The organism is Kribbella sancticallisti (genome assembly GCF_039530625.1).
GTDB classification, from domain to species: Bacteria; Actinomycetota; Actinomycetes; order Propionibacteriales; family Kribbellaceae; genus Kribbella; species Kribbella sancticallisti.
This window is the reverse complement of the sequence record NZ_BAAAOS010000068.1, coordinates 1-115343: the sequence shown is the minus strand read 5'-3', so window position 1 is coordinate 115343 and position 115343 is coordinate 1. Positions and strand designations below refer to the sequence as shown.

At 68.6% G+C, this 115343-nt stretch carries 102 protein-coding genes, 1 tRNA gene and 1 pseudogene (1 of these 104 running past the window's edge); 63 read left to right on the top strand and 41 right to left on the bottom strand.

Annotation, left to right across the window (positions count from 1 at the left end; all coding sequences use genetic code 11):
• From katG to ABD255_RS42020, 3 genes are all read left to right on the top strand, one after another.
• Positions 1–475, top strand: the final stretch of a protein-coding gene (gene katG / locus ABD255_RS42030) for a catalase/peroxidase HPI (RefSeq protein ID WP_344222490.1). 1757 nt of this gene lie to the left of the window's left edge; 475 of the gene's 2232 nt are visible here — the last part of the coding sequence; its start codon lies beyond the left edge, outside the window; it ends in the stop codon at positions 473–475.
• 527 nt (positions 476–1002) lie between these two features.
• On the top strand, positions 1003–1893 hold the full coding sequence (locus ABD255_RS42025) for a hypothetical protein (protein WP_344222457.1): 891 nt from the start codon (positions 1003–1005) through the stop codon (positions 1891–1893).
• An 80-nt stretch (positions 1894–1973) separates the two neighbouring features.
• Positions 1974–2960, top strand: a complete 987-nt coding sequence (locus ABD255_RS42020) for a LuxR C-terminal-related transcriptional regulator (RefSeq protein ID WP_344222456.1) — start codon at positions 1974–1976, stop codon at positions 2958–2960.
• A 206-nt stretch (positions 2961–3166) separates the two neighbouring features.
• On the opposite strand, the gene ABD255_RS42015 is transcribed toward ABD255_RS42020, so the two are convergent.
• The 4 genes from ABD255_RS42015 to ABD255_RS42000 all read right to left on the bottom strand — a co-directional run bounded on the left by ABD255_RS42015 (position 3167) and on the right by ABD255_RS42000 (position 6137).
• Positions 3167–3856, bottom strand: coding sequence for a pentapeptide repeat-containing protein (locus tag ABD255_RS42015; protein WP_344222455.1), 690 nt, complete (start codon positions 3854–3856; stop codon positions 3167–3169).
• Between the two features lie 141 nt (positions 3857–3997).
• Positions 3998–4846: an ROK family protein gene (locus ABD255_RS42010; protein WP_344222454.1), complete on the bottom strand. Its 849-nt coding sequence runs from the start codon at positions 4844–4846 to the stop codon at positions 3998–4000.
• A gap of 27 nt (positions 4847–4873) precedes the next feature.
• A complete protein-coding gene (locus ABD255_RS42005) occupies positions 4874–5608 on the bottom strand; it encodes a hypothetical protein (RefSeq protein ID WP_344222453.1) in 735 nt (244 codons plus the stop codon).
• 1 nt (position 5609) lies between these two features.
• Positions 5610–6137 carry a SigE family RNA polymerase sigma factor gene (locus tag ABD255_RS42000; protein WP_344222452.1) on the bottom strand — a complete coding sequence of 176 codons (528 nt, stop codon included), beginning with the start codon at positions 6135–6137 and terminating at the stop codon, positions 5610–5612.
• 79 nt (positions 6138–6216) lie between these two features.
• Between ABD255_RS42000 and ABD255_RS41995 the strand changes: the two genes are divergently transcribed.
• The 16 genes from ABD255_RS41995 to ABD255_RS41920 all read left to right on the top strand — a co-directional run bounded on the left by ABD255_RS41995 (position 6217) and on the right by ABD255_RS41920 (position 23754).
• A complete protein-coding gene (locus ABD255_RS41995) occupies positions 6217–7050 on the top strand; it encodes an alpha/beta fold hydrolase (protein ID WP_344222451.1) in 834 nt (277 codons plus the stop codon).
• A 101-nt stretch (positions 7051–7151) separates the two neighbouring features.
• A complete protein-coding gene (locus tag ABD255_RS41990; protein WP_344222450.1) occupies positions 7152–7820 on the top strand; it encodes a hypothetical protein in 669 nt (222 codons plus the stop codon).
• 58 nt (positions 7821–7878) lie between these two features.
• The gene (locus ABD255_RS41985) at positions 7879–8568 is read left to right on the top strand and encodes a YcnI family copper-binding membrane protein (RefSeq protein ID WP_344222449.1); all 690 of its coding nucleotides are present in this window, start codon (positions 7879–7881) and stop codon (positions 8566–8568) included.
• A 2-nt stretch (positions 8569–8570) separates the two neighbouring features.
• Positions 8571–9083: a copper resistance CopC family protein gene (locus ABD255_RS41980; RefSeq protein ID WP_344222448.1), complete on the top strand. Its 513-nt coding sequence runs from the start codon at positions 8571–8573 to the stop codon at positions 9081–9083.
• Positions 9080–10096, top strand: coding sequence for a copper resistance D family protein (locus ABD255_RS41975; RefSeq protein WP_344222447.1), 1017 nt, complete (start codon positions 9080–9082; stop codon positions 10094–10096). Before ABD255_RS41980 ends, ABD255_RS41975 begins: the two co-directional genes overlap by 4 nt.
• Before the next feature lie 44 nt (positions 10097–10140).
• Entirely contained in the window at positions 10141–10632 is a 492-nt protein-coding gene (locus tag ABD255_RS41970; protein ID WP_344222446.1) for a MarR family winged helix-turn-helix transcriptional regulator, read from the top strand.
• Positions 10633–10786: 154 nt separating this feature from the next.
• Entirely contained in the window at positions 10787–11350 is a 564-nt protein-coding gene (locus ABD255_RS41965; protein WP_344222445.1) for an NADPH-dependent FMN reductase, read from the top strand.
• Positions 11351–11628: 278 nt separating this feature from the next.
• Positions 11629–13173 (top strand): ABC transporter substrate-binding protein, encoded by a 1545-nt coding sequence (locus ABD255_RS41960; protein WP_344222444.1) that lies wholly within the window; start codon positions 11629–11631, stop codon positions 13171–13173.
• The gene (locus ABD255_RS41955) at positions 13174–14112 is read left to right on the top strand and encodes an ABC transporter permease (protein WP_344222443.1); all 939 of its coding nucleotides are present in this window, start codon (positions 13174–13176) and stop codon (positions 14110–14112) included. It begins immediately after the preceding gene.
• Positions 14109–14915: an ABC transporter permease gene (locus tag ABD255_RS41950; RefSeq protein ID WP_344222442.1), complete on the top strand. Its 807-nt coding sequence runs from the start codon at positions 14109–14111 to the stop codon at positions 14913–14915. The genes ABD255_RS41955 and ABD255_RS41950 overlap by 4 nt, the downstream gene beginning before the upstream one ends.
• On the top strand, positions 14912–16480 hold the full coding sequence (locus ABD255_RS41945) for an ABC transporter ATP-binding protein (RefSeq protein ID WP_344222441.1): 1569 nt from the start codon (positions 14912–14914) through the stop codon (positions 16478–16480). The genes ABD255_RS41950 and ABD255_RS41945 overlap by 4 nt, the downstream gene beginning before the upstream one ends.
• Positions 16477–17547 carry a pyridoxal-phosphate dependent enzyme gene (locus tag ABD255_RS41940; protein WP_344222440.1) on the top strand — a complete coding sequence of 357 codons (1071 nt, stop codon included), beginning with the start codon at positions 16477–16479 and terminating at the stop codon, positions 17545–17547. The genes ABD255_RS41945 and ABD255_RS41940 overlap by 4 nt, the downstream gene beginning before the upstream one ends.
• Positions 17548–17557: 10 nt before the next feature.
• Positions 17558–18313: a phytanoyl-CoA dioxygenase family protein gene (locus tag ABD255_RS41935; RefSeq protein ID WP_344222439.1), complete on the top strand. Its 756-nt coding sequence runs from the start codon at positions 17558–17560 to the stop codon at positions 18311–18313.
• A 235-nt stretch (positions 18314–18548) separates the two neighbouring features.
• Positions 18549–19367, top strand: a complete 819-nt coding sequence (locus ABD255_RS41930; protein ID WP_344222438.1) for a Rossmann-like domain-containing protein — start codon at positions 18549–18551, stop codon at positions 19365–19367.
• Between the two features lie 215 nt (positions 19368–19582).
• On the top strand, positions 19583–20746 hold the full coding sequence (locus ABD255_RS41925; RefSeq protein ID WP_344222437.1) for an MFS transporter: 1164 nt from the start codon (positions 19583–19585) through the stop codon (positions 20744–20746).
• A 164-nt stretch (positions 20747–20910) separates the two neighbouring features.
• Positions 20911–23754, top strand: coding sequence for a S8 family serine peptidase (locus ABD255_RS41920; protein ID WP_344222436.1), 2844 nt, complete (start codon positions 20911–20913; stop codon positions 23752–23754).
• A gap of 52 nt (positions 23755–23806) precedes the next feature.
• Here ABD255_RS41920 and ABD255_RS41915 read toward each other — a convergent pair whose 3' ends face one another.
• On the bottom strand, positions 23807–25021 hold the full coding sequence (locus tag ABD255_RS41915; RefSeq protein ID WP_344222435.1) for an RNA polymerase sigma factor: 1215 nt from the start codon (positions 25019–25021) through the stop codon (positions 23807–23809).
• 2 nt (positions 25022–25023) lie between these two features.
• Positions 25024–25389 (bottom strand): YciI family protein, encoded by a 366-nt coding sequence (locus ABD255_RS41910; protein WP_344222434.1) that lies wholly within the window; start codon positions 25387–25389, stop codon positions 25024–25026.
• Between the two features lie 182 nt (positions 25390–25571).
• Between ABD255_RS41910 and ABD255_RS41905 the strand changes: the two genes are divergently transcribed.
• Together ABD255_RS41905 and ABD255_RS41900 are read left to right on the top strand one after the other, a co-directional pair.
• Positions 25572–26966 carry a DUF6351 family protein gene (locus ABD255_RS41905; RefSeq protein ID WP_344222433.1) on the top strand — a complete coding sequence of 465 codons (1395 nt, stop codon included), beginning with the start codon at positions 25572–25574 and terminating at the stop codon, positions 26964–26966.
• 76 nt (positions 26967–27042) lie between these two features.
• Positions 27043–27714 (top strand): DUF1707 SHOCT-like domain-containing protein, encoded by a 672-nt coding sequence (locus ABD255_RS41900; protein ID WP_344222432.1) that lies wholly within the window; start codon positions 27043–27045, stop codon positions 27712–27714.
• Between the two features lie 46 nt (positions 27715–27760).
• Here the strand turns inward: ABD255_RS41900 and ABD255_RS41895 are convergent, their stop codons facing one another.
• Complete coding sequence (locus ABD255_RS41895) at positions 27761–29446, bottom strand: dolichyl-phosphate-mannose--protein mannosyltransferase (RefSeq protein ID WP_344222430.1); 1686 nt, start codon at positions 29444–29446, stop codon at positions 27761–27763.
• Between the two features lie 107 nt (positions 29447–29553).
• Here ABD255_RS41895 and ABD255_RS41890 point away from each other — a divergent pair, with 107 nt between their 5' ends.
• The 4 genes from ABD255_RS41890 to metG are packed head-to-tail and all read left to right on the top strand — an operon-like array spanning position 29554 to position 32671.
• Entirely contained in the window at positions 29554–29793 is a 240-nt protein-coding gene (locus ABD255_RS41890; protein ID WP_344222429.1) for a hypothetical protein, read from the top strand.
• On the top strand, positions 29790–30206 hold the full coding sequence (locus tag ABD255_RS41885) for a type II toxin-antitoxin system VapC family toxin (RefSeq protein WP_344222428.1): 417 nt from the start codon (positions 29790–29792) through the stop codon (positions 30204–30206). Before ABD255_RS41890 ends, ABD255_RS41885 begins: the two co-directional genes overlap by 4 nt.
• The gene (gene rsmI / locus ABD255_RS41880; protein ID WP_425554648.1) at positions 30203–31048 is read left to right on the top strand and encodes a 16S rRNA (cytidine(1402)-2'-O)-methyltransferase; all 846 of its coding nucleotides are present in this window, start codon (positions 30203–30205) and stop codon (positions 31046–31048) included. Before ABD255_RS41885 ends, rsmI begins: the two co-directional genes overlap by 4 nt.
• A 51-nt stretch (positions 31049–31099) precedes the next feature.
• Positions 31100–32671, top strand: a complete 1572-nt coding sequence (metG, locus tag ABD255_RS41875; RefSeq protein WP_344222427.1) for a methionine--tRNA ligase — start codon at positions 31100–31102, stop codon at positions 32669–32671.
• Positions 32672–32790: 119 nt separating this feature from the next.
• Here metG and ABD255_RS41870 read toward each other — a convergent pair whose 3' ends face one another.
• Positions 32791–36543, bottom strand: coding sequence for a S8 family serine peptidase (locus tag ABD255_RS41870; protein ID WP_344222426.1), 3753 nt, complete (start codon positions 36541–36543; stop codon positions 32791–32793).
• A 131-nt stretch (positions 36544–36674) separates the two neighbouring features.
• Here ABD255_RS41870 and ABD255_RS41865 point away from each other — a divergent pair, with 131 nt between their 5' ends.
• On the top strand, positions 36675–37655 hold the full coding sequence (locus ABD255_RS41865; RefSeq protein ID WP_344222425.1) for a helix-turn-helix transcriptional regulator: 981 nt from the start codon (positions 36675–36677) through the stop codon (positions 37653–37655).
• A gap of 362 nt (positions 37656–38017) precedes the next feature.
• On the opposite strand, the gene ABD255_RS41860 is transcribed toward ABD255_RS41865, so the two are convergent.
• The 5 genes from ABD255_RS41860 to ABD255_RS41840 all read right to left on the bottom strand — a co-directional run bounded on the left by ABD255_RS41860 (position 38018) and on the right by ABD255_RS41840 (position 43288).
• Positions 38018–38920 carry a phytanoyl-CoA dioxygenase family protein gene (locus ABD255_RS41860; protein WP_344222424.1) on the bottom strand — a complete coding sequence of 301 codons (903 nt, stop codon included), beginning with the start codon at positions 38918–38920 and terminating at the stop codon, positions 38018–38020.
• The gene (locus ABD255_RS41855) at positions 38917–40200 is read right to left on the bottom strand and encodes an ABC transporter substrate-binding protein (protein ID WP_344222423.1); all 1284 of its coding nucleotides are present in this window, start codon (positions 40198–40200) and stop codon (positions 38917–38919) included. Before ABD255_RS41855 ends, ABD255_RS41860 begins: the two co-directional genes overlap by 4 nt.
• Before the next feature lie 9 nt (positions 40201–40209).
• The gene (locus tag ABD255_RS41850) at positions 40210–41022 is read right to left on the bottom strand and encodes a carbohydrate ABC transporter permease (RefSeq protein WP_344222422.1); all 813 of its coding nucleotides are present in this window, start codon (positions 41020–41022) and stop codon (positions 40210–40212) included.
• 12 nt (positions 41023–41034) lie between these two features.
• On the bottom strand, positions 41035–41862 hold the full coding sequence (locus ABD255_RS41845) for a carbohydrate ABC transporter permease (protein ID WP_344222421.1): 828 nt from the start codon (positions 41860–41862) through the stop codon (positions 41035–41037).
• A gap of 76 nt (positions 41863–41938) precedes the next feature.
• On the bottom strand, positions 41939–43288 hold the full coding sequence (locus ABD255_RS41840; RefSeq protein ID WP_344222420.1) for a glycoside hydrolase family 36 protein: 1350 nt from the start codon (positions 43286–43288) through the stop codon (positions 41939–41941).
• Between the two features lie 76 nt (positions 43289–43364).
• Between ABD255_RS41840 and ABD255_RS41835 the strand changes: the two genes are divergently transcribed.
• A complete protein-coding gene (locus ABD255_RS41835; RefSeq protein WP_344222419.1) occupies positions 43365–44282 on the top strand; it encodes a helix-turn-helix domain-containing protein in 918 nt (305 codons plus the stop codon).
• Here ABD255_RS41835 and ABD255_RS41830 read toward each other — a convergent pair.
• Positions 44254–46425, bottom strand: coding sequence for a discoidin domain-containing protein (locus tag ABD255_RS41830; protein WP_344222418.1), 2172 nt, complete (start codon positions 46423–46425; stop codon positions 44254–44256). The two genes, ABD255_RS41835 and ABD255_RS41830, sit on opposite strands and share 29 nt — an antisense overlap.
• 179 nt (positions 46426–46604) lie before the next feature.
• On the opposite strand from ABD255_RS41830, the gene ABD255_RS41825 reads away from it, so the two are divergent.
• The 7 genes from ABD255_RS41825 (at position 46605) to ABD255_RS41795 (ending at position 54081) form a co-directional block, all read left to right on the top strand.
• A complete protein-coding gene (locus ABD255_RS41825) occupies positions 46605–47033 on the top strand; it encodes an SRPBCC domain-containing protein (RefSeq protein ID WP_344222417.1) in 429 nt (142 codons plus the stop codon).
• Between the two features lie 27 nt (positions 47034–47060).
• Entirely contained in the window at positions 47061–49322 is a 2262-nt protein-coding gene (locus ABD255_RS41820) for a hypothetical protein (protein ID WP_344222416.1), read from the top strand.
• A gap of 18 nt (positions 49323–49340) precedes the next feature.
• Positions 49341–50255 carry a TatD family hydrolase gene (locus ABD255_RS41815; RefSeq protein ID WP_344222415.1) on the top strand — a complete coding sequence of 305 codons (915 nt, stop codon included), beginning with the start codon at positions 49341–49343 and terminating at the stop codon, positions 50253–50255.
• 21 nt (positions 50256–50276) lie between these two features.
• Positions 50277–50891: a nitroreductase family protein gene (locus tag ABD255_RS41810; protein WP_344222414.1), complete on the top strand. Its 615-nt coding sequence runs from the start codon at positions 50277–50279 to the stop codon at positions 50889–50891.
• Positions 50892–51108: 217 nt separating this feature from the next.
• A complete protein-coding gene (locus tag ABD255_RS41805) occupies positions 51109–52233 on the top strand; it encodes a resuscitation-promoting factor (protein ID WP_344222413.1) in 1125 nt (374 codons plus the stop codon).
• Between the two features lie 87 nt (positions 52234–52320).
• A complete protein-coding gene (gene rsmA, locus ABD255_RS41800) occupies positions 52321–53139 on the top strand; it encodes a 16S rRNA (adenine(1518)-N(6)/adenine(1519)-N(6))-dimethyltransferase RsmA (protein ID WP_344222412.1) in 819 nt (272 codons plus the stop codon).
• 3 nt (positions 53140–53142) lie between these two features.
• Positions 53143–54081 (top strand): 4-(cytidine 5'-diphospho)-2-C-methyl-D-erythritol kinase, encoded by a 939-nt coding sequence (locus ABD255_RS41795; protein WP_344222411.1) that lies wholly within the window; start codon positions 53143–53145, stop codon positions 54079–54081.
• Here the strand turns inward: ABD255_RS41795 and ABD255_RS41790 are convergent.
• The gene (locus tag ABD255_RS41790; RefSeq protein WP_344222410.1) at positions 54078–56495 is read right to left on the bottom strand and encodes a tetratricopeptide repeat protein; all 2418 of its coding nucleotides are present in this window, start codon (positions 56493–56495) and stop codon (positions 54078–54080) included. The two genes, ABD255_RS41795 and ABD255_RS41790, sit on opposite strands and share 4 nt — an antisense overlap.
• A gap of 229 nt (positions 56496–56724) precedes the next feature.
• Here ABD255_RS41790 and ABD255_RS41785 point away from each other — a divergent pair, with 229 nt between their 5' ends.
• On the top strand, positions 56725–58644 hold the full coding sequence (locus ABD255_RS41785; protein WP_344222409.1) for a GTP-binding protein: 1920 nt from the start codon (positions 56725–56727) through the stop codon (positions 58642–58644).
• A gap of 64 nt (positions 58645–58708) precedes the next feature.
• Positions 58709–60547 (top strand): ABC-F family ATP-binding cassette domain-containing protein, encoded by a 1839-nt coding sequence (locus ABD255_RS41780; protein ID WP_344222408.1) that lies wholly within the window; start codon positions 58709–58711, stop codon positions 60545–60547.
• Positions 60548–60974: 427 nt separating this feature from the next.
• On the opposite strand, the gene ABD255_RS41775 is transcribed toward ABD255_RS41780, so the two are convergent.
• Positions 60975–61472, bottom strand: a complete 498-nt coding sequence (locus ABD255_RS41775) for a MarR family winged helix-turn-helix transcriptional regulator (RefSeq protein WP_344222407.1) — start codon at positions 61470–61472, stop codon at positions 60975–60977.
• 95 nt (positions 61473–61567) lie between these two features.
• Between ABD255_RS41775 and ABD255_RS41770 the strand changes: the two genes are divergently transcribed.
• Both ABD255_RS41770 and ABD255_RS41765 read left to right on the top strand, forming a co-directional pair.
• A complete protein-coding gene (locus ABD255_RS41770; protein WP_344222406.1) occupies positions 61568–62356 on the top strand; it encodes a methyltransferase domain-containing protein in 789 nt (262 codons plus the stop codon).
• Positions 62356–62703 carry a VOC family protein gene (locus ABD255_RS41765; RefSeq protein ID WP_344222405.1) on the top strand — a complete coding sequence of 116 codons (348 nt, stop codon included), beginning with the start codon at positions 62356–62358 and terminating at the stop codon, positions 62701–62703. The genes ABD255_RS41770 and ABD255_RS41765 overlap by 1 nt, the downstream gene beginning before the upstream one ends.
• Position 62704: 1 nt before the next feature.
• Here the strand turns inward: ABD255_RS41765 and ABD255_RS41760 are convergent, their stop codons facing one another.
• From ABD255_RS41760 to ABD255_RS41730, 7 genes are all read right to left on the bottom strand, one after another.
• The gene (locus ABD255_RS41760; protein WP_344222404.1) at positions 62705–65161 is read right to left on the bottom strand and encodes an ABC transporter permease; all 2457 of its coding nucleotides are present in this window, start codon (positions 65159–65161) and stop codon (positions 62705–62707) included.
• 3 nt (positions 65162–65164) lie between these two features.
• Positions 65165–65944 (bottom strand): ABC transporter ATP-binding protein, encoded by a 780-nt coding sequence (locus ABD255_RS41755; protein WP_344222403.1) that lies wholly within the window; start codon positions 65942–65944, stop codon positions 65165–65167.
• Between the two features lie 116 nt (positions 65945–66060).
• Positions 66061–66486, bottom strand: coding sequence for a hypothetical protein (locus tag ABD255_RS41750; protein ID WP_344222402.1), 426 nt, complete (start codon positions 66484–66486; stop codon positions 66061–66063).
• Positions 66486–67175 (bottom strand): response regulator, encoded by a 690-nt coding sequence (locus ABD255_RS41745; RefSeq protein ID WP_344222401.1) that lies wholly within the window; start codon positions 67173–67175, stop codon positions 66486–66488. Before ABD255_RS41745 ends, ABD255_RS41750 begins: the two co-directional genes overlap by 1 nt.
• A complete protein-coding gene (locus ABD255_RS41740) occupies positions 67172–68371 on the bottom strand; it encodes a sensor histidine kinase (RefSeq protein ID WP_344222400.1) in 1200 nt (399 codons plus the stop codon). The genes ABD255_RS41745 and ABD255_RS41740 overlap by 4 nt, the downstream gene beginning before the upstream one ends.
• 122 nt (positions 68372–68493) lie before the next feature.
• Positions 68494–69135 carry a TetR/AcrR family transcriptional regulator gene (locus tag ABD255_RS41735; protein ID WP_344222399.1) on the bottom strand — a complete coding sequence of 214 codons (642 nt, stop codon included), beginning with the start codon at positions 69133–69135 and terminating at the stop codon, positions 68494–68496.
• Between the two features lie 63 nt (positions 69136–69198).
• Positions 69199–70194 carry an acyl-CoA desaturase gene (locus ABD255_RS41730; protein WP_344222398.1) on the bottom strand — a complete coding sequence of 332 codons (996 nt, stop codon included), beginning with the start codon at positions 70192–70194 and terminating at the stop codon, positions 69199–69201.
• A 357-nt stretch (positions 70195–70551) separates the two neighbouring features.
• Between ABD255_RS41730 and ABD255_RS41725 the strand changes: the two genes are divergently transcribed.
• The 3 genes from ABD255_RS41725 (at position 70552) to ABD255_RS41715 (ending at position 74447) form a co-directional block, all read left to right on the top strand.
• Positions 70552–71766, top strand: coding sequence for a hypothetical protein (locus ABD255_RS41725; RefSeq protein WP_344222397.1), 1215 nt, complete (start codon positions 70552–70554; stop codon positions 71764–71766).
• A gap of 96 nt (positions 71767–71862) precedes the next feature.
• Positions 71863–73470 carry a bifunctional UDP-N-acetylglucosamine diphosphorylase/glucosamine-1-phosphate N-acetyltransferase GlmU gene (gene glmU, locus ABD255_RS41720; RefSeq protein WP_344222396.1) on the top strand — a complete coding sequence of 536 codons (1608 nt, stop codon included), beginning with the start codon at positions 71863–71865 and terminating at the stop codon, positions 73468–73470.
• On the top strand, positions 73467–74447 hold the full coding sequence (locus ABD255_RS41715; RefSeq protein ID WP_344222395.1) for a ribose-phosphate diphosphokinase: 981 nt from the start codon (positions 73467–73469) through the stop codon (positions 74445–74447). The genes glmU and ABD255_RS41715 overlap by 4 nt, the downstream gene beginning before the upstream one ends.
• A 15-nt stretch (positions 74448–74462) precedes the next feature.
• Here the strand turns inward: ABD255_RS41715 and ABD255_RS41710 are convergent, their stop codons facing one another.
• Positions 74463–75116, bottom strand: coding sequence for a hypothetical protein (locus ABD255_RS41710; RefSeq protein WP_344222394.1), 654 nt, complete (start codon positions 75114–75116; stop codon positions 74463–74465).
• 140 nt (positions 75117–75256) lie between these two features.
• On the opposite strand from ABD255_RS41710, the gene ABD255_RS41705 reads away from it, so the two are divergent.
• The 3 genes from ABD255_RS41705 to ABD255_RS41695 are packed head-to-tail and all read left to right on the top strand — an operon-like array spanning position 75257 to position 78644.
• Positions 75257–77224, top strand: coding sequence for a sensor histidine kinase (locus ABD255_RS41705; RefSeq protein ID WP_344222393.1), 1968 nt, complete (start codon positions 75257–75259; stop codon positions 77222–77224).
• Positions 77212–77844 (top strand): response regulator transcription factor, encoded by a 633-nt coding sequence (locus ABD255_RS41700; RefSeq protein ID WP_344222392.1) that lies wholly within the window; start codon positions 77212–77214, stop codon positions 77842–77844. Before ABD255_RS41705 ends, ABD255_RS41700 begins: the two co-directional genes overlap by 13 nt.
• A gap of 23 nt (positions 77845–77867) precedes the next feature.
• Positions 77868–78644 carry a DUF1932 domain-containing protein gene (locus ABD255_RS41695; RefSeq protein WP_344222391.1) on the top strand — a complete coding sequence of 259 codons (777 nt, stop codon included), beginning with the start codon at positions 77868–77870 and terminating at the stop codon, positions 78642–78644.
• Here ABD255_RS41695 and ABD255_RS41690 read toward each other — a convergent pair.
• From ABD255_RS41690 to ABD255_RS41650, 9 genes are all read right to left on the bottom strand, one after another.
• Positions 78629–79318, bottom strand: coding sequence for a hypothetical protein (locus ABD255_RS41690; RefSeq protein WP_344222390.1), 690 nt, complete (start codon positions 79316–79318; stop codon positions 78629–78631). The two genes, ABD255_RS41695 and ABD255_RS41690, sit on opposite strands and share 16 nt — an antisense overlap.
• Before the next feature lie 9 nt (positions 79319–79327).
• Positions 79328–80191: a cobalamin-binding protein gene (locus tag ABD255_RS41685; protein ID WP_344222389.1), complete on the bottom strand. Its 864-nt coding sequence runs from the start codon at positions 80189–80191 to the stop codon at positions 79328–79330.
• Positions 80192–80276: 85 nt separating this feature from the next.
• Entirely contained in the window at positions 80277–80915 is a 639-nt protein-coding gene (locus tag ABD255_RS41680; RefSeq protein ID WP_344222388.1) for a choice-of-anchor M domain-containing protein, read from the bottom strand.
• Positions 80912–81556 (bottom strand): choice-of-anchor M domain-containing protein, encoded by a 645-nt coding sequence (locus ABD255_RS41675; RefSeq protein ID WP_344222387.1) that lies wholly within the window; start codon positions 81554–81556, stop codon positions 80912–80914. The genes ABD255_RS41680 and ABD255_RS41675 overlap by 4 nt, the downstream gene beginning before the upstream one ends.
• A 26-nt stretch (positions 81557–81582) precedes the next feature.
• Positions 81583–82452: an anchored repeat-type ABC transporter permease subunit gene (locus ABD255_RS41670; RefSeq protein ID WP_344222386.1), complete on the bottom strand. Its 870-nt coding sequence runs from the start codon at positions 82450–82452 to the stop codon at positions 81583–81585.
• Entirely contained in the window at positions 82449–83219 is a 771-nt protein-coding gene (locus ABD255_RS41665; RefSeq protein WP_344222385.1) for an anchored repeat-type ABC transporter ATP-binding subunit, read from the bottom strand. Before ABD255_RS41665 ends, ABD255_RS41670 begins: the two co-directional genes overlap by 4 nt.
• Positions 83216–84067 carry a TIGR03773 family transporter-associated surface protein gene (locus tag ABD255_RS41660; RefSeq protein WP_344222384.1) on the bottom strand — a complete coding sequence of 284 codons (852 nt, stop codon included), beginning with the start codon at positions 84065–84067 and terminating at the stop codon, positions 83216–83218. Before ABD255_RS41660 ends, ABD255_RS41665 begins: the two co-directional genes overlap by 4 nt.
• The gene (locus ABD255_RS41655; protein ID WP_344222383.1) at positions 84064–85620 is read right to left on the bottom strand and encodes an anchored repeat ABC transporter, substrate-binding protein; all 1557 of its coding nucleotides are present in this window, start codon (positions 85618–85620) and stop codon (positions 84064–84066) included. Before ABD255_RS41655 ends, ABD255_RS41660 begins: the two co-directional genes overlap by 4 nt.
• The gene (locus ABD255_RS41650; RefSeq protein ID WP_344222382.1) at positions 85617–87683 is read right to left on the bottom strand and encodes a choice-of-anchor M domain-containing protein; all 2067 of its coding nucleotides are present in this window, start codon (positions 87681–87683) and stop codon (positions 85617–85619) included. The genes ABD255_RS41655 and ABD255_RS41650 overlap by 4 nt, the downstream gene beginning before the upstream one ends.
• Positions 87684–88043: 360 nt before the next feature.
• Here ABD255_RS41650 and ABD255_RS41645 point away from each other — a divergent pair, with 360 nt between their 5' ends.
• The 6 genes and pseudogenes from ABD255_RS41645 to ABD255_RS41620 all read left to right on the top strand — a co-directional run.
• The gene (locus ABD255_RS41645) at positions 88044–88691 is read left to right on the top strand and encodes a 50S ribosomal protein L25/general stress protein Ctc (protein ID WP_344222381.1); all 648 of its coding nucleotides are present in this window, start codon (positions 88044–88046) and stop codon (positions 88689–88691) included.
• A gap of 40 nt (positions 88692–88731) precedes the next feature.
• On the top strand, positions 88732–89307 hold the full coding sequence (pth, locus tag ABD255_RS41640; protein WP_344222380.1) for an aminoacyl-tRNA hydrolase: 576 nt from the start codon (positions 88732–88734) through the stop codon (positions 89305–89307).
• Positions 89308–89320: 13 nt separating this feature from the next.
• Positions 89321–92923 (top strand): transcription-repair coupling factor, encoded by a 3603-nt coding sequence (gene mfd / locus ABD255_RS41635; protein ID WP_344222379.1) that lies wholly within the window; start codon positions 89321–89323, stop codon positions 92921–92923.
• A gap of 23 nt (positions 92924–92946) precedes the next feature.
• Entirely contained in the window at positions 92947–93597 is a 651-nt protein-coding gene (locus ABD255_RS41630) for a SurA N-terminal domain-containing protein (protein WP_344222378.1), read from the top strand.
• A gap of 11 nt (positions 93598–93608) precedes the next feature.
• Positions 93609–94622, top strand: coding sequence for a nucleoside triphosphate pyrophosphohydrolase (locus ABD255_RS43985; protein WP_425554647.1), 1014 nt, complete (start codon positions 93609–93611; stop codon positions 94620–94622).
• Positions 94623–94643: 21 nt separating this feature from the next.
• Positions 94644–95093: pseudogene (locus ABD255_RS41620) on the top strand (phosphotransferase); the annotation flags it as partial.
• 15 nt (positions 95094–95108) lie between these two features.
• Here the strand turns inward: ABD255_RS41620 and ABD255_RS41615 are convergent.
• Positions 95109–95540, bottom strand: a complete 432-nt coding sequence (locus ABD255_RS41615) for a PIN domain-containing protein (RefSeq protein WP_344222377.1) — start codon at positions 95538–95540, stop codon at positions 95109–95111.
• Positions 95537–95770 carry a hypothetical protein gene (locus ABD255_RS41610; RefSeq protein WP_344222376.1) on the bottom strand — a complete coding sequence of 78 codons (234 nt, stop codon included), beginning with the start codon at positions 95768–95770 and terminating at the stop codon, positions 95537–95539. Before ABD255_RS41610 ends, ABD255_RS41615 begins: the two co-directional genes overlap by 4 nt.
• 269 nt (positions 95771–96039) lie before the next feature.
• Here ABD255_RS41610 and ABD255_RS41605 point away from each other — a divergent pair, with 269 nt between their 5' ends.
• The 6 genes from ABD255_RS41605 to ABD255_RS41580 are packed head-to-tail and all read left to right on the top strand — an operon-like array spanning position 96040 to position 100277.
• A complete protein-coding gene (locus tag ABD255_RS41605) occupies positions 96040–96339 on the top strand; it encodes a hypothetical protein (protein ID WP_344222375.1) in 300 nt (99 codons plus the stop codon).
• Positions 96336–96875, top strand: a complete 540-nt coding sequence (locus tag ABD255_RS41600) for an RNA 2'-phosphotransferase (protein ID WP_344222374.1) — start codon at positions 96336–96338, stop codon at positions 96873–96875. Before ABD255_RS41605 ends, ABD255_RS41600 begins: the two co-directional genes overlap by 4 nt.
• Before the next feature lie 60 nt (positions 96876–96935).
• Positions 96936–98216 (top strand): phosphopyruvate hydratase, encoded by a 1281-nt coding sequence (gene eno, locus ABD255_RS41595; RefSeq protein ID WP_344222373.1) that lies wholly within the window; start codon positions 96936–96938, stop codon positions 98214–98216.
• Between the two features lie 18 nt (positions 98217–98234).
• Positions 98235–98843: an FtsB family cell division protein gene (locus tag ABD255_RS41590; protein WP_344222372.1), complete on the top strand. Its 609-nt coding sequence runs from the start codon at positions 98235–98237 to the stop codon at positions 98841–98843.
• Positions 98840–99322: a DUF501 domain-containing protein gene (locus tag ABD255_RS41585; protein ID WP_344222371.1), complete on the top strand. Its 483-nt coding sequence runs from the start codon at positions 98840–98842 to the stop codon at positions 99320–99322. Before ABD255_RS41590 ends, ABD255_RS41585 begins: the two co-directional genes overlap by 4 nt.
• Entirely contained in the window at positions 99315–100277 is a 963-nt protein-coding gene (locus ABD255_RS41580; RefSeq protein ID WP_344222370.1) for a Ppx/GppA phosphatase family protein, read from the top strand. Before ABD255_RS41585 ends, ABD255_RS41580 begins: the two co-directional genes overlap by 8 nt.
• Here ABD255_RS41580 and ABD255_RS41575 read toward each other — a convergent pair.
• Positions 100254–101006, bottom strand: coding sequence for a methyltransferase domain-containing protein (locus tag ABD255_RS41575; RefSeq protein WP_344222369.1), 753 nt, complete (start codon positions 101004–101006; stop codon positions 100254–100256). The two genes, ABD255_RS41580 and ABD255_RS41575, sit on opposite strands and share 24 nt — an antisense overlap.
• A 71-nt stretch (positions 101007–101077) precedes the next feature.
• On the bottom strand, positions 101078–101650 hold the full coding sequence (locus ABD255_RS41570) for a TetR/AcrR family transcriptional regulator (RefSeq protein WP_344222368.1): 573 nt from the start codon (positions 101648–101650) through the stop codon (positions 101078–101080).
• Positions 101651–101786: 136 nt separating this feature from the next.
• Here ABD255_RS41570 and ABD255_RS41565 point away from each other — a divergent pair, with 136 nt between their 5' ends.
• The 3 genes from ABD255_RS41565 to ABD255_RS41555 all read left to right on the top strand — a co-directional run bounded on the left by ABD255_RS41565 (position 101787) and on the right by ABD255_RS41555 (position 105579).
• Entirely contained in the window at positions 101787–103217 is a 1431-nt protein-coding gene (locus ABD255_RS41565) for an MFS transporter (protein ID WP_344222367.1), read from the top strand.
• A 9-nt stretch (positions 103218–103226) separates the two neighbouring features.
• Positions 103227–104057, top strand: coding sequence for a uracil-DNA glycosylase (locus ABD255_RS41560; protein ID WP_344222366.1), 831 nt, complete (start codon positions 103227–103229; stop codon positions 104055–104057).
• 214 nt (positions 104058–104271) lie between these two features.
• Positions 104272–105579 carry an NAD(P)/FAD-dependent oxidoreductase gene (locus ABD255_RS41555; RefSeq protein WP_344222364.1) on the top strand — a complete coding sequence of 436 codons (1308 nt, stop codon included), beginning with the start codon at positions 104272–104274 and terminating at the stop codon, positions 105577–105579.
• On the opposite strand, the gene ABD255_RS41550 is transcribed toward ABD255_RS41555, so the two are convergent.
• The 3 genes from ABD255_RS41550 to ABD255_RS41540 all read right to left on the bottom strand — a co-directional run bounded on the left by ABD255_RS41550 (position 105576) and on the right by ABD255_RS41540 (position 109799).
• Positions 105576–107948 (bottom strand): GH92 family glycosyl hydrolase, encoded by a 2373-nt coding sequence (locus ABD255_RS41550; protein WP_344222363.1) that lies wholly within the window; start codon positions 107946–107948, stop codon positions 105576–105578. The genes ABD255_RS41555 and ABD255_RS41550 overlap by 4 nt on opposite strands.
• A 64-nt stretch (positions 107949–108012) precedes the next feature.
• Positions 108013–108678: a response regulator gene (locus ABD255_RS41545; protein WP_344222362.1), complete on the bottom strand. Its 666-nt coding sequence runs from the start codon at positions 108676–108678 to the stop codon at positions 108013–108015.
• The gene (locus ABD255_RS41540; protein ID WP_344222361.1) at positions 108675–109799 is read right to left on the bottom strand and encodes a sensor histidine kinase; all 1125 of its coding nucleotides are present in this window, start codon (positions 109797–109799) and stop codon (positions 108675–108677) included. The genes ABD255_RS41545 and ABD255_RS41540 overlap by 4 nt, the downstream gene beginning before the upstream one ends.
• Before the next feature lie 106 nt (positions 109800–109905).
• On the opposite strand from ABD255_RS41540, the gene ABD255_RS41535 reads away from it, so the two are divergent.
• The 4 genes from ABD255_RS41535 (at position 109906) to ABD255_RS41520 (ending at position 112300) form a co-directional block, all read left to right on the top strand.
• The gene (locus ABD255_RS41535) at positions 109906–110412 is read left to right on the top strand and encodes a glycine cleavage system transcriptional repressor (protein ID WP_344222360.1); all 507 of its coding nucleotides are present in this window, start codon (positions 109906–109908) and stop codon (positions 110410–110412) included.
• Entirely contained in the window at positions 110409–110984 is a 576-nt protein-coding gene (locus tag ABD255_RS41530) for a peptide deformylase (RefSeq protein WP_344222359.1), read from the top strand. The genes ABD255_RS41535 and ABD255_RS41530 overlap by 4 nt, the downstream gene beginning before the upstream one ends.
• 247 nt (positions 110985–111231) lie before the next feature.
• Positions 111232–111312: transfer RNA gene (locus ABD255_RS41525), tRNA-Leu, on the top strand.
• Positions 111313–111631: 319 nt separating this feature from the next.
• The gene (locus ABD255_RS41520; RefSeq protein ID WP_344222358.1) at positions 111632–112300 is read left to right on the top strand and encodes a Type 1 glutamine amidotransferase-like domain-containing protein; all 669 of its coding nucleotides are present in this window, start codon (positions 111632–111634) and stop codon (positions 112298–112300) included.
• A gap of 655 nt (positions 112301–112955) precedes the next feature.
• On the opposite strand, the gene ABD255_RS41515 is transcribed toward ABD255_RS41520, so the two are convergent.
• Complete coding sequence (locus ABD255_RS41515) at positions 112956–113669, bottom strand: hypothetical protein (protein ID WP_344222357.1); 714 nt, start codon at positions 113667–113669, stop codon at positions 112956–112958.
• Between the last annotated feature and the right edge of the window lie 1674 nt (positions 113670–115343).

The following is a 115343-nucleotide window of genomic DNA, read 5'->3' as shown; positions in this document are numbered from 1 at the left end:
CGCCGCGCTCGAGCCGGCCGTGGACGGCTTCCGCAACTACGTCGGCAAGGGAAACCGGCTCCCGGCCGAGTACCTCCTGCTCGACAAGGCGAACCTGCTGACCCTGAGCGCGCCCGAACTGACCGTCCTGGTCGGCGGCCTCCGGGTCCTCGGCGCGAACTACCAGCACTCCCCGCTGGGCGTCTTCACCGAGAACTCCGGCTCGCTGACCAACGACTTCTTCGTGAACCTGCTCGACCTCGGCACCGAGTGGACGCCGACGTCGAAGGACGCGGAGACCTTCGAGGGCCGCGACCTCGCCACCGGCGAGGTCAAATGGACCGGCAGCCGCGCCGACCTGGTCTTCGGCTCGAACTCCGAACTGCGCGCCGTCGCCGAGGTCTACGCGAGCGACGACGCTCAGCAGAAGTTCGTCGAGGACTTCGTCGCCGCCTGGGTCAAGGTGATGGAACTCGACCGCTTCGACCTCGCCTGATCCATAGTCACCGAGAGGCCGGTCTCCGACAGGGGGCCGGCCTCTTCACTTGTACTGCGTACGCCGCCTCACCCTGGGAATGAGGGCGAGCTCGGCGGAGCCTCATTCGGTGGGGGATGGGCAGGTTGTACGGAGGGTGACAAGGTTGGGGTCACTCAGGGGGAAGCGGGGGGAAAGCCGGGGCCGCGCGGGGGGCTTGGTGGGCTCGGTGCAAGGCGGTCGCGGGTGGTGGTGAGGAGTTCGGTCGAGGATCTGGTGGCCCGGCCGACGGTGGACTGAGACGGGTGGGCTCGGCGAGGTGGTGAGCTCGACCCGACGACGGAACGCCGGCGTACAGGGAAGCGCTCGTCCTCACCACCCGCGGTCGCGAAGCGCGACCGCGGCGCGAGGCAACACGGCGGTCGCGAAGCACCACCGCGGCGCGAGGCAACACCGCGGGCGCGAAGCACCGCCGCGGTCGCGAAGCGCGACCCGCGAGGAATGAAAACCCTGCTGCGGTGGACTCCCCGCAGTGAGACAGTCGGGGGATGAGCCTCGTCGAGATCGCCTGCGACGAGTCCGGCTATGAGGGCGAGAAGCTGGTCGGTGGGGTCACCGACGTCTTCGCCCACGCCAGTGTGGTGCTGGACGAGGCCGCGGCCGCGGAGTGTGTCGCCGAGTTGCGGCGCAGGATCCGTTCTCCCGCGACGGTCTACAAGGCGAATCACCTCCAGAGGTCGAAGCACCGGCCAGTGCTGCTGTGGTTACTCGGCCCGGAAGGACCCGTGCTGGGCAACGCGCAGGTGCTGCTGGTCGACAAGACGTACTTCCTGGTCGCGCGGCTCACCGAGCACCTGGTCGGGCTCGCGCCGGACGACCTGTACGCCGCGGGGCGCAGTACGGGCGGTACTGCGTGGGAAGACTTCCTCGCCGCCGGCAACTACCTCCTACGAGTACGGGACTACCCCGACGTGGTGCCGAACTTCTTCCAGAGCCTCGACAAGCTGGAGTTCGAGGACGCGACCCTGACCGCGTTGCGGCAGTCGAGGGAGTATGCCGAGGAGGTCCGCGCGAAGCTGTTCGAGCTGCCGCGGATGATCCCGCCGCTCGATCCGTTGCTTCCCGCAATCGCCCGCGCGGTCGAGTACTGGGGGCACGACGAACCGGTCGCAGTCGCCCATGACCGCCAGACCACCTTGTGGCCGGAGCGAATCGAGCAGTTGCGGCTCGGTGCGAGACTGGCCAGGCTCGAATTGGTTGACTCGTTCATCCACTCCGGCATTCAGGTCGCCGACTTCCTGGCCGGCGTCGCCCGGAAGATCGCCTCGGACCAGTTGAAGGGCGAGGACGACGCCGAGCTGACCGCGTTGATCCGGCCCTACCTGGATCCGCGGTCCGTCTGGGGTGATCCGGCCAGCTGGAAACGCCTCACCTCCTGATCCCTTGGCAGCTCTGCCGGACCCGGGCATAGTTCGAAGTGCGAGGGAAGTGGACGAGCTGCAGGGGAAATCGCGGACCCATGACTGCTGACCGGCCCGTCCCGCTGCGGGTGGATGCCGAGACGGCGATCATCCTGCGCGAGGCGTACCACAAGATCCAGTCGCTGTATCGGGGCGACCACTACGGCCTGTACGACTACGTCCGCGCGGTGGCCGGCAAGATCGCCCGGGTCGACACCTTCTACGTCGGCTTCCTGCACGGCGCGAACCGGGTCCGCTACCCCTATGGCTACGACTCCGGCCAGTACATCGACCCGGACACCCACACCTTCGGCCCGAACGGCCAGACGGCCTGGCTGCTGAAGCACCGCCAGACCTACCGCCTCGCCTACGACAACGGCGCCGTACTGCGCTCAGGTGTTCCCATCGGCGACACCACCCGGGCCTCGGCGGATGCCGTCACCGTGCCGATCTTCCGCTCGGGTGACGGCGGGGCGGACCGGTTGTTCGGCATGCTCTCGATGCACAGCTACCAGCCGAACAGCTACGACGACAACGCGGTCCGCGCGTTCGAGTGGTTGGCCGGACTGGTGGCGCGGGTGCTGACCCGCGAGGGTGAGGACTTAGAGGCGTTGCGCCGCTTGCCGGCCGGCGACGAGGGGCCGAACCTGCTGACCTCCGACCGGGTGATGGAGTACCTCGGGCACCAGATCGCGTCGCTGCGGGCGATCGCCATCGAGGCGATGGACGAACCGGAGGCCGCGGGCGCCGCGATCCAGGGGCATCTTGGCCGGCTCGTGCGCGCCACCGAGCAGATCCAGTCGGAACTGGTCGAGATGATGCTCGACACGGACGAAGGCCCCGAGCGGCGCTACGCCAGCCTGACCCGCGCCCAGCAAGGCGTGGCCGTCCTGCTGGTCGACGACCTCGACAACGACCAGCTCGCGGCGGAGCTCGGCATCAGCCTGAACACGGTGAAGACGCACCTCAGCGCGATCCTCAAGAAGTACGGCATGGTCAACCGCGCCCAGGTCGCCGACGACATCCGGAAGTATCTGGCCCGTTGAATCTCGTCGCCCGCCACCCCGGCAGGCATTGCCGGGCGGCGGGGTGGGATGAGAAGGTCTGAGTTACTTGAAGGCCTGAATTAAGTCGGCCACCCAAAACCCCGCCGCCCTGGGAGTGCTCTGTGACGATCACCGCCGACACCACCTCATCGCTGAAGCTCTTGGTCGACGGCTACAACGCCTGACCCCGAGGCGCCCCGGCGGCCTCAGTCGAGGTCGTCGGGGTCGCCGAGTTTGATGCCGAGGGCGGCGGCCATCGCGAGGGTGACGGCGAGGGTGTCGATGGGGGAGGAGTTGGCGATGGTGGCGCCGGAAAGGCTGCCGATGCCGCGGGTGCCGTCCCAGGTGCAGTCGACGAAGACGGCGCCGGCGGCGCTCACCTGGGAGAACTCGACCGCGGTCAGGTCGCAGCGCCGGAACACCGTGCCGCTCAGGTCGGCGGAGACGAAGTCCGCGTTCTGCAGCCGGCAGTCGGTGAACTCGACCTTGTGGAACTTCGCGAACCGGAACGAACTGAAGTCCAGCACGGAGTCCCGCACCGTCGCGTGCTGCAGGCTCATCCCGGGCCCGGCGAACCCGGTCAGCCGCGAGGAGGAGATCGCCACCCGTGTCCCCGAGGCGTCCGACCAGCGTGCGTTGGCCAGATCGCAGTGGTCCAGCTCGAGGTCGACGACGATCAGCTTCTCCAGGTCCGAGCCGCCGAGGTTGCACCGGGTCAGCCGCGTGCCGCTGATTTCCAGGTGCTCGGCCTCGAGGTCGCTCAGGTCCTGGTCGGTGAGCGCCAGATCGGTGAGGCGGTCCTCGTCGTCCACCTCGTCCGCGGTCAGCGCCTTGTCGTCGAGTTGAGTGCGCAACCGGGGCGCGGCGATCTTGGCAGCAGGCTTACGAGGAGGCATGCCCGCCACCGTAACCCCCACCTCCGTCAGTTTCCGCCGCCGTCACCTCACGCCGCTGTCACCTCACGCCGCTGCCACCTCACACCGCCGTCACTCACGCCGCCGTCAGTTTGCGCCGCCGTCAACGCGGCCTCGGTCGGCTCAGCCCGTACTGCGCTCGTAGTGTGCCGCGGCGCCGAGCAGCGCGGAGTGCTCCGCGTCCTCGGTCGGGGCGACGTCGAACGGGAACACCGACGCGACCAGATCGAAGGCGCCGGCGATCGACCCACCCAGCACCACCTTCGTCGCCCCGAACCGCTCCAACCACGGAACCAGCGCCGCCGACAACGCCCCAAACGCGTCCAGCAGTGCGTCTCGCGCGACAACCTCACCACCTCGAGCGCGATCGGCGATCTCCTTGACCCCGATCCCGTCCTCCTCCGCGCCGACCCGGTCGAAGTACGAGCGAAGAATCGCCCGCGCGGAGATCCACTCCTCGATCTCGCGACCCTCGTACTCCGTCCGGTAGAGCTCGCCGCCGGGCGGAACCTCGTCGCCCGTACGGACCGCCCGCCCGTCGTCGAGGAAGGCCGACCCGATCCCGGTGCCGACGGTGATGCCCGCACACCGATCGTGCCCCCGCAGTACGCCGGCCCCCCACTCGCCGACGGTGAACGCCTCCGCGTCGTTCAGAAAGACGACCCGGTCCAGCCCGAGTTCGTCGCGCAGGCTCTGCCCGAGGTCGTGGCCGTAGAGGGAGGCGAACTTGTCGCGCCGGTACCACGCGACGCCGGCCTCGAAGTCGAACGGGCCCGGTATCGCCACCGCCAACCCACTTGCCAACGGCAACTGCCTGGCCGCCGCCACCAGTTGCGCCACGATCTCCCCAGCCGGCAGCTTCGAGTCCAGCTTGGCCCGATGCACCCCGTCGACCACCCACTCACCAGGGCGTACCACCGCTGCCGTCACGTGACTCCCACCGATCTCCAGGACCGGTACACCCGAACTCATGCGCCCATCATCCCTGACGGGACGCGGTCACCTGTTGGCGGCGAGGTACTCGTCCTCGCCTGCGTACTTGAACCTGACCTTGACGTGTGGCTCGGGACCAGGCCAAGGAGTGGGAACGTGGCGCCGGTACACGAAGTAGCCGTTCGCAACAGTCGCCTGCCCGACGTGGCCGTCCTCCGTCTCTACGGTGACGCGTGGGATACCGCTGCGCACCAGCCCGAACACAGTGGTGACACTTGCCCGTGGGCTGACCTCATCCCTCGTGACGCCGGCCGGGGTTTTCCGGAGCAGGATGCCTTGCGCCGACCCGCCGAGCACCACGCTGGAATAGGCGCTCCACTTGACTGTCTGTGTGACGCAGAAGACGACGGTGCGGTCCTTCGGCGACTGCCGTACCGCGGCGGAGCCGTACTGATCGTCGACGAACAGTACGGCGGGCCAGGCCCAGCCGTTGTTGTCCCCCGTACCGTTGGATCGAGTGCAGCCCGAATTGCGGTTCTGGGCCGGGCCGGGTGTCTTGTTCGGTGCGCTCGGGTTCGTCGGTTCGGTGGAGACCGGCGGCTCGATGGCTTCGGTGAGGTCGAGCGCGACGGTGGTCCCGGTGGCGACGATGGCGACGGCCGCCAGGACGGCGACGGCGCTCGCGAGACGACGTCTGCGCACCCGCCTCCGGCTGGCCGCCAGGAGGTCCTCGATGTCCGGAACGAAGCGGTCGAGGCGGTCGGAGGCCTGGTCCATCAGGTCTTTCAGCTGACCATTCATGTCAGCCTCCAAGTCCGGCGAAGTCGGTGAGGTCGGCGAGGGCTGGGTGGAGGCGGAGTTTGTCCAGGGCTCGCAGGGTCTGGCTCTTGACGGTGCCGGGGCGGCAGCCGAGAACCTCGGCGGTCTCATCGACGGAGAGCTCGTCGAAGTAGCGGAGTACTACGCAGGCCCGCTGGCGTTCTGGGAGCTCGGCCAGCGCCTGGGTGATCAGCAGGCGGTTCTCCAGCATGGCGAGCGGGTCCGACGGATCGGGCTCGGCGGCGAAGTAGCTGTCGCCGCCGACCAGTTCGGTGCTCGACCGGCGGCGGAGGGCGTCGAGGGTGGTCGAGACCACCACCTTGCGGGCGTAGGCGCTGACAGAGCCTTTGCGCTGCAACCGCGGCCAGAGCCGGTACAGCCGGATGAGCGCCTCCTGGGTGGCATCCTCAGCGCGTCGCCAGTCGCCGCACAGCAGGTACGACGTCCGGCAGAGCCCGTTGGCGTGATGGGTCACGAAATCGACGTAGTCGCTCTCCGCCTCGCTCCGCACGCTCACCTCCTTCACAGCGTCGCGCTATCAACGTGCCGACGACGGGAATCGGTTGCACGGGTCCGGCAGACTTCTTCGTATGGCTCATCTCATCGTGGACGGCGTGAAGGTCACCTACCACGTCGCCGGCTCCGGCCCCGTGTGCTTGGCGCACCCGGGCGGCCCTGGAATCCACTACGACTACCTCCGGATGCCGCGGCTCGAGGAGCACCTGACGATGGTGTACATCGAGCCAGTCGGCACCGGCGCCTCCGATCTCCTGCCCGACGGCGACTACAGCATGGAGAAGTACGCGTACTACGCCGACCAGTTGGCCCGGCACCTCGGTGAGGAGAAGGTCTTCTTCCTGGGCCACTCGCACGGCGGGTTCGTCGCGCTCCAGTTCGCGCTGGACCACCCGGAGCGCCTGCGCGGGGTCATCGTCTACGACGCGATGGCGTTCAACGGCCCCGAGCTCGGGGAGGAGGCGTACCGCCAGGTCGAGGCGTACGCCGCCCGCCGGCCCGCGGGGGATCCGCTCGCCGAGCAGGTGGTCCAGGCCTGGAAAGAGGACAGCGGGGTCGACAAGGTGGCTCACCTCGACTCGCTGCGCCGGCTGCTCCCGGTCTACTTCAGGGACTTCGAGGAGATCGAGCCCAGGATCGCGGACTGGCTGGCGACCGTCGACCTGACGATCGACCCGAACCGGCAGCCCTCCCTGTGGGACGTGCGCGACCGGCTCGCCGACATCGGGGTACCGGCGCTGGTGCTGGTCGGGGCCCACGACTTCATCTGCGGGGAGAAGTGGGCCCGTCAGTTGCACGACGGGATCCCCGGCTCGGAGCTCGTGGTCCTGCCCGCCAGTGGCCACTTCGGGCATCTCGAGGAGCCGGAGGCGTTCGTCGGCGCCGTTCTGCGTTTCGCGACATCCTGACGGGGAACCGCCGGCGCCTGCCGTACGTAGAGTTGTCTGAAGCGGGACCCGCCCACCCACGGTCACGCTGATATCACTGTGAATGACGAAGGTGACCCGCTGTGCGTGCCGAGACGAGTGCGACGTCCGCGGTCGTGACGCTGAGCGTCGCGGTCGCGGTGGTCGGGCACGTCCTGGCCGGCGGGTCCGCCTCGCTCGCGGTGGTTCCGCAACTTCTCGCACTCGCGGCGGCGTGCTGGCTTCTCGGTGAGTTCCTGGCCGGCCGCCGGTGGCTGTCGGTGGCGGTCCTCGCCGGGATCCAGCTGTTCGTGCATGCCGGTCTCGACCGGCCGCATCCGGCCAAGGCAGCCGATCCGATGCCGGCCGCCTCGGCCGGCCACAGCTCGATGCACGACATGCACGACATGCACGCAATGCAGCACGCGCACGGGACGCACGGGATGGCCGACACGATGGCGATGCCGGCCCCCGAGGTGGCGTCGCCGTTGCACAGCGGCCTGTCCGGCGCCCTGACCATGACCGCCGCTCACCTGGTGGTGCTGTTGGCAGGCGTCGTGCTCATCGGCAGCACCCACCGCTGGGTCCAGCGCGTACTGCGGATCCTGACGCGCCTGGTCCCGCAACTCCCGGCCGCGGTGATTCCCCTGCCCGGGGTGCGCACGGCGCTGCCCGGCGTACCGGAGCGGCCGCTGCTCACTCAGCGGTGGCTGACCTCGAACGTCTCGCGGCGCGGGCCCCCGGCGTACCGGGTTCTGACAGCTCTGTCCTGACCGTCCCGCTCGATCGCGGGACGGCTCGAAACCGTTGCCCGCGAGAGGGTTCCAAGTCATGTCCAAGAAGTTCGTCCTGCGCGCTGCCGCGATCTCCGCGGCGTCCGCGCTCATCTTCGTCGGGGCCGCCAACTCGGCCTCGGCTCACGTCACGGTCTCGTCGCCGGACGCCAAACCGGGCGGTTACGCCAAGTTGGTGTTCCGGGTGCCGACCGAGTCCGACACCGCCGGCACCACCAAACTCGTCGTCTCGCTGCCGAAGGACCACCCGTTCGCCCACGTCGGCGCGCAGGTCAAGGACGGCTGGAAGGTGGTCAAGACGACCGAGAAGCTGCCGACGCCGGTCAAGGTCGGCGACGTCACGCTGACCGAGGCGATCACCACTGTCACCTGGACCGCCGCCGCGGCCGGAGTACCGCCGAACGACTTCGACGAGTTCGCGCTCTCGGTCGGCCGGATTCCGGAGGGTGTCGCCTCGCTCACCTTCCCCGCGGTCCAGACTTACAGCGATGGGGAGGTGGTCAAGTGGGAGCAGATCGCCAAGAACGACGCCGACAAGCCGGAGCACCCGGCGCCGACGCTGAAGCTGACCACCGCGCTCACGCCGGTCGCCGCCACGACGAACGACGACGGGGACGAGGCCGGCGCGGACCCGCTGGCCCGCATCCTCGGTGGCGCCGGACTGCTGCTCGGCCTGGTCGGCCTCGGTCTCGGCCTGCGGGCCGGGCGTGGAAAGGTCACGCCGTAACCGTGCGCCGACTGGTCGCAATCCTGGTGGCGTCGCTGCTCACCCTGGTGGTCTCCACCGGGGTGGCGGCGGCGCACGCCAAGCTCGAATCGATGACGCCGGCCGACGGTTCCACCGCGGCCGCCCCGCCGACCGAGGTGGTCCTGACCTTCAACGAGCCGGTCGGCAGCACCGGCGCCGTAGTACAGGTCAGGTCGCCGGGCGGCACCACCGTGTCCACCGGTGAGATCAAGGTGATCGGCAAGGTGGTCACCCAGCCTGTCGACGGACTGGTCGAGGTCGGCAAGTACACCGTCGACGCCCGGATCGTGTCGGCCGACGGGCACCCGATCACGGTGACCGCGAGTTTCACCATCACGCACGCCGGGCACCCGGCGACCCCCGTGGGGACACCTGCCACCGAGAACAGCGGCTCGAACACGGTGGTGATCGTCGCGATGGTGCTGGTGATGCTGGTGGTCGTCGCGCTGGCTGTCGTGATTGTGCGCCGCCGGCCGGCTCCCGACGCGCAATGACGATGCAGACCGGCGAGCGCACGTCGGGCCGACTGCTCGGCCTCGGTGTGGTTGCCGCGGGCCTCGTGGTGATGGTCGTCGCCCTGGTGGCAGCGGGCGGTGCGCCGAAGCCGCTGCCCGCAGGCCTCACGGGAGCCGGTACGCCGGTCTCCTGGGCCGTCCCCGTACTGCGCTTGCTGGCGGACGTGGCTGCCATCGCCACGGGTGGCGCCGTGCTCGCGGCCGCCGTGTTGCTCCCGGCAACAGACGGGAAGCTCGGAAAACAAGGGCTTCGGGCCTGCCAGGACGCCGCCGTGACCGCGGGGATCTGGGCGGTCGCGAGCATCGGCGGACTCCTCACCACGGCGAGCGTGATCATCGGTGTCCCGATGTCGCAACTGGCTGCCCGGGCGGGTGACGCAGGATCTCTCAACCAGGTCAGGGCGCTGGCCGTCGCGGTCGTTTTCACGGCTGTCCTGGCGGTTGTTTTGAGCGCGTGCCGCACGGTCGCGACCGCACGGGTTGCGCTCGTCCTGACGGCAGCGGCTCTCACCGGTCCACTGCTGACCGGCCACGGCGCGATCGGCGGGGGAGCAACCTTCTGGTCCGTCCTCGCGACCTCCTCGCTGATCGTCCACGTCTTCTCGGCGACTGCCTGGATCGGCGGACTGGGTTCGCTCCTGCGCTACGGGCGCGACCACGTGGAAGCCGTCGAGAAGTTCAGCCGCCTCGCGCTGGTCTGCGCGATCGCGATCGGGACCACCGGCCTGCTCACCGCGGAGATCCACCTGGGCGGGCGGGAGGACGGCTGGGGCCTGATCACCCAGTGGGTCACCAGCGGGTACGGCGCCCTCGTCCTCGCCAAGGCAGTCGCCTTCGCCCTCCTCGTCTGGATCGGCTGGCGGCACCGCCGCGCCACCCTCCCGGCCCTGGCCGCCAACCAGCCAGCCGCCTTCTGGCGCCTCGCCGCCGGCGAACTGATCCTGATGACCGTCGCCGTCGGCCTGGCCGTCGCCCTCTCCCGCACGCCCTGAGCGCGGCTCGGTGACATGTCAACAGGTCCACGTACCATGGGTGGATGACGGAGACTCGGTGGCTCGATGCGCGGGAAGCGCATCTGTGGGAGTCGTACCGTGACGTCTATCGCGAGCTGACCAGCACGCTGGAAGGCCGGTTGATCCGCAACTCCGGGTTGTCCGGAGCGGACTACGCGCTGCTGCACCCGCTGTCGACGTCGGAAGACGGCGTACTGCGGACGCGCGATCTCGGGCAGTTGGTCGGGTGGGAGCGGAGCAGGCTGTCCCACCAAGTGAGCCGAATGGAGAAGCGCGGGCTGGTGGTCCGCGAGGAGTGCGCGTCGGACGCCCGCGGCTCGATGGTCCGGCTGACCGATGCCGGCCGGGCCGCGATCGAGGCGGCCGCACCGGATCATGTCGACGCTGTTCGGGCGCACTTCCTGGACAAGTTGAGCCGCGACGAGCAGGAAGTGCTGGTCAAGCTCCTGGACCGCGTGCTCGCCGATCTCCCCGCCCGCGACCTCTGCGGCCCGGACACCGACTCCAACGGCTGAGTCCACCGCGCCGTGACCCCCGGCGCGGTCCTGTGCTCTTCCTCTCCTTGAGATTAGGTTGACGCGTCATCTCAATCTGCTACTTTTGGTGACGCGTCATCAAACTGGCCGGCCAGGAACGACCGGGCCTCCCCATCCCCCCAGAAGGACTGACATGCCCAACATCGCGATCATCCTCGGTAGCACCCGGCCCGGCCGCAACGGCGAAGCCGTGGCCAAGTGGGTGCTGGACATCGCCAAGCAGCGCAGCGACGCCTCGTACGAACTCGTCGACATCGCCGACTACAAGCTTCCGCACCTGGACGAGGCGATCCCGCCGTCGGCCGGCCAGTACACCCAGCCGCACACGCTGGCCTGGGCGGAGAAGATCGCCTCCTTCGACGGCTTCGTCTTCGTCACCCCGGAGTACAACCACTCCACCTCCGGCGCGCTGAAGAACGCCATCGACTTCCTCTTCGCCGAGTGGAACGACAAGGCGGCCGGCTTCGTCAGCTACGGCGCCGTCGGTGGCGCCCGCGCGGTCGAGCACCTGCGCCTGGTGATGGGCGAGCTGAAGGTCGCCGACGTGCGCAACCAGGTCGCGCTGTCACTGATCACCGACTTCAAGAACTACAGCGAGTTCACCCCGGCCGACTACCACGTCGCCGAGGTCGGCGCGATGCTCGACCAGGTCGTCTCCTGGAGCAACGCCCTCGCATCGGTCCGCGACGCCGCCTGACCGCTGGCCGGCTCGAAAGACCTGCTCCTCGAACCGGTCGCTGCCCTGGTGGCAGCGACCGGTTCGCGCTTTTCCGGGCCCAGGATCTGGTGGTGACTGCCAGTACTCGGAGACAGCGTGCAGTGACACGCCGTCACGGGCGTCATCGGGGTCGGCTCTGCCGGGAGAATGATGAGCGTCGTTCAGATGCGCCTGAATTTGACAACTATTTTCATTAACGGCAGGATTCGAGCCGGCGACCACCCCTCGTCGGAACCCTCACCGTGAAGGAAATGCGGATGTCCGAAGGTCTGAACAGGCGGGGATTCCTGGGCCTCGCAGGCGGTCTGGGTCTGGCGGCGGTGACCGGTTGCGGGTCGGATGGCGGATCCGGCGGTGGTGCGGCCGCGCAGCCGAAGGCAGGTGGGCGGTTGCGAGCCGTGTACGCCGGTGGGGGAGCCAAGGAGGTTCTCGATCCGCACGTGCAGAGCCTTTTCGTCGACATCGCGCGGCACAAGGCGATCTACGAGAAACTGGTCGAGCTCGGGCCCGACCTGAAACCGATGCCACGGCTGGCCGAGAAGTGGGAGCCGGACGCGCAGGCGGCGACCTGGCGGTTCACCCTGCGGGACGCGACCTTCCACGACGGCCAGAAGCTGACCAGCGAGGACGTGCTCTACAGCCTGGCCCGGATCGCCGATCCGACCGTCCCCGAGCGAGTGGCGCAGTCCTCGCTCGCGGCCCTGGATCTCAAGCGCTGCAAGGCGATCGACCAGAAGACGGTCGAGCTGGTGCTGACCGCGCCGAACGCCGAGTTCCCCGCATTGCTGGCCGGCATCGGCACGCAGATCGTCCGGGACGGGTTCAAGGACCCGACGAAGCCGATCGGCACCGGCGCCTTCAAGTACGTCTCGTTCGAGGCCGGCCGCTCGATGGTCGCCAATCGGTTCGACGACTACTGGGACGGCGCCGCCAAGCTCGAGGAACTCCAGATCCTCTCGGCCGACGCCGAGGCGCGGGCGAACGCGCTGCAGGGCGGACAGGCGGAGTACGCCAATGACATGACGGCGACCTTCGCCCGGACCGCCGAGGCCGGCAAGACGGTCAAGATCGTCGCGGCCAAGGGCAGTACGACGCACGCGTTCGTGATGAAGGTCGACCAGGCTCCCTTCGACAACCCCGACGTGCGGATGGCCTTCAAGCTGCTCGCGGACCGCCGGCGGCTGGTCGACGTGGTGCTCGCCGGGCGCGGAGTGGTGGGCAACGACCTGTTCGGCAAAGGGTTCCAGTACTACCCGGCCGACCTGTCGCAGCGGGAGCGGAACCTCGACGAGGCGAAGGCGCTGCTGAAGAAGGCAGGCCTGCTGAACAAGGAGGTGGAGATCTTCACCGCCGACGCCTCGGCCGGATTCGTCGAGTCGGCCACCCTGTTCGCCGAGCAGGTCAACGAGGCCGGGGTCAAGCTCAAGGTCACCACCGGCAGCGCGCAGACCTATGCGAAGGACCTGCTGACCAAGGGCGTGATCGGCAACCACCGGTCGGGCGCGATGCCGATCCCGCAGTACATCACCGACCGGTTGCTGACGAAGTCGCCGTTCAACGTGACGCACTGGCGTCAGCCCGCGTTCGATGCCGCCTTCGCGTCGGCCCAGGTAATGACGGACGAGGCCGCGCGGACGGCGAAGTACGGGGAACTGCAGAAGACGTTGCGGGACCAGGGCGGCATCATCGCCTGGGGTCACCCCGACTACCTGGTCGCGGTGTCGGCCAAGGTGCAAGGGGTCCAGGCGGCACCGCCGAACACGCTGGACCAGGGCCGGTTCGACAAGGTGTGGCTGGCCTGAATGCGGTGGTATGCCGCCCAGCGGGCTGCATTGGCGATCATCCAACTGGCCGTGTTGTCCGTCCTGGTCTTCGTGCTGACGGCGTTGCTGCCGGGTGATGCCGCGGACATGCGCTTCACCGAGACGCTGACGCCTGACCAGGTCGCCCGGATGCGGGAGCAGCTCGGCCTGGACCAGCCTGCTCTGGAGCGGTTCACGCACTGGTTCGGCAACGTGCTGACCGGTGATCTCGGTACTTCGCTGATCAGCGGCGGGCCGGTGCTCGACATCGTCAAGGCCTCCGTCGGGGCGACGCTGGTCCTGACGCTGGCGACGCTGGCCGTGGTGGTTCCCCTGGCCGTTGCCCTCGGCATCGTGATGGGGACCCGGGAGAACGGGCGACTCGACCGCACCATCACCTCCGTGACGCTGGCGCTGAGTGCGATTCCCGACTTCGTGATCGCGGTGTTCCTGGTCGCGCTGTTCTCGCTGAAGCTCGGCTGGCTGCCCGCGACTTGGGTCGGTGGATCGCTGCTCGCGAGTCCGGCGCTGCTGATTCTGCCGGTCGCGGTGCTTCTCGGTCGCACGGTCTGCCTGCTGTCTCGCCAGGTGCGGGCCGGGACGATCAACGCGCTCAACGCCGAGTACGTCGTACAGGCTCGGCGGCTCGGAGTTCCGCGGCGGCGGTTGCTGCTCAGGCACGTCCTGCCGAACGCGGCGGTTCCCGGCGTACAGGAGTTGGCGCGGACCGGAGACACCTTGCTGGGCGGGGTTCTCGTGGTCGAGGCGATCTTCGCGATCCCCGGGTTCGCGACGGCATTGGTGGATGGGGTCGAGACCCGGGACGTGCCCGTCGTGCAAGGGCTGACGCTGGTTCTCGCGGTGGCCGCGCTGGTGATCAACCTCGGAGCCGACCTCGTCTGCAACCGCCTCGTCCCGCGGACGGAGTTGCTGCGATGAGAGCCCTCAGAGCCCGTACTCCGCTCGCTGTGTCCGCGTTGCTCGTCCTGATCCCGCTGCTGGTGGCTCTGCTCGGACCTCTGGCGAACTTCTCGCCCAAGCCTGGTCTGCCCTACGAGAGCGCGGGGCTTCTCGGCACCGACGGACTCGGCCGCGACGTGTTCAGCCTGCTGCTGGAAGGCGGCCGGACAGCGCTCGGCATGGCGCTGGGTGCGGTCGTGATCGCCTATCTGGTTGGCGGGATGATCGGTCTCGTCGCGGCCTCCACCCGCCACCGGTGGGTCGACGAGGCCCTGATCCGGCCACTCGACGTACTGCTGCCGTTGCCCTCCCTGCTGGTGATCAGTGTTGTCGCGGTCGGTTGGCGCGCCTCGCCGCCGGCGATCACGCTGGCTGTTGCCATGGTCAACGTCCCGACCGTGGCCCGACTGGTTAGAGCGGCCGCGCTGGATGCCGCCAGCGGTCCGGTGGTCGAGGCGTTGAGGATGCAGCGGGAGAGCTGGGTGGGGATCCACCTCGGCTACGTCGGGCGCGCAGTACTGGGTCCGGTCGCTGCCGACATCGGCACCCGGATCACGCTGGCCGTCTTCCTGGTTGCCTCGGTCAACTTCCTCGGGCTCGGGCTGAGCCCGACGGCGCCGGACTGGGCGGTGAGCGTTTCGCGGAACCGCGAAGGGTTGCTGCTGCAGCCGTGGGCCGTGATCGCGCCGGCGCTCCTGCTGGTTTCCTTCACGCTCGGGTTCAATCTGCTCGCGGATCGCTTGGTGCACCGGACCCGCCGGCTTGTCGAGGCGAAGCGATGACGCCACTGGTCAAGGTCACCGGACTGGCGGCCGTCGCGGGGGACGCCATCCTGGTCGACCGGGTGGATTTCGAGGTCTGGCCCGGGCAGGTCACGGCACTGGTCGGTGCCTCCGGATCGGGCAAGACGACGTCCGCGCTCGCGCTGCTGGGCGAGTACGGGCGTGGCGTGCAGCTCAGAGGCCGGGTAGAGGTGGACGGCCAGGTGGTTGTCGACGACAACGGACCGGTCAACGGGGTGAAGGTGCGGGGCCGAGTCGTTGCCTACATGCCTCAGCATCCCGGCAGCGCCCTCAATCCGGCTCGCCGGATCGGTGCCGGGCTGAACGAACTGGCAAAGCTGCATCACCCCGGCGAAGACGTCGTTCCCGAGGCATTGCGGATCGCTCAGCTTCCTGATGACAAAGCAACACTCAGACGCTTCCCGCACCAGTTCTCCGGTGGTCAACGGCAACGAATCGCCTTGGCCCAGGCGCTGACCTGTCGTCCGCGAGTGCTGGTCCTGGACGAGCCGAGCACAGGCCTGGACTCCATCACGAGGCTTCAGTTGGTCGGCGAACTCCGCGACCTGGCCGAGCAAGGGCTAGGCATCCTGCTGCTGAGCCACGACCTCGATCTGGTCCGGGCGTTGGCCCGCCACGTGGTCGTCCTGTCCGCTGGGTGCGTGGTCGACGCAGGTGGCGTCGAGGTCCTCCCAGCCGCTCCCGAACTCGTGGCCTCCCTGGGAACCACGACCGCGGCTGATCCCTTGCTCGAAGCAACTGACCTGTCCGCGGCACTGCATGCCCGCGGTCGCGATCCGATCCTGCAGAAGGTCGATCTCGCCGTGCCACCCGGTGGCTGCATCGGCATCGTCGGCCGATCCGGCAGCGGAAAGACCACTCTGGCGCGCTGCCTGGCCGGCCTGCACGAACGCCACACCGGCCGGATCACCCTGGCCGGCCAAGACCTCCCCGTACTCCGGAAGCGCACGCTCGAGCAGAACCGCCGCGTCCAGTACGTCTGGCAGGAAGTCCGCGGCTCCTTCGACGAACGCCGCCTGGTCGACGAACAAGTCGCCCGTACTGCGGTACGCCTGCGCGGCATCTCCGCCACCGAGGCGAAGGCGGAGGCGGTAGCCACCTTGGCTCGGCTGGGCGTGTCCGCGCTGGTGGCGGCCAGACCGCCGAGCCAGTTGTCCGGGGGAGAGCTCCAGCGTGCCGCCCTGGCGAGGGCGTTGCTCGCGCGACCCGACGTACTGGTCTGCGACGAGATCACCACCGCGCTCGACGAGCGCGGTACCGGGCTCGTGGTCGAACTGCTGAACGAGCTCAAGGCCGAGGGGACCGCGCTGGTGTGGATCAGCCACGACCTCGGACTGGTGGCCGCGGTCTCCGACCACGTACTCGTGCTCGATGCCGGCCGGGTGGTCGAAGAAGGACCACCCGCCACGGTGATGAACGACCCGAGCACCGAACTGACCCGGCGGCTGGTGAGGGCCGCCAAGGTCGGGCAGGACCCCGAACCACCCCAGCCTCCGCCCGTGCTGACCAGTAGTGCCGACACGAGGAGCGACCCGCAGCGATGAAGCCTTCCCGATTGCACGACCATCTCGCGGAGGCGATCAAGGATCCGGACCCGATCCGGGTCGGCGCCGGCTCCGGTTCCGGAGACGACCTGATCTGCCTGCGGTTCGAGACGATGAAGGTGTACTCCGCGCTGGGCGCCGTCCGGCATCTGCTGGAGACCGGCGCGGTTCGGCCCGGGGACACCCTGATCGACAGCTCCAGCGGGATCTACGCGCACGCGCTCGCGCTGGCCTGCCACCGGTACGGGATGAAGTGCCACATCGTCGGCTCCACCACCGTCGACCGGACCCTGAAGATCCAGCTGGAGATCCTCGGCGCGACGATCGAGCAGGTGCCGTCGTCGAACAACCTGCAGCTGGACCAGAACCTCAGGGTCCGCCGGATCGGCGAGATCCTGCGGGACAACCCGACGTACCACTGGATGCGGCAGTACCACGACGACATCCACTACCTCGGCTACGGCGCGATCGCGGACCTGGTCGACGACCTTGTCCCGACCGGCCCGCTCTGCCTGGTCGGGGGAGTGGGGACGGGTGCGTCGACCGGCGCGATCGCGGCGTACCTGCGGGATCGCGGGCGGGATGTGAACCTGGTCGGCGTCCAGCCGTTCGGCAGCATCACCTTCGGCGCCGGGCACACCCAGGACCCGGAGATGATCATCGCCGGGATCGGCAGCTCGATCGAGTTCCGCAACGTGCGGCACGAGTTGTACGACCGGCTGCACTGGGTCTCGTTCGAGTACGCGATGTCGGCCGCGGTGGATCTGCTCCGGACGTCCGGGGTGTTCGCCGGCCTGTCCACGGGTGCGGCGTACCTGTCCGCAGTGTGGGAACACAACTGCGACAGCAGCCGCAAGCACGTCTTCCTCGCCGCCGACACCGGCACCCGGTACGTGGAGTCCGCTTTTTCCCGTCATGCCGAGGCCCGGCCGATTAACACGATGCGGCCGCGGGAGATCTCCTCGCTGGAAGAACTCTCGGTGCCGTGGTCGGCGATGTCGTGGGATCGGCGCGAATCCGCCTGGGCGGAGTGCCGGGAGTTCCCATCTGCGACCCCGTCGCATTAATGTGGTGGCTATGACGGGGTATCTGCTGCTGCCACAGTTGTTCACGGCAACGGAGGTCGGCCGGTTGCGGGACGCCGCCGAGCAGGTGCACGCCGAGGTGGTCTCGGCCGCCGAGTCGGGCGAGACGGACGTGACGGTCTGGTCGGACGGCCACCGGTTGGAGGAGATCCGCGGTACGACGATCCACTGGGAGCCGGACGCTCCCGGCAAGGCGGTGCGCTCGCTGGCGCCGGTGTCGCACCTGCATCCGGTGCTGGCCGGGCTGTGGTCGGAGTCGCGGCTGACGTCGCCGATGGCGTCGCTGATCGGATCCGCGGTGGGACCGTTCGTGTCGAAACTGAACTTCAAGCGGGCCGGGGTCGGGTCGGAGTTCGCCTGGCACCAGGACTTCCCGTACTGGTACTGCTGCGCCGGCGACGCGGCGTACGACATCGCGACCGCGATCGTGATGCTCGACGACAACACTGTCGAGAACGGCGCGATGACGCTGATTCCCGGGAGTCATCGGGATGGTCCGGCGCCGCGGGATCCGCTCGAGCCGACGGGTCTCTTCGTCGATCCGCGGCGGGTCGATGCCGACCTTGCTGTAACGGTTACCGCGCCGGCGGGGTCGGTGCTGATGTTTCCGGGCCTGATGGTGCATCGGTCCGCGCCGAACCGCACGGCCACCGACCGCAGGTCGCTGCTGTACTGCTTCCAGCCGGCCGGTCGTCCAGAGCTGTCCGCCCTGACCTACGACGCCGAAAGGCTGGCCGATCTGCCATGACTGTATTGAATTGCGCGCCTCCGGCACGCGGGTCATGGGGCTGGAACTCCCGGCCTTCCCTCGTCGCTGCGGTCGCTGTGTTGTCTGCCGCGCCTCCGGCACGGCGGGTCATGGGGCTGGAACTCCCGGCCTTCCCTCGTCGCTCCGGTCGCTTCGCTCCCTCCACTCCTCAGTCCAGGCCGGGAGGCCCCATGACCGGGCTCCCTCCACTCCTCAGTCCAGGCCGGGAGGCCCCATGACCGGTTCCGTGGCCGAACTCACCGCCGCTGTCCTCGCCGGGGACCATGGTCCCGCGCCTTCAGAACTCAATGTCATCAGCGCTTTCTGGCTCCACCACACCACCCGGCTGCCGGGTGCGGACGTCACCTACCGGAACTACTACGTACTGCTCCGCGTCGGCGAGGTCTTCGGGGCGTGCTCCTTCGAGGCCGGCGAACTGGACCCGTCGTACTGCGCCGACGCCTCGGGCCTGCCGCTCTCCGAACTGCTTGCCGAGGGCCCCTTACCGGTCAGGATCGCCGCTCTGGATGCTTATCTGGCGTCGGTCGAACCGCACCACCTGGCTTCCGGCGCCGAGGAGGTCGTCCTCCCAGCCGGTACTCCGGACGTCCGCGCGCGGGCGCGTGATGCCGCGGTCGCCGGCCTGCTGGATGTTCGTGAGGGCTCGAAGGTCGCGTTGATCGGCGTCGTGAACCCCTTGGTGGACGCGATCGCAGCCCGCGGCGGCACTTGTCTCCCGTGTGACTTCAACCTCCGCGAAACTGCCTCCGGGCTCCCGGTTTCCCGCGACATGACGGAGGTTGTCGATGCCGCGGACGCGGTCGTAGCCACCGGAATGACCTTGAGCAACGGAAGTTTCGACCTCCTGCTGGATCGTTGCCTTACGCAATCGAAGCCGCTCGCCATTTATGCTCAGACCGGAAGCGCCGTCGCCCGCGCCTTCCTCGGCTCCGGCGTCACCGCCCTGTCCGCGGAGCCCTTCCCCTTCTCCCAGTTCAGCGCCCGCCCCACCAGCCTCTACCGCTACCGCAAGGACGGACCCCAAACGCCGTGAGCACAGACCACCGCACCGCACCACCCCCACCCACCGAGGCGCAACCATCCGCCCCCGTCAGGAAAGCGGCTGCCCCAGCCACCAGGGGAGAGACGGCTGCCCCCGCCACTTCCTTCCGCGGCGCAGTGGCGAGGAGTTCAGGCGACGCTTCCGCCGCGACACAAGCAGCAGCAACCAGCGAACGTAGTACTGGATCCGTCCCAGGCGACCTGGCCATGGCCAAGAGACTGTGGCCGTTTCTGCTGGCCTCGACGGTCAGCCTGATTCCGTTCACGGTGTTCGGCATGTACCTCGTGCCGATCGCCGCGGCGGCGGACGGGAGCGTGGCGGAGATCGGCGGCCTGCGAGGACTCGGAGGCCTCGCAGCCCTCATCGTCGGCTTCGCCCTCGCCCCGCTCGTCGACCGCTTGGCCAGAGAACTCGTCGCCGCCGGCGGCCTCGCACTGCTGGGACTGTCAGCCGCACTAGGAGCCGTAGGCAACATCTTCGCCCTGGCCGCGTTCTGCCTGCTGATCGGCGCCTCGACCTCGATCCTCGGCCCGTCGATCGGCGCCGCCGCGGCAGATCGCTTCAACTCGGCCGCCGCAGCAGGCCGCGCGGCCACCCTCGTCTCGGCAACCACCTCGATGATGGCGATGCTCGCCGCCCCGGTCCTCGCACTACCGGGCCTGTTCTGGGGTTGGCGAGGCAACCTGCTCGCCGCCTCGGCGATCTCCCTAGCCCTGTCCGCCGCCTTCTTCTGGCGCGGCCGCGGCCGCAAGGCACCCCTCCAAGCCGGCGGCACCAAGCGCATCAGCTATCTCGCGACCTACAAAGCACTGGCCAAGATCCCCGGCGCCCTCCCACTCCTCGCCGTCGCCATGCTCCGAACAGCAGCCTTCATGGGCTACTTGGCCTATCTCGCCGCCTTCTACGACGAGAAGTTCGACCTCGCCCCAGGCTGGTTCGCGCTCGTCTGGTCCCTTAGCGGCGCCTCCTTCTTCCTCGGCAACCTCTTCGCCGGCCGCTACCTGGCCTCCGACCACCCCTGGATCAGCTCAGAACGAATGCTGCTCCTCGGCCTGGGCGTGGCCCTCCTCAGCGTCGCCGGCTTCTACTTCGCCCCCAGCCTCCCGCTGACCCTCCTTCTGACCGCCCTGATGGGTGTCGCCCACGCCACGGTCGCCGCCTGCGTCACCACCCTCCTCGTCCGCCGCAGCGGGGACCTTCGAGGCTCAGCTCTGAGCGTCAACGCAGCCGGCATGAGCCTCGGCACCTTCCTCGGCGCGGCAATAGGCGGCGCCGGCCTGGGACTCGGCGGCTACCCCGGCCTGGCGCTCATGTTCGGCGCGATCACCTTGATCGGTGTCCTGCTGGCACTGAGGGTCCGCCCGGCCTGACAGCGAAAGCTCTCCAGCCAAAATCGCAGCTATTGACAGGGGGTCGGGCTGAGATCGGTCTGGTACCGGCTCGGCCGTCTGGCATACTCCGGGCGTCTGCCAGTACCGCCACTGTCACTTTCTGAGACCCTTGGGGGGGTCCTGTGTTCTTCCGTCCTGCCCACTTGCTGCGCCTGGGTGTCCCCGCCGCCCTGATCGCCGCAACCCTGGTCACGCTCACCGGTTCATCCGGTTCCGCGGCCGACCCGAAGTTCCACCGTCCAGCCTTCACCGCGAAGAAGTCCGCCGAGTTCGAGCCGAACTCGGTCCTGGTGAAGTTCAAGAAGAACGCGACCTCGTCGGCCCGGAAGTCGGCGGTGTCCAAGTTCCGGACCACCACCGAGGACTCGGTGGCGTCGAACATCGTCAAGCTCAAGGGCGAGGCCTCCGCTCCGGAGTTGCTCAAGAAGGTCCAGGCCGACCCGACCGTCGAGCTGGCCTCGCTGAACTACAAGCGCTGGGTCTCGGCGGTGCCGAACGATCCGTACTACAACAGCTACCAGAAGACCTCCCTGACGACGGCCCGCGTGCCGCAGGCGTGGGACGTGTCCAAGACCACCGGCAACCAGATCGTCGCCGTCCTGGACACCGGTGTGGACGCAGGACACCCCGACCTGGTCGGGCGCCTCGTTCCCGGGTACAACGCCACCTCGCCGAACCGCGGGCCGATCGACGACCACGGTCACGGCACCATGACGCTCGGTATCATCGCCGCGAACGCCAACAACGGCGTCGGTGTCGCCGGTGTCGGCTGGACCACCAAGGCGATGCCGGTCAAGGTGCTCGCCTCCGACGGATCCGGCTGGGACGCCGACATCGCCGAGGGCATCGACTGGGCCGTCGCGCACGGCGCCAAGGTGATCAACCTGTCGCTCGGTGGCCCCGGCTTCGACGGCGTCCTGGCGGATGCCGTGAAGCGGGCCTACGACAAGGGCGTGGTCGTCGTGGCCGCGGCCGGCAACGACGGCAACGGGGTTCCGCAGTACCCCGCTGCCTTCCCCGAGGTCATCGCGGTCGGGGCGACCAACCCCACCGGCGCCCTGACCGACTTCAGCACCTTCGGTGACTGGGTCGACATCGCCGCGCCGGGCTGGGACATCCTCACCACAGGACCACGCGCGCTGACCGAGCCCGGCTACGAGCCGTACCGGTTCTGCACCGGCACCTCGTGCTCGGCGCCGATCGTCGCCGGTGTCGCCGCGCTGGTGAAGAACAAGTGGCCGACCTTCACCTCCGCCCAGGTGGCACAGCGCCTCAAGGTGCTGTCGCGTGACGCCGGTCCGCGCGGCACTGACCCGTACTACGGCGCCGGCATCCTCGACGCGTACGCCGCTCTCGGCGGTCGCTTCGCTCCGGACTTCCCGGGTGGTGTCGCCGACGGCAACTACCAGCCGGCCCGCGCGATCAAGATCACCGGCTCGGCCTCGGGAACAATCGACACCGAGGGCGACGTCGACTGGTACGCCATCGAGTCGGCCGCGGACCGCAAGCTGCAGGTCTCGGTCACCGGCCCCACGTTCGACGTCGTCAACCACTCGACCAACGTCGGGCCCGCGGTCGACGTCTACAAGCAGGACCTGCGCTGGCTGGGCACGGCCGAGAAGTCGTTCCCGGAGAATGTCGACCCGGACACCGGCATCCCGCTCTCGGAGCAACTCGTCGCGACCACGAACGTCAGCGCGACCGCCGGTACGACGTACATCTCGGTGCGCAACGCCAACGGTTCGCGGGACGCACGGCAGTACCAACTCAGCGTCACCGAGGCAGGCAATGGCGGCACGATGCCCGGTTCCGGGTACCCGGTCCGTGACGTGGAGCCGGCGACTCTGTCGACCACCGCGGCCGTGGCGGTCAAGCCGACAGTGACCTTCTCCCGGCCCGTCCTCGGCTCGACCGTCGACAGCACCACCGTCAAGCTGTTCCACGGCAGGACCGGTGCCTTGATCCCGAGCACCGTCACCTTCGCCGCCGACCCCGACCGGGCGGTGATCACTCCGGCCGCACCGCTGCTGGACAACACGCCGTACAAGATCGACGTCTATGGGATCCACGACGCCAGCAGCCTGGTGATCAACCCCTTCACCAGCGTCTTCAGGACCGCCGATCTCGCGCCGCAGAAGTTGACGACGTTCACCGCGAGCGGTGCGTACCGGGCCGCTTACGTGTCCTGGACGGTTCCGGCGACGCCGGATCTCGATCAGGTGATCATCCGGCAGAACGTCGGGGGCAGGGCGCCGTCGCTCACCACCGGGACGCTCGTCTACGCGGGCACCGGGTCGGCCGCCGTCAAGGTGACCGGGCTGGCCGCGGCGACGACTTACACGTACGCCGGCTGGGTGAAGGACCGTAGCGGCAAGGTGAGCCCGATCTCGGCGAAGGCGGTGAGCGGCGTCAAGTCGGGCATCAGCACGACCTCGACGGCGATCACCTACGGCGGCACGATCACGCTGAGGGGCAGCGTGCTGCGGATCGACAACAAGGCGTACGCCGGCCTGCCGGTCCAGCTGTACGGGCGGGCCAAGAACGTGTCCGCGCTGAAGCTGATCGCCTCCTTGAAGACGAGCTCGACCGGTACGGTCAACTACGCGTACAAGCCGACCACGTCGTCGGTGTTCACGATGGTGTTCGTGGGCAACGCGGACCTGATGGGAACGCGCACCGCTGATATCAACGTCGCGGTCGCGCCGGCCATCACGGCGACGCTGGCGCCGACGGCGATCCGGCTGGGGCAGGTGACGAAGTTCTCCGGGTACGTCGCTCCGGCGCACTACGGCAAGCCCGTCTACCTGCAGTACTACTCGGCCAAGACCTGGCGGACCATCGCCTCGGTCAAGCTGAGCGCCTCGGGTGCGTACGCGTTCGGCATCAAGCCGGCCACCCGCGGCAGCTTCGCGTACCGCGTCCTGTTCACTGCCGACGCGGATCACGCCCAGGCCATCACGCCCTACAAGATCGTGACGGTCAGCTGACCCAGTAACACTCCGATGCGCTCCGGTCAGAACTTGGCCGGGGCGCTTCGCTTTACCGCCTGAGTCGTGCGGCGCGGGCGTTAAGGTAGCGCTGCTCCGGGAGGCTCGTGGTACGCCGGGCCGCGGCGAGGTAGGCCTCGAGTGCCTCGGGGAGTTCGCCCGCCAGTTCCAGCAGATGGGCCCGGGCGACGTCGACTCGATGGTGGTTGGCCAGGCGAGGATCCTGCGCGACCTCGTTGATCAGCGCCAGACCGGTCCGCGGGCCTTGGACCATCGCGACGGCCACCGCGCGGTTCAGCAGCGCCACCGGGCTGTCGTCGAAGCGGATCAGCAGGTCGTAGAGGGCGAGGATCTGGGTCCAGTCCGTGTCTTCGGCTTGTGCCGCCTCGTCGTGGAGAGCGGCGATTGCGGCCTGCAGTTGGTACGGGCCCAGCGCAGTACGGGTCATTGCGTCGGTCACCAGGGCTGTTCCTTCGGCGATCGCGTTCGCGTCCCACAGGGCACGGTCCTGTTCGTCCAGGCGGATGAGGTCGCCGGCGGGCGTAGTACGGGCTGCTCTGCGGGCGTGGGTGAGGAGCATCAGGGCGAGGAGGCCGGCGACCTCGCCGTTCGCGGGCAGCAGGCGGTAGGTGAGCCGGGCCAGCCGGATCGCCTCCTCGGCCAGATCCACCCGGTCCGTGCTCGTGTAGCCCTCGTTGAAGATCAGATACAGCACCTGCAGTACTGCGGCCAGCCGCGCGGGGAGTTCCGCGGGCGGCGGCGGGCGGAACGGGATCCCCGAACTGCGAATGCCCTGCTTGGCGCGGGTGATCCGCTTCTTCATCGTCTCCTCGGGCACCAGCAAGGCCCGGGCGATCTCGTCCGTCGTGAGACCTCCGACGGCCCGCAAGGTGAGGGCGATCTGCGCGGCCGGGGTGAGCGACGGGTGGCAGCACAAGAACAAGAGCAGAAGCGTGTCGTCGGCGTCCCGTGGCCCGGTGGAATCGGCGCCCGGGGCAACCAACGGGATCTCGAGAGCCTGGTTGTTCTCGCGCCGCCGCCGGGCTTCCTCGCTGCGCAACTCGTCGGTGAGCCGACGGGAGGCGACGGTGATCAGCCAGGCCCGCGGCTGATCCGGCATCCCGTCGCGCGGCCACTGCTGAGACGCGGCGAGCAGCGCCTCCTGGACTGCGTCCTCGCACGCGTCGAAGTGGCCGTACCGGCGGACGAGGGCGCCGAGCACCTGCGGCGTGAGTTCCCGCAGCAGGTGCTCGAAGCCGCCACTCACGGTCAGGACTCCGCCGAACCGTCCATCAACGGACGCACCTCGACGATGTCACCGACCGCGTCGACGATCTGCTGGGCGATCTCGTACGCCCGGTCGGCGCTGACCACGTCGACGATGCCGTAGCTGGCCAGCACCTCCTTCACCTCGGCGTACGGGCCGTCCGCGGCGACCGTGCCGGCGGCGGTACGGCGGATCGTCCGGGTCAGCGACGGGTCGCCGAGACCAGCTGTGGCGACGAACTCTCCGCTCTCGGTGAGCTCCTTGCCGAGCTGCTCGTAGAAGTCACAGGCCTTCTGGAACTCCTCGGGGTCCCAGGTGCCCTCGACCCAGGTCTGGGCGTTCGTGTAGGCCAGCATGATGAATCTCATCTCGCGCTCCTCCGGTTCAGGCGCTCCGTCCGGGCGCCGTTCATCCAGTAGTCGGAGCCGCGTCCACGGCGGGGACAGCCCCGGCTGAATCTTCTCGCGAAAAGGTGTCCCGGCGGTGTCTCGCGCTCCGACCAGTGGGTGAAGGACCCCACTGGAACCCCATCGGACCCAAGGAGACGATGATGAGACGAGTACTCGCGGCCCTCCTCGCCGCAGCGCTGACGACGACGGCCCTGGCGGCTACCGCCGGGCCGAGCAGCGCGACCCGGCCGCAGCCCGGCCGCCAGACCTACACCGGCGTGATCGACGGCGCCGAGTTCAAGGTCGAGACGCCCGAACGCTGGAACGGCACGTTGCTGATCTTCAGCCATCCGTACTACCCGGAGGGCATGCCGGACTTCCCGCCCGGCCACGGCAATCGCGACGACACCCAGGACTGGCTGCTCGAGCAGGGGTACGCGCTGGCCGCTTCCGACTTCAAGGGCCGCACCGGCTTCGTGGTGAAGGAGGCGGTCGAGGATCAGCTCGGCGTACTGGACTGGTTCGAGGACCACGTCGGGAAGCCGCGCCGGACGATCGCGACGGGCTCGTCGGGTGGTGGTTCGATCTCGCTGCTGCTGGCCGAGAAGTACCCGCGGCGGATCGACGGCGTCCTCGCGATGTGCACGCCGATCGACCTGTACGGCCAGCTGAACATGTCGCTGGACATCAACTTCGCCCTGAAGACCCTGCTCGCGCCCGGGCAGGACATCGACCTGGTCAACGCGGAGGACCCGGCGAAGAGCGTCGAGCAACTCCAGGCCGTGCTCGCCGAAGCCGTGGAATCACCGCTCGGGCGAGCCCGGATCGCCCTGGCCAGCGCGTTCGGCAACGTGACCGGCTGGAACTCGGCCCACGACCCGAAGCCGGTCTCGGTCGAGGACCAGATCCGCGCCCTCACCCAGATCCACCAGTTCGGCACCTTGGCGGTGTTCGGCGCCGTCGGCCAGGCGGATGTCGCCGAGCACGCGGGTGGCAACCCGTCGTACAACGTCGGCGTGGACTACCGCCGCCAGTTGGCCAAGTCGGACCAGGAGGACTTCGTGCGTACGGCGTACCGGGAGGCGGGTCTTGACCTCGACCACGACCTGGCCCAGCTCGCGGCGGCTCCCCGGATCAGCCCTGATCCTTCGGCCAAGCGGTGGATGCAGCGCCACGCGGTCCCGCGCGGTACTACGCCTTCGCCGGTGGTGACCCTGCACAACACCGTTGACCTCGCCGTCGCGGACCACGAACGCTGGTACGCCGGCCAGGTCCGGCAACACGGCGACTCCGACCGCCTGCGCCAACTCTTCGTCGGCCGAGCAACACACTGCGCCTTCAGCGTCGCGGAAGAACTCGTCGCACTGCAGACCCTGCTCACCCGGATCGACACCGGCCGCTGGCCGTCAACCGACCCGCGCCGCCTGAACACAACCGCGGAGGCCTTCGACGAAACCTGGCACAAGGTCTTCGACTTCACCGCCGGCGGCGACGCCACCCGCCCACCCGCGTTCACCACCTTCCGCCCAACCCAACTGCTCCGCCCCTCGCGCTGAGCCGGTAGATCCCCAGGGGAAAGCGGGGAGAAACCCTGGGGATCCACGGCACTTTGGAGGGCTAGAGTTGCCGGTTATGGACAACCTGCCGGACCGCTCGAATCCGCATGCGCATCTGCGCGCCTCCGACACTGATCGGGATCAGGTCGTCGAGGTGCTGCGGGATGCGTTGATGGCGGGGCGGCTGACGCAGGATGAGCATGCGGAGCGGTTGGAGCAGACGCTGCAGGCGCGGACGCTCGGGGAGCTCGAGCCGATCACTCAGGATCTGGCCGTGCCGGGTCGGCCGTTCCAGCCGGCTGCTGCTGCGGCGGCGCCGTCGAAGAGCCCGGTGCCGATCGAGGAGCCGGCCAACCCAGCGGACAGTTTTGACACGGTGGTTGGCATCTTCGGTGGTGGCGAGCGTACCGGCCGGTGGCAGGTGAAGCGGCGGACGAACGCCATCTGTGTGTTCGGTGGCTACGACCTGGACATGACGGACGCGGTCTTCGAAGGGCGCGAGGTGACGATCTGGGCCTTCGCGATCTTCGGCGGGATCGACCTCACCGTGCCGGACTCGGTCAACGTCCGCAGCGAAGGCGTCGGCATCTTCGGTGGCTTCGGCGCCCGCGGCGGCTCGGACCCCGACCCGAACGCCCCGACCGTCGTCGTCAAGGGCCTCGCCCTCTTCGGCGGTGTCGGTGGCCAGACCAGTTCGAAGCGCCACGGGCGCAGGAAGCACAAGGGCCACGGGAGCCTCGGCCACTGAGGGACCGCCACGGCGAACGAACCCACCCGGCTCGCGGGGTCTGAGGTCAGATCCAGGACTTGAACCACATTCGGCTCAGCCAGTCCGGGTGGGGCAGAACTCTGTCGGTGAGGATCGGCCAGATGTAGGCGAAGTTCAGCACCACCAGGACGACGAACGCACCGACGACGGCACTGCCGACCAGCCGCCGGGGCGTGGCGGCCTGGAGGGCGACCCGGGCCGGGCCGAGGACCTTGCCGAGGACCAGTGCCAGCGCGATCACCGTGAACGGGACCATCGTGACGGCGTAGAAGAAGAAGATCGGTCTGTCGTCGAACGCGAACCACGGCAACCAGCAGGTCAGGTAACCCACGATCGGTACGCCGAAGCGCCAGTCCCGCTGGCCTACCCAGAACACCAGCGCGGCGATCAGGGCGAGCGCGCCGGCCCACCACAGCAGCGGAGTACCGAGGGCCGAGATCACCGAGAGGCAGTTCGTGCCTGTGGGAGCGGTGCAGTTCGACGTACCGGGCTTGATGTCGTTGACCGCGTCGAAGCCGATCGGGCGGGCGATGATCGGCCAGCCGGCGGGATGTGACGAGTACGGGTGGGTGGCGTTCTTGATGTAGTCGCCGGTGTGGAACGAGAGGACTTCCTGGTGGTAGTGGATCAGCGAGCGGAAGTCGTCGGGGACCACCTTCATCACGCCGTGCGCCGGGTTCTTCGAGGCGTAGTCGTGGGCGTAGGCGTTGTCGTGCAGCAGCCAGCCGGTCCAGGTCGCGGTGTAGGTGACGATCGCGACGAGCACGATGCTGATGAACGCCGGCAGGCCGTCGACGAAGGCGGACTTGACGAAGGCGTGCTTGGCGCCGAGGGCGCGGCGGGCGCCGAAGTCCCAGGCGAAGACGAGGATGCCGAAGCCGGCGATCACCCAGACCGCGGACCACTTGGTGCCCAGGGCGAGGCCGAAGCAGATGCCGGCCAGGATGCGCCAGGGGCGGATCAGCAGCCAGCGGCCGATCTTGCCGCGGTCGTCGCGGCCCGCGAGGGAGTCGGCGTGCCGGCGGCGGGTCCAGTCGCGGTCGGCGACCAGGCAGGAGACGGCGGCGACGATCCAGAACGCGAGGAAGATGTCGAGCAGGGCGACCCGGGACATCACGAAGTGCAGGCCGTCGACGGCGAGCAGCAGGCCGGCGACGCAGCCGATCAGCGTGGAGCGGGTCATCCGGCGGACCGTGCGGATGACCAGCAGCACGGTCAGGGTGCCGAACAGGGCCGGCATGAACCGCCAGCCGAAGGAGTTCATCCCGAACAGCTGCTCACCGGCGGCGATCATCCACTTGCCGACCTCGGGGTGCACGGTCAGGCTCGGGGTGTCCTTGAAGACGTCCAGGTTGCCCTGCAGGATCTGCTTGTCCGCGATCCCCTCGGGCTTGTCGATGAACTGCCGGGCGTAGCCGAACTTCAGCAGCGAGAACGCGTCCTTGGCGTAGTACGTCTCGTCGAAGACGAACTTCACCGGGTTGCCGAGGTTCCAGAACCGCAGGATCGCGGCCAGCGCGGTGATCGTCAGGGTGGCGATCCAGCCGCCCTCGAAGTCCCGCGGCATCGGCGGATACAGCCGCTCCTTCAGCGGCGGCAACCGCCTTCCCAAGACGTCCCGCCCGAGCGTCTCGCGCTCTACGGCACCCCCGTCAACAGCCTCACCCGGCTTCGCGGTGTCGTCCTCGATCACGGCAGTCACGCTGGCCATCGTACGGAGCCCCCGGTACCACCGCTCTCCGGCTCCACTCCGCGCGTCGATCGGCCTGGATTGTGGATAACCGGAAAAGGTCGGTCAGACCTTCTAGACTCTGTGTCATGAGTACGCCACGAGAAGAGCTGCACGCGATGATCGATCAGCTCCCGGATGATGCTGCCGCGGAGCTGGTGACGGACATGCGCGCGATCTTGCGGCACCGCCTGGAGGTGCGCCGGCGTAGTGCGGCCGAGCACCGTCCATGGCCACCGTCATGGTTCGGCGCCGTAGCCGGGAGCAGCCCCGACCTCGCGAGGCGGAGCGAAGAGATTTTGCGTGACGAGCTCGGCCGGCGTCCGTGATCGTTGTCGATACCGGACCTTTGGTCGCGGCTGTCCTCTACGCGGATGAAGATCATCGAGCCTGCGTCGACCTGTTCACCTCCGCACATCTCAGCGGTGAGCGGCTGGTCGTCCCCAGCTTTGTCATTCCGGAGGCGTGCTACCTGATCCAGCGTGAGGCAGGGCCGAAGGTCGAGGTCGACTTCGTCCGGTCGCTTGCGGCCGGAGACTTCACGGTCGTTGAGTGTGATCTCGCGCTGGAGCGGATCGGCGAGCTGATGGAGAAGTACGCGGACCTGCCACTCGGACTGGTTGACGCTTCTGTGGTGGCGGTCGCGGAGGAGCTGGGGGCGCGGGAGATCGCCACGCTGGACCGGCGCGATTTCAGTGTTGTTCGTCCCCGGCACACGTCCGCCTTCGTGCTGCTGCCGTGACCGGGCGATTGGTGTTGGCGGGGACTCCTATTGGGGACTTCATGGATGCGTCGCCGCGGTTGGGGCGGGTGTTGGGGGAGGCTGATGTGGTGGCCGCGGAGGATACGCGGCGGTTGCGGAGGCTGACTTCGGAGCTGGGGATCACCGTGAAAGGGCGGGTGACCAGCTTCTTCGAGGGGAACGAGCGGCAGCGGACGGACGAGTTGGTGGCGGCGCTGGTCGAGGGGCAGACCGTGGTGGTGGTGACGGACGCGGGGATGCCGAGCGTGTCCGACCCGGGGTACCGGCTGGTGGCCGCGGCGATCGAGGCGGGGGTGGACGTCACCGCGGTGCCGGGGCCGTCCGCAGTACTGACTGCGCTGGCGTTGAGCGGGCTGCCGGTGGATCGGTTCACGTTCGAGGGGTTCCTGCCACGGAAGTCGGGGGAGCGGTCCAAGCGGTTCGCCGAGCTCGCCAAGGAGCAGCGGACGATGATCTTCTTCGAGGCGCCGCACCGGCTGGCCGCGTCGCTGAAGGACATGGCCGACGCCTTCGGCCCGGACCGCCGTACTGCGGTGTGCCGCGAGCTGACCAAGACCTATGAAGAGGTCAAGCGAGGTGGCGCCGCCGAGCTGGCCGAGTGGGCCGCCGAGGGGGTCCGCGGCGAGATCACGGTCGTCGTCAGCGGCGCCGACCCGTCCGCCCGCGAGCTCGGCCCGGAGGAGCTCGCCGCGGAGGTGGCAGCCGACGAAGAAGCGGGCACGCCCCGCAAGCAGGCCATCTCCGACGTCGCCAAGCGTTTCGGCGTCCCCAAACGCACCGTGTACGACGCCGTCCTGGCCGCCCGAGGGGCCGCGAAGTAGCAGCCTGAGACCCTGGTCAAGACGGCTGGCCCGGAGCACTACCCTTTTCCTATGTCCGAGAAGGCCTTTTACGTCACCACCCCGATCTACTACGTCACGGCTCCGCCGCACATCGGCAGCGCCTACACGACGGTGGCCGGGGACGTCCTGACCCGTTGGCACGCCCAGCGCGGCGAGCGCAAGTGGTACCTGACGGGTACCGACGAGCACGGCGAGAAGGTGATGCGCAGCGCTCAGGCGCAGGGCATGTCCCCGCAGGAGTGGACCGACAAGCTGGTCGAGGAGTCCTGGAAGCCGGCCTGGGTCGACGTCGACATCGACTACGACGACTTCATCCGGACCACCGAGAAGCGGCACACCGAGCGGGTCCGGGACTTCTGGCAGAAGCTCTACGACAAGGGCGACGTCTACAAGGGCGAGTACGAGGGCCTGTACTGCGTCGGCTGCGAGGAGTTCAAGCTCCCGGCGGACATCCGGACCGACGAGGACGGCACCCAGCGGTGCATGATCCACGGCACCGAGCTGGAGACGGTCTCGGAGACGAACTACTTCTTCCGGCTCTCCGCGTACGCCGACAAGCTGATCGAGCTGTACGAGTCGCAGCCGGACTTCGTCGCGCCGTCGAGCGCGCGCAACGAGGTGATCTCCTTCGTCAAGCAGGGCCTGCAGGACCTCTCGATCACCCGGTCCACCTTCGACTGGGGCATCGGCGTCCCGTGGGACGAGGACCACGTCCTGTACGTGTGGATCGACGCGCTGCTGAACTACGTGACCGCCGCGGGCTACGGCACCGACCCGGAGCGGTTCGAGCAGCTCTGGCCGGTCGACGTGCACCTGGTCGGCAAGGACATCCTCCGCTTCCACGCGGTGATCTGGCCGGCCATGCTGATGGCGGCCGAGGTCGCGGTACCGAAGCAGGTCTTCGCGCACGGCTGGCTGCTGGTCGGCGGCGAGAAGATGAGCAAGTCGAAGCTGACCGCGATCGCGCCGAACGAGATCACCGACCACTTCGGCTCCGACGCCTTCCGGTACTACTTCCTCCGCACGATCCAGTTCGGCTCGGACGGCTCGTTCTCCTGGGAGCACCTGAGCGCGGTCTACAACTCCGAGCTCGCGAACGGCCTGGGCAACCTGGCCAGCCGGATCGCCGCGATGGTCAACAAGTACTTCGACGGCGAGTTGCCGGAGCCGACCGACCACGGCCCGGCCGAGCAGGTGCTGGCCGACAAGCTGGCCGAGACCGTCGGCACGGCCGACAAGGCGATCGACACCCTCGCGTTCCACGACGCGCTGGCCGCGATCAATGACCTGGTCGGCGCCGTCAACGGCTACGTCTCCGAGCAGGAGCCGTGGAAGGTGGCCAAGGACGAGTCCCAGAAGGCCCGCCTGGCGACCATCCTCTACACCTCGGCCGAGGTACTGCGAGCGGTCGCGGTCCTGCACAACCCGACCATGCCGAAGACCGCCGCCAAGCTGTGGACCCTGCTCGGCGCCGAGGCCAAGCTCGGCCACCTCGCGGACCAGCGCATCCAGGACGCCGGCACCTGGGCCCAGCTCCCACCCGGCTCAGTCCTGGTCAAGGGCGACTCCCTCTTCCCCCGCCTCACCGACCCCGAGGGCTAGGTTCTTCTGCCAGGACCGAGCCCGAGGGCTGGGTCCTGGCAGAAGAAAGCTTGCATTCCTACCTGAGGGGTGGAGGGCCGAGGTGTAGGTCTTAGGTCGTCGGTCACAACCGGGAGTGTTCACCCACCCTGGATTCCGAACGCCCGGACCACGGTCTGGTCGATGGAGGCACCATCGGGGCCGGCGGCCTTCACCCGCAGACTTACGGTCTCGGCACCTCGAGGGTGTGCGACGGTCGCGATGAACGACCCGTCACCGGACCGCCGCGGTTCAGTGACCTGCCGCCAGGTCTCGCCCTCGTCGTAGGAGGCCCACAACTGCGGGCTCACTCCAATGAGTTCGTCGGGGTGGGTCTGCTGGTAGATCCGCAGTCCGACCTCGGTAGGCCTGCCTGCTGCGGCGTATCCGTTCAGGTCTGTCTTCACGTCATAGTCGATCTGCAGCAGGTCCAGGAACTCCTGCTGGCCCGCTGCGGGTCGGCTGGAGGTAAAGCCCCACACCGTGTGACTTCTGGTGGAGTGCTGCCACCACGGCTCGGACTGCCGCACGTCGAGCTCGAGTCTGTATGCGGCCGACTCCGCCGACGCAGGCCAGGTACCCTCCAGGCTGCCTCGCTTGGCCACGAACTCGCCGTTCCGGTAGAGCCTGGCTTCACTGCTGCCGCTCCGCTCCGAGAAGTGCTCGGCGCTGTCCAGGAGGTTGCGGACCTGAACGGTGAACTGGTCGTCCTTACGGAAACCGGGGATACCCCATCGCGCGTCATCCGCGTCTCCGACTGCTGGGACTCCCGGCCTGACGACCGGACGGAACCAGTCTTCGCTGCGCTTGTCTCCGGGGGCGTAGGAACGCGGCGACCCGACAAGTCCTCCGACTTGGGCGGTCGTGGGCCAGGTCAGTGGTTGCCACACGACCTCGCCCGGCGTGACCCACTCGGTGCGCGCGGACGGCACCGCGAGCTCCTGTGCCTGGCGGAGTACGAAGCTGTCGTAGGGACGACGCGGAAAGAGGATCTCCCCGCCTCGCTGCTTCGACCCTGAGCCGTAATAGCTCGCCTTTGTCCGAGCCAGTTCTTGGTGCTCAACCGTCCGATCGATCGTCGCCGGCACATGCCCGGTCAGGTACGGGAACAGGTCGTAGACGTACGGGCTGTCAGGGATTCCGGCGACCTGGAGTCTGTTGCTAGCCGTTCGAGCCGTGGCCAACAGTTCCTGGCCGACTGACTGCTCGACGGTGAAGGACGGGATGGGTGAGTCGGCCGGGACACGGCTCAGCAGGAAGCCGGGCCGATCGTAGTAGACGATTGCCGCCACCGCGCCGGCGTTGCTGACGGTTCGGATCTGGTCGCCGACGGCGAGGTCGTCGGAGTGCTCGATGAGCGCCAGCCGGCCGGTCAGGTCACGGCCTGCGACCTCCTCGGGTGTCCCTCGCCCCGCGTCGGCCAGCGGATAAGACCTCCGCCCGTCGATCCGCGGTGAGCCGATGCTGTACTCCGCGGCCAGGGTGGTCCGCGAACCATCCAGCTGCAGGGTGAACTCGGGCGCGTAGAGCTCCCAGTGCGTGGAGAGCTCGAACTCCCCACGAGTGACCGGCTTCGTCTCCGTGGCGTACGCCGCGTCCACGTACCTGTCGAGCAGGTAGTGCATGTCGAAGCTGTGATCCTCGGACGTGCGGTGGTAGCCGAGGGTGATCTGCCGTGCCTCCGTGGGATGCGGGGTGATCGGGTTGAGCAGTTGTCCCGTGCGTGCGTCGAGCAGGATGCGGGTGTCCTCGGTCAGCTCGATCTCCGGCTTGCTGACCATCGCGACCTCCCGGCCGAACACGCCGGCGTCGTCCAGCGTCCAGAGGAAGCTCGTCAGGCTGTAAGTCCCGACCGGGACGGAGAGGACCGCCGGACCCGGACCGCCCTTACGGCCGAAGATCCCGGACACCCACAGGTCAGTGTCCAGGTTCCACAGGTCGACCGAGCTGCCACCGCCTACAGCCGAACCGTCCTGGGTGATGCCCTCGACAACCACCTCGACCATCTTCGGTTCCTTGAAGACGCCGATGCTCGTGTGCACCAGGCTGCCGTCCGCGGCAGCGGCCAGGACCCGACCGTCGTACAGCGCGGTGTCGCCCAGGTTGGGGTCGAGAGTGAGCCGCACCTCGGTGCTTCCGCCGGCTGGCACGGTCACCGCGGTGGTGTCGAGGGTGAACATCCCCTCCGGGGCTGCCTTCCCGGTAGTGGTGGCGGCTTCGACGGCCAGCCTCAGGCTCCGAGCCTGAGTGCTGGAGTTGCGGTAGGTGATCGTCTTGGTGGCGGTGGCTCGGGTCTCCGCGGACCACGAGTACTTGCCGAAGCTGACCGAGCCCGGGTTTGCCGTCACCGGCTGGGCGACGGCCCTGGCGACGTCCACGCGGCCGGCGCCCACGTCGTACACGCTCGTGTCGGCGATGTCCGTGGACGAGCCCATCAACGCGGCCTTGAGTTGCTCGTTCGGCCAGTCGGGATGGCGCTGCTTGAGGATCGCGGCGGCGCCGGCGACGTGCGGGGCGGCCATCGACGTACCGGACACGGCGACGTACCGATCCCCGACCGGAGTGCCCAGCGTGGTGCCCTTGGCGCGGCCTGCGACGATGTCGACACCGGGTCCGGCGAGGTCCGGCTTGATCGCGTAGTCGCCGTACCGGGGACCGCGGCTGGAGAACGCCGCCAGAGCGTCTGACTTGTTCACGGCCGCCACCGACAATGCAGCGTCGGCGTTGCCCGGGGCGCGCGCAGTCAACTGGTCGGGGCCGGTGTTGCCTGCGGTTGCCACGAACAGAGTGTCAGAGGAGGCGCTCAACTCGTTGACGGCCTGGCTCAAGGGGTCGGTGCCGTCGGAGACCTCGGTGGACAGGCTCATGTTCACGACGTCGGCGCCCTGGGCCACTGCCCATTCCATCCCCTCGATCAGCCACGAGCCCATGCCCGAGCCCTGATCGGTCATCACCTTGCCGACCAGCAGGTCGACGCCGGGCGCCGCCCCGACGTACTTGGCAGCCGAAGCGGCACCGGTCCCGGCCACCGTGGTGGCCACGTGGGTGCCGTGTCCATGGCCGTCGATGACGTTTGTGCCGGTGAAGTCGGCCGACACAGCGACCTGGCCGGCCAGGTCGGGATGCGTCGGGTCGTAGCCCGTGTCGAGTACAGCCACGGTCGTGCCGGTGCCGTCGAAGCCTGCGCGCCAGGCGGTCGGCGCCCCGATCTGCGAGACGCTCTCGTCGAGGTCGGCTTCGAGGACCGGGTCGAGCCAGACCGTCTTGATGCCCCTGGCCGGACCGCGCGCGACCAGAGCGTCGTGCAGCGTGGTGTTCAGGCCGGTCCAGAACTTCTCCGCGGCCGCAGGGGCCACCTCGACCGCCAGTGCGTCGATGCTCTCCAGGGCTGCCGTCCGGGTGCTGTGCGCCGGGGCCGGACGGGTCGCCAGGCCGCGGGCCGTGGGATCATCCGCGTACTCCACTATCAGCGGTATCGCCCGGTCCTTCGACCCGCTGTCGAGCAGGCTGATCACGTTGAAAAGTTCTTGATCCAAAGAGCCTGCCGCGATGTACGGCTGGGCCTCCAGTGGGATGACGTACACGTCGTCGTCGCGCTCCACCACCTTGACGTTGCTCCGGGTCCCGTCCTCGCCGGGAAGCAACGTCGCGAGGTACGCACCGTCCTGCGCCCGGGCGACCTCCACCCGGTCGCCGGTCACCAGGGTGACGGTGCCCAGGGTGACCGTGCCCGGCAGGGTGGTGGACGTGGCTGGTGTCACCGGATCCTGCGCGAGTGCCGGCGGCGGCGTGATCAGCACCATCCCCGCGCAAGCGGCAGCAGTGACAGCGAGTGCTTTCGCCGATCGGCGCATTCACATCTCCCTTGTGGCAGGCGGCGGCCATGGTGACTTGGAGGATCGCAGTGCCGGAAGACCGTTCGCTAGCATCCGCATGGTCGTATTCACGCCACTGGCAGGAACACGTCAAAGGAGGGTTGGAGCAAGTGAATCTCGCATCGCTGGGCCTGACACCGGACGAATGCTCCTTGTACCTGCTGCTGGTCGACCGGACCGCCGCCACCGCCGGTGAGATGAGTGAGGATTGGCGCCCTGGCTCCAGCGTCTCCGCCACCACCGTCCTCGCCTCGCTGGAGGCCAAAGGGCTTGTCACAACCCTGACCGGGTGCCCGACTCGGCACGCGGCCATCGCCCCCGACGTGGCGCTGGACAACCTGGCCCGGGTTCGCGAACAGGAGATCGCGAAGGCCCGTGCCTTCGCCGGTGAGCTGACCGAGCGGTGGAGGCGGGCAGGGCGCGCCACTGTGCCCGCGGAGCTCATCGAGATCGTGGTGGGCCGGAGCGCGACGCTGCAACGCTCCGAACAGATCCAGCGCACCTCCACCGAGGAGGTTCTGATCATCGACACCCCGCCCTACGCGACCGAGCAGTTGGGAAACCCGCTGGAGAGCCAACTGCTGACCGACGCAGTGACCAGCTATCGCTGCCTCTACGACCGCTCGGCGCTGGAGATCGCGGGCAAGTACGAGGCGATCCGTGCGCTGGTCGCCGACGGGGAGGTCGCGCGGGTGATCCCCGGACTGCCGCTGAAGATGGTGATGGGCGACCGCCGGATCGCGATGGTCCCGTTGGAGACCGCCCCTGAGGCCATCTCCGCGGCCGCCGTCATCCACCCCTCGTCGCTGCTGGACTCATTGCACATGCTGTTCGAGGCGCTGTGGCGTCAAGCCACCCCGCTCACCCCGGGTCTGAGTCCGGGCACGCTCCAGACCCCGCATCGCCTGGACCCGCTGGATCAGGACGTGGTGAGACTTCTGGTCACGGGGCTGACCGACAAGGCGATCGGTCGCCAGCTCGACCTCGCCGAGCGGACGGTGCAGCGACGGGTCCGGGGCATCATGCAGATCTATGGGGTCCACAACCGGCTACAGCTCGGCATCCGGCTGGCCCAGGAGGGCTGGGCCTGAGGGGGCACCACCGTACCTCGGCTACGGAGAACGAATCCGCCTGGAATACCAGTCCGCGAACGGCCGGCGAAAGAACTCCGCAAGCAGACGTCGCCTACCAGCTAGCGCGGAAAGCCTCCTGACGCGGTGGTCCGCTCACGTCGGGCGAGACGCTGGAGATGGCGAGCACCGACTGTGGCGTCGATGCAGTGCTGGCGGACGAACTTCTCCAGCTCACGGACGACACCCCTCGTAGCTGGGCTCGCGGATGCGAATCAACTGCAGCAGCGTCCGAGGCTTACCAAGCTCACGCATCTGACGAGCTCCTGGGGTGTGTGTCCACCCCGCGGCGAATTCGTGCTGCTTGCGTAGACAGCACAGCGTCAGAAGAAGCGCGAGTTGGGCGTGGGCACCTCGTCCAGCCGCGGATCGAAGCGGTCGACGAACTCCACTCCGGCCGGGATCTCGACACTGGCCGTCGAGGTCCAGCCGCGAGTGAGGGTCGGGAAGTCCGGCACCTCCGGGTGGTAGTGCGGTTTGCCCGTCCCCAGCGCGTCCCGCGCCATCGGCGCACTCACCGCCTGATACCGGAAGTCCGCCGACACTCGCAATTGCCGGGTCCGGTTCGGCATCGCTCCATGCACCGTCAGGCTGCCGAACAGCAGCACGTCGCCAGGCTGGTACGACGTCGTCCGCCATTCCGGGTCGTTCTCATCTGCCTCGGCTCGGGACATCCCCGGCCCGTCCGACGCCTTCACCGGCAGTACTCCGAGCCGAGGCGATCCCGAGAACACCCGGAGTCCCCCGATCTGAGGCGGCGCCTCGCTCAACGGGAGCCAGGTGGTCAGCGTGTCGATGCAGCCCTGGATGAACCGGTAATCCTGGTGGATCGGCGTCGGGTTGGCGCCGGGCGAGGGCGGCGCGATCCGGCAGATGTGGGCCGGGTGCGCGAACGCATCCTCCCCGAGCAGTCGCGAGGTCAGGTCCAGCAACTCCGGCCGCACGGCCAACTGGTGGAACGCCTCGGTGCTCTGGATCGCTGTGTAGGCACCGAAGAAGCCCGGTGATCCCTCCTCGACCGCCCGCTCGGAGGCGATCAGTTCGTCGGCGCTGGAGCCAGGAGCGAGCCAGTTGCTGTCGTAGAGGATCTGCGCGATCTGCGAGCGCACGTCGTCGACCACCTCGGACGGCAGCAGGCCGCGGAAGAAGAGATAGCCGTCCTCGGCGAGCCGGGTTCGCAGTACCCCGATGTCGTCGAGCACGGACGACGGGGTCAGTTCCTTCATTTGTCGTTTCCGATCTTGTCCATCGTCGCGGCGATGCCGGCGACGTCCGCCTTGTCCAGGTACAGCGCGTTCACGGCCTTGTTGATCTCGGCCACCTTCGCGGTCCAGCCGGTCGCGATCGGCATGTTCACCGTGCTGCCGGCGGCCGAGTCGAGGAACGGCTGGACGTCGATGCCCTTCTTCTTCCAGTACGCCGCGTAGCCCGCGCCGGCGTCGTTCAGCGCGGGAATGATGTAGCCCGCGTCGCCCATCAGCTTCTGCGCCTTCTCCGAGCCCAGGAACGCGATCAGCTTCCCGGCCTCGTCGGGGTGCTTGGTCTTGGCGAACATCACCTCGGCCAGGCCGTTGATCACCACGGTGCGATCGACCGGACCGGCGGGCATCGCGGTCACCCCGATCGGGAACTTCACCTCCGGCAGCGCGAACGGCAGCAACGCGTTGTTGGCCGGGAACATCGCCACCTCGCCGCGGTAGAACATCTCCGTCGCCTGCCCGGTCGGCGGGTTGGTCCGGGTGCCGTCGGGAGAGACCCGCCACTTGAAGACCAGGTCGTGGGCGAACTGCAGCGCCTCGACCGACTTCTGCCCGGCGAAGTCGAAGGTGCCGTACGGCTTGTCCATCGCCTGGCCGCCGTTCGAGGCGATCCAGTTCAGCCACTGGGTCTGGCTGTGGTTCCAGGAGCAGAACCCCCACTGCTTGGTGCCGACGGTCAGCTTGCGGGCGACCTCCAGGAAGGACCCCGAGCCGTCCGGCGCCCAGGTCAGCTTCTCCGGCATCGTGATCCCGGCCTTGGCAACCAGAGCCTTGTTGTAGAGCAGCCCGACGACGCCCAGGTCCTTCGGCATGCCGAGTTGCTTGTCCTCGAACTTGTACGACTGGACGACGTTCGGGTGGTAGGAGTCGAGCTTGAGCCCGGCCTTGGCGATCAGGTCGTCGAGCGGCGCGAGTACACCCTTGTCGGCCAGGTCCGGGAAGTTCTCGACGGTCAGCCAGAAGACGTCCGGCGCCTTGCCGCCGGCCAGTTCGGTGGTCAGCTTGGTCCAGTACTGGTCCCACGGCAGCACCTCCATCCGGACGGTGATGTCGGGGTTCTCGGCTGTGAAAGCGGCGAAGACCGCCTTGTAGCCGACCTCCTGCTGCTCGTCCCAGAGCCGGTAGACGAGTTCCACCTTTCCGCCGTTGCTGCTGGGAGTGTCGGTGGAGGAGCCGCAGGCGGTCAGGCCGCCGAGCAGCCCTGCGGTACCCAGCAACAAAGTCCGCCGGGACAGGGGAGTGGACATGAGAACCTCCTACTTGAGCCCGGTGACGGCGACCGAGCGGACGATGAAGCGCTGGAAGAAGATGAACAGCACGAGCAGCGGCGCCAGCGCGATCAGGCTGCCGGCCATCACGGCGTTGTAGTCGACGCCGATCTCGCCCTTGAACAAGGCGATCCCGACCGACAGCAGCCGCTTGTCCTCGCTGCTGGTGATGATGAGCGGCCACAGGAAGCTGTTCCAGTTGGCGACCACGGCAAGGGTGGTGACGGTGACCAGGATCGGCTTCGACAACGGCAGCACGATCAGCAGCAGGGTCCGGACCCGGCCGGCTCCGTCGATCCGGGCGGCGTCCTCGAGATCGGCCGGAATGGTCCGGAAGAACTGCCGCAGCAGGAAGATCGCGTACGGCGTACCGAGCATCGTCGGCAGCATCAGCCCGGCCCAGGTGTCGACCAGGCCGGCTTTCTGCATCATCAGGTACAGCGGGATCATGGTGACCACCGGCGGCACCATCAGTGTCGACAAATACACCCAGAACAAGGCGTCCCGGCCCGGGAAGGACAACCGGGCGAAGGCATAGGCGGCCAGTACTGCGAACAACAACTGGCCGGCCGTGATCCCCACGGTGACCAACACGGTGTTCGCCAGGTAGCCACCGAAGCCCGACGCGAACAGCCGGTCGAAGGCGGCACCACTCGGCGGCAGGCCCGGCTCCCACGGCAGTGTCCCGGACAGTTGCCCAGGGCCCTTGAACGCGGTCAGCACGGTCAGCAGGTACGGGAAGATCGCGAACACGCAGCCGATCACCAGTACGCCGTACGCGAACAGCCGGGATCTCGTCATCGTCACCACCGCTCAGGAGAAGTCGTACGTCGTGCGACGTTCGAAGTAGGCGAACTGGGAGATCGTGGCGATCAGGATCACCACGAACAGGAGCACCGAGATGGTCGAGGCGTAGCCGAAGTCGAACTTGCGGAACGCCTCGTCGTAGATCAGGTAGGTGGCCACCTCGGTGCTGTCGCCGGGGCCACCCTCGGTCATCACGAAGATCGTGTCGAAGGCCTGGAAGGAGCCGATCACGTTGGTGATCAGCACGAACAGCAACGTCGGCCGCAGCAGCGGGAACGTGATGCTGAAGAAGTGCGCGACCGGTGAGGCGCCGTCCAGCGAGGACGCTTCCCGCAGGGAGGCCGGGATGTTCTGTAGCCCGGCGAGGAAGAAGAGCATGTTGTAGCCGGCGAACTGCCAGATGTGAACAGCGGCGACACTCGGCATCGCCAGCAGCGACGAGGACAGCCAGGCCGGCCCGTCGATGCCGAAGATCCCGAGGAACTGGTTGATCGCGCCGCGGCCGGGGTCGAAGATCCACGCCCACACGAGTCCAAGGGCGACCGGCGTGGCCATCCACGGGATCACCAGCAGAGCCCGGAAGTACTTCATCCCGCGCAGCTTGCGGTTCACCAGCAGGGCCAGGAGCAACGACAGGATGGTTGTCCCGGGCACGCAGATCAGTACGTAGTACCCGGTGACGAGGAAGGAGTGCCAGACGTCGGCGTCGCCGAACAGTTCGCGGTAGTTCGCCAGGCCGATGAACTCGGGCGTCGCGAGCAGTTTCCAGTCGAAGAGGCTCAGCACGATCACGATCAGCACGGGCGCCAGCAGGAACCCCAGGACGCCCACCATGCTGGGAGCGAGCAGGGCGTAGCCGGCCAACGTCTGCTGACGTCTTTGAGTCCGGCGCGCTGGACGAGGCGCTGCCCTAAGCATCGGGATCCTTCAGCGGATGCGGCCGGTTCGAGCTGGGCGTGAGCAGTTGCCGGGTCCGATCGAGTCCCCACTGGTCCAGCGCGCCGATCGGATCGCTCGACATCCGCAAGCCCGGCGCGTTCTCGACGTGCTCGGCCCACCGCTCGCGATCCTGGACGTCGGGTTGCACGATCAGGCAGTCCGGGTCGTTCGCCCACCAGCGGCCGTGCAGGAACTCCCGCGCCACCGAGGTGGACCGTGCGCCCCGCTGGCCCGGCTGGCTGATGTCGCCCGAGGGTGGATCGACCAGCGGGTCGGTGTCGGGGGAGACCCGCATGCAGTCGACCAGTCCGAGGCTCGGCAGGATCGGGGCGCCGCAGCCGTGCAGGATCCGGTTCGGCCCGACCGCCTCGCGGAGCAGGCGCATCCCGTGCCGGTAGGCGGCGATGCCGTCGATCGGTTCGTGCCGCCGGCCCTCGATCGCTCCCGCGTAGACGAAGTCCAGCTTGAAGTGGTCGTAGCCCTGCCGGCACAGCTCGGTGAACACGTCCTGCAGATGCCGAGCCGCTCCCGGATGGGTCACGTCGAGTACTAGTTGCTCCTGGCCCCAGTTGGTGCCGGCGGTGATGCCGGGGACCAGCCACTCCGGATGCAGCCGGGCCGTCTCGCTCTTGCTGCCGACCAGGAACGGAGCCACCCAGATCCCGGCTCGCCGGCCACCCGAGCGGATGTCGGCGGCCAGTCGGACCGTCGAGCCGAAGTCGTCGCGCGGAGTCAGCCAGTCGCCGATCTCGGCTTGGTAGCCCTCGTCCAGCAGGACCAGGTCGACGCTCAGGTCGTGCTGGTCGAACTGCCGGACCTCCGCCATCACGTCCCGCTCGGTCACCTTGCCCCAGTACGCGTACCAACTGCACCACGACGGCCCGAACACCCGTACTGCGCTCTGCTCCGTACTGCGGGCCGCGAAGGCGTCGGCCCAGTCGGCCAGCGCCTGGTTCGGATTGGCGGGGGAGCTCCTGGTCACCTCGACCTCACCGTCGGCGGAAACAACCAACCGGTTGGTTGTCACGTCGCACCGGATGGACGGCACGGCATCGGGAGTCTTCGCGCCGACCACGACGACCTCGCCACCAGTGGCTATCGCGAGCAGACCTTCGCCCTCGAAGCGGGGAGAGCTCCCGACGGAGGAGGCGAGCCGCGTGATCTCCGGGCGGTAGGCCATCACGCGGTGGTTGGGGGCGGTCGGACGAGGCGGCTGGGTGGTGAGGGGATACCAGCCACTCGGGCTCCACGACTGCCACCCGTGTTCGAAAACCAGGGCGCTGGCGTCGTACTCGAGCTCGGCGACGGTGCTGGAACCCACGGGATCCTCGATTCGCTGGGGGTGCAGGATCTTGCTGCTGTGTGGGTAATCTAGGGACCTGCGCGAAGGGTGCACCATGACAGAGCCTGCTAACTATGAGCACGATCTTGCTACTCAGGTCCTGATCGAGCTCTACAGCGAGATCCCGCCGCCGAGCAAGCTGGTGACCGGCCACTTCCACAGTGGCGGTGACTACCGGGTCGTTCGGCCGGACGGCGTGGGCAGCTGGTACCTGCTCTACACGGCCGGCGGCACGGGCCAGTTCCAGATTGGTGGCGACAAGCTGACGCTGCGCCACGGCGATCTTGTCCTGGTGAGTCCCGGCACCGAGCACGACTACGGGACCGTCGGCACGTACTGGGAGACCTGGTGGGCGCACTTCCAGCCGCGGCGCGAGTGGCATGCCTGGTGGTCGCTGCCGCACGCGATGCCGGGGCTGTCCTACGTGCATCTGTCCAGGCCGTCCGAGACCGACAGGCTGGTCACAGCGTTCGCCCGCCTGCACCGCGATGCGCAGCGCGCCGGGTTGTCGCCCACCGGCGACACGGAGCTGCACCTGCTGGAGCAGAGCATGGCGGTGCAGTTGACGATGAACGGCATCGAGGAGGTGCTGCTGGTCGCCGTCAGCAGTCTGCGCAGGGACACCCAGCACCTTGACGCCCGCGTGCAACTCGTCCTGGACGCAGTCACCTCGGACCCGGCCCGGCCGCACACCCTGGCGTCACTGGCCGGTCTGGCGCAGGTCTCGGTGTCCAGGCTCGCCCACCTCTTCAAGGAGCAGGTGGGCGACTCCATCATGAACGTCGTCGTCGGGCTACGGTTGCAGCGCGCCTCGGAGTTGCTCGGGGCAACCGACATGTCAGTCGGGCAGATCGCGCGCGCGGTCGGGTTCGAGTCACCCCACTACTTCAGCCGGCAGTTCGGCCAACGCTTCGGCATGTCCCCAACCAGCTATCGCAGCACCGTCAGGAACCCGGCGCTAGAGCTATATTGACCTCCGTCGCCGCGGCGTAGTTCGCGCCGCCTTCGAGGCCGATGAGCCGGACGTAGCGGGCCGTAGTACCGGCTGGGAGTCGGGCGATCTTGGCGTCGACTGTGCCGTCCCAGGTGCCGGTTGCCGCTGACTGGAAGGTGATGCCGTCGGTGCTCACCTGGACGTCGTACTTCGTGATCCGCCCATTCGGTACTGCGGCGTCCTGGCGCGGCGTGTAGACCAAAGCCTCGATCGCGCGGGTCGTCTTCAGATCCAGAGTGATGTACTGCGGCAGCGGCGCGTGCGGGCTCCAGTTGGAGTGCCACATGGTCGCGCAGTTGCCGTCGAGCGCACCGGCCGGACCATAGGCGGCGCTGCCCTGACTCGTGGCTGTCGCCGTCATCTCCTTCTGTGGCAGGAGATTGAGCGGCCCGAACGGCCCATCAACAGGCGGCGGCGTGCCGGGGATCGCGGTCACTCGGCCGAGAGCGGGAGCCTCGATCGACGGATGCGTCCGCAGGTGGTTGAGGAAGACCTCCTGACCCATCCGCGGCGCCCGGACGAGATCCGTGAACTGCTCGAAGCCCGGATACCCGTACTGCGTACCGTGCAGCGGCATCACCGCAGTAGTAGCGACCCGGTAAGTCCTGTCGAGCTCCAGGGCTCTGCCGTTGACGAAGACCTTCGCCGGATCCACCCGGTTGCCGACCGGTGCGCCCAGATCGTAGGTGTAGCGGAAGTTGCCGGAGACGGCGAGCGAGGACAACCGCCGGCAGCCATAGGCCGGCGGAATCCACTGCTGTTCGAGAATCGCCTCGACGGTCGAACCCTTCAGAGAAAGCGTGGTGATCGGCGAGATCCCCGCAACAGGCCAGGCCTCACCGAAGAGAACCTCACCCGCTTCGAGCCCGGCGGCGATCACATCGATCCCGATGTCCGCCGGCACCAGCGCGAAGTCCGCGTCGCCGGTGCGGTGGCTCGCCGCCTCCTTCAGGTACAGGTCGGTGACGAGGTTGCCGGCCCGGCTCTCAGCGGTCTTGGAGAAGTCGAGATCCCGGTCGAGCCGTGCAAGCGGCTGGGCCTGGCGAGCCGTCCACTTGTCCATCCAGTACTTGACGATCTTCTGGACACCCGGGTCCGGGGCGATGTCCTTGGTGACCGCGTGGTTGGTCGCGCTGGTGGCCGACCGGATCACCTCGCCGGTCGCGGGGTCGAGCGAGAGCTTGACCTCGCCCAGCAGGCGGCCGTGGTTCGATGCCTCCAGCACCGGCCGGGGTACGCCGTCCGGGTCGGGGATCAGGCAGTTGAACGCCGTGTGCCAGTGGCCGCCGAGGATGACGTCGATGTCCTGCGACATCGCCCGGGCGGCGTCGAAGATCGGGCCGGTCGGGTTCTTGCAGTCGTTGAACAACCCGCCCTGCTGGCCGCCCTCGTGCATGCTGACCACGATCGCGTTCACGCCCTGGGCCTTGAGCTCCGCGGCCGCCCGGTTCCCGGCGTCCACCAGGGCCTGGAACTCGAAGCCCGACCCCTCGATCGACAGCGTCTCGGTCGGCGTCCCCGGGAAGCCGAGCCCGATGACGCCGATCCGGGCCGACCCCGCCTGCGCGATCCAGTACGGCGGAAGGACGGGCTGCTTCGTCCGCGGGTTCACCACGTTCGCGGCGTGGTACTCGTAGTCGGTGCCGTGGAAGGGACGTCCGGTCGAGTCCGTGAAGCAACTGTCGAAGCCGGGCTTGCCGTAGCAGGCGGTCGTCATCCGCCGCAGGAACGGGAACTCCCGATCGAACTCGTGGTTGCCGGCCACGTCGAAGTCCATCCCGAACGCGTTCAGCACCTCGATGGTCGGCTCGTTCGCGAACGCCTGGGTGTAGTCCGGCCAGCCGCTGAACTGGTCGCCGGACCCGATCAGGAAGCTGTTCGGCTGCCCGGCCCGAAGTCGGTCGAGATGCGCCTTCAGATACCCCGCGCCGCCGACCGCCAGCGTCCCGGACGGGCCGGCGATGGTCAGCTTCTCGGTCTCGGACAGATAGCCGTGCAGGTCGGTCAGGCTGAGCAGTTGCACCGGGATCGGCGGCAGGGCCGCGCTGGTCGTGGTGGGCAGCCCCACCAGGGCGGCGCCCAGCAGGGCGATGACGGCGGCGATCCGGGATTTCCTGGGCATCGGCTGCTCCTGTCGTCGGCGGAACCGATAGGCAACGTAGCCAGCCGCACCGGGCCGCGGACATCGCTCGTACGGCTGACTTCCTGCACGATCCGGCTGCGGGGTGACGCCTTTCTACAAGACGCAGACGGCGCCCGGCCGTACGGTCGGAGAAGAACAGACGATGGGAGTTGGACATCATGGCCGACTACGTGGCCACCGCGGAGACCGACATCAACGCGTCGCCCGACAAGGTCTGGGAGGTGCTGACGGACCCCGGCCAGATCAAGAAGTTCATGTTCGGGGCCGACGTCCGGACCGACTGGCAGCAGGGCAGTCCGATCACCTGGCAGGGCGAGTACGAGGGCAAGAAGTACACGGACAAAGGCGAAATCGTCGAGATCGACCCCGGCCGGCTGCTCAAGGTGACGCACTACAGCCCGCTGGGCGGTCAGGAGGATCTGCCGGAGAACTACCACACGCTCACCTACGAGCTGGACGGTCGCGGGACCACCACACACCTGTCGCTGAGCCAGGACAACAACGGCAGCCAGGAGGAGGCGGACCACTCCCGCGGCATGTGGGAAATGCTGGTCAAGGGCGTGAAAGAGGCGGCCGAGAGCGACTGACCGGACACGATCCGTCATCATGGGCGGATGACCCGGACGATCCCAGCCGCCGTACGGCTGATGATCTGGTGGTTGATCGTCCCGGCCAGTGGCGTCCTGTTGCTGATCCGGATCGGTGATTCCACCGGTGAGAGCATCCGCTGGATGCTGACCTGGCTGGTCGCAGTCCTGCTGCCTGGCGTACTGCTGTGGCGAGCGCTGGCCGGGGGCCGATCCCTGACCCAGGACCTGGGTTTCGGGGCAGTCCTCGGCCTGGCCTGGCAACTGGCCGTCTGGGCAATCTGTACTGCGCTCGGCGTCCCGCTGCTTCAGTGGGCCGCCGTCGCCGGGCTGCTGGTCGTCTTCGCGGCCAGTCCGTCGCTGCGGCCGCATCTCGGCTGGCGAGGTACCAGCCCGGCTCCGCCCGCGTGGTGGCACGTACTGCTGGTTGCCAGTCTGCTGCTGGCGATGGTGCGGACCGTGGTCGTGTTGCTGCGGCCGATCCCGCTGCCGCCGATCGCGGCCACCCGCCACCAGGACATCTGGTACCAGCTCGGTCTGGTCCAGCAGTTGATCCGTGACGTGACCCCGGCCGACCCTTCAGTGCTGGGAGAGCCTCTGATCTACCACTGGTTCGCGACCGCCTCGATGGCGAGCGGGTCAGTGATGGCCGACGTCCGTCCGCCGCAGGTGCTGATCCACCAGTGGCCGCTGACGATGGTGATCACGCTGGTCCTGGTCGGCTGGGCGGCGGGTGAACTGGTCAGCGAGAAGGCTTGGGCGGCTCCTCTGGCCGGTGCCCTCGCCGGAGTGCTGCCCGGCGCCCTTCAATTGGTGAGCACGCCGCCTGCCAACATGTCGGCTGCCCAGGTGGTGCAGGGCCCGACAGGCACGATGGCCGCCGTGGTGATGCTCGGCCTGGTCGGGCCGACAGTGCTCGTCCTGCGACGGCAAGCCGGCCGTGGCGTCTGGGCTGCCATGGTCCTGATGCTGGCGCTGGCCACCGGAACAAAGCCCACCCTGCTGCCGATCATGCTGGTCGGCTGTCTCTTCGCCGGTGGCTATGCCTGGGTTGCGGAGCGCAGGCCGCCGTGGCGAATGGCCGCGCTGGTTGGCGTTTCCGGGGGATTGCTGCTGGCCTCTTCATTCGCGTTGACCGGTAGTACAGGTGGTAGCCGGTTCCAGCTCCTCGCGTCGATGAGAGCCCAGCCGTACTACCAGGCCGTTACCGGCGACAAGACCTACCCGGCGACAGGCGACTGGGTGCTTCCGTCGCTGGAACGTGGCGATCCCCGGATGCTGCTGTTCGTGTTGGTCCTGGTGACCTACTACCAGGCTGTCGAGGCCCCGAGGCTGCTGACGCTGCTCGGTCTGAAGATGACACCCGTACGGCGCGATCCGGCGTACTGGTGGATCGGTGGGTGTGTGGCGGCTGGTACCGGCGTCACGCTGGTGTTCTCGCATACGGGGTACTCGGAGTACCACTTCCTCAACGCGATCCTGGCGCTCGGCATGGTCGGAGTGGTTGCCGTCGGCGTCAATCTGGCCAAGGAGACGCGAACCAGGGAGCTGGTGGTCGTGGCTGTCGCCGGGGTGGTTGCCGCGACCGCGCTGTACTACCTCTGGCCCACCGACACCGGCGCCCACACCGTGGCTCGCGCCGCCGCTGGATTGCTCGCGCCGTTCGGAGTACTGGCCGTGGTCGGGGTGATCGCCATCGCGGCGATCAACCGGACGCGACGGGCCGCATCGGTCGCAGTACAGGTGATTGTGCTGACGGTGGCGGCCAGTCTTCCGGTCCAGGCGATCGTGCTCGGACGGGCGCTGGAGAAGGCGACGAGGCCGGTGGAGGCGCCGAACATCGAGTACCGCACCTATCTCACCTCGGCCGAGCAGAGCGCGATGTTGTGGCTGCGGAACAACCTCCAGCCCAACGATGTGGCCGTCAGCAACGTGTTCTGCCTGCCGGCGCCGTACCGGCCGGGGTGCCCGAACGACGCGTTCTGGATCTCCGGGCTGAGTGGAGTCCAGCAATACCTCGGCGGCTGGGCGTACGCTCCCGCCAACCTGGCCGCGACCCAGAACAAGACGAGCTTCCTCTTGCAGCCTTCACCGTGGCCCGACCGCTTGCTGGACAGCCGGATCGCGGTCGAGAAGCCGTCGGAGTACCACCTGGCGAGGCTGTCCGGAGATCTCGGGATCACCTTGGTCATCGGCGATCTGCGGGCCGGGCCGGTCTCGCCCGCACTCGATCAGCTGGCCGACCGCGTCTTCAGCAACAAAGACGTACGGATCTACCGGCTGCGGTGACTAAGTAGGCTGGGGCTCATGTCTACCGAAGGTGTGGAGGTCGATCGCCCGACGCGGGAACGTGCTGCCATCGGGGAGGACGGCCGGTCCCGCGACCGCAGCCGCCCAGCCCTGCCGGACCCGTTGCCGATCAGTGTGGTCGACGCGCACTGCCACCTGGACATCGCCGACGGCGAGGACGGCAACTGGCTGAGCCCGGCCCAGGCGATCAAGCTGGCCTCGTCGGTCGGGGTGACCCGGATCGTCCAGGTCGGTTGCGATCTTCCCGGCGCGGTCTGGGCGGTCGAGGCCGCCGAGCAGCATCGAAATCTGATCGCCGGGGTCGCCCTGCACCCCAACGAGGCGCCCAAACTGAAGGCGGCCGGCGAGCTCGACAATGCGCTGGCCGAGATCGAGCGGCTGGCCGGGAGTACGGACAAGGTCCGGGTGATCGGTGAGACCGGGCTGGACTACTTCCGCACCGGCGAGGACGGCCGGGCCGCACAGCACGAGTCGTTCGCCGCGCACATCGAGATGGCCAAGCGGCTCGACAAGACCCTGATGATTCACGACCGGGACGCCCACGACGACATCCTCGCGATCCTGGACCGCGAAGGTGTGCCGGACCGGGTGGTGATGCATTGCTTCTCCGGCGACACGGAGTTCGCCCGGGAGTGCGTCAACCGCGGCGCCTTCCTGAGCTTCGCCGGCGTGGTCACCTTCAAGAACGCGCAGTCGCTGCGGAACGCGCTGGCCGTCACCCCGCTGGACCGGGTGCTGGTGGAGACCGACGCGCCGTACCTGACGCCCTCGCCGCACCGCGGCCAGCCGAACGCGTCGTACCTGATCCCGCACACGGTCCGGAAGATGGCCGGCGTGCTCAACATCTCCGTCGCCGAGTTGGGTCAGGCGATCTCCGACAACGCCGACCGGGCCTTCGGCGGCTCCTGGTAACCGACTGGTAGACAGGCCGGTATGGAGTTCAGCGAGGTCGTCCGCCGCCGCCGTATGGTCCGCAACTACGACCCGGACCGGCCGGTGCCGCCGGAGATCCGGGAACGCATCCTCGAGAACGGCCTGCGGGCCCCCTCGGGCGGGTTCAGCCAGGGGTGGGCGTTCCTGACCCTCGAAGGCGACGACCGGGAGCGGTACTGGCGGATCGCGGCCGAGAATCCGGACGAGAAATATGTGGAGTGGATCACAGGCCTGCGCCGGGCGCCGCTACTGATCTTCGCCTTCGCGCACAAGGACGCCTACCTCGATCGGTACACCGAGCCGGACAAGGGCTGGACCGACCGCGACGAGTCGCACTGGACCGCGCCGTACTGGTACGTCGACACCGGGATGGCGGCCCTGCTGATGCTGCAGACGGTGGTCGACGAAGGCTTGGGTGCTTGCCTTTTCGGGCCTCCGGCGGAGAAGGTCGGCCGGCTGAAGAAGGAGTTCGGGGTACCGGACGGCTTCGATCCGATCGGGGTCATCTCGATCGGCTACCGGGCCCCCGACAAGCGGTCGCCGTCGCTGCGCAGAGGCCGTCGCGGGGTGGGTGAGGTGGTCCATCGGGGCCAGTGGGGCCGTCACGACGCGTAAACAGTCCGTTACACCTTTCAAGGACTCGCCGACCAGAGGATTGGCACTCTCGGCACTTCTTCGTTACTGTCTCGTGATGTTGGCCGGGATCGGGGAAGGTTCCGGGTGGCATGCCCCTCGGCGAGGACCGTGGTTTCCGGGCCCTGTATCCCGGCATTCGCGGCCTGCGCCAGTGCCACCCAACCCCGTGCCCGGGTAGCTCTACCTGGGAGCATTAGTGCGTAAGTCCATCATCGCGGCTGTCGGTGCGACGGCCGTGTTCGCCGTCGTGGGCGGCTCCGTGGCCTATGCGAGCAAGAGCAAGACCGTGAGCCTTTCCGTCGACGGCCAGGTGCAGAAGGTTCACACCTTCGGTTCCACCGTGGCCGACGCCCTCAAGGCGGAGAAGATCCAGGTCGGCGAGCATGACCTGGTCGCCCCTTCGCCCGACAGCAAGCTGCAGGAAGGTCAGGAGATCGCGGTGCAGTACGGCCGCCAGCTGACCGTGAACGCCGATGGCACGAAGAAGAGCTTCTGGACCACGGCCGACAGCGTGAACGAGGCGCTGGCCGACCTCGGCCTGCGTTACGACGGTGCCGTCTTCTCCACCAGCCGCAGCGCCCCCATCGGGCGCGAGGGCCTGGAGCTGACCGTTCGCACCCCGAAGACTGTGCAGATCGTCCGGGCCGGCAAGGTCGTGGCGGTCAAGTCGATGGCGATGACGGTGGGCGAGGCGCTGACCGGCGCCAAGATCCCGTTCGACGCCGACGACAAGCTGGCTCCGGCCGCCACCACGGCGCTGAAGCCGGGCGTCAACAAGGTCACCCTGGTCAAGGTCGACGTCAAGAACGTCACCGAGAGCCAGGCGATCGCGTTCGACAAGGTGGAGACCAAGTCCGCGACCCTCGAAGAGGGCGAGACCAAGACCACCACCGAGGGCAAGGCGGGTGCGAAGTCGGTCAAGTACGTGCTGACCTACTTCGACGGCAAGCTCGCGAGCAAGAAGCTCGTCACCAGCACGGTGGTGACCAAGCCGGTCGACGAACTGGTCACGGTCGGCACCAAGCCGAAGCCCGAGGAGCCCGAGGCGCCTGCCGCCGACGACACCCCGGCCACCGGCAACACCAGCGCCTGGGACCGGATCGCCGAGTGCGAGTCCGGCGGCAACTGGTCGACCAACACCGGCAACGGGTACTACGGCGGCCTGCAGTTCAGCCACCAGACCTGGGTCGCCTACGGCGGCGATGCCTACGCGGACAACGCCCACCAGGCGTCCAAGGCGCAGCAGATCGCGATCGCCGAGAAGGTCCGGGCCGCCCGCGGCGGTTACGGTGACTGGCCGGTCTGCGGCAAGAGGGCCTGACATCGGTCCCGACCTGCCAGACTGGCCCGTGTGACCAGCGCTGATTCATCCACTTCCGCCGGACCGAGGCTTCTCGGTCCGGCGGAAGTGCGTTCACTGGCCGCCGCGCTCGGGGTCCGCCCGACCAAGCAGCGCGGCCAGAACTTCGTCATCGACCCGAACACCGTTCGCCGGATCGTGCGGACCGCCGATCTCGCGCCGGCCGGTGAGACCGTGCTCGAGGTCGGCCCCGGGCTTGGCTCATTGACGCTGGCACTGCTTGCCGAGGGCCACCGGGTCACCGCGGTGGAGATCGACCCGCTGCTGGCCGGAGCACTGCCCGCCACCATCGCGGAGTACGCGCCGAACCAGGCATCGAGGCTGACCGTGGTGGAGGCGGACGCCATGAACGTCCTGCCCGCCCAGATCGGCGAGCCCGAGGCCTGCGTGGCCAACCTCCCGTACAACGTCGCCGTGCCCGTCCTGCTGCACCTGCTGGCGATCTCGCCGTCGCTGCGGCACGGACTCGTCATGGTGCAGTCCGAGGTCGCCGACCGGCTGGCGGCGCCACCCGGCTCCCGCACGTACGGCGTACCGTCGGCGAAGGCCGCCTGGTACGCCGAGGTCCGGCGCGCCGGGCCGATCGGCCGGAACGTGTTCTGGCCCGCCCCGAACGTCGACTCCGGCCTGGTCGCCTTCACCCGCCGCGAGCCGCCCGCCGGCACGGCCTCCCGCGAAGAGGTGTTCGCCGTGATCGAGGCGGCCTTCTCGCAACGCCGCAAGACCGTCCGCTCGGCCCTGGCCCGCTGGATGCCCGACCGCGACCGGCTCGACGAGGTGCTTGCGACGGCAGGAATCGACCCGACGCTCCGCGGCGAGATGCTCGGCATCACCGAGTTCGCCGCCATCGCGGACGCGGGGCATTAGCCTGTGCCCGTGCCACCTCATGCCCAGGTCACGGTCCGCGCGCCGGCCAAGATCAATCTCGGCCTGTCCGTCGGCCCGCCGCGTCCGGACGGGTTCCATCCGCTCGCCACGGTCTACCAGGCCGTCGCCCTGTACGACGACGTCACCGCGACCCTGCGCGAGGACGACGCCGACGTCACCGTCGAGGTGCTCGGCGACTTCGCGGACGACGTACCCACCGACGACTCGAACCTCGCGGTCCGGGCGGCGCGGCTGCTGCAGTCGGAGTACGACGTCGAAGAGGGCGTCGATCTGACCATCCGCAAGACCATCCCGGTCGCCGGCGGCATGGCCGGCGGTTCCACCGACGCTGCCGCGACCCTCGTCGCCTGCAACCGCCTGTGGGGCCTGCAGTTGTCCCAATCCGATCTGGAACGCCTCGCGGCCGACCTGGGCAGCGACGTACCGTTCTGCCTCGTCGGCCACACGGCGCTCGGCCGGGGCCGCGGCGAACAGGTCACCGAGGTGCTGTCGCGCGGGACCTTCCACTGGGTCTTCGCCATTGCCGACGGTGGCCTCTCGACGCCGGCGGTCTTCAAGGAACTGGATCGCCTGCGCCCCCTCCGGCGCGTCGAGGCGCCGGAGGTTCGCCCCGAACTTCTCTCCGCCCTGCTGAGCGGTCAGCCCGCCGCCCTCGCGGTTGCCCTGAGCAACGACATGCAGGACGCCGCCCTCTCGCTGCGCCCCGAACTGGCCGCCACCCTCCAGTTCGGCCTCGACCAAGGCGCCCTGGCCGCGATGATCTCCGGCTCCGGCCCGACTTGCCTCTTCCTGGCTGCCGACAGCCGCAGCGCGGTGGACCTGGCCGTGGAACTCTCCGAATCCGGCCTCTGCCGCATGGTCCGCCAAGCCGAAGGCCCCGTCCCCGGCGCCCGCATCCTCCCCGCCCCGATCAGCCGCTAGCCGTCGGTCAGTCTCAAAAGGTCATCGCGGATCTCGGACGAGTTCGGCAGGCCTCGGCGAGTTGCGAGGGTGAGTGCTTCCTCTAGGTGGGTGACAGCTGCCGCCCGGTCGCCTGAGTCGTCCAGGGCGAGCGCGAGGTGGTGAAGGATCTGCGGAAGGCGCTGGCCGTCGTCGTACTGGAGGGCGATCTCCAGCGCCTCTTCGTGGTGCTCGATCGCCGTGGCCGGACTTCCCGTGCGGCGGTAGGCGATGCCGAGTTCGTCCAGCGCCTCGACCAGGCCCAGTTGGTTGCTCAGGGCGTCGAACTTGGCCGCCGCCTGGTGGAGATGGTCGAGCGACCGCGTGTACTCACCGGCTTCCCGATAGGCCACCCCGGAGCCGAGGAAGGCGATGGCGAGGACGTGGTCTCCGCGCAGCCGGGTGCCGATCGCAATGCTCTGGTCGTACGCCGCTCGCTGCTCCTCCGTCCTGCCCAGCCGACCGTGGGAGTTGCCGATGTTGACGTACGCGAAGGCCTCGCCGAGGGGGTCGTCGAGCTTGCGATAGGTCGAGAGCGCTCGTTCACCGCAGTCGATGGCTCGCTGGTGGTCGCCGATCAGATCGAACGCGTGGCTGAGATTGGCCAGCGCCATCGCGGCACCTCGATGGTCAGCCAGGTCTTCGAACAGTTCGAGACTCCGGTAGAGCTGGGTCACGGCCTCGTCGGGGTCACCCGATCCGGCCAAAACCAGGTCGAACAGCACCAGGCCGAGATCGTTGCGGATGAATCCCTCGGCCTCGCGGTCGTCCCCGGTGGTCGCGACCTCCAGCGCTGTCCGGTAGACGCGCAGGCAGTCCAGCCAGTGGCCGCGGCTGGCGTAGAACGGGTGCAGGCCGATCGCCAGTCGCAGGATCGAGGCGGCCGGCACTCCGGGCGTCTGCGCGGCCTGCGACGTCAGCGCGACCAGGTGCGGCCGCTGTCCATCCAGCCAAGCCAGTGCCGGCCCCGGGCTGTCGAACGTCGGTCCGCCGACGGCGACCGGAGTCTGGGCTCTGAACCAGGGCAGCCGACCGGCCGTCGGGAAGGCCTGTTCAAGCGCATGCCAGGCCGTGGCGGCATAGAGATCGACGATCCTGGTGATCGCCGCCGCCCGGTCCTGCGCGGTGATGCTCGACTGGGCTCGCTCCCGCGCGTACGTCCGCAACAGATCATGCAGGCGATACCGGCCAGGTGCCGGAGATTCCACCAGGTGAAGGTCGCAGAGATCCTCGAGGATCCTGGCGGCGGAGTGGTCCTCGCAAGCGAGCAGGCCGGCCGCGACGTCGGCGGTGAGGTCAGGAGCATCGGGCAGGCCGAGCAGGACGAACGCCGCCGCTGCCTGTTGCTCCTTGGCGACGTCGCTGCCGGCCAGGTTGTCGATCGAGACGTCGAAGCTCGCTCGAACGCCCAGGTCGTGATGCTCCAACTGATCCAGCCGGCGGCGCTCGTCCCGCAGCAGGCCGGCCAGATGGTCCAGCGGCCAGTGGGCTCTGCCCGCCAACCGGCCGGCGACGATCCCCAGGGCGAGAGGCAACAATCCGCAGGCGTCCAGGATCGACTGAGCGGCCTCGGGCTCCCGATCGACCCGGCTGCTGCCGACGATCGTCCGGAGCAGTTCGATCCCTTCCCGGCTGGACATCAGGCCGAGTCTCACCGTGTGAACCGCCGGAATGCCGGACAGTTCGTGCCGGCTGGTGATGATCACGCTCGATCTGCCCATGCCGGGCAGCAAGGACTCGACCTGGGCGCCGGCGCGGGCGTTGTCCAGCAGGATCAGGGCCCGGCGATCGGCCAGCAGCGTTCGCAGTCGGGCTGCTGCCTCCTCCACCTTCAGGGGAACGTCGGGGCCTGACACTCCGAAGGCGCGCAGCAGAAAGTCCAAGGCATCGAGCGGCGAGAGCGGATCGCCGGCGCCGTACCCGTGGAGGTTCAGGTACACCTGACCGTCCGGGTACTCGTCGACGACTGCGTGTGCCGCCTGTACGGCGAGAGCTGTCTTTCCCACCCCGGCCATGCCGGTGACCACCGTGATGGCAGGCGTGGTCCCGCCGGTCAGGGTCGTACGAAGGTCACCGAGATCCCCAGTACGGCCGGTGAAGCTCGCGACGGCCAGCGGCAACTGACGCGGTACCGCCGGCGGTGGCGGGTCGATCGTCGCCTTCCTCGCTCCGTGGCGACGGCGCGCCGCGAGGGCGAACGCGCTCCGGTCGTCCACAGCGAGCCCGAGGGCATCGGCGAGCGCCACCACGGTCTCCCTGCGCGGGAACCTGCGGACACCTCGCTCCAGGGCGCCGACGGCGCCGACACTCATCCCGGCCTTCTCGGCCAGCATCTCCTGGGTCAGCTGAGCGGCCCTTCGGTGGCGGTTGAGCAGCGTCGCGAAGTCCGCCTCCATCCACCTGTCCTCTCCCAGGGCAGCACATCCGAGGGTGACTTTACGCCAGCCTTGAGTGCCAGGTCCGCGAGAAAACTCGGTCGCCGGGTGCCGGCCGGAAGGCTATCGTGGCGGGGAACTGCCGGTCCTGAGCACCGATCGAAGGAGATCCAGATGCGCCGGGTGTCGATCCACGCCATCACCTCTGTTGGCTTCGACGCACCCGCGAGGACCTTTGAACACCCTGACGATGGGCATTCTGGCGCATGTTGACGCCGGTAAGACCAGCCTGACCGAACGCCTGCTGCACGCCGCCGGCGTGATCGACCACGTCGGCAGCGTGGACGCCGGGAGCACCCGGACCGACTCGATGGACCTGGAGCGCCGGCGCGGCATCACCATCCGCTCCGCCGTGGTCTCGTTCGAACTCGGCGATCTGACCGTGAACCTGATCGACACTCCCGGTCACTCCGACTTCATCGCCGAGGTCGAGCGCGCGCTGTCCGTGCTGGACGGTGCCGTGCTGGTGATCTCCGCGGTCGAGGGCGTCCAGGTGCAGACCCGGCTGCTGATGCGCACCCTGACCCGGTTGCGGATCCCGACCCTGCTGTTCGTGAACAAGATCGACCGGATGGGCGCCCGGTACGACGAACTGCTGGCCGACATCGGGCGGCTCCTCACCCCCTCGGCCGTTCCGATGGGCTCGGTGCTCGACCTGGGCACCAGAGCTGCTCGCTATCAACAGTTTCCCCTTACGCACAAGGCACTCGGTGAGGTCCTTGCCGAGAGCAATGACGAGTTCATGGCGCGCTATCTGGACGACGACCTGGCCGATTCGGACTACCGCCGCGAGTTGGCCGACCAGGTACGGCGCTCGCTCGTGCAGCCCGTGTACTTCGGCTCGGCGATGACCGGTGGAGGTGTTTCCGAGCTGATCGAGGGAATTCGAGAGTGGTTGCCCCGAGCAACTCAGGCGTCAGTGGGTCCGTTGCAGGCGTCGGTGTTCAAGGTGGAGCGTGGGGCCGCGGGGGAGAAGATCGCGTCGGCGCGGGTGTTCGCGGGGGAGTTGCACGCGCGCCGGCCGATCGACGTGCACCACGGCGGTACGCAGTACGAGGTGAAGGTGACGTCGCTGCGGGTGTTCGAGCGGGGTGGTACGCGGCCGGTGGAGAGCGCCGGGGCGGGCCGGATCGTCGCGCTGCGCGGGCTGAAGCAGGTGCAGATCGGGGACCAGCTCGGGACTCCGACCGGGCGCGCTGGTCAACTCTTCGCGCCACCGACGCTGGAGACCGTCGTCCAGCCGGTGCATGCCGCGGACCGCGCCAAGCTCTTCCAGGCGCTCCAGCAATTGGCCGAGCAGGACCCGCTGATCCGGCTGCGCAAGAACACGTTGCACCAAGAGGTCTCGGTGAACCTGTACGGCGAGGTCCAGAAAGAGGTGATCGCGGCGCTCCTGGACAGTGAGTACGGGCTCGCGGTGACCTTCAGTGAGACCACGCCGATCCACGTCGAGCGGCTTGCCGGAGTCGGTACCGCGCAGCGGGAGATCGGCGACCCCGACAACCTCTGGATCGCTACGGTCGGGTTCCGGGTGTCGCCGGCGCCGGTGGGGACCGGCATCGACTACCGGCTGGCGGTCGAGCTCGGCGGCCTGCCGCGCGCCTTCCACAACGCGATCGAGGAGAGCGCGCGGCAGACCTTGCAGCAAGGCATCTACGGCTGGGAGGTGGTGGACTGCCGGGTGGATCTCATCCGGACCGGGTACAGCGCGGCGACGTCGGTGGCGGCAGACTTCCGCCGCCTGGTCCCACTGGTCCTGATGCAGGCACTGCAGGACGCAGGCACGCAGGTTAACGAGCCGGTCAACAGCTTCGACCTGGAGCTGCCACCGGACGCCATCTCACCCGTACTGGCGAAGCTCGCCGAGGCGACCGCCACCGTCGAGGACACCACCATCGACCCGGACCGCGCGCGCCTCACCGGGCTGATCCCGGCCGGCCGCGTGCACGCGTTCGAAGCGCAACTCCCCGGTCTCACCCACGGCGAAGGAGTCCTCCTCACCAGCTTCGAAGGCTTCCACCCCATCCCCGGCCGCCCACCGGCCCGCTCCCGCACCGACGGCAACCCCCTCAACCAAAAGGAGTACCTCCTCCACCTCAACCAGGCCTGAACCAGTGCCCCGTGTCGGTAGCGCTAACGCAACTTCCGACACGGGGCACTAGGCTTGACCCGATATGGCCGCCACCCCTGCACCCAACCTCGTCAATCTGGAAGCCGTTTCCAAGGGCTTCGGAACCCGGACCCTTCTCGACGGGGTCAGTCTCGGCGTCGGCCGGGGCGAGCGGATCGGGGTGGTCGGGCGCAACGGCGACGGCAAGTCCACCCTGTTGCGGCTGCTCGCCGGCCGGGAGGAGGCGGACACCGGCCGGATCACCCAGAACCGCGACCTGCGGCTCGGGTACCTCGGCCAGAGCGACGACCTGGACCCGGCGGATACGGTCGCTCACGCAGTGCTCGGTGGAGCCGAGACCTACACCTGGGCCGCCGATCCGCGTGCGCGTGGAGTGATGGAACACCTGCTGGGCGGGGTCGATCACGAGGCAATGGTCGGCACGTTGAGCGGTGGTGAGCGGCGCCGGGTCTCGCTGGCGAAGCTGTTGCTGACCGAGGTCGACCTGCTGATCCTCGACGAGCCGACCAACCACCTCGACATCGAGGCGGTCAACTGGCTGGCGCAGCACGTCGTCGACCATGCCGGCGCCCTCATCGTCGTCACCCACGACCGGTGGTTCCTCGACGCGGTCTGCACCGAGACCTGGGAGGTCCAGGGCGGCAGGGTCAGCTCGTACGACGGCGGGTACGCCGCGTACGTACTGGCCAAGGCCGAGCGGTCGCGCAACGAGCAGGTGGTCGAGGGCAAGCGGCAGAACCTGATGAAGAAGGAGCTCGCCTGGCTGCGCCGGGGAGCGCCCGCGCGGACCTCGAAGCCGAAGTTCCGGATCGAGGCGGCCAACGTCCTGATCGAGAACGAGCCGGCACCCCGCGACAAGCTCGCCCTCGCCCAGCTGGCCACCTCGCGGCTCGGCAAGGACGTCTTCGACGCCGAGGACGTGACGCTGCGCTTCGGCGACCGGGTGATGCTGAACCACGTCACCTTCCGGCTCGGCCCCGCCGACCGGATCGGGCTGCTCGGGCCGAACGGCGCCGGCAAGACCACCTTCCTCAAGATCCTCACCGGCCTGCTCGCACCGGACACGGGCAAGGTCAAGCAGGGCAAGACGGTCCGGATCGCGAACCTCTCGCAGACGCTGGAGGACCTGGACGGCTCGGTGACGGTGCTCGCGCACATCACCGACATCCGCCGTACCGCGGCGCTGGCCGGCCGGGGCGGCGAGATGACCTCGTCGCAGCTGCTCGAACGCTTCGGCTTCACCGGCGACAAGCTGACCACCCGGATCAACGACCTGTCCGGCGGTGAGCGGCGCCGGCTGCAGTTGCTGCGGATCCTGCTGGACGAGCCGAACGTACTGATCCTCGACGAGCCGACCAACGACCTGGACGTCGAGACGCTGACGGTGCTCGAGGACTTCCTCGACAATTGGCCGGGCGTCGTCGTGGTCGTCACCCACGACCGGTACTTCCTGGAGCGGGTCAGCGACATGGTCTACGCGATCATGGGCGACGGCGCCGTCCGCCACCTGCCCCGCGGCGTGGACCAGTACCTGGACGAACTGGCCGCCGGTACTCCGGTGCGCCGCCTCGCCTCCTCCCCCGTCCCCGACGCGGCGACTGCAGACTCGCCGAGCGGGACCCCGACCGCGACCGGAAGCGACAGCCCGGCGGAGCCCGTCGTGGACGCGGCGGCCGCCCGGGCGGCGAAGAAGGAGCTCAACCGGATCGAGCGGCAGATCGCCAAGCTGACCGAGACCGAGACGAAGCTGCACGACCAGTTGGCCGCCAACGCCAGCAACTACGAGCGGCTCGCCGAGCTCGACACGGAACTGCGCAAGTTGGCCGAGGAACGCGGTGAACTCGAAACCGCCTGGTTCGAGGCGGCCGAGCGGGCCGAATAGCCCCTCGCGGTAATTCCCGGCGCTTCGCAGAATGTATACATGATCAAATCCTGCGCGCCTGCTGAGTCGCGGTACACCCTCCTATCCCCTGTGATTGGGAGGGTGTACCGCGACTTCCGGGCGAGCGGGTCCCGGGCCGGCCGGCGTTGTCCGAGCCCCGAGCCCCGGACACCTGCGACCGGCTTCGGCGGACCACCTCTAGCCGCCGAAGTCACCGGATTTTGAGCGTTGTGTAGTTGATCGAGCACCGATGGTGAGGAGACTAGTTGGGCACTCGCTCACTGTCGACAGTCGTCGGCTACAGCAATCTCTCGATCACGTTGCAACTAGCAACGAATGATCACTGGATAAAGTGACGCGCCCGTCTTTTCGGATTATTCCGACACAATTCCCGAGCGGGTTGGTTGATGTTTGTACAAATACCGGATCAGTGTTTTTCCTGATCGAACGGGCCGACCAGTTCCCGCAGTACCCGGGCGATCTTGGCCTGGTCGCGCTCGCTGATCGAGCCGAGCAGGGTCCGCTCGTGGGCGAGCAGGTCGGCCATCGCCGCGTCGACCGAATCGCGCCCGGCGTCGGTGAGTTGGACGAGCACGCCGCGCCGGTCGGCCGGGTCTGGCAGTCGCTCGACCAGGCCGCGGGCGGCGAGTCGGTCGACCCGGTTCGTCATCGTGCCGGAGGTCACCAGGGTCTCCTTGAGGAGCCGCCCGGGGGAGAGTTGGTAGGGCTTGCCGGCCCGGCGCAGGGCGGCCAGCACATCGAACTCCCAGGACTCCAGGCCGTGTGCCTCGAAGGCCTGGCTGCGGGCGCGGTCGAGGTGCCTGGCCAGCCGGCTGACCCGCGACAGCACCTCCATCGGTGCCACGTCGAGGTCCGGCCGTTCCCGGCGCCAGGCCTCGATCAGCCGGTCGACCTCGTCTCTCATACGTCGAGACTATGTCATCAAGACTCTTGACATCAAGACAACTCGCGGGCGTAAAGTATCTCGACATCAAGAGATCCCCACGGAAGGGCGCCACCATGCGGACCTCACCGGTCTGGAACCCCGAGCAGTACGGCAAGTACGCCGGCGAACGCGCCCGCCCGTTCGCCGACCTGGTCAACCGCGTCGGCGCGGCCGATGACGTGCTGGAAGTTGTCGACCTTGGGTGTGGGCCCGGGAACCTCACTGCCTCGTTGGTCGAGCGGTGGCCCGGTGCGAGGGTGCACGGGGTGGACAGTTCGGTCGAGATGATCGAGGCGGCTCAGCCGCTGGCCTCGGAGCGGTTGAGCTTCGAGGTGGGAGATCTGCGCGAGTGGACCGCGCCGCCGGAGTCGATCGACGTGATCGTCACCAACGCGACGCTGCAGTGGATCCCGGAGCAACTCGACCTGCTCCCCGGCTTCGTCCGCGCGCTCAAGCCCGGTGGCTGGCTCGCGATCCAGATCCCCGGCAACGGCAACGCGCCGTCGCACGCCATCCTGCGCGAACTCGCCGGCACCGACCCGTACGCCGAGTACGCGGCCGGCGCGTCCCTGCGAGCGGACGTGCCGGGTCCGGCGGAGTGCGTGGCCGCGCTTAGTGCCGAAGGGTGTTCGGTGGACGCCTGGGAGACGACGTACTGCCACATCCTGCAAGGGGACAACGCCGTGCTCGAGTGGGTGAAGGGGACTGGCGCCCGGCCGGTTCTGCAGTCCTTGCCGGACGACCTGCGCGCACGCTTCGAAGCGGAGTACGGTGCTCGCCTTGCGGAGGCATACCCGCAGCAGTCCTACGGCACCTTGCTGCCGTTCCGCCGGATCTTCGCTGTTGCTCAGAAGGAGAGCTGATGAGACTCGACCACGTTCAGGTGTCCTGCCCGCCCGGCGGGGAGGAGGTGGCTCGTGCGTTCTACCGCGACGCGCTCGGGATGACCGAACTGGAGAAGCCGCCGCTGCTCGCGGCCCGGGGTGGCTGCTGGTTCAAGGACGGCACGGCCGAGGTGCACGTCGGCGTCGAGAAGGACTTCAAGCCGGCCCTGAAGGCACACCCGGCGCTCGCAGTCGACGACCTCGACGCCATGGCGGATTCCCTGGCAGCCAAGGGGTATCCGGTCAGCTGGGACAACGACACGATCCCGGGCCGCCGGCGGTTTCACACCGCCGACGGCCACGGGAATCGGGTCGAGATCGTCTGACTTACTCCGTGGCGAGCGCCCCGGCCGGTGCGACCTTCGCGGCGCGCCGGGCGGGGAGCACCGAGGCGAGCAGACCCGCCACCGCCGCGACCAGGGCGATCGTGACGAGCAGCCGGCCCGGTACGGCGTACCGGATGCCGGTGTCGACCTGGGCGCCCATCAGTGCGGCCGTTCCGGTCCAGCCGTAGATCAGGCCGAGCGTGATCCCGAGGCCGGCCGCGACGAGTGCCATCAGCAACGACTCGACCGCGAGCATGCCGCGCAGTTGACGGCGGGTCAGGCCCATCGCCCGGAGCAGGGCGTTCTCCCGGGTCCGCTCCAGCACCGACAGGCTGAGCGTGTTGCCGACGCCGACCAGCGCGATCAGGACCGAGACTCCAAGCAGCCCGACCGCCACGATCAGCAGGACGTCGAAGACCTTGGTGTACGAGGTGCGCTCGGCCAGCCCGCCGGACACGCTCAGCGCCTTCACGGTCGGGAGGGATTGCTGCACCGCGTCCAGTACCTCGGAGCCGTCGGCCTTCGGGTCGGAGTCGAGCCAGAAGCCGCTGATCGCCGCGTTCGGCGCCAGCTTGCTCAGATCGGTCTGGGTGATGGTGACCGGATCCAGCCCGGTCGCCTTGACCGCCGTCAGCGTGAGCTTGTTCTTCCCGGACATGATCGTGATGGTCGACCCGTCCTTCAGCTCGAGCATGCTCATCGTGCTCGGGTCGAGCAACGCTGTGCCGGGCTTCAGTTGGGCGAGCAGCGCCGGGCTGTGCACCACGGCCGGCGCCGAGGCCTGGTCGATGCCGGTGACGGTCAGTTCGTTCTGGCCCGCCTTCACCTCCACGCTGCGGACGGGGACCACCTCGGTGATGCCCTTGATGTCCTGCAGTTGCCTGGCCGCGTTGGCCGGGAGCTTCTCGTTGTAGGTGGTGAGGGTCAGGTCGACCGGGAACTCGCTGTCCATCGTGACGTCGAACGTCTTGCGCACCGAGGCGATCCCGACGCAGGTCAGGCTGATCAGCGTGACCCCGATCAGCAGCGCGGACGTGGTCGCCGCGGTCCGCTTCGGGTTCCGGACCGCGTTGGCGACCGCGATCCGGGCCGGCACCCCGCTGCGGGCCGGCAACCTGCCGAGCAGCTTGACCAGGGCGGGGACGAGCAGCGTACCGATCGCCAGTACGCCGAGGAAGGAGATCGTGCCGCCCGCGACTCCGATGATGACCTGGTTTGTCAGCGCGCTCGTGGTGAGCAGGAGCCCGCCACCGGCGAGCAGCAGGAAGCCGAGGACCAGACGCAGTACGCCTGCCTTCGACGCGGCGGCCGGAGCCGCTTCCGGCCGGAGCGCGGCCAGCGGAGCGACCCGCGTCGCCCGCCGAGCCGGTACTACGGCCGCCACGATCGTCGCGATCGTGCCGAGCAGGAGCGGCAGGAACACCGAGGCCAGGCTCAGGTGCAGGTCGATCGGGGGCAGACCCCAGTCGAAGTTCCGCGCCAGGGTCAGGCCGATCGCGGACAGCGCGACGCCGAAGACCACGCCGATCGCGGAGGCGACCACCCCCACCACGGAGGCCTCGGCCAGCACGGAGGAGAACACCTGGCGGCGGGAGGCGCCGACGCAGCGCAGCAACGCCATCTCCCGGGTCCGCTGGGCGATCACGATGGTGAAGGTGTTGGCGATCACCAGACAGGCGACGAACAGCGCGATCACGGCGAACATGCCGAACACGCCGCCGAGTACGTCGACGCCGTTCGTGTAGGCCCGCAGTTCGTGCACGATCCAGTCCTCACCGGTGTAGACGGCCAGGCCGCTGCCGACGGCACCGGTGATCGCGGTGGCCAGGGCTTCCTGGGTGACGCCGGGAGCGCCGGCCGCCTTGATGTCGTTGATGTAGGCGTCGGGCTCGAACGTGTGCACGGTCTCGGCGGTCGCCACGGCGTCCGCGGTACCGAGGGAGGTGCCGTCGTCGAGGACGCCGACGATCGTCGTGTTCCAGGTCTTTTCGTTGTAGGACGTGACTTTGAGCTGCTGGCCGACGGCGAGCTTGTACTCCTCCACCAGCTTGGCCGGGAGCGCGATCTCGTTCTTTGCCCCCGGCAACCGACCCGACTTGGTGCTGGGGCCGGCGATCTCAGAGGTTTCGTACCGGGCGGCGATCACGAGGTACTCCGGCCGGACCTTCCCGGGCCAGGCGACCTGCATGTAGGCCGCGGTGTCGACGATCACCGAGGAGACCTGCGGCAGCTTGCTGACCTTGTTGTAGTCGGCCGGGGTGACGGAGTTCTTGTCCGAGGTGACCACCGCGTCGACACCGGCGTTCTGCTTGCCGATGGTCTCGTCGATGGCCTTCGAGGCGGAGGCGTGCACGGTCATCGCCAGGGTGCCGAAGCCGACCCCCAGTACGATCGCCAGACAGGCGGCGACCAGGCGGCCCAGGTGGGCGCGCAGCGAGGAAAGGATGGAACGTCGCACGGGTCAGGCCCCCAGCTGCCGCAGCGCGCCGAGCACGGACTCCGGCGTCGGGTCGTGCAGCTCGCCCGCGAGCTTGCCGTCGGCAAGCATCACGACGCGGTCGGCGTACGACGCCGCCAGCGGGTCGTGGGTCACCATCACGACCGTCTGGCCGAACTCACGGACCGAGCGGCGCAGGAAGCCGAGCACCTCGGCGCCGGAACGCGAGTCCAGGTTGCCGGTCGGCTCGTCGGCGAAGACCACCTCGGGCCGGCCGACCAGCGCGCGGGCCACGGCGACCCGCTGCTGCTGACCACCCGACAACTCCGACGGGCGGTGGGTCAGCCGGTCCTCCAGCCCGAGAACATCGATCAGCGTGCTCATCCACTGCTGGTCGGGCTTGCGGCCGCCCAGCTCCAGCGGCAGCAGGATGTTGTCCTTGGCCGACAGCATCGGCAGCAGGTTGAAGGATTGGAAGACGAAGCCGATCCGGTCCCGGCGAATCTTGGTCAGCTCCGCGTCCGGCAGCCGGGTCAGCTCGGTCTCGCCGAGCAGCACCTGGCCGGCGGTGGGTGTGTCCAGCCCGGCCAGGCAGTGCATCAGAGTCGACTTGCCCGAACCCGACGGGCCCATGATCGCGGTGAACCGCCCGACCCCGAAGTCGACGGAGACCCCGTCGAGAGCGGCGACCGCGGTGTCACCGTGGCCGTAGACCTTGCGCAACTCGTGGGCGCGGATCGCAGTACGGTCGCCGGAGTCCTGCGGCAAACGGCCGAGTGGGAGCTCGCCGGTCTGGATGGTCATCGTTCTCCTCGAAGTGCCGGGGGCGAGACGTTCTCGCCCACACTCCGAAAAGTAGTGATCGGCGGCCGCGGAATAGTCGGACCAGGGAATGGACTCCGCCTACGACCTGGGTCGTACTACGGCCGGAAAGTCCTTGCCCACTCAGTGATCTGGTACGCCGCGCTGTCCGGTTGCGGCGGATCTCCACTCAACTCGGTCGACGTACTCTTCGGCTGCAGCAGGCCGTAGCGGACGACCGTCCCGTCCCGCCGATGGATCTCCAGCCAGCTGCGGCCGCTGAAGAACCCCCAGTCGAACACAGCGAAGTCCACGTCCTCGCGCGGGATCCGGGTGGGACTGAAGGGGTAGTGCAGGACGAGTTCGGTGTCCGTGATGCTGACACCTGTGGAGCGGTCGAAGGCGAGCAGCGCGAGGATGGGGACGATCGCCAGGGCGAACTCCCAGTGGAAGAAGGACGCGACGACGGCGGCGACCAAAAGCAGGCCGACGAAGGGGATGATGAACCGGCTGCGGCCCCAGCGGCGGAGTACCGGGTCCGCCATCAGCGGGGTGCTTTGACGAGACCGGTCTCGTAGCCGAGGACGACGAGGGCGACGCGGTCGCGCAGACCCGTCTTGGCCAGGATCCGGCCGATGTGGGTTTTGACCGTTGCCTCGGACAACGTGAAGAGGGTGGCGATCTCGGTGTTCGACAGGCCGCGGGCGACCTCGACCAGGACCTCGCGCTCGCGGGCGGTCAGGTCGCCCAGGTCGGGGCGCTCCTGCTCCCCGTCCGGCAGCGAGCCGGCGAAGTGTTCGAGCAGCCGCCGGGTCGTGCTGGGGGAGACGACCGCGTCGCCGGAGTGGACCTGCCGGATCGCGGACAGCAGGTCGGCCGGCGGGGTGTTCTTGAGCAGGAAGCCGGCCGCGCCGGCCTTGATCGCGGCGAACGCGTACTCGTCCAGATCGAACGTGGTCAGCACGATCACCCTGGGGGCCTGAGGCAACGACTGGAGCTGCCGGGTCGCCTCGACGCCGTCCAGCCGGGGCATCCGGACGTCCATCAGCACCACGTCGCTCGCGGTCACCTGGAGCTTCTCCAGCGCCTCGCCGCCGTCACCGGCCTGACCGACCACTCGCATGTCCGGCTGCGAGTCCACCAGCATGGTGAAGCCGGCCCGGACCAGTTCCTGGTCGTCGACGAGGAAGACGCGGATCACGCCGTCGTCCGGCCGGGTGCTGTCGTCGGTCACTGATTTCCTCCAGCTGGCAGGTTGTACGGGAGCCTGGCGATCACCTCGTAGCCGCCGCCCGCCTTCGGTCCGGCGTTCACCGTACCGCCGGAGATCGACGCGCGTTGCCGCATCCCGACCAGGCCGTGACCCGGGTCGTTGCTCGGCGCGACACCGGCTCCGCGGCCGTCGTCGGTGACCACCACGGTCAGCATCTCGCGACCGAAGTCCAGTTCGACGCAGGTCCGTGCCCCCGGCCCGGCGTGTTTCAGCGTGTTGGTCAGCCCCTCCTGCACGATCCGGTACGCCGTCAGTCCCAGCAGCGCGGGGAGATCGCGCGGCGTCCCGGTCACCTGGTAGTCCACGGTGAGCCCGGCCTGGCGGACGTTCTCGATCAGCTCGGGCAGGGACGAGATGCCGGGCTGCGGGCGCGGCTGGTCCGGATCCAGGTCCGGCTGGACGTCCTGCTTGAGCAGGCCGAGCATCTTGCGCATCTCGGTCAGCGAGGCGCGGCCGGTGTCGCCGATCGTGGCCAGCGCCTTCTTGGCCTGCTCGGGCGACGCGTCGGCGGCGTACAGGCCTCCGTCGGCCTGGACGATCATGATCGACAGGCCGTGCGCGACCACGTCGTGGATCTCCCGGGCGATCCGGGTCCGCTCGTTCGACACGGCCAGTTTGGCCTCGCGATCGCGGTCCCGTTCCAGTTGAGCCGCCCGTTCCTCGAGTTGAGCGACGTACAGGCCTCTGGTCCGGCGGCGCTCGCCGATCGCCCAGACGCCGAACACCAGCGCGCCGAGCGCCACCATCATGGTGATCTGCTGGCGCCAGTCGGAACTGCTGTAGTAGCGAGCCGTCGCCATCAGCACGCCGAGCCCGCCGACGCCCAGGGCGATCCGGCTGTACTTGACCTCGCCGTACACGGAGATCGCGTAGAGCGCGACGAGCAGGCCGACGTTGCCGGCCATCAGGTTGGCGCCGCTGAGCCATTGCAGGACAGCGACCGAGGAGACGGCGAAGAAGACCAGTTCGGGGTGGGTGCGCCGCCAGACCAGCGGCGCCAGCATGCCTACGCCGAGGACGCCGGCGACGCCTTCCTGGGCCAGGGAGAAGAGGCCGAAGAACAGGGTGAGCGCGCCCGCGAGCAGCAGGTCGAACGCCTTGCTGCGCTGGCTGACCTGTCGCCGGGGCGCCAGGATTCCGGACATGGTCCCCGTCATGTGGGCCAGGCTACGGTGGAATCCGGCCGGTTTGGTCATGCCACGGGCGGATGTCGCCGTCCTACCGCGGTCTCACGCTGTACTGCGATCCGTCGCCGTACCGCGGTCTCGTCGGGCGCAGGTTACTTGTGCGGGCGGGTGGAGAGGGTGGGCTTGGCCTCGAGGCCGGACAGCCCGTTCCAGGCCAGGTTGACCAGGTGGGCCGCCACGTCGGTCTTCTTCGGCCGGCGCACGTCCAGCCACCACTGCCCGGTCAGCGCGACCATGCCGACCAGCATCTGCGCGTACATCGGCGCGTTCTTCGGGTCCAGGCTGCGGCGCTTGAACTCCTCGGCCAGGATGTGCTCGACCCGGGTGGCGACGTCGCTGAGGATCGAGATGAACGACCCGCTGGAGGAACCGACGGGGGAGTCCCGGACCAGGATCCGGAACCCGTCGGAGGAGTTCTCGATGTAGTCGAGCAGAGCCAGGGCCGCCTGCTCCACCAGTTCGTGCGCGCGGCCGGCGGTGAGCGACGCGGTCACGGTGTCGAGCAGTTTGCGGACCTCTCGGTCCACGACGACGGCGTACAGGCCTTCCTTGCCGCCGAAGTGCTCGTACACGACCGGCTTGGACACCTCGGCGCGGGATGCGATCTCCTCGACCGACGTGGCCTCATAGCCCTTCTCGGCGAACAGGCCGCGGGCGATGACGATCAGTTGCTCGCGGCGCTCGGCACTGGTCATCCGGATCCGGGTCGTGCGCCGCGGCTTGGGGTCAGTCACTTCGGGATCACGTCAGCATCATGCCGTAGACAGAGGGTTAGGCGTGGGAGATTTACGGCCCGCTCAGGCTGCCGCTCGGTCGGCGGCGGTCACCCGCCTGGCGTCGAGACGTTCCTGGACCGGCCAGCGGACGTCGCTGACCCAGCCCATCTTCTCGAAGAACCAGATGCACCGGGCGGAGGTGTCCAGTTGCCCCTTCAGTACTCCGTGCCGCGCGCAGGTCGGGTCGGAGTGGTGCAGGTTGTGCCACGACTCGCCCTGGCTCAGGATCGCCAGCCACCAGACGTTGCCGGACTTGTCCCGGCTCTTGAACGGGCGGTCGCCGATGGTGTGGCAGATCGAGTTGATCGACCAGGTGACGTGGTGCAGGAGCGCGATCCGGACCAGGCTGGCCCAGAAGAAGGCGGTCAGCGCACCCTCGATCGACCAGGACCACAGGCCGCCGATGAGGGCCGGCGCGAGCAGCGAGAAGAGCACCAGCGCCGGGAACATCCGGGACACCCGGACGATGTCCCTGTCCTTCAGCAGGTCCGGCGCGTACTGCCGCTGCGGGGTCTGCTCGGTGTCGAAGAGCCAGCCGATGTGCGCGTGCAGGAAGCCCTTGGTCAGCGCGCCGAGACTGGTGCCGTACTTCCACGGGCTGTGCGGGTCGCCGTCGCGGTCGGAGAACTTGTGGTGCTTGCGGTGGTCGGCCACCCAGCGGACCACCGGGCCCTCGATCGCGAGCGAGCCGGCGATGGCCAGCGCGTACTTCATCGGCCGGTTCGGCTTGAACGACTTGTGCGTGAAGAACCGGTGGAAGCCGATCGAGATGCCGTGCCCGGAGATCGTGTAGAAGACGACCGCGAGGACGATGTCGCGCCAGCCCAGGAACCCGCCCCAGGCGATCGGCACCGCAGCGAGCACGGCGAGGAAGGGGATCCCGATGAACAAGGCCAGAGCGACCTGTTCCCAGACCCGCTTCTGCTCACCCCCGAGCGTTCCGGTGTCGACTGCGAACTCGTCGGCCTGCTGGGCGCCGGCGGGCGCCTCCGGTGTGGCTACGGCGGGTGGGGTCATGGCTGTAATCCCTCGTGGTGGAGGACGGGCTTACCTACGCCACCGTAACCTACGCCCCCGTAGGTAAGGAACCCCAAGCGTGTCGCGCACCCCCTCCATGGCACACTGTTCCGGCGTAGAACCGCGATCCCCCGTGGGGTAATCGGCAGCCCGCGAGACTTTGAATCTCGAAGATCTGGATCGAAACCAGGCGGGGGAGCAACGCGAAACCCCGGTTCGGAAGGTTCCGAGCCGGGGTTTCGTCATGCCGGCTGGCATGATTTGTGGGTGCTTGAGAGGGTGTGGGGCTGGGTGCGCGGGGTGGATTGGACGGACGCGCGGGGGTGGGTGGTGAGGGCGTGGCCGGAGTTTTGGCCGGTGGGGACGGCCGTGGTGGTTGTGGTGGGGAGTTTGTGGGTTGGGGTGACGCCGGCCGCGGGGGAGTTGCGGTTGACGGCTGAGGTGTTGCACGGGGTGCAAGCGCGGCCGGCGGCGGGAGTGGATCCGCGGGTTGCGGCGGCTGTGGATGAGAGTTTGGCCCGGCGGGCGGCGGCGGTGCGGGCGGGGGACCTGGAGGGGTTTCTGGCGGATGTGACGCCGCGGCTGAAGCCGGATCAGACCGTGCTGTTCCAGAATCTGCGGGCGCTGGGGATGACGGTGGCTTATCAGCGGGCGGAACGGTGGGACCGGTATGCGCCTGGGGCCGTCACGTTCCGGGTGAGCATGCGGTACGTCGTCGGCGGCAGCGGGCTCGCGGAGGCCGCGACCGACGTTGGTTACACGTACTCCGTGGCCGACGGCCGGGCCGTTCTCGTCGACGACACAGGACTGGACCAGGAGATCGGGTCCAACCGGCAGCCCTGGGACTTCGGCCCGATCGAGGTACTCCGGCGCCCGGCCGTGGTGGTCGTCGTGAACAAAGGCCACCGCGCCCTCGCCCGCCACCTGGCCGACGAGGCCATCAACTCCGCGCGCGTGATCCGCAAGATCTGGCCCGGCCAACTCCAGCCCGTCCCGCTCATCGTCGCTCTGCGTGAACCCCAGGTGCTGACCGATCTCCCCTCGACCCTGCCCGGCGTCGAGTCCGCCACGGTCCGGTCGATGCTCAGCCCGGAAGCGGGCGCGGTCCAGCCGGCCGGTGGCTGGGTGGTGATCCGCCCCGGCGTCCAGAACACCTTCGGCCCGGCCCAGATGGCGCACGTCCTGATGCACCTGCTCCCCGTCCGCCTCGGCGACGGTGCGCCACGCTGGCTGGCGGAGGGCATGGCGGAGTACGCCGGTAAGCAGGCGCTGGTGGCCGCGGGGAAGCGCCGGGAGGTCGCCAGGCAGCGGGTGGAGATCGCCAGGCGGAGCCTCTGGGACCTGCGGCGGCTCCCGCCGGACGCCGAGTTCACGGCCGGTGACACCTATGGGATCAGCTGGCTCGCGGTCGAGCAGTTGGTGGCGAAAGCGGGCCTCGAGAAGGTCGCGGAGTACTACCGGCAGGTCGCCCGGCGCGGGTCCGACGAGGCCTCGCGGGAACGTTTGCTGACCGAGTACACCGGGGTCACCGAGGCTCAGTTGGTGGAGTCCCTGCGAGAGCTCGCGAACTGAGCAAGTAGGCTTGCGCGGGCACCATTACGAGTGCCCTGAGAGTCGCACTGACAGAAGTTCCACCCGAACTCGCCGGGAACTCGAGGAGAACACCGCGTGACTTCCCACCGTCCTGCGGCGGTCATCATCATGGCCGCCGGCCAGGGGACCCGGATGAAATCCGCGACCCCCAAGGTTCTGCACGAGATCGGCGGGCGCAGTCTCGTCGGGCACGCGGTGGTCGCCGCCCGTGCACTCGCGCCCGAGCATCTCGTCGTCGTGGTCGGCACCGGCCGGGAGCAGGTCGAGGCCCATCTGGCCACGGTCGACCCGGACGTGCGGACCGCCGTCCAGGAGCAGCAGCTGGGCACGGGCGACGCCGTCCGCTCCGGGCTCACAGCCGTACCGGACGACTTCGACGGCACCGTCATCGTCACGTCGGGTGACGTCCCGCTGCTCAAGTCGGACACGCTGAAGGAGCTCGTCGGCGAGCACGAGGCGCGCGGCAACGCGGTCACCGTGCTGACCGCACGGGTGCCCGACCCGACCGGCTACGGCCGGATCGTCCCGTCCGACGACGGCAGCGTCGCGGGCATCGTCGAGCACAAGGACGCGACGCCCGAGCAGCGCGAGATCGACGAGATCAACGCCGGCATCTACGCCTTCGACGCGGCCACGCTGCGGGACGGCCTGAGCCGGCTCACCACCGACAACGCGCAGGGCGAGCTGTACCTGACCGACGTGCTGGCGATCGCCAAGAGCGACGGCAAGCGGGTCGGCGCGTACGTCACCGAGGACGCGATGCAGACCGAGGGGGTGAACGACCGGGTCCAGCTGGCCGCGCTGCGTGCCGAGCTGAACCGCCGCACCCTCGACACCCTGATGCGGGCCGGCGTCACCGTCGTCGACCCGAACACCACCTGGGTCGACTCGACCGTCACCCTCGAGCGCGACGTCACGCTGCTGCCGAACACCCAGCTGCACGGCGCGACCACGGTCGCCACCGGCGCGACGATCGGGCCGGACACCACGCTGACCGACATCCAGGTCGGCGAGGGCGCGACGATCATCCGCTGCCACGGCTCCAGCGCGGTCATCGGCGCGGGGGCGTCGGTCGGCCCGTTCGCGTACTTGCGGCCCGGTACGACGCTGGGCGTGAAGGGCAAGATCGGCACCTTCGTCGAGACCAAGAACACCGCGATCGGTGACGGGGCGAAGGTTCCGCACCTGACCTACGCGGGGGACGCCACGATCGGCGAGGGCGCCAACGTCGGCGCCGGCACGATCTTCGCCAACTACGACGGTGTCAAGAAGCACCACAGCACCGTCGGCAGGCATGTCTTCATCGGCAGCAACTCGGTCCTGGTCGCTCCGGCGAACATCGCCGACGGCGCGTACATCGCGGCCGGTACTGCGCTCAGCGACGCCGTCGGGCCGGGCGAGATGGCGGTGGCCCGCGGCAAGCAACGCAACATCGCCGGGTGGGTCGCCCGCAAGCGGGCCGGCACGAAGACGGCCAAGGCCGCCGAAGAGGCGCTCGCCGCGACCGAAGCGGCGAACGCCGAGGCTGGTCCGGCAGACGCCGGCGCTGGTGCGGCGAACGCTGGTGCGGTGGACGCCGGGCCTGGTGCGGTAGATGCCGGAGGCACTTCAGCCGCCGGGGCTGCGCCGGGCGGGTTGCCGGGTGACACTGGCGACAAGGACCAACGGGAGGCACGGCCATGAGTGGGATGAAGCGGACCACCGAGAAGAACCTGATGGTGTTCTCCGGCCGGGCGCACCCCGCGCTGGCCGAGCAGGTCGCCGAGGAACTCGGGGCCGGGCTGGTGCCGACGTCGGCATACGACTTCGCCAACGGCGAGATCTACGTCCGGTTCGAGGAGTCGGTCCGGGGCAGCGACGCGTTCGTGATCCAGAGCCACACCTCGCCGATCAACGAGTGGATCATGGAGCAGTTGATCATGGTCGACGCGCTGAAGCGGGCGTCGGCCAAGCGGATCACCGTGGTGCTGCCGTTCTACGGCTACGCCCGGCAGGACAAGAAGCACCGCGGCCGGGAGCCGATCTCGGCCCGGCTGATGGCGGACCTGTTCAAGACCGCCGGCGCGAACCGGCTGATCTGCGTCGATCTGCACACCTCGCAGATCCAGGGCTTCTTCGACGGCCCGGTGGACCACCTGATGGCGCTGCCGATCCTGAGCGACTACGTCCGGGACAAGTACGGCGACCAGCAACTGGCCGTGGTCTCCCCGGACGCCGGCCGGATCAAGGTGGCCGAGCAGTGGTCGGCCCGGCTGAACAACGCGCCGCTGGCCTTCATCCACAAGACCCGCGACATCGAGCGGCCGAACGAGACCGTCGCCAACCGCGTCGTCGGTGAGGTCAAAGGCCGGGTCTGCATCCTGGTCGACGACATGATCGACACCGGCGGCACGATCTGCAAGGCGGCCGACGCGCTGATGGCCGAGGGCGCCGCGGGCGTGGTGATCGCCGCGACGCACGCGATCCTGTCCGGCCCGGCCGTGGACCGGCTGAAGAACTGCCAGGCCAGCGAGGTGATCGTCACCAACACGCTGCCGATCCCCGAGGAACGCCAGTTCGACAAGCTGAACGTGCTCACCATCGCCCCGCTGATCAGCCAGGCCATCCGCGAGGTCTTCGAGGACGGCTCGGTCACCAAGCTGTTCGACGGCCGCGCCTAGTTCCGGCACGAGGCACTAGCTCAGCCGGCGCCACGCGTAGTACGCCGTACCGAGGCCGGCGGCGGTCATCGGTACGGCGGTGATCAGTCCGGCCACACCGTTGCCGGGCACCACGAACGTCGCCACGCTCGTCAGCCAGAACAGCGGGATCCAGCGCGGTACGGCGTGCGAGCGCCACAGGCCGGCCGCCTGGATGACGGTGCCCAGGGCAACGAGCAGCGCGCCGGGGATCGTCACCTCGAACAGGTGGGCCTGGTCGGCGTTGATCCGCTCGATCACGCCCGGGTCCACGCCGGGTGCGGTGGCGAAGTAATACGCGGCGGCCCAGCCGGCCCCGCCGACGGCGTACAGGGCGGTGCCGATCCACATCATGACGGCGCCCGTGGTCGCCCAGGCGGCGCCGCGGCCGCGGACCAGCAGGACGGTCAGCAGGGCCTGTGCGGGCACGTTGAAGATCAGCAGTGAGCTGAGCGTCACCAGCAGTCCCCACCACAGGTCGCGGACCGGTTGGATGTCGGCGTAGGAGTAGGTCTCGCCGCCTCCGGCCGGCTCGGGCCACAGCAACCCGCCGGGCAGCGCGGCAAGTGAGGTCAGAGCGAGGGCGACGGCGACAAAGCCGACCCGGCGCCGAGTGACGGAACTGGTGCGAACCAGGGTTTCGGTGGACATCACTGATACCTCCTGAGCGGTTTGACCTGACCAACTCAGGACACCCCGGCGGACCGTGCCGGCACATCGGAGCGGGCGCGGAGATCGATCTCCGTGCTGACTCGGAACCGCGCCGCCTGGTTCGGACTTACTCTGACGACATGCGGTGGCCGCGGTCGGCTACGTTCGGCACCCTCTTGCTCGTTCTGACGATGCTGGCGGGCAGCCTCTGGCTGCTGCTGACCTCATCCACCGGGCAGCACACCGCGCGCAACTTCGCCGTACTCGGTGGCATCAGTACTGCGATCGCCGTGCTAGGCCTGATGATCAGCCGCAAGGTCCCGGGCAACCTGGTCGGGTTCCTCCTGGCCTGGACTGGCGCGGTGGCGATGTTCCTGGCTGCCCGGGACGTCTACTACAACGCCGCGATCGCCAATCCGGGCGAGCTGCCCCTGGACACTCGGCTGGTAGCCCTGCTGGATGAGAGTGGCTGGTGGTTGGCGATCGCCGTGGCGCTGGTCCTGCTGCACTTCCCGAACGGGCGGTTGCCGAGCAGCCGCTGGCGCGTGGTCTCGATCAGCCTGCTGGTGCTCGGAGTTGCTCAGCAGGCCTTTGGGGCCGTGGCGACAACTTCGTTCCTGGAGCCACTGCAAGAGCTGCCCAGGCCATTCGGCCCGCCGCCAGGTCCGGTGCGAGTTGTTGGCGAAGCTGCCTTCTGGCTGATGATCGGCCTGCTGCTGGCTGCGGGCGTCTCGCTCTTCGTACGGTTCCGGCGTTCCACCGGCCGGACCAGAGCGCAACTGAAGTGGTTGTCGCTGGCAGGTCTGGCCGCGGTGCTCTACCCGTTCGTGTGCCTCACCGAGATTCTCCTGGCCGGCGAGACCGGGCTGGTCGCGACAGTCTTCGGCCTGGTCACTCTGATCGCGCTGCCCGCGTCGATAGCGGTCGCCATGCTTCGGCACGACCTGTACGACGTGGACCGGGTGATCGCGGACACCGTCACCTACGGGATCGTGATGGTGGCTCTTCTCGGCACCTTTGCGGTGACCGCTCTGACTCTCGGCTTGTTCCTGGGCAAGGGATCGGCAGCCGCCGCAGCGGCCGCCACGGCCGTCTGCGCGGTGATGCTTGCCCCGCTGCGAGCACGACTGCAGCGCCTGGTCGACCGGCGGCTCTACCCACCACGCCGAGCTGCGATGCTGGCCATCGAGGACCTCCAGCGCCGCATCCATACCGAGCAGGCGCAGCCCGAAGAGCTGGAGAAGTCCCTCCGTACGGCGCTGCGGGATCCCACCCTGCGGGTCGGTCTGCTGGTCCCAGGGGCCTCGGGGTTCATCGATGCCACCGGACGGCCGGTCGGGACCAGTGGAGCTGTGCCGGTCATGCTCGGCGGAGCACAGATCGGGCTGCTGGCCGGCGCCAGCGGTCCCGCCGTACTGCGGGCTGTCGCGACCGGGGCGGCGAGTCTGGTCGAGGTCACCAGGTTGCGGGCGGAACTGGCCGGAGCGCTGCGCGAGGTCGAAGCCAGCCGGGCGCGGCTCGTTCAGGCCGGTGACGAGGAACGGCGACGGCTGGAGCGGGACCTGCACGACGGTGCCCAGCAGCGGCTGGTCTCGCTGGGGATGGCGATGCGGCTGGCGCAGCGGCATCTCGACGACGGCACGGTCGACGTGAACGGCCTGCTCGACCAGGGCGTGGCCGAGCTGTCCACGGCGATCGCCGAGCTCCGCCAGATCGCCCACGGCCTGCGCCCGACCAGCCTCGACGACGGCTTGGACGCGGCCCTCAGGGCGATCACCCGGACACTGCCGATCCCGGTCCGGCTGCAGATCGCCCCCGGCGACCTCCCGGACGACTTGGCCACCACGGCGTACTTCGTCGCGGCCGAGGCGGTCACCAACGCGGCGAAGTACTCCCAAGCCACCTCGATCGACGTCGAGGTGGCGCAGTCCGCTGTGGATGTCCGAATCCGGGTGGAGGACGACGGGTGCGGTGGCGCGATGCCCAGGCCCGGTTCGGGGTTGAGCGGGCTGGTCGATCGGGTGGCCGCGGTCGGTGGCTCGCTGTCGATGCACAGCCCCGCCGGCCGGGGAACGACCATCGAGGCGGTGCTGCCGTGCGGATCGTGATCGGTGAGGACTCGGCGCTCTTCCGCGAAGGGCTCGCGCGGCTTCTGGACGATGCTGGGCACGAGGTCGTCGGCCGGGCGAGCGACGCCGAGAGCCTGCTGACCGTGGTGGACCAGACCGAGCCGGACCTGGCCGTGATCGACATCCGGATGCCTCCCGACCACACCGACGACGGCGCGCGGGCTGCCCGGCGGATCAGGGCGAGCTATCCCGCGATGGGAATCGTGCTGCTGTCCCAGCACCTGGAGACCCGGCACTCGGTCGAGTTGGTCAGCTCCGGCGGGTTCGGCTATCTCCTCAAGGACCGGGTGCTGGACGTGGACCAGTTCTTGGAGGCGCTGACCAGGGTCGCGGCGGGCGGGTCCGCCCTGGACCCCGAGGTGGTCGGCCGGCTGCTGGGACGACCGGATCGGCTCTCGGCGCTGACGCCGCGGGAGCGGGAAGTGCTCGCGCTGATGGCCGAGGGCTGTACGAACTCCGGCATCGGCCGTCGGTTGTGGCTCAACGAACGCACCGTGGAGACCCACGTCGGCAGCATCATGGCCAAGCTCGGCCTGGTGTCGAACGCCGAGGACCACCGCCGGGTGCTCGCGGTACTGGTTTATCTTGGTCAGCACTAGCCGCTCGAGGATCGGATGTGCTGATGCGGATCGCCGTCTTCCATCCGGGCGCGATGGGGTCTCAGCTCGCAGCCCAACTGGTTGCCGCAGGCCACGAAGTACGGTGGGTGCCGGAGGGGCGCGGTGAGGCGTCCGTGACCAGGGCCGAGGCCGCGGGCCTGATCGGTACTGCGTTCGCCGACGCGGTCGGGTCCGCCGAGGCAGTGCTCTGTTCGTGTGCTCCGCAGGGTGCGGTGGGCGTCGCCGAGCAGGTGGGGGCGGCGGGATTCGGTGGGATCTACATCGAGGCCAATCCGCTGTCGCCGAAGTCTTTGCAGGCAGCTCAGGCGGCCTTGCCCACCGCGACGTTCGTGGATGCCGGAGTGGTCGGGCCACCTCCGAAGGGTGGCCCGAGTCCGACGCATCTGATGCTCTCGGGTTCGGCGGCGCAGCAGGCCGCCGACCTCTGGGCGGGCACTGCCGTCACCCCGATGGTCGTCGGCGATCAGGTCGGCGCCGCCAGCGCGGCCAAGTCCTCCTATGCCCTTTACAACAAGGGGAAGGCGGCGCTCGCAGTACTGGCGTTCGAGTTGGCCGCGAAGCACGGTGTCACCGACGCGCTGACTGCCCAGCAGGTCCGCCCCGACGCAGGCTCCCTGAAGGACCCCGAGTTGCCCGAGAACCTCAGGAGCGTGGCCTGGCGCTGGGGACCCGAGTTCGACGAACTCGCGGAAACCCTCGACGAGGCCGGCCTCGAAGGCGACGCCGCCCGGGCGCTGCGCCAGGTCTGGACCAAGCTCAGCGGTCAGGCCGGCCAGTAGGCAGGCCGGCCGTAGTCGCGCAGGACGAAGGGTGGGATGAGTTCGATCAGCCGGGACATCGCCTCGAGGCGGGCGACCACGTCGGGGATCAGGTACGGGCCGGTGCCCCAGGAGACCAGGGCGTTGCCGGCGAACTGCCATTCCAGCCCGGGGTTGTACAGCATCCACTCCATCATCCGTGGGTGCAGCACGGCCGAGGCGTAGCGGTCGTCGGCGCAGCCGATCCGGAACCTCTCGTTGAACGCGTGGCTCTCCAGTTCCAGGTCGCGGCCGGCCAGGAACCGCTTGGCGCCCGAGTCCTTGGTCAGCGTCAACGGAGGCAGCGCGACCGGCAGGTTCAGTGCGACCGCGTGGACGTGATGCGTGGTGGACGTGGTCTGGCCGTTGGCGCCGGTGCTGCTCGTCGTGTAGCTGTAGTCGAGCGCGCACATCCCGCGACCGCGGAAGTCGCCCGCGATCATCTCGCCGGCCCGGCCGCGCTGGTACAGCTTGGCGACCACCTCGGCCAGCCACGGGTTCGGCGGCACCGGATGCCACCCGTGCCGCGACGCGTCGTACCAGCGCTTCTGCAGGAACGCCTTGCGCCGCTTGCCGGCGCTGACGCCCACCACGACCGCCAGCGCGACGAACGCGGCGACAAGCACCACCATGAACAGGAAGACGGCTTCGAACACCCCCGCAACCTAGCTGAGCCGACGGGCCACCAAGGGGTCGACAGGGCCGTCGTGCAGTAGACCGGCGAGTGCTTCGACGCCGTCCACGAGCCGCGGTCCAGGCCGGGCGAAGCATCCGTTGGCGTCGACAGCCCAGACCGGTACTCCGCCGGGCAGCACCCCGCTGTCGAGCAGGTCCTGAGTCAGCGAACTCGCGCCGTCGAGGTCGAATCCGCACGGCGCGGACACGATCACCTCGGGCCGCGCCGCCGCGATCGCGGGCCAGGTGGTCCGCACCGAGCGCACGCCCGCCGTACCGAGCACGTTCTGGCCGCCGGCGTACTCGACCATCTCGGGGATCCAGTGCCCCGGCGCGTACGGCGGATCGGTCCACTCCAGCAGCATCACCCGGGTGTCGCCCTGGATCCGGACCTTCGCCAGCCGCTTGCGCAGCGTCTCCACCAGTTTCTGGCCGGAGCGCCCGACCGCCGCGCCGATCTGCTCGATCGAGTCGAACACCTCGTCCAGGTCGTGCGGATCGGTCGTCACCACCTCCGCCTCGCAGCCCAGGTACGACAGCGCCTCCTCGACCCCTTCCACGTCGATCGCGCAGACGGTGCAGAGGTCCTGGGTGATGACGAGATCCGGGTCGAGGTCGAGCAGGGCGCCGCGGTCCAGCCGGTACAGGTCCTCGCCGGCCGCGGCCCTGGCGCGGACGGCGGCGTCGACCTCGGCCGGGGTGAGACCTTCGGGCAGGTTCGAGGTCGAGACGATCCGCCGGGTCCTGGCCTCGGCCGGGTAGTCGCACTCGAAGGTGACGCCGAGGACGTCCGGCCCGGCCCCGAGAGCGAAGCAGATCTCGGTGGCGGAGGGCAGCAGGGAGACGATCCTCATAGCTCGACAGTACGACGGAATCGGTCGCCGCGGGCCGACGTGGAGGTGCGGCGCCACACCTCCACGACGACGCTCTAGCGACTGGTTACGGCTGGACGGTGAAGGTGTAGCTCTTCTGTCCGGTGCTGACGGCAGCACCGGCGGCCGTAGTACCGGTGACTTCGAAGACGACGGTGTAGGTGCCGGCGGCCTCGAAAGCCCAGTTGGCGTGGGCGTGCGAGTTGATGGCGATCGTCCTGGTGTCGGGCAGCCCGTTGCCGCTGTCGAACCAGATGGTCGGGGTGCCGAGTGAGCTGGTGGTGTAGACGCTCACCTGCGCCGGACCGGTGACCGAGACCAGCTTCACGCCGACGCTGTTGCCCTGCAGCGCGCCGCTGGGCACACCCTCGGTGTTGAAGCCCGGCCAGACGATGGAGCTCACCTGCGTCTGCGGCAGGATCCACACTGCGGACCCCGGCGCACCCAGGAACGAGTACGCCGACCCTGACGGCACTGTCGTCCTACTGGCCGACACAGCATTCAGTACTACGTCCGCCGGGTTGCGGTCGACGGCCGGGTTCACCGTGCCGTCCCGGAGGTCGAGCGTGAGCGCAGAGCCGGTCCAGTCCACGTCCACCGCGTCCACGTGACCCTGGGAGATCGTGGTGAGCGCGTGAGCGGGGGAGACCGAGAGAAGCGTGATCAGCGCGGCCGTAGCCGCACCTGCCAGCACCCGGGCCTTCACTGGCCGACCTTGAAGCAGTAGGTGGCTACGGCCGAGGTGACTCGCTTGCCTGTGGCTGCCAGCGTTCCGCTGACCCGCACCTTCACTTGATAGCTTCCGGCGGCCTCGAACGCCCAGTTGGCATGCAGGTGGCTGCCGGCGGAGGTGTTGATCCGGTCCGGCAGGCCGTTGCCGCTGTCGGCCAGGACGGTCGGAGCACCGAACGCGTCGGTGGTGAAGATGCTGACGTCGGCTGGGCCGCTGACGCCGACGATGTCGACCTTGAGGGCGTCGCCGGTGAACACCCCGGACTCGATCTCCTCGGCGCCGATGCCGGGCCAGAGCAGCTCGGGGTCCTGCACCTGGGGCAGCACCCAGGCGCGGGCGCCCGCAGTACCGAGGAAGCTGTACGCCGGGTCGGCGGGGACGGCGATCTCCGCGCCGGGCTTGGCGACCAGTTGGACCTCGGAGGGCGCATACTCGGTGGCGGACTCCTCGTCGTGCACGTGCACGTCGAAGGCGCCGTTCTCGAACGCGATGCCGATCACGTCGACATGTCCGGAGTCGAGGACGACCCGGGAACTGGCTTCGGCCGGAAGGCTGAAACCGGACAACGCGAGCACTGCCACGACGGGCAACGCCACGCGATGGGATCTGCGCATGACTTTCCTTTCACAGTTGGGCGGAACTACGGTCGGACGGGAACCACAGCCGCTGCAGCTGCGCTGCCGCGGTGCCTGAGGAGGCCGTGCCGGGGCGCGAACACCCAGCAGGCGAGGAACACGGCGGTCGCCGTGAGCACGATCAGCCCGCCGGCGGCGAGGTTGAGCGCGTAGGAGAGGTAGAGGCCCACCAGTCCGGAGAAGGCGCCGATCAGCGGCGCGATCAGCATCATCCGGCCGATCCGGTCGGTCAGCAGCCGGGCACAGGCGGCCGGGGTGATCAGCAGTGCCAGCACGAGGATGTTGCCGACGGCCTGGATCGAGATGACGATCGCGATCGTCACCATCGCGTAGAGGGCCATGTCCAGCCAGAAGATCGGCAGCCCGACCGAGCGGGCCGTCTCGCGGTCCAGCCCGACGGTGACGAACTCCTTGTGCAGCGCGCCGGTGATCAGCAACAGGAACCCACCGGCGACCGCGACGGTGATCACGTCGCCGCTGCTGATGCCGAGCACCGAGCCGAACAGGAACGACTCCAGCGAACCGCCGTACCCCGGTGCGGTGCTCATCACCACGATGCCGAGGCCGAACGCGCCGGCGAAGAAGACCCCGATCACGGTGTCCTCCTTGAGCCGGCGGTTCTGCGAGACGATCGCCACCGCGAACGCGGTGATCAGACCCGCGACGATGCCGCCGACAACCAGGCTGGTCTGCAGGACGAACGCGATCGCGATCCCGGGGAAGACCGCGTGCGCCACGGCGTCGCCGATGAAGGCCATCCCGCGCAGGGCGACGTGGCTGCCGATCACCCCGCAGACGACGCCGGACATCAGCACGACCAGGAACGCCCGCTGCATGAACACGTGCTGCCACGGCTCGGTGAGGAACTCGATCATCTGCTCACCCCGAGGCTGTGCAGCAGTTGCTCGGACCGGGCGACGCCGAAGGCTCGCAGCCAGACCGCGGGATCTCTGAGTTCGTCCGGCGGCCCGTCGGCGACGACCGTCTCGTTCAGCAGACAGAGCCGGCTGCAGGTGTCCGCCGCGGCCGGGAGGTCGTGCGTGGTCATCAGGATCGCGGTGCCTTCGCTGGTCAGCTCCCGGAACAGCCGGGTGAGGATCTCCTGCGTCGGCACGTCGAGCCCGGTGAACGGTTCGTCGAGCAGGAGCAGGCTGGGCTTGAGTGCCAGGGCGCGGGCGACGAGGACGCGCTGCCGCTGACCGCCGGAGAGTTCGCCGATCGGCCTGCGCTGGAGGTCGGTCAGATCCACCCGTTGCAGGGCTTCGTCCACAGCCGCCCGATCGTCAGCCCCTGGCCGACGGAGCCAGCCGATCCGGTGGGTCCGGCCGGTCATTGCCGCAGTACGGACGTCGACCGGGTAGTCCCAGACGAACTCATGCCGCTGCGGCACGTACCCGATACTGCCTCGCGCCTCGGCGGGAGTTCTGCCGCCGATCGCGATCACGCCATCACGGATCGGCAGCAGGCCGAGGAGCGACCGCAGCAGAGTGGTCTTCCCGGCGCCGTTCGGCCCGATCAACCCAACCTGCTCGCCCGCGGACACCCGCAAATCCGCGTCATGGAGCACAAGCCGCCCACCAAGCTCCACGGAAGCGCCGTCAACTTGCAGGACACTCGCCGCTGCCTCCTGTACGCCGCTCATGCCTGAGCCGCCTTGCGGCGGCGGAGAAGGAGGAAACCGGCGCCGAGGGCTGCGAGCGCAGCTCCGCTGCCGATCCAGACCACCGGTCCTGCTGAGCCGGTCCCGCCTGCTGAGCCGGTCCCGCCTGCCGAGCCGGTCCCGTCGGCGGCTTGCCCCGGGGACTCCGCCGTGCCGGCACCAGTCGTCTTCGGCTGAACGGAGAAGGCTGCGCGCGGGTCGCGCTGGCCGGCGTACAGGCGGAGGGTTTGGCGGTCTGTGGCTGTGGTGCCGTCGGTGAGTTTGGCGGTCATCGAGATGTCGAGCAGGTAGGTGCCCTCGGTCTCGAAGGTCCAGTTGCCGTGCACGTGGGTGTTGACGTCGATGCCGGTCTCCTGCGGAAACGGCTTGCGGCTGTCGAAGACGGGCGCGGGCTTCCCGAAGTCCGAGTTCAGGAACAGCGTGAACGCCCCAGGCCCGTCGACGCCGTTCAGCGACCACATCACCTCGCGGTCGACCTTCGTCGCCACCTCGGTGTCCTGGGTGTTCCAGCCCGGCCAGACCACCCCGGCCTTCTGCACCTGCGGAATCACCCAGACCTTCTGCCCGGCCTTGCCCAGGAACGTGTACGCAGGATCAGCCGGTACTGCGACCTGCGCCTGATCCGTCGCCTGGACCACCACGTTCTCCAACGGCCGCCAGACAACGGGATCAACCCGGTCGTCGCGCAACTGGATCGTCCATTTGCCGTCGACGAACCGCGGACCCAGATCGACATGCCCGTCAGCGATCACCACCTGCTCGGTGGGCGGCGCCTCGACCACTGCTCCCGGCAGCGAAAGCGGCATCAGCAGAGCCAGTAGAAGCTTCATTTGGCCTCGCCCAGACAGAGCAGCAGTTCATCGGCGTTGTGCCGCATCATCGCGACGTAGGACCGGGCCTTGTCGTCGAACGAGTCGCCGTAGATCGAGCAGACCCGGACCTTCTGGTCGTGGGCGACCTGGGTGAGCACGGAGGCGCGCTGGGCCAGGTTCGGTTCGATGAAGACCGCTGGGACCTTCAGGTTGCGGATGGTCTCGGACAGCTTGCGGACCTGCTCGACGCTCGGTTCCTGCGCCGGATTCGGGACGACGAAACCCGCGACGGTCATCCCGTACGCCTCGGCCAGGTAGCCGAAGGCGTCGTGGGTGGTGATCATCTGCCGGCGGTCGCGCGGGATCAGGGCCAGCTTCGAGCGCACGTACTCGTCCAGTTGGTCGAGCTCGCGCAGATAGCCGGCGGTGTTGTCCTGATAGGTCTGCTTGCCGTCGGGATCCGCGGTGATCAAGGTGTCCCGCATCAGCTGCACGTACGCCTTCGCGTTCGCGACGTCCTCCCACAGGTGCGGGTCGATCTCGCCGTGCACGTGCTTGCCGAGCACGGCCTGCGGAAGTTGGTGGACCTGCGAACCCGCCGAGCCGAGGAACGCGAACCGTGGATCGTCGGGCACCGTTTCGAGCGCCCGGTTCGGTACGTCGATGACGACCTTGCCGGCCGGTACTGCGGATTGTGCCGCACCGACCTGCTGCGCGTCGGAGTACGCGAAGACCTGTCCGCTGTCGAGGTCGACCGTCAGGTCCGTGTGGCCGTCACCCAGCACTGTGGCGGTGCCGCCGTCGGCTGGTTTGACGTTCCGCGGCTCCACGCCGACCGCGAACGTGAAGGTGCCCTTGCCGAGTGGTTGGAGTGGTTTGCCGCCGCCGTGGTCGAGCTTGCCTTCCAGGGTGAGGTGGTAGACGCCTGGCTTGGTGAAGGCCCAGTTCAGGTGTGTGTGGGCGGCCGGGGGGAGCGTCGTACTGTCGTCGGCGTTCAGGCCGTCCGTGGAGTCGAAGTACCGGTCAGGCTGGCCGAGTGACTCGGTCAGGTAGGCGACCAGTTGGCCTGGGCCGTCGACCTTGGTCGCGGTCAGTTGGACGGAGGATGTCCTGGTCGCGCCACGTGCTTTCCCGGATCCTCGTACTCGGAGCCCCAGCCAGAGGACGTCGAGCCCGATGTCCTCGACCAGTGGGATGACGTTCGCGCCGTACGACTCGGCCGCCTCGGCCAACGACACGTTCGGAGCGTCCTTGGCCGCGTTGGCGTCGATCGTCTTGATCAGCGCCTGGGGCTCCAGCAACAGGTGGTTCGTGAAGGTCACCTCGGCCTTGGCCACTCGCTTCGCATCCGCCGGCGTCGGCTCGTACGAATGCGGATCCCCACCGGCCGGGACCAGGGAGGAGGCTTCCACTCGGTCCCCGCCGACTTGCTTGACCAAGTCAGCCAGAATCTCGGTGGTAGCGACCACTCGAACCTTCCCGTCACCTGCCGCCGCGCCGCCAGAACACCCAGCCGCAGCCAGTACCACGAATGCGACGCCTGCGGCCGCCAGCCGCTTCCCGCGTCTCATGCGTCCCTCCGGCGGCGAGTAGCAACCAGCGCCACGACTCCGAGGACCAGAAGCACAGCACCCGCTCCGATCCAGCCCGCGCCGATTTCGCCGCCCGTGCTCGCCAACTTGCAGTTGGCTTGGCCTGCCGCGTTTGCAGGCGCTGTAGGCGTGGGGCTGGGGGTGCCGCCCGTTCCAGCACCTCCGGCGTCGCCGGACCCCGTGTCTCCGGCGTCGCCGGATCCCGTGCCTCCGGCGTCGCCGGCCGCGGTGCCTCCAGTTGCCGCGCCTCCGGCGCCTCCGCCCGAGGCCGGGTCGCCTACTGCGAAGGTGAGGGTGGCGGTGTCCGAGTTACTGCCGGCTGTGTGGGTGAAGGTGACTTTGTAGGTGCCTGGTTTGGTGAAGGACCAGTTGCCGTGGGCGTGGGTGCCGGTCGGGATGCGGTAGGAGTCGGGCAGACCGTCGGCGCTGTTGAAGATGATCTTTGGTTGACCGAAGGAGTCGAACTCGAAGATCGCCAGCCGGCCGGGGCCTTCGACCCGGTCCAGGCGCCAGTCGACGCCGCCGGAGATCTGGGTGGAGGCGAGTTCCTCGGTGTTCCAGCCGAGCCAGACGACGCCGTCCTTCTGCGTTTGTGGGATCTGCCAAAGCGGCGAACCAGCAGGACCGAGGAAGGCGAACGCACCACCGGGAGCCTTGGCGGCGGCCGCGGAGGTCAGCCGGATCGTCACCTGCGACGGATCGCGCCACACCGGAGCACCGGACTTGGTGCCGTCCTTCAGGCGTGAGGTGAGCTTCCCGCCTTCGAGCCGTACCGCGTAGTCGGCGTGCCCGTTCGTCAGCGTCACCCCGGCGGGGTCGTTGCCACCTGGGCTGGTCGGTCCGGTCGTCGGGTTGGAGCCCGGCGAGGTGGGGGTGGAGCCGGGCGCCGACGTGGTGCCGGCGGTGCCGGGCGCAGAGGCGGTGCCGGTCGACGAGGTCGTCACACACGGCGGAAGCTTCACCCCGTCACCCGAGCCCGAGCCGTTACCCGAGCCCGAGCCGTTACCCGAGCCGGAGCCGTTACCCGAGCCGGAGCCCGAGCCGTTCCCGTTCCCGTTCCCGTTCCCGTTGGTGGGTTGGGTGGACGAAGTACTGCTCGGCAGGGGAGTGGAGGGGCGGGTCGCCGGAGGGCTGGTCGGCTGACCTGTGGGCGGCGCAGTCGGCGTCGTCGGTGTGGTTGTGGGCGGGCTGGTCGGCGGAGAGGTGGGTGGCGTCGTCGGGGAAGTCGTGGGTGTGGTTGTGGGTGGCGTCGTCGGCGGTGTGGTGGGAGGACTTGTGGGTGGGGTGGTCGGCGGTGTCGTGGGTGGGGTGGTCGGGGGAGTGGTGGGCGGTGTCGTCGGGGGCGTGGTCGGAGGCTCGTACGGACCGACGACGAACGTGTAGACCACCGGTCCCGAGCTCACCGCCGCTCCAGCGGCCGTTGTCGCCGTTGCCTGGAAGGTCAGCTTGTACGTGCCGAGCTGCGAGAACGCCCAGTTCGCGTGCACGTGCCGCCCGACCGCCTGACGCACTGTCCGGATCGCCGGATCAGCGCCACTGAACAACCGCTGCGCGACACCCGTGAACTCGTCGTAGTTGAAGAACACCTCGAAGTTCCCCGGGCCCTCGCTCGACAGCAGCGTGAGGTCCACGGCATCGCCCTGCAGCGCGCCAAAGGGAATCGTCTCCGTATCCCACCCCGGCCAGATCAGCTCCTGATCCTGTGACTCCGGAGCGATCCAGACCGGATCCCCAGGCCTGCCGAGAAACGCGAAGGCCGGCAGGTCGGGCAACTCGACCCGGGCCGAGCCTTTGTCCTCGAGGTTGAAGATCAGCCCGGCCGGATCCGCCTCGCGGAAGTCGCCGAGGCCGATCCGGGTGGTGAGCCGCAGCGCCGACCCGTCGTACGTGCTGTGCAGGGCGTCGGTGTGGACAGCCCGCAACACCTCCGGCGACTCGGCGGGTACGGCGGACGAGCGGAGTACGGGCAACAGAAGCAGCAGTGGAAGCGCGAGCAGAAAGACGAGCAGGGCATGACGAAGTCGTTGGTGAGCGGCGGTCACCGGAGTCCCCCAGGGTTCGAACGGGCAGCGTTGAGGGCATCGACTCTAACTGACTTGACAACCATTTTCAGTAAGCTCGAACGAAACTGCGCCGGACGACGGCCGAAAGTCGTCACCGGACCACGGTGAACAATTCACCCCCAGGACGGATTTCCTGTCTGGGCGAAGTGGTGGGTAGACTGTTTTGGTTGCCTCGGCGAGGGACGCCCCCCGGATGAAGTCTTGACGGGTCGCGGCTCCGTGATCGACGCGGTGGTTCGTTGCCTGACGCCTTTCCCGGGAGTCAAGACGTGCCCGCTGAGGCCAAGCAGCATCACCACTGACAACACATCACCGCAACGCACTTGAGGAGTTCATCTCGTGGCCGAGGTCAAGATCCACGCCGAGTCGCGCACGGAGTTCGGCAAGGGTGCTGCCCGCCGTATCCGCCGCGACCACAAGGTGCCCGCCGTTCTGTACGGCCACGGCACGGACCCGGTGCACATCACGCTGCCCGGTCACGACACCATGCTGGCGCTGAAGACCGCCAACGCGCTGCTGCTGATCGAGGTCGAGGGCTCGGAGAGCCTGCTGGCGCTGCCGAAGCAGGTCCAGCGCGACCCGATCAAGAACACCATCGAGCACGTCGACCTGGTCATCGTGAAGCGCGGTGAGAAGGTGCAGGTCGACATCGCCGTGCACCTCGAGGGCGACGCGGTCAGCGAGACCCTGGTCGTGCTCGAGCACCCGACCGTCCTGGTCGAGGCCGAGGCCACCCACATCCCGGACGGCGTCACCGTCTCCGTCGAGGGCCTGGATGCCGGTGCGCAGATCCACGCCTCCGACCTGAAGCTCCCGGCCGGTACGACGCTGGCCATCGAGCCGGACACGCTGATCGTCAACGTGACCGCGGCCCAGACCGCCGAGCAGGCCGACGCGGAGATGGCCGAGGCCGAGGCCGAGGCCGGCATCGAGCGGGACGAGCCGGAGGTCGCCTCGAACGAGACGGTCGCCGCCGCCGCCGAGTAGGCAGCCGATCACCACAGCTTCAACAGGAGGGCCGGGATTCGTGGCGGACGACGTGTGGTTGGTCGTCGGGCTGGGGAATCCCGGTCCTTCCTATGCCAAGACCCGGCACAACGTGGGGCAGATGGTCGCCGACGAACTGGGCGCCCGGGTCGGCGGCGGCTGGAAGCAGCACAAGCAGGCCAAGGCCGAGGTGGTGGAGACCCGGATCAGCGGGATCCGGACGATCCTGGCCAAGCCCCGCTCGTACATGAACGAGTCCGGCGGCCCGGTCTCCGGCCTGCTGAAGTTCTTCAAGGTCGAGCCCGCGAGCCTGGTCGTCATCCACGACGAACTGGACATCGACTTCGGCGTCCTGCGGGCCAAGTTCGGCGGCGGCGACAACGGCCACAACGGGCTCAAGTCGATCCGCAAGTCGCTTGGCGGCGGTGACTACTATCGGATCCGGTTCGGGGTCGGGCGTCCGCCCGGCCGGCAGAGCCCGGCCGACTTCGTCCTGAACGAGTTCTCCTCGACCGAACGCAAGGATCTCCCGTTCGCTGTCGATCGGACCGCGGACGCAGTCGAGTCCCTGCTCACCGACGGCCTCGAAGTAACCCAAGGGAAGTACAACTCGTGATGCTGGACAACTCGTGAAACTGGCCGGTCTGGTCGACACCCTCATCACCGATCCGGTGGTGGCCGAGGCCGTTCGGGACGCCCGGACGGACGGCGTCACGACGCTTGACCTGAGCGCTCCCGGGCCGGTCCGCCCGGTGCTGATGGCTGCCCTGGCGGCGGCCCGCGGCGCGGATCGCCCGGTGCTGGCGGTGACCGCGACCTTCCGCGAGGCCGAGGAGTTGACCGAGGCGCTGCAGTGCCTGGTCGAGCCCGGCACGGTCGCCTACTACCCCGCCTGGGAGACGCTGCCGCACGAGCGGTTGTCGCCGCGGTCGGACACGGTCGGCCGCCGGCTCGCCGTACTGCGTCGGCTGGCGCACCCGGATCCGTCGGACGAGACGACCGGGCCGATCAAGATCCTGGTGGCCCCGGTTCGTTCGGTGCTGCAGCCGCAGGTGGCGGGGCTCGCCGACCTGCGCCCGGTCCAGTTGCACGTGGGCGACTCGATGGAGCTCGAGGACGTCGTCGAGCGGCTCGCCGGCGCGGCGTACCACCGGGTGGACCTGGTCGAGCGGCGCGGCGAGTTCGCCGTCCGCGGCGGGATCATCGACGTCTTCCCCCCGACCGAGGAGCACCCGCTGCGGGTGGACTTCTTCGGCGACGACGTGGAGGAGATCCGGTACTTCGCCGTCGCCGACCAGCGGTCGCTCGAGATCGCCGAACACGGGCTGTGGGCGCCTCCGTGCCGTGAGTTGCTGCTGACCGACGAGGTGCGGCAGCGGGCCGCAGTACTGGCCAAGGAGCACCCGGAACTGGCCGAGTTGTTCGAGAAGCTCGCCGAGGGGCACGCGGTCGAGGGGATGGAGTCACTCGCGCCCGTCCTCGTCGACCACATGGAACTGCTGGTCGACCTGATGCCGGCCGGAACGCACGTGGTGGTCTCCGACCCCGAGCGGGTCCGGGCCCGGGCGCACGACCTGGTCGCCACCAGCCAGGAGTTCCTGGAGGCGTCGTGGGCTGCCGCCGCCGGTGGCGGCGACGCCCCGATCGACCTCGGCGCAGCGGCGTACATGTCGCTCGCGGACGTCCGAGCGCATGCCCTGGGCAAGGGCCTCGCCTGGTGGAGCATGTCGCCGTTCGCTGCCGCCCCGACGGACGCGCCGGAGCTGCGCGACTCGATGGGCGAGCGGATCTCCCTGGACATCGACACCGACGCCGGGGCCGTCCGCAGCCGCGCGGTCGCCGCCCACGAGGTCGACCCGTACCGCGGCGAGACCGCCGCTGCCGTCGAGGACGTGCGCGGCTGGCTCCGTGACGGCTGGCGCGTCGTCTGCGTCACCGAGGGACACGGCCCGGCCCAGCGGCTGGCCGAGGTGTTCTCCGAGGCCGAGCTGCCCGCCCGCACGGTGGAGAGCATCGACGAGATCCCCGCCATCGGCGTCGTGCAGATCTCGCAGGGCCAGCTCGACCGCGGTTTCATTGCCGAGGGCATCAAGTTCGCGGTGCTCACCGAGAACGACCTGGCCGGTCAGCGGTCGGCGGCCGAACGGCGTTCGCAGCAACGGATGCCGAGCCGCCGGAAGAAGACGGTGGACCCGCTGGAGCTGGCTCCGGGCGACTACGTCGTGCACGAGCAGCACGGCGTCGGCCGGTACGTCGAGATGATGCAGCGCACCGTCGGCTCCGGCGCCCAGAAGGCCACCCGCGAGTACATCGTGATCGAGTTCGCGCCGAGCAAGCGCGGCCAGCCGGGCGACCGGCTGTACGTGCCGACCGACCAGCTCGACCAGGTCACCCGGTACGTCGGCGGCGAGCAGCCCTCGCTGGACAAGATGGGCGGCGGGGACTGGGCCAAGCGCAAGGGCCGCGCCCGCAAGGCGGTCCGCCAGATCGCCGGCGAACTGATCAAGCTGTACGCCGCGCGGCAGGCGACCAAGGGCCACGCGTTCGCCAAGGACACCCCCTGGCAGCGTGAGCTGGAGGACGCGTTCCCGTTCGTGGAGACGCCGGACCAGTTGGCCACCATCGACGACGTGAAGCACGACATGGAACGCATCACCCCGATGGACCGGATCGTCTGCGGTGACGTGGGCTACGGGAAGACGGAGATCGCGGTCCGGGCGGCGTTCAAGGCGGTGCAGGACGGCAAGCAGGTCGCCGTACTGGTTCCGACCACGCTGCTGGTCCAGCAGCACTACGCGACGTTCGCCGAGCGCTACGCGGCGTTCCCGGTGAACGTGGCACCGCTGTCGCGGTTCCAGACCGACAAAGAGTCCAAGGGCACCATGGACGGCCTGGCCGACGGCACGGTCGACGTGGTGATCGGGACGCACCGGCTGCTCGGCGGCGAGGTCCAGTTCAAGGACCTCGGCCTGGTCGTGGTCGACGAGGAGCAGCGCTTCGGGGTCGAGCACAAGGAGCAGTTGAAGCAGTTGCGGACGGCGGTCGACGTACTGACGATGTCCGCGACGCCGATCCCGCGCACCCTGGAGATGTCGATCACCGGCATCCGGGAGATGTCCACGATCGCGACCCCGCCGGAGGAGCGGCACCCGGTGCTGACCTTCGTCGGCGCCTACGAGGAGGGCCAGGTGACCGCCGCGATCCGGCGCGAGCTGCTCCGCGAGGGCCAGGTCTTCTTCGTCCACAACCGGGTGAACACGATCGAGAAGGCGGCCGCCCGGATCCGCCAGCTCGTCCCGGAGGCCCGGGTGAGCGTCGCGCACGGGCAGATGCCGGAGCACCAGCTGGAGCAGGTGATCCAGGGCTTCTGGGAGAAGCAGTCCGACGTCATCGTCTGTACGACGATCGTCGAGTCCGGCATCGACATCTCGAACGCGAACACGCTGATCGTCGAGCGCTCCGACCTGCTCGGCCTGTCCCAGCTGCACCAGTTGCGGGGCCGGGTCGGCCGCGGCCGCGAGCGGGCGTACGCGTACTTCTTCTTCCCGCCGGAGAAGCCGCTGACCGAGACCGCGCACGACCGGCTGGCCACGATCGCGCAGCACGCCGACCTCGGCGCCGGCATGCAGGTGGCGATGAAGGACCTGGAGATCCGCGGCGCCGGCAACCTGCTCGGCGGCGAGCAGTCGGGCCACATCGCCGACGTCGGCTTCGACCTGTACGTCCGGCTGGTCGGCGAGGCCGTCGCGGAGTACCGCGGCGACACCCAGGCCGAGGAGCCCGAGGTCAAGATCGAGCTGCCGATCGACGCGCACCTCCCGCACGACTACGTGCCCTCGCAGCGGCTCCGGCTGGAGATGTACCAGCGGCTGGCCGCGGTGCGGGACGAGGCCGCGATCGCGGAACTGGTCGAGGAACTGCACGACCGGTACGGCGACATCCCGCAGCCGGTGCTGAACCTGATCGAGGTCGCGACGTTCCGCAACCATGCCCGTCAGGCCGGTCTCCACGACGTCACCCTGCAGGGCAATCTGATCCGGTTCGGCCCGGTCGAACTGCCCGACTCGAAGGTGCTGCGGCTGAACAGGCTGTACCCGAAGAGTCTGGTCAAGGCGCAACTGCGTACGATCCTGGTGCCGAGACCTGCCACCCGGCCGGTCGCCGGCCAGCCGCTCCGCGACCAGGAGTTGCTGCAATGGTGTACCAGACTGATCGACGACGTGATCAAGTGAGTTTTCAGCTGAAGGAGATTTCGGTGAGCACATCGCGACGGCTTCAGGCGGCCGGCGTAGCGCTGGCTTCGGTGCTGCTGCTCGGTGGCTGCGCGGCGGGCACGCACCCGGGTGCGGCGGCCAAGGTCGGCAACACCGAGATCACGGTCGGTGACCTGGAAAAGACCTCCGACGCGATCAGCGGCATCGTCAAGCAGCCGGTGCCGCCGAGCCAGGTGCTGAGCGAACTGGTCCGCAGCGCGCTGGCCGGCCAGGTCATCGCCGATCGCTCGATCACCATCTCCGAGGCGGAGATCGCCGGGGCGACGAAGGTCCTGGTCGACCCGCAGGCCTACAACCAGTGGGTGGCGAACCCGGCCAGCAACGAGTTCCTCCGGGACGCGGCGACCGCGCTCGTCGGCCAGGTCAAGCTCGGCGGCGGCACGGATCTGTCCGACCCGCAGTGGCAGGCCAAGGGCACGGCGGGCGCCGCGGTGCTCCAGGAGGCCAGCGAGAAGATCAAGATCGACGTCTCGCCGCGCTACGGCAAGTGGACCGGCAAGGAGCTCGACCCCAAGGTCTCCGGCTCGCTGTCGATCCTGTCCGAGCAGACCGAGGCGAGCCAGAAGACCGCCCAGCCGCAGCAGCCGGGCCAGGAGGGCGAGCAGCCCCAGCCTGAGCAGCCGCAGGGCTGATCGTCACGGCTGTGACATCGACAGGCTGGATCAAGGTCGTCCTGACCAGTCCGCGGGTGGCGCCCGGGTTGCTGACCCGGGCCGCCTGGCAAGACTTCTCCGACGCGTCCGCGATCGGTGCTTCCGCCGGTCCTGAGCGCCCGGACGTGCAGGCGCTGATCGGCTCCGGGCTCGTCGTGCAGCAGATCCTCGGCGACGTCGGCGAGCAGTGGTCCTGGCTGACCACCGCCGCCGCCTCGGGCGGACGGGTCGCCTGGCTGGTCGGCGAGGACGGTGAACCCGCTCTGCTGCGCGTGATCGCGGACGAGCTCACCCGCGAGCCGCGCCCGGAGTACGAGGTCGAGATCGTGCACGGCTCGTACGACGTACCGGGGGCGCGGCTGATCGACCTGGTCCGGGTGATGGACCGGCTCCGCCGGAACTGCCCGTGGGACCAGGAGCAGACGCACGAGAGCCTGGCGAAGTACCTGCTCGAGGAGACCTACGAGACGCTCGAGGCGATCGACACGGGCGACTACGAGCACCTCCGCGAGGAGCTCGGTGATCTGTTGCTGCAGGTCGCGTTCCACTCCCGGATCGCCGAGGAGACGGCCGAAGAGGGCTTCTCGATCGACGACGTCGCCGGCGGCATCGTCGAGAAACTGGTCCGCCGCCACCCGCACGTCTTCGCCGACGTCGCCGTCGACGGCGTCGCCGCGGTCGAAGCCAACTGGGAGACCATCAAGGCCGCCGAGAAGCAGCGCACCTCAGTCCTGGAGGGCATCCCGCTGGCCCTCCCGGCCCTGGCCCTGGCCGACAAGGTCCTGGGCCGAGCCGCCAAGATCCTCCCACCGGCCGACGCCGCGGCGTCCGCCGTCCCGGCGACGGCCGCCCCCACCCCGACCTCCGACGATGCTCGCATCGGAGATGCGCTGCTTGAGCTTGTCCGTCAGGCTCGTGCTGTTGGCGTCGATCCCGAGCAAGCGCTCCGTACGGCGACCCACCGCCTCGCCGACCAGGTCCGCGAGGCCGAGTCCGGCGCCTAGACAACCCTTCGCCACGAACCGGCTACTGCTGACAGGCTGACGGACGTGGAGCTCACGGAGATCCGGCCGGCCGTCGAGGACGCGCTGGACGGAGTACGGGCGGTGGCGGCGCGGCAGGAATTGGCGTGGGCAGGGCTGCACGGTGATCCCGCACCTGAGGCCTTCCTCCGCCAAGCCTCCGGTGAGGTCGCGCTGATCGACTGGGGTGGCTGGATGGTCGGCCCTGAGCTCTACGACCTCGCCTCCGCCGTCATGTACGTCGGCGAGGAACAGCACGTGGTCGGCGCCTACCTCACCGAACGCCCCGACCTGCCGGTCGAAAGCCTCCCCGCCTTCCTCACCTTCCGGTACGCCGTGCAGGCGGCCTACTTCGCGTGGCGCATCGGCACCGACTTCCAGGTCGGTGTCACAGCCGGCAACGACAACCTGAAGGGCCTAGCCGATGCCCGCTGCGGCCTCACCACCGGCTGAGTGCATCCGCAACCATCACAGCTTGTCGGCGGCGACCACTGACACGCGATGCTCGTCCCCAGCCAGTGCGACGAGATCGCCCAGGTCGGAGGTTGCTATGACGATGGGACCGGGTTCACTGAGGGCCGTAGCGACGAGGATTGCGTCCACCGCCTGACCGGACCCCAGGTTCGCGGCGCCGATCAGCTTGCCCGCCTGCTCGCCGATCGCCTGAGTGACGGGCTGGACGACGACACCACGAAGAATCCGGTAGACCCCGGCATCGCGGGCAGTACCGCGCATCGCCTCGGCCAGAATCGCGGCAGAGGTCACAACGCGCCGGCCATCGAGGTACGCGGCCTGCAATCGGATGTACATCGCCCGGTCGGTCGCCGCACGGGACAGTCCCTCGTTGTCCAGGACGAGAGTTCCCTGGGGGTCGGGGCGGGGACGTTTACGGGGGCTCATCGGTCAGGCCATTCGGCGCGCGCCTGCGCCAGTTCGTCCTCGGTGACCGGACCGTGTTCTTCCGCCAGTTCGGCCAGTAAATCCCCCAGTCGGTCGTGCTCGAGTTGCCGGACCAAGGCGTCTGTCACATAGGCGGAAACATTGCCCCGGCCGGCTCGCGCCCGGAGTTCAGCGGCCAGGTCCGAGGGAATGGTGACGCTCATCTTGTCTGTGCGTGCGGGATCGCCCATGGGTTAATCCTACCGCTGGTGGGATCCTTCAACCCGCGCGTTCCGCGAGATCAGCGATCAGGGCAACCTCGGCGGTCTGCCAGTCGGGCGTGTGGATGAGGTCGGCCGGCACCGAACGCTGAGGGCCGAAGAGGTAGCGGTGGGGACCAGCCCGCGCAGGGTCGCGTGGACGTCGGCTTCGTCGTCGACGAAGTGCGTGATGCCGAGTTCCGCGCAGTGGATCGCCTTGTCCGGGCGGCGCAGGCAGAACCGGACGTGGCCCGAAGGGGATGCCGGTCCGGCCGAAGAAGTCGTGGTGGTGCAGCCAGTCGAGTGAGCGGCGCTGGATGCGCGGCCCGCACTGGTCCGTCGCGGTGGAGGCCGAAGGTCGGGTTCTGCTGGTCCGCTTCGTGCGGATGGGCATCGGTCCCGCGGTGGTCAACGGCTTTGTCCGTACTCCGGCCGCGGTGCGGACCGTCCCGGGCAAGGATCTGCCACCGATCCGTTACTACCTGGTCATCCGCCGGAACCGGCCCGCCGACAACCGCCTCGACATGTTGCGGACCCTGCTGACACGCTTCGTGGTGTGAGCCAGGCCAGCAGGAAGTTGTCCCGACTGCTCCGCCACACGGCGGGCGAGCGCGGACTCGCGATGACCCCGGACGGCTGGGCCGCGATCGCCGACGTCTGCGCCCTCCTCCAGATGGACCGTACTGCGCTCGCCGCCGCCGTCGAGCAGAACGACAAGGCGCGACTGCAGGTCGACGGCGACCGGATTCGCGCCTGCCAGGGCCATTCCGCCGCCGGAATGCCTGTCACCTGTGAAGCTTTGGAGAACAGTTGGCGACGGGTGACACCGCAGGAATTGCTCTGGCACGGCACGAACACGGCGGCCCTGGACGCGATCACCCGCGAGGGGTTGCGGCCGGGACGGCGTACGCATGTGCACCTGGCGCCGTCCCGGAACAGCCATGTGGGCAGGCGATCCGCCGTCGACGTCCTGCTCGGCATCGACCCGGTCAAGCTCGGCCGGCCGGTTTTCGAAGCTCCCAACGGGGTTCTGCTGGTCCGCTCGGTGCCGCCGGAAGCGATCTGCCGGGTGGAAAAGGCGGACGCGGTCCACTGACCCGGCTGGTCTGGCCGTTATTGTCGGCACTGACAACGAGGTGTGAACAGAGGAGTAGATGTGGCCACCATCGAGGCCGTCGGCGCCCGCGAGATTCTTGACTCGCGCGGCAACCCCACTGTCGAGGTCGAGGTTCTCCTCGACGACGACACCGTAGCCCGGGCAGCAGTGCCCTCGGGTGCTTCCACCGGCCAGTTCGAGGCCGTCGAGTTGCGTGACGGTGACAAGTCCCGTTACGGCGGCAAGGGTGTCCAGAAGGCCGTCACGGCCATCCTGGAGGACATCGACAAGGAGATCGTCGGCTACGACGTTCACGAGCAGCGGCTGATCGACCAGGCCCTGCTGACCCTGGACGGCACGCCGAACAAGGCCAAGCTGGGCGCGAACGCGATCCTCGGCGTCAGCCTGGCGGTGGCGAAGGCGGCCGCGGAGAGCGCCGGTCTGGACCTGTACCGCTACGTCGGCGGCCCGAACGCGCATGTGCTCCCGGTCCCGATGATGAACATCCTCAACGGCGGCGCGCACGCGGACAGCAACGTCGACGTGCAGGAGTTCATGATCGCCCCGATCGGTGCGGCGACCTACTCCGAGGCCGTCATGCAGGGCGCGGGCGTCTACCACGCGCTGAAGGCCGTGCTGAAGGAGAAGGGCCTGTCCACCGGCCTCGGTGACGAGGGCGGTTTCGCCCCGAACCTGCCGAGCAACCGCGACGCGCTGGACCTGATCCTGGTCGCGATCGAGCGGGCCGGCCTGCAGCCGGGCAAGGACATCGCGCTGGCCATGGACGTGGCGGCGAGCGAGTTCCACACCGACGGCGTGTACGCCTTCGAGGGCGCCAAGTTGTCGTCCGACGAGATGATCGCGTACTACGCCGACCTGGTCGCGTCGTACCCGATCGTGTCGATCGAGGACCCGCTGAACGAGGAGGACTGGGACGGCTGGATCAACCTCAGCTCCCAGCTCGGCGACAAGATCCAGATCGTCGGCGACGACCTGTTCGTCACCAACGTCGAGCGGCTGCAGCGCGGCATCACCGAGAAGGCGGCGAACTCGCTGCTGGTGAAGGTGAACCAGATCGGCTCGCTGACCGAGACGCTGGACGCCGTCGACCTGGCCCACCGCAGCGGCTTCACCTGCATGATGAGCCACCGCTCCGGCGAGACCGAGGACACCACCATCGCCGACCTCGCGGTCGCCACCAACTGCGGCCAGATCAAGTCCGGCGCCCCGGCCCGGTCCGACCGCACCGCGAAGTACAACCAGCTGCTCCGGATCGAGGAGGAGCTCGACGACGCGGCCCGCTACGCCGGTCGCTCGGCCTTCCCGCGATTCAAGGGCTGACCGAGCTAAGGTTTTTGGATGTCCTCCCGCCGGGATCCAGGTGCACGTCCGGGCTCGCGACCGACGAGTCGCAGCCAGTCGCGTCCACCTGCCCGCCGGGACGGCAACCAGCCCAAGCGCCGTACGACGGGGACCCCGGCCGGTCCACCCCGGACCCGGGGTTCCCGCAACCTCACCGGCCGGGCAGCCGTCGTGCTGCTCGTGCTCGGTGCGCTGATCGTGTCCTACGCGCAGAGCCTGCGGGTCTGGTTCGACCAGCACCAGCAGATCAGCGCGCTGCGGCAGGAGATCGCCGACCGGGAGAAGCGGGTCGACCAGTTGGACAACGAGATCGCCCGCTGGAACGACGACGCCTACGTCCGGGCCCAGGCCCGGCAGCGGCTCGGCTGGGTGATGCCCGGTGAGATCGGCTACCGGGTGATCGGCGCCGACGGCAAGCCCGTCGGGGCGCCGCCGGAGCCGGCCGGACCGGCCGATCCGCAGGCCGACGTCGAGAAGCCGACCTGGTACACCAAGCTCTGGGGCAGCGTCGAAGGCGCCGGCAAACCACCGCAGTCGGCCACGCCGAGCGCGCCGAAGCCCACCCCCAAGCCGGTTCTGACCGCACCACCGAAGGGCAGCAGGTGAGCGTTTCACCCGAGGACGTCACGGCCGTGAGCGAGCAACTCGGCCGGCCCGCCCGCGGGATCCGCTCGATCGCGCACCGCTGCACCTGCGGCCTGCCCGACGTGGTGGAGACCGAGCCGCGGCTGCCCGACGGCACCCCGTTCCCGACCACGTACTACGTCACCTGCCCGCGGCTGGCGTCGGCGATCGGCCGGCTGGAGGCCGAGGGCGTGATGAAGGAGATGACGGACCGGCTCGGCGAGGACGAGGACCTGGCGGCTCGTTATCGGTCCGCGCACGAGGACTATCTCGCTCGGCGGGAAGTGCTCGGTGACGTCCCCGAGGTGAAGGGGATCAGCGCCGGCGGGATGCCGACCCGGGTGAAGTGCCTGCACGTGCTGGTCGGCCACTCGCTGGCGGCCGGGCCGGGCGTGAACCCGCTGGGCGACGAAGCTCTGGAGATGCTGCCCGACTGGGGTCGCCGGGGTCCCTGTGTCTGACGCCGGTACTGCGACCGCGCCCGTTCGCGTCGCCGCGGTGGACTGCGGGACGAACTCGATCCGGCTGCTGATCGCCGACTACGCCGACGGGTCGCTGACCGACGTCGACCGGCGGATGCAGATCGTCCGCCTGGGCCAGGGGGTCGATTCCACCGGCGCCTTCGCTCCCGACGCGTTGCTGCGGACCTTCGCGGTCTGCGCGGAGTACGCCGAGGCGGTCCGCGCGGCCGGGGTCGAACAGTTGCGGTTCGTCGCCACCTCGGCGGCTCGCGACGTCAGCAACCGCGACGAGTTCTTCGCCGGCGTCTTCGCCCGTTTCGGCGTGGAGCCGGACATCATCTCCGGCGCCGAGGAGGCCGCGCTGAGCTTCCGTGGCGCGACCAGCGGACTCGCCGCGCTCGACCTGCCGGGGCCGTATCTGGTGACCGACATCGGCGGCGGCTCCACCGAACTCGTCCTGGGTGACGAGTCCGGCGTCATCGCGGCCGAGTCGCTCGACATGGGGTCGGTCCGGATGACCGAGCGGCATCTGCCGTCCGACCCGCACTCCGTGGAGGAGATGACCGCCGCCACCAAGGACGTCGACGAACTGCTCGACTCCACGGTCGTCCCATTGTCCGACGCGCGCTGCCTGATCGGGGTCGCCGGCACGGTGACCACCGTCGCCGCGGTAGCGCTCGGGCTGAAGGAGTACGACCCGGGCGCGATCCACCACGCGCGGATCCCGGCCGACGTGCTGCTCGACACCACCTCGTGGCTGATGGGATCGACCCGGATGGCGCGTTCCGCGGTGCGGGCGATTCATCCTGGGCGGGTGGACGTGATCGGCGCCGGAGCACTGATCCTGCAACGGATCCACGACCGGATCGCCGACGACCTGGCGTACGACGAGGTCGTGGTGTCCGAGCACGACATCCTCGACGGGGTCGCGCTAGCTCTTGCGACGGGCGAGTAGCGCGAAGGAGTTCGGCAGCCGGCCCTGCCAGGCAGCCGCCTGTACGCCGCCGGGGCGCCAGAACGGTTCGGCGTACTCCTCGAGGGTTTCGATCTCGAGGCCCGCGCGGACGACGGCGGTGACGATCTCGCCGAGCGACCACTGCCATTCCTGCGCGCCGTTGGCCGGGAAGCTGTCGTTGATGTGCGACCTGGCGAAGTAGCCACGGTCCGGGCGGATCCTCGGCTCGTCCTCGTCCCAGGACCACAGCGGGACCGTGGGGTGCGCTTCGTAGACGAACAGCCGCCCCTCGGGCTCCAGCAGTCGCGCCACCTCGTGGGCCCAGGCCTCGAGGTCACGCATCCAGATGAGCGCGCCTTTGCCGGTGTAGACGAGCCCGGCACACCCTTCTTTCAAAGGCACCACAGGCACCTCGGCCACAACGTACGCGGTTCCGACCTCAAGTTGCCGCGCTCGCCGGTGAGCAGCGGTCGCCGCCGTCACGCTGTAGTCGACGCCCACCACGTGGCGAGCCCCACGATCCAGCAGCGCGAAATCATCCAGCCCATGCCCGCTCTGCAGATGCACGACCAGCGGCGCCCCGGCCAGTACCGGCTGAAGCAATTCCAACTCCCGCTGCGTCAGCGACTTCCGCTCAGCAGCCTCAGCCAGCAATTCGTCGTACTCGTCGACGTGCTTCTGGGACGCCTTCTCCCATGCGACCCGATTGGCCGCCACCTCAGCATCCACGCAAGGTCCTCACCCGCTCGATGATCGCCTGCCAAGGCATCCCCGCGCCACCGCTTTCCACCCGCGGGAACTCACCTCGGGCGGAGGCCGTCCAGGGCGAGGTGGAGGACTCGGGTGCGTTGGTCCTCGTCGACGAAGCCGGCGCCGGTGAGGCCGCTGACCATTCGCAGGACGTCGTCGAAGTTGGTGTCGGAGCGGACCTCGCCGGCCGCCTGGGCCCGGTCGAAGAGCGGTTGGCCCGCGCCGTACATCGCCTCGCGGGCGGTGCGGAACATCTCGGACTCACGGTTCAGCGACTCGTAGATCGCGCGCTTGGTGGCGGCGTACCCGACGAAGCGGTTGAGCCACGTCTCCAGCGCCTCCCACGGCGGCAGGTCGGCCACCTGCTCGGCGGCCTGGCAGAGCTCCTCGACCTCGCCCAGATAGACGCTGTCGAAGAGATCCTGGCGGGTCGGGAAGTTCCGGTAGAGGGTGCCGATCCCGACGCCGGCGTTGCGGGCGATGTCCTCCAGCGACGCTCCGGTGCCGTGCTCGGCGAAGGCGTCCCGGGCGGCGGCGAGCAGGGCGTCGAAGTTGCGGCGGGCGTCCGCGCGATGCGGGCGCTTCACGGCGACGCCCAGGCCGGAGCGTGTGTTCTCGGTCACCTCATCCACCCTAACGACTAGAACCGGAGGCATACCTCCGTTATAGTGGAGGCACGCCTCGACTTTACCACGTGAGGCTTTCCGCGATGCCCGCGCGTTCTGCCGCGGCATCGGCTCAGTTCCGAAGGAATACCTGATGCGTACAAGCACGTCTTCTGCGCGGCTGATCCTGCTCGTCCTGGCCACGGCGGCCGCCTCGTTCTCGATGCTGCAGTCCCTGGTCAGTCCGGCCCTGCCGGTGATCCAGCGTGATCTGCACACCAGTCAGGGGACGGTGACCTGGACCCTGACGGCCTGGTTGCTGTCGGCCTCGGTGGCCACCCCGCTGCTCGGCCGGATCGGAGACCTGGCCGGCAAGAAGCGCACCCTGATGATCGCGCTGGCCGCCGTCGCAGCCGGCTCCCTGATCGCCGCGCTCGCTCCGAACATCGCAGTACTGATCGTCGGCCGGGTGGTCCAGGGCCTCGGCGGCGCGATCTTCCCCTTGTCGTTCGGCATCGTCCGCGACGAGTTCCCGTCCGAGCGGGTGCCGTCCCTGGTCGGCATCCTGTCCGCCGTCATCGCGGCCGGCGGCGGTCTCGGCATCGTCCTGGCCGGACCGGTCGTCCAGAACCTCGACTGGCGCTGGCTGTTCTGGATCCCGCTGCTGGTCATCGGTCTGGTCATGCTCGCGGCCCACCGTTTCGTCCCCGAATCCCCCTCGCGCCACCCCGGCCGGGTGGACTGGATCGCGGCCCTGGCCCTGTCCAGTTGGCTGGTCGCGCTCCTCCTTCCGCTGAGCAAGGCGACCGTCTGGGGCTGGACCTCCGGTTGGACGGTCGGGCTCCTGGCCCTGGCCGTGGTCCTGTTCGCCGGCTGGGTGGCGATCGAACTCCGCTCCGGCAATCCGCTGATCGACATGCGCATGATGCGGCTTCCCGCGGTCTGGACGACCAACCTGGTGGCGTTGCTGTTCGGTGCCGGCATGTTCGCCGTCTACGCCTTCCTCCCGCAGTTCATGCAGGTCCCGACCGCGGCCGGCTACGGCTTCGGCGCCACAGTGACCCGCGCCGGTCTGCTCATGCTGCCGATGCTCGTCGGGATGGCGGTCGCCGGCTCGCTCAGCGGTCCGATCGCGCCGCGCTTCGACGTCAAGGCCCAACTGATCCTGGGCTCCGTGTTCAGCCTGATCTCCTGCGTGGCCCTCGCCACGCTCCACAGCCAGCCGTGGCAGGTCGCCGCCGCCGGTGGAGTGGCCGGCCTCGGTATCGGTCTCGCCTACGCGTCCATGACGAGCCTGATCGTGCAGAACGTGCAGAGGCACCAGACCGGCGCCGCGAGCGGGATGAACGCGAACATCCGAACGATCGGTGGCTCGATCGGTACGGCGGTGGTCAGTTCGATTCTCACCGCACACGTCCAGGCCAACGGACTGCCGTCCGAGTCCGGCTTCACCGACGCGTTCATCGTCCTGGCCGCAGTTGCCGCGGTCGCGGTGGTGCTCGCTCTGCTGGTTCCGACGGCTCGGCGCCGCCGGTCCTCGATGGAGCCCGTCGTGCCGGCTCTGCAGCCGGTGGAGACGCACTAACCTGGCTGAATGCGACTGCCGCACCCGTTGACGGGGGAGTTGTACGAAAGCCCGGTGCCGCCGGGCACGGGCTGGCCCGAGGACCCGGCGGCCCGCAGTACTCCGGTCGCTCGTGACGCGGCGGAGGTCGTCAAGCTCACGCAGACGGACACCCTGGCTGAACTCGACGCCAGGGTGTCCGTCTGCTGCGCTTGTCCCCGGTTGGTGGAGTGGCGCGAGGAGGTTGCCCACAGCAAGCGAAAGTCGTTCGCGGACCAGCCGTACTGGGGCCGGCCGATCGCCGGCTGGGGGGACCCCGAACCGCGGGTGCTGATCGCGGGCCTGGCTCCCGCGGCGAACGGCGGGAATCGCACCGGCCGGGTGTTCACCGGAGATCGCTCGGGGGACTGGTTGTTCGCGTCGCTCTATCGGGTCGGGCTGGCCTCCCAACCCACCAGCGAGCACGCCGGCGACGGGTTGCGGCTGCTCGGCGCCCGCATGATGGCAGCCGTCCGCTGCGCCCCGCCGGCCAACAAGCCCACTCCCACCGAGCGCGACACCTGCTCCCCGTGGTTCCGGCGCGAACTGGAGTTGGTTCTGCCGTTCACCCGGGCGATCGTCTGCCTCGGCAAGTTCGGCTTCGACGCCCTCCTGAACGCCTTGCAGGCCGTCGGCGGCGAGGTCCCGAAACCCCGCCCGAAGTTCGGCCACGCCGTCGAGTACGGGGTCCCCACGCCGTACGGCGAAGTCGTCGTGCTCGGCTGCTTCCACCCCAGCCAGCAGAACACCTTCACCGGCAAACTCACCGAACCCATGCTCGACGCGGTGATGACCCGGGCGAGGACGATCGCCGGCCTGTAGCCGGGTCTTGCGGTTGTGTACCGGGTAGCGGTCAGTCGGGAGGGATCGCTAGGTCTGGGCGGCGGAAGGCCGCACGATAGGCCATGGGGGAACCCTCCGGAGAGGGATTCCCGGTGGTTGAGATCACCCGGGAGATGGCTTGTGAAAGTTTTCACGAGGCCGGTATCCTGAAGTGGACATGAAGTTGGAGCACCACTCAGGGAGAGTGAAGGCAATGGCAGCCCAGGTACCGCACATCCTCGTCGTCGGAGGCGGTTACGTCGGGATGTACACCGCGTACGGCCTGCGCAAGGCCGCTCGCCGGGGCAGGATCCGGGTCACCGTCGTCGACCCCCGCTCGGTGATGACCTACCAGCCGTTCCTGCCCGAAGCGGCGGCCGGCTCGGTCGAACCACGGCACGTCGTGGTGCCGCTCCGCAAGACCCTGAAGGGCTGCCGGGTCGTCACCGGCCGCGTCACCGGCATCGACCACGCCAACAAGGTCGCCAAGGTGATGCCCGAGGAGGGCCCCGACTACGAGCTCGCCTACGACCAGGTGGTCGTCGCGCTCGGCTCGATCGCGCGGACGCTGCCGATCCCGGGGCTGGCCGAGGAGGCCACCGGGTTCAAGAACGTCGAGGAAGCGATCGCCCTGCGCAACAAGGTGCTCGACCGGCTCGACGTCGCGTCATCCCAGCCCGACCCGGTCCTGCGCAAGTCCGCGCTCACCTTCGTCTTCGTCGGTGGCGGGTACGCCGGTGTCGAGGCGTTCGCCGAGCTCGAGGACATGGCCCGCTACGCCACCCGGTACTACGACAACATCCAGCCCGAGGACATGCGCTGGGTGCTGGTCGAGGCCACCAACCGGATCCTGCCCGAGGTCGGACCCGAGCTGGGGCAGTACACGGTCGAGCAGCTGCGCAAGCGCGACATGGACATCAAGCTGGAGACCCGGCTGGAGTCCTGCGAGAAGGGCCGCGTCGTGCTCAGCGACGGCGAGGAGTTCGACGCCGACACGATCGTCTGGACCGCCGGTGTGAAGGCCAACCCGGCGCTGGCCAGCACCGGCTTCCCGCTGGACGAGAAGGGCCGGGTCAAGTGCCTGCCGAACCTGCGGATCGAGGGTGTCGACGACGCCTGGTCCGCCGGTGACAACGCGGCCGTGCCCGACCTCACCTCCGAGACCGGCGCGTACTGCGCTCCGAACGCCCAGCACGCGGTCCGTCAGGCCCACCGCCTCGCCGCCAGCATCCTCCGGGTGGTCGACGGCGAAGCCCCGCAGGACTACAAGCACAAGTACGTCGGCTCGGTGGCGAGCCTCGGCCTGCACAAGGGCGTCGCCCAGCTGTACGGCGTGAAGGTGAAGGGCTGGCCGGCCTGGTTCCTGCACCGGACGTACCACGTGTCCCGCGTCCCCACCTTCAACCGCAAGGCACGGGTCATCCTCGACTGGACCCTCGCGTTGTTCTTCCGCCGCGAGGTCACCAGCCTCGGCAGCCTGCAGACCCCGAACGACGAGTTCCGCCGGGCCACCGGGAGCTAGTAGTCATTGGGAGCGGTGCCCCAGCCAGTGGGTGCCGCTCCCAACTGCACGTTGATCCGGCCGCCGCGGGTGATGAACGACTCCGGCAGCCAGGACTCGGTCTGCGGTTTGCCGTTGAGGGAGAGCGACTGCACGTACTGGTTGGCGTCCGAGGTCTCCGGAGCCTCCACAGTCAGCCGTACTCCGTTGCTCCGGCGCAGCTCGACCTTCGGGAACAGGGGACTCCCGACGAGCAGTTCGGCCCGCCCTGGCGTCTGCGGGAACAGCCCGATCGCGGCGAACACGTACCACGCCGACAACGTCCCCAGATCGTCGTTCCCCGGCAGCCCGGCCGGCCCGACTCCATAGACCGTGTCCACGATCTCGCGAGTCGTCGCCTGCGTCTTCCAAGCCACCCCGAGTCCGTTGTAGAGCCACGGTGTGTGCAGCCCCGGCTCATTGGTCGGGTCGTACCGCAGCGCGCTGCCGCCCTTGACCGCCCAGTTCCCGGCATCATCGTGGAAGAACCCATCAAGCCGCTGTACTGCGTTGCCGCCCATCGCCGCGGCCAAGCCCGAGACATCCTGCGGCACCATCCACGTGTAGGTCGCGCTGGATCCTTGCGCGAATCCCACATCCGTTGACGGCGTGAAGCCGGGCTGCCAAGTTCCGTCGGACTTCCGCGCCCGCTGGTATCCCACTGCCGGGTCGAAGGTGTTCTTCCACCAACTGCCGCGCTCTGTCAGCGCTGCGTTGGGTTGGCCGAGCCGGGATCCCCACTGGGCAAGGGAGAAGTCGGCCAGCGAGTTCTCCAGCGTCTCCGCGGCTCCACCCCAGCAGTGGCACGCGTCCTGCGGCGCGTAGTGCTTGGCGAGGTACGTATTCAGTGCGGGTCGTTGCCCGGTGCATTGCCCGGGGCAACCGCCGTCGTTCTCGGCCTCTTCGTTCTGCACGGTCGCTTGCTTGAGCAGTGACGCGTAGGCGCCCTCGGCATCGAAGTTCCGCACACCCATCGCCGCGAACGTCGCCAGCGTCGGCGCCGCCGGATCACCCGTCATCACGTGGGTCGGGCCGTTGTTGTGCAGCCAGCGGTCCCAGATCCCCTTGTTCTGCTGGGCGAACTGGTACATCGACTGCGCGAAGTCACCCGCGATCTCCGGCTTCAGCAATGCCAGCAGTTGGATGTGCGCCCGATACTGGTCCCACCCGGAGAACGTCCCGTACTGCGCCCGCTGGCCCGCCGCGAGCCGGTGGACCTGCTGGTCACTGCCGAGGTACCGCCCGTCGACGTCGTTGAAGATGTTCGGCTGCAGCATGGCGTGGTACAGCGCGGTGTAGAAGGTGGTCCGCTGCGTCTCGCTTCCGCCGGTGATCCGGACGTTCTGCAGTTCGTTCTTCCACTGCTTGTAGCCGGCGGCCGCGATCCGGTTCACCGTCGCGTTCGGCCGTACTTCGGTTTTCAGGTTCTGCTCGGCGCCGGCCAGGCTCACGTAGGAGATGCCGATCCGCATCCGCACCTTGGCCCCCGGCGCGAAGCTGACGAATCCGCCCGAGCCGCGGCCGGCCCGGTCCGCGCCGGTCGCGTAGCCCTCGCCGCCGGTGGTCTTGGTTCCGCCCGGCGTGATCGTGCTGTCCTTCCAGGTGCCGGTGGCAACCACCGGCTGGTCGAAGGAGGCGGTGAAGTAGAGCCGGTAGTACGACTTGCGGTTGTTGATGCCGCCGTTCGCGCGGCGCCCGCAGAACGCGCCGGTGAGGACGGATCCGGTGACCTTGCGGTTCGCGGCGTCGATGCTGATCTCGGCGTCCTGGCTGCCGTTCAGGGAGTTCGAGGTGCGGAACAGCAGGTTCGCCTGGCCGGCGGTGGGGAAGCCGAACTCGCCGACGCCCGCGCGGGTGGTGACCGCCAGGTCCGACTTGACCCCGTTCGCCAGCGTCACGGTGTACCGGCCGGGCTTCGCGACCTCCTGCGCGTGGCTGAAGTCGCTCGCGTACTTCGCGTCGGTGGTGTCCGCTGTCGGCGAGGTGTCCACCTGGCCGACGTACGGCATGATCGGGACGTCGCCGGCGGCGCCCGGGTTGCAGCCCGCGCCGTTCACGTGGGTGAGGCTGAACCCGCGCACTCGCGTCGTGTCGTACTGGTAGCCGTTGGCGGCGCCGGTGCTCGTCTGGTCGCCCCGGGTGCTGGTGGGGCTCCACGAGATCATCCCGAACGGCCGCACCGCGCCGGGCCAGGTGTTGCCGTCCCTGGCAGACCCGATCAGGGGATCGACGTACGCCGCCGGGTCGGCTACTGCCGCCTGGACGGTCGGTGCGACGGCTGTTGCCGAGGCTTCGGCGGTTAGGGCGGGGAGTAGCAGGGTGAGGGCGAGACCACCGACGAGCAAGCGCATGCCAGAACCTTCCGGGGGCGGACGGACTCCCTCAGGCTAATTCGAATGAGTGACGCAGCGGTGATCAGCGGGTGTCGTCGAGGAGGCCGGCGTCGTGGACCAGCAGGGCGATCTGGACCCGGTTGTTCATGTCCAGCTTGGTGAGGATGCGGGAGACGTGCGTCTTCACCGTGGGCACGCTGAGGTAGAGGGTCGCGCTGATCTCGGCGTTGGACTTGCCCTCGCCGACCGCCACGGCGATCTCGCGTTCGCGGTCGTTCAGGTCCTTCAGCCGGACGGTTGCCTTCGCCTTGCGCTGGTCCTGGCCGGACGCCGCGACCCGGGTGATCAGGCGCTTGGTGACCGCTGGTGAGAGGACCGGCTGGCCGCCCGCGACCCGGCGTACCGACTCGACGATCTCGGCCGGCGGGGTGTCCTTGAGGATGAAGCCCGCGGCGCCGGCGCGGAGCGCGCGCAGTACGTGGTCGTCGGCGTCGAAGGTCGTCAGGATGACGATCTCGGGCGCGCCCGGGCGGCGGCGTACGGCCTCGGTCGCGGTCAGGCCGTCGGTGCCGGGCATCCGGATGTCCATCAGCACGACGTCGGGGGAGAGCTTGTCGATCAGGCTCTGGACCCCGCCGCCGTCACCGGCCTCGCCGACCACCCGGATGTCCGGAGCGCCGCCGAGCATCAGTTTCAGCCCGGCGCGCAGCAGCGGATCGTCGTCCACGATCAAGACACGGATGGTCATGCGGGCCACGGTAGCCAGGCGGCGAGGCGGAACTCGCCCTCGGGGGTGCGGCCGTGTTCGAGCCGCCCGTCGGCGAGTTGGGCACGTTCGCTGAGCCCGATCAGGCCCTGGCCGGCGCCTGGTCGCTTGCCGGGCGCGGGGTTGGTCACCTCGACGCTCAACCCGTTGCCTGGCGCACCGATCACCTGGATCCGGACCGGGTGGCCGGGTGCGTGCTTGAGCGCGTTGGTCAAGCCTTCCTGCACGATCCGGTACGCCGTACGGCCGACGTGATCCGGGGGATTGCCCACGGCATCGAACTCCAGGTCGACCGGAACCCCGGCCGCGCGGGAGTCCTCGACCAGCACGGGCAGATCCGCGAAGGTCGGCTGCGGGAGCTCGCCGACGGGCGCGCGCAGTACGCCGATGACCTCGCGGAGGTCCTGCAACGCCTGGTGCGCGCTGGCCCCGATGGTCTCGGCGGCGCCGGCCACCTCGTCGGTGGTTGCGTCCGGGCGGTAGGCCAGCGCGCCGGCGTGCACGCTGAGCAGTGACAGGCGATGGCCGAGCACGTCGTGCATCTCGCGGGCGATCTCCTCCCGGGCCCGCATCTGCGCCTGCTGAGCCTGCAGCCGTGCGACCGTCTCGGCACGATCGGCGCGATCCCTCAGTGTCTGCAGGAGCTGACGGCGGGACCGCAGGTAGAGGCCCCAGCCCGCCACCGCCGAGTAGATCAGGACTGCCCAGATGGCGACTTCCTGCAACGACTCGGGCTTCTGCCGGACCTGGAGATAGATGGCCAGACTTGCCGCGTTGATGAGGAAGATCAGCAGGGTCGTCCGGAACGGCCGGTAGATCGCCACCGTGATGATCAGCAGCAGGGTGGCAGCGCCCGCCGTGTCCGAGAACGTCGACACCAGCGCCGCGATCACCGCCAGCTGGACCGGCCAGCGCCGGCGGAACCAGAGCGTGAGACACAACGCCATGCCGGTCCAGAAGTCGAACGCGAGCAGCGCCGACGGGACCGGGTCACGCGAGCCGTCGTCGTACAGGAGGAAGCCGCCGAAGATCGCCACGACGAAGCACAGGCTGTCGACCACCCAGTCCCGGGTGCTCCGTCTGGGACCCTCGGAACCGACCATGAGGTCGAATCTAGCCAGCTCAGGGCGCCTTCGCGGGCCTTGCGGGGAGTCCGGATACCGAAGTCGCGGCCGGTCGAGACTTTCGGTGCGGGTAGATTCGGCGCCCATGAGCCAGCTCGCAGTCACCGTCATCGGCCCGGACCGTCCGGGCATCATCGCCGACGTCACCGAGGCCCTCGCCCAGACCGGGGTGAATCTCGAGGACTCGACGATGACCCTGCTGCGCGGCCACTTCGCGATGGTGATCGTCTGCTCCGGGCCCTTCGACGAGGTCCGCGAGGCGCTCCAGCCGCTGCGCGGCGAACTGGTGATCACCGTGCGTCAGATGGGCCCGGAACACGCCCACGCGCCGATCGGAGCGCCGTACATCCTCAGCGTCCACGGCGCGGACCGCCCCGGCATCGTCGCCGCGGTCACCCGGATGATCGCCTCGGTCGGCGGCACCATCACCGACCTGACCACCCGGCTCGTCGGCTCCCTGTACGTGCTCACCGCCGAGGTGGAGATCCCGGCGGGCGCCGAACTGAACATGCTCCAGCGCGCCCTCGAGATCACCGCGGACGAACTCGGCGTCGGAATCACCCTGCGCCCAGCCGAGAGCGACGACCTGTGAGTTCCGTGAACACCGCCCACCTGAACCAGACCCTCGCGAGTTGGAGTCCCGCCCAGCTCGGCATCACAGGCGACGTACTGGAGGTGGTCCGCGCTCCTCATCCGGTGCTCGCAACCGAGGGCGCGACCGTCGATCCTCTAGACCCGGTGATGGTCACGCTGGCCGCCGATCTGGTCGCCACCATGCGAGTCTCACCCGGCTGCGTCGGTCTTGCTGCTCCCCAGGTCGGTGTGGCCGCCCAGATGTTCGCTTTGGACGTCACTGGCCACCCCAAGACCCGTACCTGCCACGGCGTCTTTGTCCTCTGCAACGCGGTGATCGTGGAGTCCAGCCGCCAGGAGAAGGCCCGAGAAGGCTGCATGTCCGTCCCCGACCTGACCGGCGACGTAAAGCGAGCCACCCGCCTGACGGTAACCGGAGTACTCCCCGGCACGACTGACTCGGTAACCCTCACCACCGACGCCTTCGAAGCCCGAGCCCTACAACACGAAATCGACCACTGCACAGGTCTCTTGTTCCTGGACCGGGTCGCCGGCGCCCACGCGGTCTACCCCCGCAAGACCTACCTGTAGTCCGCGCCCGCTGGGGTGGTTCGGGGCGGGGTGGTTCACCCGCCCGCCCCACGGGTGATTCGATTCCCCGTCCGTGCGGGTGGTTCACCGGCCCACCGCCGCGGCGTACCCTCCAAGCGTCCCTCAGGTCAGGAAATTCCCTGCTGCCTCAGCTACTTCAGGCTCTGACCTAATATCCTAGAAACATCGCCCTCTTACCCTGTGTCCCAGGCCGGGATCTACTTGTAGGGTGCTCCTCTGGCTGTAGGCCCGGGTGGCGGAACGGCAGACGCAGCGAGCTTAAACCTCGCAGCCGAAAGGCATACGGGTTCGAATCCCGTCCCGGGCACATTCTGCTCTGACCTGTGTCGCCGCCGCATCCTTGTGATCCGACAACAGATCCGCGACACATGTCCGCCAACTGATGTGCGACAGGCTAGAAGTCTGTTCACGTGTCGGAGCAGCGCACCGATCTGCAGATGGCAGTGCGCGCATGCGGAGGCCCGCCGGATCTCCTGGCAGGGGCTGTCTGATCCGGAACGTAGTGTTCGTAGAACAGGTGAATGGTTGCCAGTCGAGGGCGCCACAGGGCGAGACAGGAGTCAGGCGATGACGCGTGCGCGGTGCCTATGTCACACGAATCCGTCGCACTCAACTCGGGAGGCGTTGTGAAGCTCCTTCTGACATCCGGAGGCGTTACGAACGAGAGCATCCGCGATGCGCTGGTCGATCTGCTGGGCAAGCCGATCTCCGAGTCCCGTGCGCTCTGCATCCCCACGGCGCAGTGGGGCCACCCGATGCTCGGGCCCGCCTCAGTGCGTAGTTCCGTCGCCGGCGAGCCTCCGTTCCACATGATGACCAGCCTGGGCTGGGCGGCCTTGGGCGTCCTGGAGCTCACCGCGCTGCCCAGCATCGGCGAGGAGCGGTGGGTGCCGTGGGTCCGAGAGGCCGACGTGCTGCTGGTAGACGGCGGCGACACGACGTACCTGTGCCACTGGATGCGGGAGTCAGGGCTGTCGCGGCTCATGCCGTCGCTGCCCGAGACGGTCTGGGTAGGGATGAGTGCCGGCAGCATGGTGATGACACCGCGGATCGGTGACGACTTCGTCTCGTGGCCGGCTGCCCCGGACGACCGCACGCTCGGGGTCGTCGACTTCTCGATCTTCCCGCACCTGGACCACGAGCAGATGCCGGAGAACACCATGGTCTTTGCGGAGAGATGGGCCGCCCGCATCGCAGGTCCGGCATACGCCATCGACGACCAGACCGCCATCAAGGTGACCGACGGCACCGTCGAGGTCATCTCCGAAGGACACTGGAAGGCCTTCCCCGCATAGCCGTCGGCTGCTATCGGAGCGTCCCAGCGCCCCTCCTGTGCGTCGTGCTGGGTCACGCCGCCGACCGACGACTAGCCTGACCGCTCATGCCGCGATCCGTGCCTCTCGGCTGTCGCAGATCACATGGCGGACGAGTGTCACGCATCCGTCGACGGAGAACAGCAGTGTCCGTATCTGTCGCCTGACAAGTTCCTTTACGTCTTCAAGTTTCTCTACGTCTTCAAGACGGGCCCCTCCAGGGCCCGAAAGCACGCCGCCACCAGTGGACCGGGGGAGCGGGGCAACCCTTCGGGCTCCTCGCCTAAGGGCTCGTCGGCCCCGTCCCCCGTTGGCTTAGCGCGCACGTGCCAACAGGGTGCCAGTCGAAGACAGCAGCACTCGCTATCAACGGTCGACACCCTGTCAATTAGAACCAACTCGCCATCGGCCGGCCATCCGCCGCCGTGGCCAAGGCGACCTGCCGTCTGATCCTGAGCTCCCGCATCGCCCCGCTAGCAATCATGGGAGGGACGGTTCGGCCCGGCTCGCGTCGAGGGCGCCTCCGGCGTCGCTCCGCGATCGAGCAAGCTCGACCCCTGACCCGCACCGAACCGAACCTAAGGTCGGCAGCTATCGGGGCGATGCGGAGACGTGTTCGACTGGCCACCGCAAAACCTCACAGATTCGAGCGCGGTGGCTTCTTCTGGGCGGCCCGGCGTTGAGGCTTTCTTGATTGAGGCTTCACGCCAACCGCTTGTTTCGCCCCGGACGCCGTGGCCGAGGGCCTGACACCCGCCGCGCTCTCCTCTTCCGTACCACCTTCCTTCACCTCGCCTGGTCCCGTCCCCCAGCGCTTCCTTACGAACTGCGGAGCTCCGACGAGCACGGCGATGAGCACCGCCGTGACTACATTCGACCAGTCGAACAGCGCCAGAAACTGCTTAACCACCGATGGTCGCTCCTCAACTGCGACCTCGATCGTTCGCTCGAACGTCCCCTTGCTCAGCGGGAGTTCGTCCATTTCAACGACCAGAGTTAGGCGGAGCGAATGTGATCCAGCAGACAGCGGCACAACTTGCCAAGTCCACTCCGTCACACCATCAATAAGTTGCAGTGTGTCATCGATCGGCTCGACCTCAAATCCGCCTCCTCGCAGTTCCGCCCGCATGTAGGTGCCCACACGCAACTTTTCAACCGTCACTGGGGCTGTCCCTGGCAGAGGCGTCAGGGAGGGCGAAATAGTCACAGTTCCGCGCTGGACCCTCGCGGTCACCTGGAATTCCTCTTTAACCCTTGCCTGTCGAGGCACGTTGTAAGCGATCGTCCCGGCCTCCAATTCGCGACGCGCGGCCTCTTCGTATCGCTCGCGGGAGGTCTGCGGCTTCTCCACTGAGGAAGGAGGAGGTTTTGAAGGTGGTCCCGAAGTTGTAGGCGTCTCCGAGGGCGTCTCCGAGGGCGTCTCCGTGGGCGTCTCCGAGGGCGTTACTGACGGAGTCTGTGTCGGCCAAACTGTCACAGTCTTGGTTGCAGCGGGCGGACGAGGATCCGCGTCTATCAGGCCAGACCACCACAGTGCCCCGAGGGTGACTGCTATCGCGACAGCCGCTGCGGCGGCGGCCAGGATCTCCAATCGCCACTTGTGTCTGCGCCCCCCTGCTTCGGCTGGCGGACGGGCAGTCGAGTCCATAGACGTATCCCTCCCAACACCAACAGTAGGGGCTGGAGTACGCGAACGCCGCTTCCGGCTTGTCAATCAATTCACGCCAATGAAGCTTGAAACAACGTCGAGGCCTCAAAGCGGTTTCGTTGACTCGATCTACGATCCCGCCCTCGGTAGTTTAAAGGCCACGATGATCGATGTAATGAGCCTCGTCGGTGATCGGCTCGAAGCTCGCAGAATCGGCCGGCGTGAGTAGTCCAGCCATGAGCCACTCCTCGACAGCTTCGCTCCGCTGTGGTTTGCGCACGTAGATTACGCGCGCCATCCAGTCCTCCGAGTTGACCTTCGGCCACTCCAAGATCAGTCCTACCAAGGACCACGTTGCCCGCGGTTGTCGCCGAGCACCCAGCAGCGCCTGAGTGGGTCCGAAGGCTTCGGGCGCGGGTGTCGCTTGTTGCCGCCCATAGAGAGAAGAGTAAAACGAGTGTTCGAAGCTTGCTCGTTGACCGCGTAAGTGTCACTGTGATGTCTCAAGACATAGGTGACGGTTGTGGATCAGGACATCGGTGACAGTGGATGTGTCAGGACATCGGTGACGGTTCAGGGCCCTCATCATTCCTGGCCCGAGCCGCCGGTTCGGCCAACATGGTCTGAGATGCCCAGCAGGCGGCCGACCGCTACGCCGGGATAACCAGCGCTGGCTAACCTGCTCCGAGTTCGCAACGAAGCGCTGGTAGTTGCAGTTCGTCCCGATACGGGCGAGTCCGGCGACGTCCGCCAGCCAGGCGAGGAGCACGGTGCGGACTAGGTGGAACGCTGACGGACCGGGGTTGGGCGAACTTGAACCTCGCGGCCGAAAGGCATACGGGTTCGGATTCCGTCCCGGGCACCGTCGCTCTGACCCGCGAAGACGTCCTTTGAAAGCACGACGAGGACAGCCTGCCGACCGCCTGGCGGGCGGTAACGTCCGGGTCTGCTGATGGGCGCAGGTTGTAGTGCAGGGTGATTGGGGTTGTGGCAGGCGGTGGCTTGTGGAGGGCGCGTGTCGAAGGAGGGGTCTACTCGTACGGCAGATCGGGGACCCGAGTGGTGCGTCTTACGGTGCCTGTGCGACGGGAGTATTTCTTATTGCTTCGAGGGGGATTCCCCAAGACGACCGCCCGTAGCGTCGGGATGAGAATCGCAGGCGTAGGTTCGCCACCGAGGACGAAGCTCAGTAAATGGCGAACTGGATGCAGCAGAGTTCCAAGATCATGCAGTTCGAGGTGGCGCGATTTGCCTCCCCTTCGAAGGGTCGCTAGGCGCGCCGTCCGTCAAGCAAACCTCGGGCGACGCTCATGGGATGTGGGGCTGACCCGTTTTGACGGACATCCGAGATCAGGAGCGGTTGCTCCGGAAGGATGT

What these genes read in the sequence shown, in the direction of transcription:
- ABD255_RS42025 (WP_344222457.1), top strand. Translation starts at nt 1,003, where the DNA reads ATGAGCCTCGTCGAGATCGCCTGCGACGAGTCCGGCTATGAGGGCGAG.
- ABD255_RS42020 (WP_344222456.1), top strand. Translation starts at nt 1,974, where the DNA reads ATGACTGCTGACCGGCCCGTCCCGCTGCGGGTGGATGCCGAGACGGCG.
- ABD255_RS42015 (WP_344222455.1), bottom strand. Translation starts at nt 3,856, where the DNA reads ATGCCTCCTCGTAAGCCTGCTGCCAAGATCGCCGCGCCCCGGTTGCGC.
- ABD255_RS42010 (WP_344222454.1), bottom strand. Translation starts at nt 4,846, where the DNA reads ATGAGTTCGGGTGTACCGGTCCTGGAGATCGGTGGGAGTCACGTGACG.
- ABD255_RS42005 (WP_344222453.1), bottom strand. Translation starts at nt 5,608, where the DNA reads ATGAATGGTCAGCTGAAAGACCTGATGGACCAGGCCTCCGACCGCCTC.
- ABD255_RS41995 (WP_344222451.1), top strand. Translation starts at nt 6,217, where the DNA reads ATGGCTCATCTCATCGTGGACGGCGTGAAGGTCACCTACCACGTCGCC.
- ABD255_RS41985 (WP_344222449.1), top strand. Translation starts at nt 7,879, where the DNA reads ATGTCCAAGAAGTTCGTCCTGCGCGCTGCCGCGATCTCCGCGGCGTCC.
- ABD255_RS41975 (WP_344222447.1), top strand. Translation starts at nt 9,080, where the DNA reads ATGACGATGCAGACCGGCGAGCGCACGTCGGGCCGACTGCTCGGCCTC.
- ABD255_RS41970 (WP_344222446.1), top strand. Translation starts at nt 10,141, where the DNA reads ATGACGGAGACTCGGTGGCTCGATGCGCGGGAAGCGCATCTGTGGGAG.
- ABD255_RS41965 (WP_344222445.1), top strand. Translation starts at nt 10,787, where the DNA reads ATGCCCAACATCGCGATCATCCTCGGTAGCACCCGGCCCGGCCGCAAC.
- ABD255_RS41960 (WP_344222444.1), top strand. Translation starts at nt 11,629, where the DNA reads ATGTCCGAAGGTCTGAACAGGCGGGGATTCCTGGGCCTCGCAGGCGGT.
- ABD255_RS41955 (WP_344222443.1), top strand. Translation starts at nt 13,174, where the DNA reads ATGCGGTGGTATGCCGCCCAGCGGGCTGCATTGGCGATCATCCAACTG.
- ABD255_RS41950 (WP_344222442.1), top strand. Translation starts at nt 14,109, where the DNA reads ATGAGAGCCCTCAGAGCCCGTACTCCGCTCGCTGTGTCCGCGTTGCTC.
- ABD255_RS41945 (WP_344222441.1), top strand. Translation starts at nt 14,912, where the DNA reads ATGACGCCACTGGTCAAGGTCACCGGACTGGCGGCCGTCGCGGGGGAC.
- ABD255_RS41940 (WP_344222440.1), top strand. Translation starts at nt 16,477, where the DNA reads ATGAAGCCTTCCCGATTGCACGACCATCTCGCGGAGGCGATCAAGGAT.
- ABD255_RS41935 (WP_344222439.1), top strand. Translation starts at nt 17,558, where the DNA reads ATGACGGGGTATCTGCTGCTGCCACAGTTGTTCACGGCAACGGAGGTC.
- ABD255_RS41930 (WP_344222438.1), top strand. Translation starts at nt 18,549, where the DNA reads ATGACCGGTTCCGTGGCCGAACTCACCGCCGCTGTCCTCGCCGGGGAC.
- ABD255_RS41925 (WP_344222437.1), top strand. Translation starts at nt 19,583, where the DNA reads ATGGCCAAGAGACTGTGGCCGTTTCTGCTGGCCTCGACGGTCAGCCTG.
- ABD255_RS41910 (WP_344222434.1), bottom strand. Translation starts at nt 25,389, where the DNA reads ATGAGATTCATCATGCTGGCCTACACGAACGCCCAGACCTGGGTCGAG.
- ABD255_RS41905 (WP_344222433.1), top strand. Translation starts at nt 25,572, where the DNA reads ATGAGACGAGTACTCGCGGCCCTCCTCGCCGCAGCGCTGACGACGACG.
- ABD255_RS41900 (WP_344222432.1), top strand. Translation starts at nt 27,043, where the DNA reads ATGGACAACCTGCCGGACCGCTCGAATCCGCATGCGCATCTGCGCGCC.
- ABD255_RS41895 (WP_344222430.1), bottom strand. Translation starts at nt 29,446, where the DNA reads ATGGCCAGCGTGACTGCCGTGATCGAGGACGACACCGCGAAGCCGGGT.
- ABD255_RS41890 (WP_344222429.1), top strand. Translation starts at nt 29,554, where the DNA reads ATGAGTACGCCACGAGAAGAGCTGCACGCGATGATCGATCAGCTCCCG.
- metG (WP_344222427.1), top strand. Translation starts at nt 31,100, where the DNA reads ATGTCCGAGAAGGCCTTTTACGTCACCACCCCGATCTACTACGTCACG.
- ABD255_RS41870 (WP_344222426.1), bottom strand. Translation starts at nt 36,543, where the DNA reads ATGCGCCGATCGGCGAAAGCACTCGCTGTCACTGCTGCCGCTTGCGCG.
- ABD255_RS41860 (WP_344222424.1), bottom strand. Translation starts at nt 38,920, where the DNA reads ATGAAGGAACTGACCCCGTCGTCCGTGCTCGACGACATCGGGGTACTG.
- ABD255_RS41855 (WP_344222423.1), bottom strand. Translation starts at nt 40,200, where the DNA reads ATGTCCACTCCCCTGTCCCGGCGGACTTTGTTGCTGGGTACCGCAGGG.
- ABD255_RS41850 (WP_344222422.1), bottom strand. Translation starts at nt 41,022, where the DNA reads ATGACGAGATCCCGGCTGTTCGCGTACGGCGTACTGGTGATCGGCTGC.
- ABD255_RS41845 (WP_344222421.1), bottom strand. Translation starts at nt 41,862, where the DNA reads ATGGTGGGCGTCCTGGGGTTCCTGCTGGCGCCCGTGCTGATCGTGATC.
- ABD255_RS41835 (WP_344222419.1), top strand. Translation starts at nt 43,365, where the DNA reads ATGACAGAGCCTGCTAACTATGAGCACGATCTTGCTACTCAGGTCCTG.
- ABD255_RS41830 (WP_344222418.1), bottom strand. Translation starts at nt 46,425, where the DNA reads ATGCCCAGGAAATCCCGGATCGCCGCCGTCATCGCCCTGCTGGGCGCC.
- ABD255_RS41825 (WP_344222417.1), top strand. Translation starts at nt 46,605, where the DNA reads ATGGCCGACTACGTGGCCACCGCGGAGACCGACATCAACGCGTCGCCC.
- ABD255_RS41820 (WP_344222416.1), top strand. Translation starts at nt 47,061, where the DNA reads ATGACCCGGACGATCCCAGCCGCCGTACGGCTGATGATCTGGTGGTTG.
- ABD255_RS41815 (WP_344222415.1), top strand. Translation starts at nt 49,341, where the DNA reads ATGTCTACCGAAGGTGTGGAGGTCGATCGCCCGACGCGGGAACGTGCT.
- ABD255_RS41810 (WP_344222414.1), top strand. Translation starts at nt 50,277, where the DNA reads ATGGAGTTCAGCGAGGTCGTCCGCCGCCGCCGTATGGTCCGCAACTAC.
- ABD255_RS41790 (WP_344222410.1), bottom strand. Translation starts at nt 56,495, where the DNA reads ATGGAGGCGGACTTCGCGACGCTGCTCAACCGCCACCGAAGGGCCGCT.
- ABD255_RS41785 (WP_344222409.1), top strand. Translation starts at nt 56,725, where the DNA reads ATGGGCATTCTGGCGCATGTTGACGCCGGTAAGACCAGCCTGACCGAA.
- ABD255_RS41780 (WP_344222408.1), top strand. Translation starts at nt 58,709, where the DNA reads ATGGCCGCCACCCCTGCACCCAACCTCGTCAATCTGGAAGCCGTTTCC.
- ABD255_RS41775 (WP_344222407.1), bottom strand. Translation starts at nt 61,472, where the DNA reads ATGAGAGACGAGGTCGACCGGCTGATCGAGGCCTGGCGCCGGGAACGG.
- ABD255_RS41770 (WP_344222406.1), top strand. Translation starts at nt 61,568, where the DNA reads ATGCGGACCTCACCGGTCTGGAACCCCGAGCAGTACGGCAAGTACGCC.
- ABD255_RS41765 (WP_344222405.1), top strand. Translation starts at nt 62,356, where the DNA reads ATGAGACTCGACCACGTTCAGGTGTCCTGCCCGCCCGGCGGGGAGGAG.
- ABD255_RS41755 (WP_344222403.1), bottom strand. Translation starts at nt 65,944, where the DNA reads ATGACCATCCAGACCGGCGAGCTCCCACTCGGCCGTTTGCCGCAGGAC.
- ABD255_RS41750 (WP_344222402.1), bottom strand. Translation starts at nt 66,486, where the DNA reads ATGGCGGACCCGGTACTCCGCCGCTGGGGCCGCAGCCGGTTCATCATC.
- ABD255_RS41740 (WP_344222400.1), bottom strand. Translation starts at nt 68,371, where the DNA reads ATGACGGGGACCATGTCCGGAATCCTGGCGCCCCGGCGACAGGTCAGC.
- ABD255_RS41730 (WP_344222398.1), bottom strand. Translation starts at nt 70,194, where the DNA reads ATGACCCCACCCGCCGTAGCCACACCGGAGGCGCCCGCCGGCGCCCAG.
- ABD255_RS41715 (WP_344222395.1), top strand. Translation starts at nt 73,467, where the DNA reads ATGAGTGGGATGAAGCGGACCACCGAGAAGAACCTGATGGTGTTCTCC.
- ABD255_RS41710 (WP_344222394.1), bottom strand. Translation starts at nt 75,116, where the DNA reads ATGTCCACCGAAACCCTGGTTCGCACCAGTTCCGTCACTCGGCGCCGG.
- ABD255_RS41705 (WP_344222393.1), top strand. Translation starts at nt 75,257, where the DNA reads ATGCGGTGGCCGCGGTCGGCTACGTTCGGCACCCTCTTGCTCGTTCTG.
- ABD255_RS41695 (WP_344222391.1), top strand. Translation starts at nt 77,868, where the DNA reads ATGCGGATCGCCGTCTTCCATCCGGGCGCGATGGGGTCTCAGCTCGCA.
- ABD255_RS41685 (WP_344222389.1), bottom strand. Translation starts at nt 80,191, where the DNA reads ATGAGGATCGTCTCCCTGCTGCCCTCCGCCACCGAGATCTGCTTCGCT.
- ABD255_RS41675 (WP_344222387.1), bottom strand. Translation starts at nt 81,556, where the DNA reads ATGCGCAGATCCCATCGCGTGGCGTTGCCCGTCGTGGCAGTGCTCGCG.
- ABD255_RS41670 (WP_344222386.1), bottom strand. Translation starts at nt 82,452, where the DNA reads ATGATCGAGTTCCTCACCGAGCCGTGGCAGCACGTGTTCATGCAGCGG.
- ABD255_RS41665 (WP_344222385.1), bottom strand. Translation starts at nt 83,219, where the DNA reads ATGAGCGGCGTACAGGAGGCAGCGGCGAGTGTCCTGCAAGTTGACGGC.
- ABD255_RS41660 (WP_344222384.1), bottom strand. Translation starts at nt 84,067, where the DNA reads ATGAAGCTTCTACTGGCTCTGCTGATGCCGCTTTCGCTGCCGGGAGCA.
- ABD255_RS41655 (WP_344222383.1), bottom strand. Translation starts at nt 85,620, where the DNA reads ATGAGACGCGGGAAGCGGCTGGCGGCCGCAGGCGTCGCATTCGTGGTA.
- ABD255_RS41615 (WP_344222377.1), bottom strand. Translation starts at nt 95,540, where the DNA reads ATGAGCCCCCGTAAACGTCCCCGCCCCGACCCCCAGGGAACTCTCGTC.
- ABD255_RS41610 (WP_344222376.1), bottom strand. Translation starts at nt 95,770, where the DNA reads ATGGGCGATCCCGCACGCACAGACAAGATGAGCGTCACCATTCCCTCG.
- ABD255_RS41605 (WP_344222375.1), top strand. Translation starts at nt 96,040, where the DNA reads ATGCCGGTCCGGCCGAAGAAGTCGTGGTGGTGCAGCCAGTCGAGTGAG.
- ABD255_RS41590 (WP_344222372.1), top strand. Translation starts at nt 98,235, where the DNA reads ATGTCCTCCCGCCGGGATCCAGGTGCACGTCCGGGCTCGCGACCGACG.
- ABD255_RS41565 (WP_344222367.1), top strand. Translation starts at nt 101,787, where the DNA reads ATGCGTACAAGCACGTCTTCTGCGCGGCTGATCCTGCTCGTCCTGGCC.
- ABD255_RS41560 (WP_344222366.1), top strand. Translation starts at nt 103,227, where the DNA reads ATGCGACTGCCGCACCCGTTGACGGGGGAGTTGTACGAAAGCCCGGTG.
- ABD255_RS41555 (WP_344222364.1), top strand. Translation starts at nt 104,272, where the DNA reads ATGGCAGCCCAGGTACCGCACATCCTCGTCGTCGGAGGCGGTTACGTC.
- ABD255_RS41550 (WP_344222363.1), bottom strand. Translation starts at nt 107,948, where the DNA reads ATGCGCTTGCTCGTCGGTGGTCTCGCCCTCACCCTGCTACTCCCCGCC.
- ABD255_RS41545 (WP_344222362.1), bottom strand. Translation starts at nt 108,678, where the DNA reads ATGACCATCCGTGTCTTGATCGTGGACGACGATCCGCTGCTGCGCGCC.
- ABD255_RS41540 (WP_344222361.1), bottom strand. Translation starts at nt 109,799, where the DNA reads ATGGTCGGTTCCGAGGGTCCCAGACGGAGCACCCGGGACTGGGTGGTC.
- ABD255_RS41535 (WP_344222360.1), top strand. Translation starts at nt 109,906, where the DNA reads ATGAGCCAGCTCGCAGTCACCGTCATCGGCCCGGACCGTCCGGGCATC.